Raw genomic sequence first — 115343 nt, 5'->3', positions numbered from 1 at the left:
TCGCGTTGACGAGGCTTGATATCTTCCTCCGCTTCGTCCCGGCTCGCTTCGCCACGTCGGGACGATTGACGAACTTCGGCTTCAGCTTCGGGTTTCGCCAGATCTCGGCCGCCAGAACTTTCGTCCCGACCGGTCGATTCCTCGCGTCCTTCACCCGAACCACCTCGCCCACGGCGTCCGCGACGGCGGCGATTGCCGCGACGCAGCGCGATCACTTCGTCATCGTCCTCGTGATCGTCGTCGAATTCGCTCACCTTCGGCACAGCGACTTCCGCTTCCGGTTCGGGCGACACGTTCGAATCGGCGGTCTCGCTCGATTCGGATGCTCCACCGTTTCCACCGCGGCCACGGCGTCGACCACCACGACGGCCGCGTCGACGTCGACGTGTTCCGCCCTCTTCACCCTCTTCCGCTTCGGCATCGCTGCGTTCGGAAGCTTCAACATCGTCGCGTTGGGAGCTTTCGACGACAGCGACGTCATCGTCCGACGACTCGTCACCGACCAGATCGAGTTCATCGACGTCGTCGGGAAGATCGTTGAACGATGCAAAGTTCAAAAGATCATCGACTTCCGGCCGTTTTGGTTTTTCGAAAGATTCGCTGCGTCGACGAGAACCACCCGACTTGCGAGCTGGAGCTTCGCCAAACGATCGCTCCGCTTGTCGCCCTTCGGACTTCCGTTCTTCGGTGTTCCGCTTTTCGGATTGCGGCTCTTCTAGCGAAGCCTCGTCTTGCGGCAACGCGTCGCGACGTGCACCACGACGACCGCGTCCACCTCTCGTACGGCGTCCTTCACCACGGCCACGCGACTCTTCATCGCGACCAGGGGCCGATCCACTACGTTCACGGGTTTCTTCAACCTGCTCGCTAGCTTCTTCACTCCGTTCCCGGGGCTCCTCTTCACGGTCACGCGAACCCTCACGGCGACTGCGAGATCCTTGATCGCGACGACCGCGACCACGGCTGCGCGGCGAATCTTCGTCGGGCAGCTTGCCGAATCCGTCCAGCGGATCGACTTCTTCGACCGATTCAGCCGATTGAACTTCATTCGCTTCGGGTTCAGCTGGCGCTTCGAAACCGAGGCCCTGGCCAAATCCGCCGCTCGGTTCTTGGCGACGCGGGGGACGCGAACTTCGCTTCTCAGCCGCTGCGGGAACAGGAACCTCTTCGCGCGGTTGCGCGACAGGAGCCGCCGGTTCGCTTGCAGCTTCGATCCCGAAACTTTCGACAAGGCTGTCCCAATTGCCACCGGTGGAGGCGTGCGGGTCCGCACCGAACCCGGGCAACGGTTCCGATTTTGGTTCGGGAGAACCAAGAATCGCAGCGGCCTGGGCGTCGTCTTTTGCGGCATCACGCTCCCAGCGAATCTCGTCGCTTGGAGCTTGTGGTTTTACGTCTTCTGCTGCGCCTACCGGTTCGGTGGCTGCAGGCTTGTCATCAACAGCTGGCTGGGATTCTTCCTCTGGCGCCGGATCGTCTGGCAGGCCGGGAGTTCCCAAAAACTTAGCAATTGATTTCCAGTGGTCCGACATCATTGTATTGGTTGGCTCTTCGGGCAATCGAAGCGGGTTAGCCGTCTGGTCTCTTTCAATCCAAAGTACCGGCTAACGGCGTTGTCCGCTTTTATACAGGAAACCGTTTGCCAACGGAAGCCAACTCTGACCCCCAACCTCCCCTTTGGTGGTGACGCTTTGATTATCGCAAGGAAGTGACCTTGTATCGGGCCCTCACAAATTCTTAGACTCCCGCCGCAAAGAGTGGGGTACAGCGGCGTTTTCGCCCCGGCCGGAGATTGAAACCGGGCGACTCACAAAAAACTCTGTTTTTCCCACCTGCAGGCAAGGCTCCTTGCAGCCCTCCCAACCAGTAAAATCATTCGAGGCAGCGATGGTCGACCGCAAACCGATCCGTCAACATATTAGAGAAATCTCCCGGTCCCCTTGGGTTGCCAGATTCCGCTCGCGTTTTTCAGGGGCTCTTTTCCTGACCCCCGCGTTTGCCATGGCGACGATCTGCGCCTATTGGTTGCGATTTGAATCGGCCACATTCACCACCTACCTGGCCGAGATGCAATTGGTGGTTCCAGTTGCCGTTGCAATCAAGATCGGTGTCTTTGGCCTGTTGCGTATGACACGAGCCTGGCACGATTACGTATCCTTTCTCGACCTGCTTCGCTTGGCTCGCGCCACCGCGGTCAGCGCTGCCTTCCTAGCGCTCGCCGATTCGATGTTCCGCCACACCGGCCTGCTGCCGCGCAGCATCATCGTGATCGATGCTTGCCTGACAACGATTTTCGTGGGCAGCATGCTCTCGGTGCGGCGGGTCCTTCGGGAACGCAAATCGACCGCCCCCCGAACCACCGATTCGCAAACTCGCGTACTGATCGTGGGGCTGAACAAGACTGGCGAAGCGTTTTTGCGAGCGATTCGCAGCGGCGCCGAACCCAACTTTCAAGTTGTGGGGATCGTCGCCCAGAAGCCGCGAATGGTCGGCCGCGAGATCAACGGAGTCCCCGTGGTCGCCACGCTGCAAGGAATCGTTGCGGCGGCACATTCACACAGCGTCGAAACCGTCCTGCTGGTCGACGGCGAGCTTTCGCCCGTAGACCTCCGAGCGGTGGTCAACGATTGCCAACAGCACGACATCAACGTGCGAGTGATCCCCAGCGTCAGCCGGATCGTCGCCGGCCAAGTCGACTTCCACCCTCGCGAGGTCGATATCGAAGATCTGCTGGGCCGCGATGCGGTCAACCTCGACCAAGAACAACTCAACAGCTGGCTATCCAATCGAGTCCTGATGGTCACCGGCAGTTGCGGATCGATCGGTTCGGAGATCGCACGCCAGTTGCTGAAATTTGCTCCCCAAAAATTGCTCCTGGTCGATCGCTCCGAAACCGGCCAGTTCCACTTGGGCAACGAACTGCAGGACGCGATCGACGCAGGAACTGTCGAAGTGATCGTCGGCGACATCACCGATCCCGACCGGATGCGTGAGATCGTTTCCGAACACCGTCCCGCGATCATGTTCCATGCGGCCGCCTACAAGCACGTGCCGCTTATGGAACAACACCCTTCCGAAGCTGTCAAAAACATCACCAAGGCGACCTGCGGACTGGTCGATCTAGCGCATCTATACGATGTCGAATCGTTTGTGATGATTTCGACCGACAAAGCGGTCAACCCAACAAGCGTGATGGGCTGCTGCAAACGCGTGGCGGAACTTTACGTGCAGGCAAAAGCATCCCATTCCAATTGTCGTTTCGTGACCGTTCGCTTCGGCAACGTGCTCGGATCCGCTGGCAGTGTCGTGCCAACCTTCCGTCAACAGATCGCCAACGGAGGCCCGGTCACGATCACGCACCCCGACATGACGCGGTACTTCATGACGATTCCCGAAGCCAGCCAGCTGGTGATCCAAGCCGGGGCGATGGGCCGCGGCGGGGAGATCTTCGTGCTCGACATGGGCCAACCGGTCAAGATCGTCTCGCTCGCCGAAGACCTGATCCGCCTGTCCGGTTTGGAAGTCCACAAGGACATCGAACTGAAATTCACCGGCTTGCGTCCTGGCGAGAAACTCTACGAAGAACTATATATTGACGACGAGAAACGCCTGCAGACGGTCCATCCGAAAATCTTGATCGCCGAAAGCGAACAATTGGCCCTCAAGGACGTAATCAAACATATCGCCGAGCTGGTCGCTGCTGCGGAATCCGATTCGACAGCGATTCGGAACAAACTGAAAACGATCGTGCCGCGATATCAATACGACGCGTCGTTGCCCCAAACCGCGGCAGCCCGATCGAAATTGCAAGCGACCGCAAGTCGAGCCGCCTAATTATCGACCGGTGCATCACAGCGGGGTGGGACGCGGTTCCCTTATCCTCCGACCTTGCAACCCGATAGACTCTGATGCCCAAACGAGCTTTGATTACTGGCGGGGCGGGGTTTATCGGCAGCCATCTTGCCGAGCAACTGCTCGCGGCGGGGATGCAGGTAACGATCGTCGACGACCTCTCCACCGGTCGCTTCGAAAACATCGCCGGGCTCGAATCTCGCAGCGATGTCGAGATCATCATCGACACGGTTTTTAATGAATCGTTGATCGCTGATCTGATCCAAAAGTCGGACGTCGTCTACCATCTCGCCTCGGCCGTCGGGGTCAAATTGATCATTGACCAACCGGTCAAGACGATCGAAACCATTGTCGGCGGGACCGAGATCGTGCTGCGACACTGCAGCCGATTCCGCCGCCCCGTGTTGATCACAAGCACCAGCGAGGTCTACGGCAAAGGATCCAAAATCCCGTTTCACGAAGATGACGATCTCGTGACCGGAGCGACCAGCCGCCATCGGTGGGCCTACGCCTGTTCCAAAACACTCGACGAATTCCTGGCCCTGGCGCATCACCGCGAGACCCACCTGCCGGTCGCGATCGTGCGACTGTTTAACACCGTGGGACCGCGGCAAACCGGACAGTACGGGATGGTTGTCCCAAACTTCGTCCAAGCCGCTCTAAAAGGAAATCCGCTGGTCGTGCACGGCGACGGCAATCAATGCCGTTGCTTTGCGCACGTTGCCGACGTCGTTGGGGCGTTGGTAAAAATCATGTCCAACGCCGACTGTTACGGCCAAGTCGTGAACATCGGCAATAACGAAGAGGTTTCGATCAATCAGCTGGCACAGCGGGTGATCCAATGGACCGGCAGCACCAGCGAGATCCAACACATCGCCTACGACGAAGCGTATGGCGACGGATTCGAGGACATGCAGCGACGCGTCCCGTGTCTTCAGCGAGCCGCCGATCTGATCGGTTATCAACCGACCCGCGACCTGGAAAAAATCATCCGCGACGTCGCCGACTCTTTCTCCGCTTGAGCATTTCCGCCAGCTGGCGGAGACTAGACCAAGCTTTCGCAACCGCGCAGACGCCCGGCGACTTCCCACCGCTCGATCACCCTGGCCGACGGTTGCATCAATCGCCGGCGCAATCGATCGCCGGCGTTCTAAATTAGGCTTGGTCGATGTCGCCCAACGGGGCCGGCTGTTGCAGTTCGGGCATTTCGCTTTCCAGATCGTCCAGCAAGCTTGGCGCGTCCGGCACTGTCGACTGCGTCGGTTCGGATCGGGCTGGTTCGATGAAGACCGGCTGTGGCGCTGCGTACCCCGCAACCTTCGCTCCCGCCGGTGCAAAAACGCTGCCGACGCGACCATGGTTGCGATTGGTCCGCTCCCAACTGCCGCCATAGGCTGGATAGGCGCAGTCATCGTCGCTGCCGCAAATTCGGCAACCGCCCAACAGTGTCAGTCCAACAAGAGCAGTACAAGCTAGCAGTCCGCGCATCTGGACGTTTCCCGAAACAAAGTGACAAACCAAACGAAGTCTTTCCGTGTTGTCTGTATCGGTTGTGCGGAGCGGGAGCTTTAGGCAAACCTTGTGGCCGACGCGTTAGAGCGCCAACGAATAGATGGCGTAGTAGTGAATCGCTGCGGCAACGATCACCAACAGATGCCAAACCGCATGGAAATAGCGGACCTTGGAGTCGTTTAACAGAAAACAGACGCCCAGCGAATAAGCCAGCCCGCCAGCTAGCATCCACAGAAAGTAGTCCAACGTCACCCCGGGAGCCAAGACCATCGCCGGGAACCAGCCCAATGCGATATAGGTCCAGGTGTCGATCGCGTGTACCTGATGCTTGCCGACCACTTTGGAGAAAAAGCCAAACCCGGCCAACAACCAAATTGCCAACAGCAACCACGGCCGGATCCCCGACCCCGCAAACGCAACCACGCCAGGCGTATAGGTTCCTGCGATCAATAGATAGATAGCACCTTGGTCCCAGGCGCGCGCCAAGTGCAACCGCGCCGGATCGGTCACGACGTGCGAAATAGTCGACATCAAAAAGACGAACGCCAGCGAGGCCGCGTAAACCAAAAAACCGATCAGCACCGCTGGGGACATCGGATGCGTGGCCACCACCCACCCGGTCGCGATGATCGCGGCGGCACAACCACTTCCGTGGGTGATCGCATTGGCCAGTTCCTCGCCATCGCTGAGCCGTTCGTAGGGAACGATCAGCGCATCGTGGCTCAGATGATACGGCGGCGTTTCTTCGTCGTGGGATTCTGGTTCAGACAAAACACAATCGCTTTCAATTCCTGTCGCGCTACCTTTTCTAAGGCAAATCCGCATCTGCGTCCCGACCAACCGCGGTCGCCGCGTCTTGCAAACCAACCGCCACTGGGCGTGCCGGAAGAATGGACGCGATGGCAAACACCGCTTCAGTCCTGGTTATACCCAATACCGTTCAACGAAGGAGCCTCGGACCGTCGAGAGAATTAGCGGCGGGATGTAGTGGACGAGGTTGCGAGTCCCAGCCATTTGGTCTGATGCAAAAGGACTCGTAACCTCGTCCACTACGCTTCGTTGAACGGTATTGTGGTTATACCTTCGAGGCTTTCCTTTGGCACGGCCACGTCGGCCCCATCCCAGGGCGAATTTAGCTTCCCGATCAACCTCCCCCATCGGGATGGTCTGCAAGCGAGATTGTAATCGACAGGCACATTCCCCCTAATCCTACGCCCAATCCCCAGCTACCCCAGCCTTCGCGATCGGGAACTACTGGTGTTCGAAAGTAACTTGATCTAGGCTTGGGGATTCAAATCAAAGAAGCGGCACGCGAAAAACAACACGTGAGCCCAACCACCCCAGCGATTGAATTCCAACATGGCGATGACGACGGTTTCGACGAAGGTTAGCGAGCAAGATGCGGGGCGAGTCGATTTGGTCGTGCGGGATTTATCCAAAGCATCGCGCAGCCAGGTGCGCGGCATGGTCGACCACGGTTGCGTCTCGATCAACGGCAAGACCTGCACGTCGATCGGAGCCACGGTTTCGGTCGGTGATGAGGTTTCGTTGCGGTACGATCAGCACCAGCGATACCACGAAAAGAAGAAACGTTGGGAAGACCGCACCTTTACCGTCGCCTACGAAGACGATTATCTGATCGTCGTCGATAAATCGGCCGGATCGTTAACCGTGCCGACAGACAACAACAACGACCGCAACACGTTGGTCGAACGGGTCTCTATCTATCTGAGCCATTCGCGAAAGAAGCGCGAAGCGTGTGTCGTCCACCGACTCGATCGCGAGGTCAGCGGGCTGTTGGTCTTCGGCAAACAGCTGGACGTCGCCGAGGCGTTGATTCAACAATTCAAACAACGCAAGCCGCAACGGATCTATTCGGCCATCGTCGCTGGAGTGATGCAATCCGACGAGGGGACCTTTCGGTCTCATCTGGCGACCGGAAACAACCTGGATCGATACGTCGCTCCGCCGTCGGAGAAGTCCGAACTGGCGATCACACACTACCGCGTGATCGATCGCATGTTCGACACGACGCTTGTCGAAGTCCAGCTGGAAACGGGCAAACGAAATCAGATCCGGGTCCATTTTGCCGACGCTCGCCACCCGGTACTAGGCGATCCGCGGTACCGCAAGGAAGACGCCCGCCACGAGCGTTGGATCCGGAAACGGATCGCATTGCACGCCAAGAGCCTGGGATTTGTCCATCCGGTCAGCGGCGAAGAGATGATGTTGGAATCGCCGATGCCCTCGGCCATGGCAAAGTTTATCGCCAGCCAACAACGTCGCCGCTAGCGATTCGCCCCGCCTTCCCCCAACAATCCGCCTGACGGCGGACTCGGATCGATCGAATTCCGATGGGATGGAAAGGCCGCAGCGTCAGGCGAGCACTTCGTCGATCGCAACCCCGCCGTTGGCAAACGTAAACGGCCGGCCATCGGGACTGTGAATCTCTTTGTCGACGGGAATCCCCAGCGCCTTGCCGATCGTCGCCATGAAATCGGGGACCGAGACCTGGTATTCGTCGACCAGATAGCCTTTGGAATCGCTCGATCCCAAAATCGTTCCCGGCCGCACGCCCGCCCCCGCCATGGCACACGAAAAGACGGCCGGATGATGATCGCGGCCGGCGTTTTGGTTGATCGATGGATTGCGGCCAAACTCGGTCGCAACGACGATCGTCGTCTCCTGAATCAATCCGCTGGCGGTCAGGTCTTCGATCAACGCACTCAACGCTTGATCCAGTTCGGCACCGCGAGTTGACATCGCGTCGGCGATATCGTTGTGCATGTCCCAGCCGCCGGACTGCACTTCCACATACTGAACGTCGCTTTCGACCAACCGCCGCGCCAACAAACATCCGCGTCCGATCTTCGAATTGCCATATCGCGCTTTGGCTTCGTCCGATTCGAGCCCCAAATCGAAAGCCTTCAGATCGTCGCTCTTGAGCAAACGAATCGCTTCGCGATACAGATCGTCGTAACCGTCGACCTCTTTCCGCCGAACCCTGCCGCGGAATTCGCGATCCAACGCCGCGCTCAAATACATCCGACGCATGAATTGATCGTCGGCCAAATAATCGGGGCCGCTGGTGTTCTGCAAACCGCGATTGGGATCGCCAATCGGCACCGGAGCAAATTTGGCGCCCAGGTAACCGGGGCCGATCCCCCCGCCGATATTGACACTCGGCGGCAGGGCGGGATGGATCCGGCCGTTGAACCGCTGCATCCACGCACCGATTCCCGGATGCCGCGTGCTGGCGATCTCCTTGTAACCGGTTCGCATCAGATAGCTGCCGGGACCGTGAGCCCCAGTTTCGGTCGACATCGAACGAATCACCGCCAGCTTGTCGGCCATGCTCGCCAGCTTCGGCAACGATTCCCCAAACTGAACGCCAGGGATATTGGTCGCGATCGCTCCCAAAGGCCCCTGCGAATCGGTCCCTGGCTTGGGGTCGAACGTGTCGACATGGCTCATCGCACCGGCGTTGAAAAGATAGATCAAGCGGCGTTTCCCCGACGATTTGGATCCCGGCGGTTGCGCGCCCGCCTGTTTGGCCGCGATCGCTGCGTCGGAGTACTCAGCAAACGGGTCGTCAGCCTTTAATCGTCCTCCGGCAAACGAGAGCACACTGACGCCAAACGACTGCCAGGCGGCCAACTGCATCATCGCCCGGCGTGAAACCGCATCCTTGTACCAGTTCATCAGAGGAGCCTTCATATCGATAAGTGAATAGCTGTCGAGCGACCTGTCGGTTCGCCGAATCGGTTCCAGCGTAAAGAACCGGCAGCCAGAAAGCAATCTTTTGACAGCTTCCCGCGGCTCGGTTTGCCGAATGACGGGGCACGAAATAGGCCTTGTAGCGGTCCGCGGGCCAGAAATCTTGGGCAACCACGCATTGCCCCCTTTTCTCCCTCGTCAAAACGCATGACGATACGGGGCGACGGGGCGAATTACATCCGCCGTTTGCAGACCAGATCGATCTAGGCACGCGGCTGTTCCCAGCTGCCCACCATCCACCTTCCCCTTCAACATTAGAGCAGCCAATGAACGAGCCTCCGGCACCCTGGACCATCGACGACGCGAGCGAACTGTACGACGTTCCGCGTTGGGGAGCGGGATATTTCTCGGTCAGCCCCGAAGGAACGCTGGCGGTCCATCCCGACCGAGATCCGGAGCGCTCGATCGACCTGAAGTCTTTGATCGAACGGATCGAACACCGCGGCCTCGAACTGCCTGTCTTGCTCCGTTTCAACGGCATCATCCGCGATCGCTTGCGAGAGATCCATGATTGTTTCGCATCGGCGATCGAGTCGTGTGATTACAAGGGGGACTACCGGTTGGTCTACCCTGTCAAAGTCAACCAACAGCGCGACGTGATCCGCAAGGTCGTCGAATACGGTCGCGAATTCGGTTTTGGACTCGAAGCGGGCAGCAAACCGGAGTTGTTAGCCGTCGTGGCGATGGGTGACGAATCGATGCCGATCGTCTGCAACGGTTTCAAGGATGATGAATTCATCCAGATGGCGTTGATGGCGCAGAAGCTGGGTCGAACCGTGATCCCGATCATCGAGAAGTATTCCGAACTGGAATTGATCCTCCGCCTCAGCGAGGAACTGGGCGTCCGACCGCAATTGGGCGTGCGAGTGAAACTGGCATCGCGCGGCGCCGGGCGATGGCAGTCCTCCGGCGGCTATCGGTCGAAGTTTGGTCTGACCGTCAGCGAAGTCTTGCGGTTGGTCGCGGAACTCGAAAGCCGCGACATGTCCGACTGCTTCAAGTTGCTGCATTTCCATTTGGGCAGCCAGATCACAAACATTCGTCAGGTCAAAGGGGCGATCAACGAAGCGGTCCGCGTCTATGTCGACCTGCATCGCCGCGGCATGGGGTTGGAATATTTGGATGTCGGTGGAGGTCTAGGAGTCGATTACGACGGCTCGCAAACCAACTTTGAATCGAGCATCAACTACACGCTGCAAGAGTACGCCAACGACGTCGTCTACCAAATCCAAACGGTGTGCGACGAAGCGGAAGTTCCACATCCGACGATCATGTCCGAAAGCGGCCGCGCCGTGGCGGCCTATCACAGCGTGTTGGTCTTCAACACGCTGGGGGTGACAGCGCAGGGCAATTCGATGGACATCCCTTCGTCGGTCCCCGATGACTACGAACAACCATTGCACGACCTGGTGATGTCCAACAACGATCTGACGGCACGGAACGTCCTGGAAACGTTCCACGATGCCCAACAATCGTTGGACATGGCAATGAATCTGTTCAGCACCGGCTATCTGCCATTGGAACAACGCGTCCTCGCCGAGAACATGTTTTTCGCAATCGCCCACCGGATCCTGAAGCTAACTTCGGAGATGGAATACGTCCCCGACGATCTCCAAGGGTTGCCCCGGATGCTGGCCGAGTCCTACTTCTGCAACTTCTCGTTGTTCCAATCGATGCCCGACAGCTGGGCGATCAAGCAATTGTTCCCGATCATGCCGATCCATCGTTTGGACCAACGACCGGTACACGAAGCGGTGCTGTGCGACATCACCTGCGATTCGGATGGGAAGATCGATTCGTTTGTCGATCGCCGCGATACCAAACGGACGTTGCCGCTGCATGCTCACAACGACAAACCCTATTATCTAGGGGCGTTCCTGATCGGTGCTTATCAAGAGATTCTCGGCGACCTGCACAATCTGTTTGGCGACACGCATGCCGTTCACGTTCATCTGGGCGACGACAATGCGATCGAAATCGAATCGATCGTCAAGGGCGATACCGTTCGCGAAGTCCTCAGTTATGTTCAATACAACGAGGACGCGTTGATCGATCGTCTGCAATCGGCGATCGAAGTGGCTGTCCGCAACGGACGGATCGACGAACGTGAATCGGGCCAATTCCTGAAGTTCTACGAACAACGACTGGCCGGATACACCTACCTGACTCCCTAACGCAAACGCTGCCGACCGCATCGGGCAATCGGTCCGATGCCGCCGGCGTGATCCTTTTCTCGAAACCTCCCTCGACGCCGGATGCCACGGCTGCGAGGGCTGACACCTACCCATTCAACACCAACACGCGACACGACTATGGATCTCTCAGAACTGACCGCCATTTCCCCTATCGACGGACGTTACGGAAGCAAGACGTCAGAGCTGCGCGAAGCGTTCAGCGAATATGGACTGATCCAATGCCGTGTCGAAGTCGAAGTCCGATGGCTGCTCGCCCTGGCTGCCCATCCGCAGATCGCTGAAGTCCCCGCATTGTCCGACGATGCCACCGCGCTGCTCAATGGAATCGTCGACAACTTTGGACTCGCCGACGCTCAAGCGGTCAAGGCGATCGAAGCGACGACCAACCACGACGTCAAAGCGGTCGAATATTTCATCAAGCAACGGTTTGAAGGGAATCAGGAACTGACGGCGGTCAGCGAATTTGTCCACTTCGCCTGCACATCCGAAGACATCAACAACCTCTCGCACGCCTTGATGTTGCGTCGAGGACTGGACGTGTTGGTCCCCGTGATGCAACAGGTGTCGAGCAAGCTGCGCGACCAAGCGATCGAATTTGCCGAAGTCCCGATGCTGTCCCGAACCCACGGGCAAACCGCATCCCCAACGACGGTCGGCAAAGAGTTTGCCAACGTCGTCGCCCGATTGGAACGCCAGTTGTCCCAATTGCAAGCGATCCCGTTGCTGGGCAAGATCAATGGTGCCGTCGGCAACTACAACGCCCATCTTTCGGCCTATCCCGATGTCGATTGGGCCTCGCACGGCGAAGCGTTTGTGAAGTCGTTGGGGCTGCAATGGAACCCCTACACGACGCAGATCGAACCACACGATTACATGGCCGAATTGTTCGACGCGATCGCTCGTTTCAACACGATCGTGATCGATCTGGATCGCGACATCTGGGGCTACATCTCGCAGGGCTATTTCAAACAGAAGACGATCGCGGGCGAAGTCGGGTCGTCGACGATGCCGCACAAAGTCAATCCGATCGATTTCGAGAACTCCGAAGGCAACCTCGGTTTGGCCAATGCCGTCCTGTCGCACATGAGCGTCAAACTGCCGATCTCGCGATGGCAACGCGACCTGACCGATTCGACCGTGCTGCGGAACATGGGTGTCGGCATGGCGTACAGCATGATCGCCTACAAATCGACGCTCAAAGGATTGGGCAAACTGGAACTCAACGCCTCCCGCATCGCTGCCGATCTGGACGCCGCGTGGGAAGTCTTGGCCGAACCGATCCAAACGGTGATGCGTCGCTATGGAATCGAATCCCCCTATGAAAAGCTGAAAGCGTTGACACGCGGGCAAGCCGTCACGGCCGAAATCTTCGCCTCCTTTATCGACACTTTGGAATTGCCCGCCGACGTCAAGACCAGCCTGCGACAGTTGACGCCGGCAACTTATCTGGGGACTGCCGTCGCCCAAGCGAAAAACATCTGATTCGCCTCGCCGATTGGTACGGTGCGAACAAGCACCGAAACAAGCGAGTCGTGTAAGGATTAGATTTTCTTCGACCCTCTCTTTCGGGGCGTTTCCACAACGCCCGTCGGCCGTTGAACCGAGACGCTCTCCTCTCAACAACAGCCCATTTCCACGGCGCAGAATTTTCGGCTCTCGCCGTCGGGCGGTGTTACAATGACGGCACCGTCGCGTCCCGAGTTCCCAGCATGTGCGGAGGGGCTTGCGATACAATGAATGCGGATCGTTTCGAGTTTTGGAACGATTGAGCCTTTCCGATGCAGCGAAATGGGCGGCCCATGATCGCGATCAACCAACCACTCATCGGCCAACTCGACTATTTCATTTTTGTCTCGTTGTGCCTGCTGATCTTTGGAACGCTCACGGTGTGGTTATGGAAAACCGCCCGTTCCAATCGGATGCTACTGACCGCCTGGACGGTGTTGCCGATCGTTTTGGTTGCCGGTTGGTTTCTTGTCGACGGGGCGGGAGAGCGCGAGAAATTCCGACTGCAAAAGAGGATCGAAGGATTAGCCCCCACCTATGCTGAAGAAATGCGAGCTTTGGGGCATTGGCGAATCACCACCGCGACGAAGCCCGACGACCCGCTCTACTTGGCGATGCTGAAAAAACAGATCCGTTGGTTGAAAATCAATCCTGCGGTCGCCGACATCTATACGTTTCGCAAGTCCCCCCATGGCAATCAATTGATCGTCGATTCGGAAACCGATTACAACCAAGATGGGAGATATTCGGGCCCCCGCGAACGGCGAACCGTGATCGGAGAGGTCTGGGAGGAAGAGGATGAATCGATTCGCAGAGCGTATGCCGGCGCGGCGGCCTTCGACGATGAGATCTACAGCGATCGCTGGGGGGATTGGGTCAGCGCTTATGCCCCAATTTTCGATGACGATGGAAACCTGGACGCTGTCTTGGGAATCGACTTTGCCGCGGAAGATTGGTCCGCTGCGATCGCGCGGGCGCGAAGATTTGCAATTGGTTTCCTGGCGGTGATCGTCACGATTGGGCTGGCCTGGACCGCGATCATCAGCGTCTTGGCAACCAACCTGCGGGAACGCCAACAGGCGGCAAACGAACTGTTGGTCGCTAAAGATCTCGCCGAGGCGGCGACGGTTTCAAAAAGCGAATTTCTGGCGAACATGAGTCATGAGATCCGCACGCCGATGAATGGCATCATCGGCATGACCGATCTCCTGGCGGGGACGCACTTGGACAACCAACAGCACGAATACCTGCGGATCGTCAAACAATCGGCCGACTCGTTGCTCAGCCTGCTCAACGACATCTTGGACTTCTCAAAAATCGAAGCCGGGAAACTAGAACTCGAATCGATTCGCTTTGAGCTGCGCGACTGTGTTGAAAAGACACTCCAAACGATGACCTTCCGCGCCAGCGAAAAGCAACTGGAAATCTGTTGTCGGATCGATCCCACGCTCCCCGACACCTTGATCGGTGATCCCATCCGATTGTCCCAAGTCCTGATCAATCTCGCCGGTAACGCGATCAAGTTTACCGAACAGGGCGAGATCTTGATCAACATCGAACGGGAGATGCAGACGGCCGATCAATTGGTCTTGCGCTGCTCGGTGCGCGATTCGGGAATCGGCATCGCGCCGGACAAACTCGATTCGATTTTTGCCGCCTTCAGCCAAGAGGATACATCGACGACAAGGCGTTTTGGCGGCACCGGCCTGGGGCTGGCGATCAGTGCTCAATTGGTCCAATTGATGAATGGGCGGATCTGGGCCGACAGCCAAAAAGGGAGCGGCACGACGTTTCATTTTACCTCGCGCTTCGCAATTTCGACGACCAAGCTGCGCAGCCTGCCCAACATCGAGGCCTTGTCGGGGTTGCGGGTGCTGGTCGTCGACGACAATCAAACCAATCGCTTTATCCTCGATGAGATCTTAAAAGGCTGGCGTCTGAACCCGATCTGCGTCGACAGCGGGCCGACGGCGCTCACCGAAATGCGACGTGCCTCGGACGCCGGTGAACCGTTTCCCCTGGCCCTGATCGATTGCATGATGCCCGAGATGGATGGATTCGAACTTGCCCAGATCATCCGCGGTGAAGCCCGATTTAATGCATGCCACTTGGTGATGATTTCGTCGGCCGCCGGTCAGGGCGATCATGCGAAGTGTCGCGAAACAGGCATCGCCCGCTATATGACCAAACCGGTGATTCAATCGCAATTGGTCGCAACGATCCTCGACCTGATGGTCGACCATTCGCCCGACATCCAATCCGCCGATGAAGCGACCGGCCAGATGAATTCGGACGGCGCGGAAAACTCGAGGATCGCGGGAATGGACGCGCCGGATCGTGACGGTGCGGTGGAAGCTGTCGAGCCGACACGACCGCTAAAAATCTTGTTGGTCGAAGACGGGATCGTGAACCAAAAAGTTGCCTTGGCGATGCTCAAGAAGGGGCGGCATCGAATCGTCCTAGCTCAGGATGGCCAGGAGGCGGTCGACGCGTTTCGACGCGAGCCATTCGATTTGATCTTGATGGATGTCCAGATGCCGACGATGGATGGGATCGAAGCGACCGTGGCGATTCGAGCGCACGAACAAGAACCGGCGAGGATCCCGATCATTGCCATGACCGCATCGGCGATGAAAGGGGACCGCGAGCGATGCCTGGACGCCGGCATGGACGCCTACCTATCCAAACCGATCGAAGCCCAACAACTGGACGAAACAATCGCCCAATTCGCATCGAAGATCTCCGCCGACCCCATGGCTTGATCGTGCTGCCGCAATATTTCAACCGCCTGGAAAGCCCCCGATCCGCGATCCCAACCCAGCGGCGTTCGATTCGGCATCAAAGCAGGAACGTTTAGAAAGCGAGGATGGCGTTGATCGCGTAGGTGAAGAAATCGTCGTCGCTGCCGTCGTCGAAGGGGAGGCTGTTGCCACCGGCGGCATCCCATCGCAGTTCAGACCGGACGGTCCATTTTGCGTTCGGCTGCCAATGCAGGCCAAGCGTTGCGGCGTAGTAGTCGGTGGCGTCGACCGGTCCCGATCCGACCCGCACTCCTTCATCGTCGCGAAACCACTCGACACGCGTCCCCGCCTGCAACGCGTCGTTAATCTCATACGTTAGGTATTGAACGATCGCGTACCATCGCGCGTCGGGGGCGGCCGCTTGATCGGTGTTCGCTCCGAGATCGTTGTGCAGCACGTAGCTGAAGCGGTCGGAGAGCTGATGTTCCAAGATCAAGCTGTGGATGTAGATATCCCCTTCATGACTCGGGACGCCGTCGTGCCCGGTCCCGTCGCCCCAGTCGCCAGCCAGCACCGACCAGGTGAGCGTCGTCTGTTCGCCAAGCGCCAACGTCGCTCCACCAAGAAACGTCGATGCATCCAAATCGTTGGCAAAACTGCTGTCCATCCCCAACGTCCAACCACCGCTAATCGTCAATCGATCGTTGACCGCGTACGACGCCAAAAATCCGCTGTGCGTATTTGGCTCCGAATAATAAAACGTGTAGCTGTGCGAATAGAAGAAATTCAGCGGCGCCGGGACACTCTCCCAGCCGATCGGCGTCAAAAAATAACCCGCTCGAATCGTCAGATCGTTGATTCGCAAGTCGCCATAGACCTGCGGGATCGCCGCGCCATAATCGCGTCCGCTGTCCCAACCAAAGTCCCAAGTCTCATCGGCAAAGGCTTGGTTGTCCGGGCCGTCGGTCCCGAACATCGCGTCGATTCGAAATCCCCAATCGACCCCATCGTCGGCGATCTGCCGTTCGGCAAACAGCCACATTTGATTGACGACGACACCATCGGAGACGTTGTTGTATCCATACGGTGCGTTCCCAGTTCCGCTGCGGTTGCCGTCGCCATTGAGCGTTAATCCCGCCGAGATCCAGCCCCCCAACGCAACTCCGCACGCGTTCTTCTCGTCCCCCAACCAATCGCTGGCCTCTTCGGACGCCGCGTCGTCACATCCGCCGGTTGTCGGTTCGGCGGAAGCCGCACAATCCGAGGTCGGTTGGCAATCCCAAAGCGAATCCAGACCACACGAGGCGCGCCCCTGCGATTGCCAAAGAGCGAGCAGAGTGATGAAGACGATCGCTGCGGTAGGAAGCTTGAGGGCGTAACGCGCCATTTCAAATCCTGTCGATTTTGAGACATCGGAACACGCTCTTGAATCGACAACACCACTCCTCTTAAACCATCAAACCACAGGCCGTTTGTGGGGTTCGTCACTCCGATCCGCAACAACCGGAACATCCAGCAAACCAAGGCATCGCAGAGCTCGCTAGCATTGAGCCGTTTCGTCCGCAGCGACAGCTTTTGGGGCCGCATAGAAAATGCCAGCGACGACAGCAAGCAGTAAGCAGGGGAGTCCCAGTCCCAGAAGCCCGGCCGACAGCAGGGCGCTAGGTGCGTCGAAAGCATCGGTCTGTTCGGGCATCACGCTGATCACCGACAGAGTATTGTTGATTGCATGGGCCAGCATCGCCGGGAAGATCGAACCACTGGCATTCCGCAGATATCCCAACCACAGACCGATCGGCAGCACCGCCAGGACATGGACCGGGTCGAAATGGAAGACGGCAAACAGGACCGACGCGATCATCACCGCCGCGACGGCCGGCAACCGCTGGGCCAGACGAGTTTGAATGTAGCCGCGGAACATCACTTCTTCACAGATCGCTGGCAGCCCGCCGACCATCAACAAGGTAGCGAATAAGAAACCACCGTTAGCTTGAGCCCGAAACACATCGGTCATCTGGTTCAGATGCTCGCTCGATTCGATAAACGGCGACAGGACCAGCGTCGTGACCAGACCGATCAATGGCGTCGCCACCCCGCCAGCGATCCAGGCCCACAACGGCCAATGACCGCGGACCAATCCCAGCCGCTGTTTCCACGGCGTTGGGGAAGCAAACGCGGCGACCAAGGGCGGAATCAAAATCGCCAATTGCGAAGGAATCAACATCAGGCAGAACCCGATCCGCGATTCCATCAACTGCAGGATCATCGCGTCGTCGGGAGCACGGACGCTGCCGAAGACGGCCAATTGGGCCAACACGACACTGACCAAATTGACCTGCAAACTGAACGCGATCACCACGACCACCATCATCCAGACGGGCCAGATCCGCAGCGGGCCCGCGTCGGCCGGGGGCGGAACGATCTCCGCAACGATCGGCGCTTGCGTGGATTCTTGCGGCACCGATTCGAATGCGTGGTGGGGATCGTTCATCGCTTCTTTCAGTTCATCAGGCCAAGGGTTTGGTCCCAACCGTAGATACAATTCAGATTCTGCACCGCAGCTCCCGAAGCACCTTTGATCAGATTGTCGATCGCCGCGACCAGCACCAATCGGTCGCCGGCCGGCCGCACGGTGAGGTCGACAAAATTAGTTCCCGAGACATGTTTGGTGCTGGGGATATGATCGACGATCCGCACGAACGGCGAATCGCCATACATCGCCTGCCAAATTTCTCGAACGCGATCGGCGTCGGCCTCTTGTGGGCGGACGTAGATCGTCGACAGGATGCCGCGATCCATCGGCGTCAGGTGAGGCGTGAACAACACGTTCGTTCGCGAACCGCTGAATCGATCGATGATGTCATCCATCTCGGGCTGATGTCGATGCGAACCGATCGCGTAGGGTGCAATCGATTCATTGGTCTCGCAATACAGCGTTCCCAATTTCGGCGTCCGCCCCGCACCGCTGACTCCACTTTTCGAATCGACGATAATATCGCTGGTCTGGATCGCACCAGCTTTGATCAACGGGGCCAACGGCATGATCGCTGAGGTCGGATAACAGCCCGGATTGGCGATCAGATCGGCGTCGCGGATTTGATCGGCAAACAGTTCGGGCAGGCCATACGCGACGCGGCCAATCTGTTCGGGCCATGGATGTTTGACGCCGTACCAGTTCTCGTACTCGGCAACGCAGCTCAACCGAAAATCGGCGCTAAAATCGATTACCGTGCAGTCTGCGTCGCGCAACAGTTTGACAGTTTCGGCCGACGCACCATGCGGCAGACAACAAAACGCTACGTCGCACTGCTTGGCAAATTGATCGACATCGAACACCGACAGCTTCAAATCCAAGCGACTGGTCAATTGCGGATGCACCGACGCGATCGGCAGCCCCTCGTCCTGGCGGCTCGTCACGGCGGTGATCTCGACATGCGGATGCCGCAACAGCAACCGGATCGCTTCGTAAGCGGTGTAGCCAGTGGCGCCGATAATCCCGACCCGAACTTTCATCGATTCTCCTGCAAACTTGGATGGTTTAGCGGTTTTCTGTGGGGCATCCCTCGTCGGATTTCTCACCTCCCGCGGCATCGCAGGTTCTCAGAGAGGGTTCCTGCGGGGCAATAAATGTATAGCGAAAGTGGAGCCGCGGCGGTAGGTAACGGATCGTTCCGGGGGTGGCAAGGTTTACTTTCGCGTACAGGTCGAGGATACTTTCGGTTCTGTACAGGAATGGTTTTCGAACATTAGGTTCACCGATGATGTCGTTGAAATTTGAGTTGTTTCGCGCCGACGGGACCAGCGATGTCTGGACCATCGCAACGCCGGTGCATGTGGGACGTCAAGATCCATCCTGCAGCGAACCGGCGAGCGGTCCGTTCGAACAAAACCCGCGCGGCCATCGTTTAATCGTCGCCGCAGCGATCAACCGCGACGTACCACGCTATTTTTTCAGCGTCGACGACGATGACGAGGGGGGGATCGTGGTCCGCAACCAGCATCCCCAGTGCGAACTGGTCCCCACCTTGGGCGGACCGATTTCGTGCAATGGATCGCGACGTTTTGTCGGTTCGGTCGAACTGATGATTCGCGAGCGGACGACGTTGCGGATTTCCAACAGCCAGCCGACCTCCGATTCCTCGCAACTGTATCGCACGCTCAACAGCCAACCACTCGACCCGATGACGATCTCGATGCAGATCGGCGACGATCTGGCGACTCACGCTCCCGATTTGGGGCAGGGACCGGGACAGGGCCAGGAGATCGTGCACCTGTTGCAACAAGTGCTGCCGGTGATTCGCGAAAGCGTCACGACCGATTCGTTTTTTCGAGCTGCGGCCTTTGCTGCGGTCAGGATCGCGAAACTGAACCGCTGCATCGTGCGGCTGTTCCACGGCGGCGAATTCGACGACCGCGCCGAGGTCTTTGAGGATTCGACTTCCGGGGAAGCGATGAGCCGATTGCGGCAATCGGCTCCGGAGGTCAGCGACACGATGATCAACCGGGTCCGCAAACGCGGCCTGACGCAGATCTTTGATACCGCCAGTCCCGGCGCACTCGAAGGGGCATCGTTGGCGAATCTATCGCAAGCGGTCGCCGCGCCGATCTTGGACAAAGACCGCCGCGTCGTTGGCGTCCTTTACGGCGACCGATGGACCGATCTTTCGATGCGTCCGTTTTCGGACATCGAAGCCAAATTGGTCGAGATCCTCGCCGGAGCGGTCGCCGCGGGGATGGCTCGGCAAAGCGAAGAACGACAGCGGTCGTCGATGCAGGTCTATTTCTCCGATCGTGTCGCCAAATATATCGTCGACAATGAATCGCTGCTGGACGCCAAGGAGACCGATGTCAGTGTGATGTTTTGCGATGTCCGCAAATTTAGTTCGATCTCCAAGTCGCTGGGGCCAACCGGGACCGTCTCCTTCATGCAGGATGTCTTCACCGTCCTCAGCGAATGTGTCGAACGGACCGACGGCGTGTTGATCAATTACATCGGCGACGAATTGATCGCGATGTGGGGCGCTCCCGATTCGCAACCCGATCACGCCTTTCGCAGCCTCTCGACCGCCGTGTCGATGTTCGCCGGGATCGAAGAAATTCGCGACCGCTGGAAAGACAAGGTCTGCGAGCCGATACGGATTGGGATCGGAGTCAATTCAGGAACGGCGGCGGTGGGGAATACCGGGTCGCGGATCAAATTCCAATACGGTGTGTTTGGCAACGTCGTCAATGTTGCCAGCCGTTTGCAAAGCGCGACCAAGCAATTTGGCGTCGATTGCCTGGTTTCTTCGAACACCGCCGGACAAACCGGCGACAACTTCCACACCCGTAACCTGGCCACGATCTCGGTCGTGGGAATTCCCGAAGATATCATCGTTCACCAATTGGTCACCGAATCGTCGGACAATTGGCAGCGACTGCGATCGCTCTACGAAGCGGCGCTCGATGATTACCAAGCGATGCGTTTCGCCGACGCGATCCAAAAGCTTGGTCAAGTCTTGCGGAACGACCCCAGCGATGAACCGAGCATGCGCTTGCTGGGGCTCTCGGTTGAACAGCTTCGGCATCCGTCGGAAAACTTTTCGCCCGTCGATTCGCTGACACAAAAGTAAACGCTCGGGCGCTTGCTTCACTCGCGCTGCCATGGCAACCCGCGATCTGTCCGCTTCTTTAAGAACTCTCCTCTCTGCGGCTCTGCGTTAAAGTTCCTCCTTTCACGACACGCGGCGATTCTGTCGAGCGGAACGTGGGATCGGGTTGATTGAAACGCGGCAGTCGCGTCCCCCCTCGGATTTGAATTACAATAATTCAGTTTGCAGACCTGCTTACGAACCCCACTCCGTTTCCCCAACAAGAGTTCATCATGAAGCATCGCACTGGAATTTTTCTGCTCGCACTCGCGGCGGTCGCTTGTTTCTCCGCGGCCACCAATGCCGCGGAATCACGTCCGAACATCATTCTGTTTGTGACCGACGACCTCAGCCCCGACATGGGGTGTTACGGCAACGACGCGATCAAAACACCGAACCTCGATGCCTTGGCTAGCGATGGCGTCCGTTTCACCAACGCCTTTTGCACCACCGCCAGTTGCAGCGCGTCGCGTTCGGTGATCTTGACCGGCCTTCACAACCACAAGAACGGACACTACGGTCACGAACACGCCTACCATCACTTCACCTCGTTTGCGAAGACGAAAAGTCTGCCGGTCCGCTTGAACGCTGCCGGCTATCGAACGGGGCGGATCGGCAAATACCATGTCGCTCCCGAATCGGTCTATCACTTCGACGAAGTGTTGACGGGAAACAGCCGCAATGCGGTCCAGATGGCCGACCGGGTGCAGTCGTTTGTGAAGCAGGACGATAAGCCGTTCTTCCTCTACTTTTGCACCTCCGATCCCCATCGCGGCGGTTCGCGCCCCGATCTGCCGCTGACTCCCAACGCCTTCGGAAACAAGCCCGAAGGTTATGCCGGCGTCGACGAAGTGTTGTATTCTCCCGACGATGTGATCGTGCCATCCTACTTGCCCGACACTCCGGTCTGTCGCGCCGAACTGGCCCAGTACTACCAGAGCGTCTCCCGGATCGATCAAGGCGTGGGCCGGTTGGCCGAAGTCTTAAAGCAAGCTGGCGCCTGGGACAACACGATCGTGATCTTCACCAGCGATCATGGGATCGCGTTTCCCGGTGGCAAGACGACTCAATATGAACCGGGGCTTTCGATCCCGATGCTGGTCCGCGATCCGCGGATGCCCGAGCGTGGGACCGTCAATCCGGCGATGGTCAGTCTGGTCGATATGACGCCAACGATCCTCGACATGGCGGGCGTCAAAGCTCCGAAGAAGGAATTCCATGGCCGCAGCTTCCTGCCGATCCTTGGCGAACAGGATCCATCCGGTTGGGACGTCGTCTATGGATCGCACACGTTCCACGAGATCCAGATGTATTATCCGATGCGAACCGTTCGCCAACGGCAATACAAGCTGATCTGGAACATCGCCCATCCACTCCCCTATCCGTTTGCTTCGGACCTGTGGGCCGCACCGACTTGGCAGGCGCAATACGAACAAGGAATGCAGGCGATGTACGGAAAGCGAACCGTCGGGCGTTATATCCAACGTCCCGAGTTTGAACTGTTCGACTTGAAGGCCGATCCGCATGAGACGACCAACTTGGCCGACGATCCGAAATACGCAGATCGGTTGGCACAGATGCAAGCGGAACTGAAGCAGTTCCAACAGAAGACGGGCGACCCGTGGATCATGAAGTGGGATTACGAATAATCCAGCTCCAGCGATTTTGCCTGGCCAGCTCTTTCAACCGCGGCGGGACGTCGCCGCGGTCGGTGCAGCGTTGAATCGCTCGATGCGTTGAAACCGAACGGCTGAAACTCTCGTTCGGGCGATCGCTTAGCTCGCGGTTTGCGACGCCTGCAGTTCTTGCGACTTGATCCATTCCCGTTCGCTCTTTTGGATCTCTTCATCGTCGGCGTGCTGGTCGTTGAACAGCGAGTAGTAGATCAAACAGGCGACGGCGAGACTGGCCGAGATCACGATCCAGATCGGTTGGTACGATGGAGTCCCATCGGCACTCTGACGCAAGAAAAATCCGAGCCACGAATCGAACAGCTCGGGATGTTCGCTGGTTCTGGCAACCGACAACGACAGCGCGTTATTGGTGACGTGCAGCACGATCCCTGGCAAAACGCTGCCGGTTCGCAGTGCGATCCACCCCAGCACGCATCCCATCACGGTCGCGGCTAGGCTTTGTTGGAAGATCGCGTGGGAGAATCCAAACATCAGTGCGGTCACCAGGATCGCTCGCAAGCCGCCACGATCTCGAGCGAGTCCGCCGAAGATAAAACCGCGGAACGTGAACTCTTCGCAAATCGCGGGAACAAACGCCATCATGAAGATCACCGCCCACAGCGGTTGCGCGTTTAACATTTCCATGATCGGCATGAGCGCCTCTTTGGCGGCGTCGGACATCGGATAAATCTCGCCGATCCAGTAGCCTAATTGGCTGTAGGTTGGATGTAGCGTGAAGCCCAGCAGTAATGCCGCCGCCATCGCGCCGCGCTGTGGAAATCGGATCCGCAGGCTGGTCCGGATGCTGGTCGTCAACACGATCGACATCAGTAGGGCAGGAGCCAGAATCATACCGATCTGCGGCAGCAGGATAGCGATCGCGAGATCGTTCCAACTGTGCGGCTGAGAAGCCATCAGCCGGCCGAAAAATAGTCCCATCAAGACGATCACACCGCACATCAAGGCTTGGCCAACGCTTGCGACAGGTTGGCGATCGCGCCACAGATGCCGCATCCACATTCCCAAGTCCCATTGTTCGCCATCGCGGAACAGGACGTCTTCGTTTTCGAATTGTCGCTGCGCCCAACGGACGGCCAACGACAAGCAACCAAAGGTGACCAACGCCACGACCGGCAGATGAAGCAAGGCTTCGCTGTATTGCCCTTCGACCAAGGCACGCACCAACAGGAACATCCCGGTCACGGGGATCAAGCTGGTTCCGAGGCTGAGCGTCGTCCCGGGCAACAGCGGCACCAAGACCAACGGCAGCGTGACCATCATCAGCGGCATCAGATAATATTGTCCCTCTTTGCTGCTGCGGGCCATCGCGGCGACAGCGAGGGCGAGCGAACTGAAGAGGGCCGACAGTGGGAAGAGTGCTAGCAGCAGCCACAGCATCGCGCCGATCGGCGGCGATCCCATCGCGGCATTCCCTTGAGAGAGTCCCAGTTGATGAAAGGCGAAAGTCGCTGTCAGTTGCATGCTGACCACATTCAACAGCGACGTCATAATGCTGAACGTCGTGACCGCGGCCAATTTGCCCCACACGATCTCGCCGCGCAGCGCTGGGCTGCACAACAGCGTCTCCAACGTTCCCCGTTCCTTTTCCCCGGCGACCAAATCGATCGCCGGATAAAATGCGCCGGTCATCGCCCAGACAAGCATCACAAACGGCAGCAGTTTGGACCAAAAGGCCGCTCGCCGTGTCGATTCCGGAGCGATGTCGCGCGATTCGATCTCGAAGGGACGTAGCGCACTGGCGTCGATTCCCTCGCGGATCAATCGCTCTTTCACCCACAGGCTGCGCCAGCGATCCAACACCATCTGCATCCGATCGCCCGCGACTCGCGATTGATCCGAAGCGACGCTGTACAGCAGTTCGATCTGCGGAACGGTTTCAGAATCGTCGTCGGCCGAGGCGTCGGCAACCGAGGATTCATCGTTGTTTGATGCGGAATCATTCGTCGCATTTGATGTGGACTCGGATGCTGAGTTGGCATGCTTGTCGAAGCCGGCGGGAACCAAGACGACCGCATCGAACAGGCCGTCGCGAATCCAAGACTGGCATGTTTCATCGATCTGAGCGGGAGCGACGTCGACTGGGGTTCGCGATTCGATCCGAACAGTTTCCGGTTTTTGCAGCAGCGCCGGATTGATGCCATCGTCGATTACAAGGCTCGGTTCGCCGGGCAAGTTCTCTTCGCCGACGATGCAGATCGAAATCGGTTGCTGCTGCGTGAACTGAGCCATCTGCAGCATCAACATCCCGACCAAGGGATAGACCAGCATCGGCAGGATGGCGATGGTGAAGATCGTCCGGCGATCGCGCAGCTGATCTCGCATCTCGCGCAGATAGATCAGCCGGATGGTGGAGAATCGTGGTGTTTGCGAGTCTTGCTGCACCGTTATGTCGCTTTCAAATCGTATTCGGGGTCGTCGTGCTCCGCTTCGTGTTGGCTCAGCAGATCGAAGAAGAGTTCTTCAAAATCGTGTTGGCTGTGGCGCTCGCGAAGTTCCGCCAAGGTTCCGGTATCGAGGATCCGGCCGCGATGCATCACAGCGATCCGGTCGCATAACCGTTCGACCTCGCGCATGATGTGCGTCGAAAAGATCAGACACTTGCCGGCATCTTTCAGTGAACGGATCACCTGCAATAGATTACGTGCCACCAGAACGTCCAGCCCCAGCGTCGCTTCATCAAAGATCAAAACCGGCGGGTCGTGAACCAATGCCCGGGCGATCGAAACCTTCTGCTTCATGCCCGTCGAAAGCTTGGCTCCGGGGACGTGGCGAAAGTCGTCCATTCGCAGTTGAGCGAACAGTTCCACCAGTCGAGCGTCCAACGCATCGCGCGGCATGCCGTGCAATTGGCCGAAGTATTCGACCATCTCCCACGCTGTCATCCGGTCGTAGACGGCTGTATTGTTGCTGACAAAACCGATCCGCCGACGCACAGCGGCTGGATCGGCCGAGACGTCATAACCCTGGACGCGAGCGATTCCGGAGGTGGCTTGCAGAACGGTACTCAGGATCCGCAGGACGGTTGTCTTGCCGGCACCGTTGGGCCCCAACAGACCGAAGATCTCACCGGGGCCGACCGAAAACGAGACCGAATCGACAGCAATAAACTTTCCCTTTTGCAGGTCGTCGTATGCCTTGGTGAGCTCGCTGACTTCGATCATTGCATTCCAGCACGCCGGGGCGCGTATGAGTCGGAAAAACGGAAGGCCCCGATCGATTGTATCCGACCGCAGGGAAGCGTCGATCGACCGCTGCCCGTTCCCTCGACGACCGATCCGCAATAACAAGACCTTAGCTTATCGCAACGGGTGTGGGCATCCGCGAATTTTGAATCTACACGGGGTTGAGGCAAGAAGTCGATCGCGCTAACGATCAAAACCGGTCTTTCCGAAATTCTCAGCCCAGCTGGCTCGCGGCTATCTGGCGATCAAAGTCGATCGGACAGGAAAAATTGGACAACCCGCTGCGGTGATCTAAGGTTTCCATTGCAGACGACATTTACCTGAGCATCTGCGAGCCCGCTGGCACCGGTCCTGTCGGTCTCGTATTTCCGCCGCAAGCCCGTTTCCAGCCCGCGACGCCCCGTATGATCCGCATATTACCACCTCTTGCGATCCTGCTCCTTTCATCTGCGGTAGCGATGCTGATGCTGCGCCAGCCAACGGATCAAAACGCCGACATGGAGTTCTCCACAGTCGAAGCGGCCAGCCTGCCGCGGGCTGTTTCTCTAAAAGCCGATCGCGACGTTGAACCTTTCGAACACCAGTCCCCCTCGGAACTACAGGCTGGCTATCCCGATCTGAATCCGCTCCCCGACGCACCCCGCGCCGTTGCGGCGGCAATCCAACAGGTTCCTAGTGTTCCGCTGTCGCAGGTCCACGACGTCTTCTTCACCCCAGGAGATGTCTTTATCGGCCGATCCGTTCCGTCAGCTAACTCGGCGCGGCGGAATCACGCACCGCGAATCCAAGCGAATCCGTTCGCACAATAGTTGCTCGACCGCAGCGTTCAACTGGCGTGCAATTGATTCTTGCAGCTCCCTTCCTTCAGGATGTCGTTCAGATTTTGTAGCGTCGTCGCCGCGATCTGCTGCAACGCCTCCTTGGTAAAGAAGGCTTGGTGTCCCGTGATTAAAACGTTTGGGAAGGTTAGCAGCCGCGCGAAAACATCGTCTTGGACCACTTGTCCCGACAGGTTTTCGAAGAACAGTTTGTCCTCCTCCTCGTAGACGTCGATCCCTAGCGAACCGATTTTCGAAGATTTTAACGCGTCGATGACAGCCTGCGTTTCGACGATCGCGCCGCGGCTGGTGTTGATCAACATCACGCCCGGCTTCATCTTCTGCACCGCCGCCGCATCGATCATGTGATGCGTATCGGGAGTCAACGGGCAATGCAGCGAGATCACATCGGATTGTTCCAACAACGCGTCGAGTTCGACGTACTGGACGTCGGAATCTTCGGCCCACTGCTGGTTTGGATACGGATCATAGGCGACAATTCGGCAGCCGAATCCGCTCATGATCTTGGCGACGACGCGACCGATCTCGCCGGTTCCGATCAGGCCAAACGTCTTGCCGTGCAAGTCGAAGCCAAGCAGTCCTTCGAGGCTGAAGTTGCAATCGCGAACGCGGTTGTACGCTCGTGGAATCTGGCGGTTCAGCCCCAGGATCATCGCAACCGTATGTTCGGCCACGGAGTACGGCGAGTAGGCGGGGACGCGGACGACTTTGATTCCCAACGCATCCGCCGTCTTGAGATCGACGTTGTTGAATCCGGCCGATCGCAGCGCCACGATCGACGTTCCACCGGCATGCAATTGCTGCAGGACCTCGGCGTCGACGAGATCGTTGACAAAGACGCAGACCGCCGGAAAACCTTCGGCTAATTGGACCGTCTGCTGCGACAGGCGAGCTTCTATGTATACGATTTCGTGTTCGCCTTCGCGATTCGCCTGGTCAAAAAATTGGCGGTCGTAAGGCTTCGATGCAAATAAAGCGATCCGCACAGCGGGCTCCTTGAGTTTTGGCGAGTCAGATCGGAACGATCGGCTCACGTCAACTTACCCGTCGGGATCGCATCGAGCTAGGTGGATTGCACCGCCGACGCCACTACAGACGGCTCAGCAGATCCGCCTTCTTCGTCGCAAACTCCTGCTCGCTGATATAGCCTTTTTCCAGCAGTCCACCCAACCGATCCAGGGTTTCGATGATGTCGTTCCCTGTCGCACTGGAGCTCAGATGGGCCGCCGGCATCGGAGCGGGATTGGATGGTTGGGAAGACGAATGGTCAGTATGGCTTGGCGGCGGCGAAACGGGCGGCGCTTGCTGCGGTGCCGCGGGGACGCCATCGCGCGAGATCACCGGCAGCGTCGAAAGATCGACGACCCCAAACTGGCTGGTGAACGTGATCGATCCGCCGCTCCCTTGCTGCTGGCTGAATCCGCCGATCTGATGGTTCAAGGTGTCGTAGATCCAGGTCCCGCCGCCGGTGTTCACAGCCAGCCGATGGATGTTGGCGAAGTAGGCGTAGCGGACGTTGTTCTGCGATCCGATGGCGTTGGGCGATCCCATTTCTTGGGGCCACCAATTTTTTGATGGGTCGGGAACAAACAGGCTGTTGGCCGAACCGATCTGGCCGGCGGCTTGAGTTTGCCCGCCGCTGCCTCCTTGGGATTGCGACTGGAACGATCCGCTGAAGGGAACCAATTGATGGTTGTTGAGCGCGTCGGATATCTCCGCACACAAATTGTTCACGCAATTTTTCAATTGGTGATTAAACAGATCGCTGACCATCGTCATCCCGCCGCGCATCCACTGGCCCGCTCCACCAAACGCCGGGTGATTGAATTGAGCCATCGAGCCGTTGCCGTTCTGCACAGCGATCAACATATGCGTGACCGCATCGGTCGACAGGCCATGTTGTTGGGATAGGCGTTGAACAAGTTCGATACCTGCAGGAGAAAGGTTTTGCACGATAGTTTCCGTTTCAAACGACAGGTAGAAGGGTAAATAGGCGACCTCGTCGCCCCGGCGTTAGGATCGCCGGTGGCAACACAAACCGAGGCAGGCCTAACCTCAATATAGCCGTTGAGGTACCGGACTGTAACGCGTCGTCGAGGACGACTTTGCGCGAGCAAAAGAAGCAACCGGCCCCCCGAGACATATCCATCGTGCGATCACTTTTCTTAATGCGAGCAACTCGCGATAATGAAGCGATGGCAATGTTTTGCTGCGATTTCCCTCAACGCCGCACTGATAGGATCGATCCGATGAACGAAGACTCGCTGAAAAGCTTTTTGGCCGCCAAGACGTTTGCGGTCGCCGGTGCGTCCCCCAAGCGTGAGAAATACGGAAACAAGGTCTTCCGTGCACTCTTGGAAAGCGGACGAGAGGTCTTCCCGTTGAACCCGGCTGCCGATGAGATCGAAGGGCAACCGGCGTTTGCCACGATCGCGGATCTGCCCGAGGTCCCCGATGCGGTTTCGATCATCACGCCTCCTCAGGTGACGCGGCGGATCATCGACGATGCGATCGCAGCGGGTGTGAAACATGTTTGGATGCAGCCCGGAGCCGAAGACGAACAAGCTAGCCAAGCGGCTCGCGAAGCGGGGCTGAACGTGATCGATGACGGCAGCTGTATCTTGGTTCTGCTTGCGCGAATGGCCTGAACCGGCGAGGGTTTTGATCGCGACTTCACGCTGGCTTCACTCATCGACGCCAGCGCTTGTCGATTTAGTCAGCCGTTTGGGCGTTAGCCTCGGTTCCGACGCCACCAAACCGGGGCTAACGCCCAATCGGCTAATGGAAGGAAGTTCGTTGTGACTAAACCGACAAGCTGCCAGCGCGTGCCGGCTGATAGCTCAAATTGAAACCGCGATTTGCCCCGGCGGTCACCGAACGTCGGGGGAAGGTCGCGCGGCTAGCCATGCCGGTATTCATTGGGAGTCAGCCCCACTTCGCGTTTAAAGAAACGGAAGAACGTTTCGACGTGATGGAAGCCCGTTCGCTCAGCGATCTCTTGCGTGGCCAGTCGCGTTTCGCGAAGCAGGTGCTGTGCGTACTCCAATTTTGTTTGTCGGATGACCGCGGTAACCGATTTTCCGACTTGAGTTGTAAACTGCCGTTCCAGTGTCTTCCGCGGCACCTTGGTTGCCGCAGCGACATCGTTGGCGGTGATCGGTTGATTGACCAATTCGCGAATGAACGCCAACGCGGCCTGAATCAAATCGTCTTCGACAAGCATCGCATTGACCGACATCCGCTCGGCGATTCCGCGAGGGCTGACAAGCGTAGGTTCGCTGGGCGGAGGATTGCCATCCATTAATCGGTTCAGCAGTTTCGCGGCTTCGATGCCAATGCGTCGCGGCGCTTGATCGATGTAAGCGATTGGGACTGGCGCCAACGCCGAAACAAGTGGTTCCAATTCGATCGCCAAAATGGCAAGGTCTTCTGGAACACGAAGCCCAATTTGATGGCACAGTTTGGTTAACTCGTATCCCATCGTAGTTGTCCAGACTAGCGTCGCGATCGGTTTGGGAATTTCAATCAACCAATCGATGATGTCGCGCATCTCCGCTTGATTCAGCACGGCCCCGGATCCGGACTGAATCGATCGCTGATGGGTTGTGAATCCCGCTCGTTGAATCGTCTCCACGTATGTCGGACAACATCGGTCGAGATAGGGCATCGATTGAGGCTTGCCGATATAGGCAAAATTTTTCCAACCACGAGCGATGAAATATTCGGCAGCGACCCGACCGGTGGCCGTTTCATCGGAAACCACATTGCAGACGGTGGTGGAATGTTCTGCAAGCCACGACGTATTCACAGCTGGTAAGCCTCGTCGTTCGATCTGTCGATAGAGCTCTTCGTTATTCAATCGGCAGATCGTCCCCTCTCCCTGCCACGATTCTGGCAACACGAGATTCTCCAACGCGCCGCGCTGTTCGATCCAGCAGTCCCAGCCTCCGGTGTGCGACGCTTCCTCTGCGACCCCCGCGAGGATCTCGCGGCACCACGCCGTCGACGTGTGAACCAGCAAGGCAACGCGACGCCGTGCAGATGCAAACGGTTGATCGGACATTCAATGGATCCAAGAGAGAGTCGGAATGAAAAACAACGGCACACAATGCCATCGTCAAGGGAACGATCGCCCCAACAGCAAGCTTCGGCGTTGAACCGTAGAAACCGCCGGCGGCCCGAGCGGGCCACGAATGTGAAGATTCGATCACACTGGTGATCGAAACAGGCCAAAACTGTCAATGCGAAGGGGGCGATTTGTCATTATCGAAAACCACCTCCGCTTCTTACCATAAGCACATCTTTGAAGCAGCATGCAAACGGCATGTGTGATTGTTTAACCATGAAAACACTAGTCCTCAAACTCTTCCAATAAAGGCATCCAATATGATCACGCAACGTCGCGGCGAAACGCGGTTGGGATTTACGTTGGTCGAACTTCTGGTGGTGATCGCGATCATCGGAATTCTCGTCGGATTATTGTTGCCCGCGGTCCAGGCCGCTCGCGAAGCAGCGCGCCGAATGCAATGCTCCAACAATTTGAAACAGTTGGGTCTTGCAGCTCACAACTACCACGACACCTATCAATGCCTCCCCTCGGGCATGATCAACCACTACACATCGGCCGACCACGCGAACCTTGCCTGGGGAGCGTTGATCTTGCCATTTATCGAACAACAAAGTCTGCATGATCGGCTTGGCGTATCCCAACAACCTCTCGCGGTTGCGTTGGAAGATCCAACGATCGTTGAGTTAACCCGCCAGCCGCTCTCGGCGTTCCTCTGCCCATCGGTTCCCGCTCCCGAAATCTCCGATCGCGATGTCGACAAGATTTCCGGTGGCAACATCTACATGAACGTCAGCACCTATGTCGGCAATGGAGGCTCATGGCGACTCTACAGTACCAAAGCTGCCGCCGCCTCTGCGGGTCGAAACGTCGGTTGTGTCAACGGAGTGTTTTCGGCAAACAGCCGAACAAAGTTCCGCGATATTCTCGACGGCACCTCCAGCACCCTGATGTTCGGTGAACGGATCTGGAAGCTGCCGCAAGTGTCGACAGCACTGGTTGTCAATGGCACGACGCATCCGCACGCAGCGTTGGTCTTTGGTGGAGCCCAATCCGCATCCAACACGTATTACGGAATGGCAGACGTCTTGGCCGTTGGCGAAACCGTGATCAATGGAACCGGCTATCCTCGCAACAGCTTCTCGAGCCAACATCCAGGCACGATGCTGGCAACTCTGTGCGACGGTTCGGTCCGCGGCATTTCGCATACGATCGAACACCTGCCTTCGACGTCGGCAATCGACAGCACCTTCGAGGAACTATTGGACATCGCAGACGGTCGACCCGTTGGCGAATTCTAATCAAACAGTTCGGGCACTTACCACAACCGAAGGATCCATCATGCAAAGTACTTCTAAACTTAACACTCAGCTTACCGGCGTGTCCTGGTCAGCTGCGCTCTGCGGATTGTTGCTCGCTGCAATCGGTTGCAGCGGAGAGGTCGGTCCCGTGGAAGCGGGAGGACAGGTCACGATGAGTTCGTCCCCGTTGGCAAACGCCAATGTTGTCTTCTCGCCCATTGGTGGTGGAATCGCTGCCCAGGGAACCACCGACGCGCAGGGGACATTTGAGCTTGTTTCGGCCGATGGAACCCACGGGGTAATGCCCGGTGAATACCAGGTATCGATCTCGACCTATCGTCGCGGCGATCCGCGGGAAAACATCGCCGATTCCGCGGAAACAGTCCCAGCGAAGTACAACGAACAGAGCACGATGCGAGAGCATGTCAGCGTCGATGCAGAAAATCAGTTCCAATTCGAATTGGTCCCATAGCAGCGAACATTTCGCAACCGTTTGTCTTTCGAGCAGTTCGACGCTGTTTTGGGAGGCGTTGCTGACTCGACGGTTCAACGCACCGCAAGCCGACGCTCAACCGCTGATTCGTTCACGGTAGATCTGATTTGTTAGGATTGGATTGCGGTACGTTGATGCCCTATCGCTGGATCGATATAGTCATCATCCCCCGGTTCAACAACGACGCCCCTGAAGAGGAAGGCTCCGTGTATGTCGAAAACCGCCTTTGCGATGTTGGGATCGGTTGCCTTGGTCGCTGTTCTGGTCTGGCTGATGGTTGCCGACGGAGCTTCGAATCGCAACGCGCCCGCTTCCGCATCCACTTCGGCTGACCCTGCGTCGTCCGCGTCGGACGGTTTGCACATCTATTGTGCGGCCAGCAACCAAGCGGTGCTCGAACCGATCCGGCACGCATACGAACAACTGACCGGCATTGCGATCAGCGTTCAATACGGTCCCTCGCAAACCTTGCTCGCCCAATCGGAACTGACCGGCAGAGGTGACCTGTATCTGCCCGCCGACGAGAGTTATCTAGCGACGGCAAGCGAGCGCGGCCTGGTTGCCGAGATCCTGCCTCTTGCGACGATGCAAGCCGGACTTGTCGTAAAGCGAGGAAATCCCAAGGGGATCGATGACCTGCAAGCACTTCTTGCCGATGACGTTCGTCTGGTGCAAGCGAATCCCGATGCCGCGGCGGTTGGCAAGATCACGCGTGAACTGTTGACGCAAGCTGGCACCTGGGAAGCGGTCGCCGCGGCAACCACTGCGTTCCGCGGAACGGTCACCGAGGTGACCAACGATGTTCAGGTGGGGGCTGCCGATGCTGGGATCGTCTACGATGCGGTCCTCCATCCCTACCCCGATCTCGAATTTGTCGAGATCGAGGCGCTCCGCGAGGCGACATCCAAGGTATCGCTTGGAGTGTTGCAGTCGTCGCAAGAACCAGCCAAGTCGCTACACTTTGCACGTTTTGTCGCAGCGAGGGACCAGGGTTTAAAGGTCTACGCCGAACATGGCTTCCGCGTGGCAGCGGGGGATCCATGGGCAGAGGTCCCCGAACTTTCGATCTTTGCAGGGTCGATGCTTCGCCCGGCGATCGAAGAGACGATCGTTGCGTTTGAAGAGCGCGAAGGAGTCCTCGTCTCGCGAGTCTACAACGGATGTGGGATCTTGGTTGCCCAGATGCAAGCCGGTCAACAACCCGACGCATATTTCGCCTGCGATGTCGAATTCATGAATCAAGTGCAAGACATCTTTCCCGATCCGGTCGACGTGTCGCAGAACGAACTTGTAATTCTTGTCCCCAAGGGGAACCCTCGAAAAATCGCGACGCTCGCCGATCTGCGGCAACCCGATTTGCGGGTTGGGATCGGGCACGAAAAGCAATGTGCGATGGGCTGGATTACGCAGAACGTCTTTCGCGAATCGGGGATGCAACGCGAACTGATGTCGAACGTCACGGTCCAGACTCCCACCGGCGATATGTTGGTCAACCAGCTGCGGACCGGATCGCTCGACGCGGCGGTCGTCTATTTGAGCAACGCCGCCGGATCGGCGGAACATTTTGATGCGGTGCAGATTCAAGGCATTCCCTGTTCGACGGCGACGCAACCTTGGGCTGTCGCAAAAGGTTCCCACTACCCGCAGCTCGCCAGCCGGCTGTTTGAAATGTTGATTTCGTCCGACAGCCAAGCCATATTTACGGCGGAAGGCTTCCGTTGGAAAAAGGGTCTCTAACAGAGCTCCCACGATAGCGTCTGCATTAGGTTGATTTGTGCCCATGACTCTCCAACGTACTCGCTTTCGCCGGTTGAGAGATGTCGTCTTCTATTTTGTCGTCGCGGGACTGTCGGCGAATTTCATTCTGCTGATCGTGTTGCTGTTGGTCGCCGACCTGATGTTTACGTCCCCGGCCGAATTTGTCGCAGCGTTAAAGAAGCCGGAGATTCAATCCGCCTTTCGCTTGACGATGACCAGCTGCTCGATTGCGGCGGTGCTGTCGCTGTGGATCGCAACGCCCCTTGGATACGCCCTTGCGCGCTACCGATTTCCTGGCCGCGCGGTGATCGACACGATCGTCGATATTCCGATCGTGCTGCCGCCGTTGGTTCTGGGACTGAGTCTATTGATTCTGTTCCACCAGCCGTTTCCATTTTCGCAGTGGCTCTTCCCCGGATCGGCTTGGCGGCTGGAAAACTGGTTGCAGGAATCGCTTGGTTTTCAGGTGACGTTTCGCTGGCCGGCGGTGATCTTGGCTCAGTTTGCCGTCGCGTGTGCGTTTGCCGTCCGAACGATGCGCGTGACGTTTGACCAGATCGACCCGCGAGCCGAAGACGTCGCCAGGACTCTCGGTTGCACGCGCGGCCAAGCGTTTGTGTATGTCGCGCTGCCACAAGCTTGGCGGGGAATGATCGCCGCCGGAACAATCGCCTGGGCTCGGGCGCTTGGCGAATTTGGCCCGATCCTTGTCTTCGCGGGGTCGACGCGGTTCCGAACCGAGGTCCTTTCGACAACCGTCTTTTTGGAATTGAGCGTCGGGCAATTGGATGCCGCCGTTGCCGTGTCGTTGTTGATGGTCGCGATGGCGATCATCGTCTTGGTGACGCTGCGTTGGATCGGTGCGGGGCTGTCGACATGATCAAGATCGAAGACGCAACCATCGCGGCCGGATCGTTTTCACTGCGTGGGCTCAACCTTCACGTAGAGAGGGGCGAATACGCCGTGGTGATGGGCAAGACGGGGATCGGCAAGACGACGATCCTTGAATCGATCTGCGGTTTGAGAAAGCTGCGCAGGGGGACGATCAAGATCGCCGACGTCGATGTAACCCGATGGTCCGCCGCGGATCGCAACGTCGGATACGTGCCGCAAGATCTCGCCCTGTTCCCCACGATGACCGTCCGCCAGCACTTGCAATTTGCGATGTGGCTGCGCAAAACCGACACCACAAAAATGGAGCAACGCGTCACCGAGATCGCAGGACTTTTGCAGATCGCGTCGCTGTTGGACCGTAGCGTTCGAGGCCTCAGCGGCGGCGAAGCTCAACGCGTGGCGCTCGGACGGGCGCTCACGTATGGCCCCTCGGTCCTGCTGCTCGACGAACCACTCAGCGCCCTCGATGCCGATACGCGACTTGCCGCGCAATCGATGTTGCGAGAGATCAACCGTCAAACCGGTGTCACCGTGTTGCATGTAACGCACAGCCAAGCCGAGGCGCAGTCGCTGGCCGACCGGTGGTTTTGTATCGCAAACGACGCCGGAGCGGCAAACGTGCAGGTGAGTACGTGAAGCCGATGTGTGCTCCGCTGGCCTTGTGTTCCCAATGGCGAGACTTGCCAAACTGAAGGGCACCCCATTGGACGACGAAACTTCCTCCGTTCCTCTCGATGGCGACAACCAACAAGTGGTTTACAGATGTTAAAAAAATTGACTTGTATCCTCCCCTGACAACTTCCAATCGACCTTCCGCTGTGGTTGAACCGGCAGCCCGCCAAACTTGTTTTTTGGCGGGTGGTCGCTTGATGGTTGCGTTGACCGATTCATCGCGTTTCCCGATTTACTGGAGCCCGTTCGTGATAAAAGCTTCACTCCTGGCCGTTCTCGTCCAGCTGACCCTTTGTGCGGTGTCGCAAGTTCGTGCCGACGACTGGACAACCTACCGCCACGACCAACGCCGCAGCGGCGTGACGAGCGAAGCGTTGCAGGTGGATCGGTTGTCGATGGTTTGGCAGTGGCAGTCGCCGTTGCCTCCGGCATCCGCCTGGCCCGACGCGGCGCGTTGGGACGCCTATTCAAAGGTCGAAGGGCTGCGATCGATGCGCGACTACGATTCCGCGTTTCAACCGGTCATCGCTGCTGGAAAGTTGCTTGTCGGAAGCAACGCCGACGACAGCTTGCGTTGCTTCGATCTATCGACCGGTGAAATGCAGTGGATCGTGACGGTGGGAGGCCCAATTCGCGTCGCACCGACCATTGTCGACGGGCTCGCATGTTTCGGATCCGACGACGGATCCGTCTACGCTGTCGAGATCGAAACCGGAACGATCGCCTGGAAGCGTCGGTTGGTGGATACCGAATATTTTGTCAACGATGGCCGACTATGTTCATTCCAACCGGTTCGGACGGGGGTGCTGTACGACGCTGCGGCGTCGACGTTGCTCGCCGGATCGGGGCTGTTTCCTTGGCAGCCTTCGCATCTGTTTTCGCTAAAACTTGAAACTGGAGAGATCGTATCGCATCAAAAGTTGGGAAAGGGATGGACGATCGAGGGACCAATGCTGTTGGGCGAGAAGCACATAATCTCGCCTCAGGGCCGAGCCCAACCGCGGTTGTTCACTCGCGCCGATGGCGCTCCGGCGGGTGAACTCGGCGGTGGCGGAGGAACGTTTGCGCTGTTGACCGAGCAGGGGGAGGTGTTGCACGGACCGGGCAATAAGGCGGGTTGGTTGACCGCGTCGCACGCCGAATCACGCGAGAAGTTCGCCAGTTTTGAAAATGGGATTTCGATGGTCGTCGATCGCGAAACAGCTTTTCTGCTCGATCCAACCGGAGTCACGGCGCTCGACCGAGTGCGGAATCGTCCAATCTGGAAGGTGGCGTTGCGAGCGGGAGAGGAGTTGATCCTTGCCGGTTCCACCGTGCTGGTCGGAAGCGACGGATATGTGGCGGCTCTTTCTGCAACCGACGGTCACCTGTTGTGGGCAAGCGCGATCGCTGGCCGAGGGCGCGGTCTAGCGGTTGCTAATGGCCACCTGGTGGTGAGCACCGACCGCGGGGAGATCTCCGTTTTTCGAGACGTCGAATCGGAACCGACGGGCGATCTCGATAGCTGGATCGCACTCAGCGGCTACGACCAATTGCCTATTTCCAACGAGCCACCCGCCGCGACAAACGCTGCAGCACCTCAGCCTTGGCCGGCGGAATATGACCTGTTGGAACGCTGGACCTTGCAAAACACCAACCTCCAACAAGAGACAGATTCCCCCACCACGATTCCTTCGCTGCTTCCTGGTGGACATGATTTCGAATTGCCCGCGGGCAGCCGGTTCATCGAATTGGGTGAGCAACATGCACTTGTGTTGGAGCAAACGATCGACGCTCAGGTCGTCAAAGACTTTCGGGAAATTCAGCCTCCACGCGATGCATTGACGGCGACCGCAACGGTCCGTATCGACACGGGACAACCTTGGGGCGGGCTGATCTCCATCGCTCAAGACAACGGTTCTTATGAACGCGGTTGGATTCTCGGTTATCGCGACGACAAGTTTGGCTTTGCCGTCAGCGCCGAAGGGGGCGAAGACAAATTGAGCTGGGCGATCAACAGCAAACCGTTCCATCCGGGCCAATGGTACCACTTGGTAGGAACCTATGATGGCAACAAGACATGTCTGTACGTGAATGGCGAGTTGGTGGCGGAGCACAAAAATCAATCGGGGCCGATTGCTTATCCGGAGAAGGCTGCGTTTCAGTTGGCTTCGTATCGCGACGACGATGAACATTACTACAGCCAAGGCCGGCTGCATGAACTCGCGATGGGGAAGCGCGCCCTCGATGCCGACCAGGTGAAGCAGCTGTATAAGCTCGAATGCGATCAGCTAGACGATATCTTCCAACAACAATTCCAACTGCCGAAGACGCAGCAACACCAAGCGCCAATCCAGGGAGAAGACGCTTTTCAGCTGGACGGTCTCCAAATCGAATTCATCGCCCCGCGAACCGCCGCGGTCCAGTGGACTACCGATTCGGATGCGGCTTGTCGGGTGAAGATTCTCGCCGGTTCGGCGGTTGCTGAGTTGGACGCCCCCAACGCCGCGGACGCGACACCAGCCAAACATCGCCATCGCTGTTTGATCCACGATGTGGACCAACGAGAAGTTGTCCGGTTCTGCATCGAACAGCAGCAGGGAGCCGAGTGGCTGCAGTCGGCGAACTATCAATGCGACGGGCACTTCGACTACACCCGGCCCCAGCTTCGCGAACTCGAGATCGGCGAGACGTATACCGAAACGCTCGACTTCTTGGCGACATTACCGTGGGCGAATCCGCGGGGAATCGCCGCCGTCGTGCAAGACGACACGGACCTGCAAACCGCGGAAGCGTTGTGCATCGGGGGTGGACTGGACGTGGTCGTCTTTGTCACCGCCCCGAGCCTGATCGAACCGCTCCGCGAAAAATGGATCGCCCGCCAGTTCTACGGTCGGCCGATCAGCGTTCGCCTGCTATCGGACTTGAGCCAAGTTCCAAACGACTGCATCAACATCGCTTGGGTGGCCGGAAGCGAAGAAAACGGGGCGACAACGCAAGGGGATGACTGGCGGAGCGAGAGCTTTTCCGATCTGCAACGCGTGGTGACACCGCAAGGGTTCATTGTCGGCGACCGTCGTTTCACGAAGGGGCAGCCCAATACAGGTGCCTCCGCGCCGGCAGCTATCGCTAGCAATGACGACGCTCGGGGACTGACCGCCTATCACAAACCTCGGGCGGAAGGTGCCGCCGGCTGGACGCACATGTATGGTTTGGCAAACAACACCGCGTTTGCTGGCGAGACACTTTCCGGCGCTTCGCAGGTGGAACAACTGGAGGTTACATGGGCAGGGCGTCCCGGGCCGCGATACCAATCCGATCGCGGAAATCGCAAACCATCGCCGCTGGCAGCTGGCGGGCGGCTGTATCTGCAGGGGCACCACCGGCTGATCACGTTGGACTCTCACAACGGAACGATCTTGTGGGCGAAGGAGTTGTCCAAGATGGTGCGTTTTAACGTTCCACGCGACTGTTCCAATTGGTGCTGCGATGCCCAATCGATCTACGTTGCGACGGAGGATGTCTGCCTCAAGCTCGATGGAGCCACCGGAAAAACCTTGGCTGAGTTCACGGCGGAGCAGGGGAAGGCTCGCAAATTCGACTGGGGTTTTGTGGCTCGGCACGATGATCTGCTGGTCGGCAGCAGCGTCGCTCCCAACACCTCGTTCACCGGGTACTGGGGAGGTGAATATTGGTATGACGCCAAAGAGGGCGAACATGCCAAGAAGGTGGCGTCGGACATTTTGTTTGCCATCGACAGCGAAACCGGCAAGCGGCGGTGGCGTTACGACGACGCGTTAGTCGTCAACCCGACGATTTCGATTTCCGCCGGACGGATCATCTTTACCGAATGCCGGTCTCAAACGCTGCGACAACAGAGCAGTCGCCGATTGGATGGGCCAGAGCTTTGGGAGAATCTGTTTGTCGTGGCTCTCGATTTGCATACCGGCGAAAAGCTATGGGAATCGCCCGCCAAACCACTTCCGGGCGTCTCGGCAATGTATGGTGTGTCGACCGAGGATCAGTATCTGTTGCAGACAAGCAACGCCGGCGAGTTTGCGATGTATTCGCTCGATCTGGAAACGGGGGGAATGCAGTGGCGTGGAAAGTATGGCTGGGAGGCCGATCACCACGGAAAACATCTTTCGCGTCCCGCGGTATTGGGAGACAAAATCTTCCTGCGGCCGCTGACACTCGATCGGACCAGCGGCAAGGTGCTCGCGAAGGAGTTTCCTGCGGGGCACCAGTGCGGCACCTATACTTGTTCCAGCAATTCGTTGTTCCTGCGGGCTGGTAATCTCGCGATGTGGGATGGCGAATCGAGCGCCGCGACGCGATGGGATCGTCTGCGCCCCGATTGTTGGATTAGCACGATTCCAGCCGAAGGGATGCTGTTGTCGCCCGAAGGAGGCGGCGGCTGCTCGTGCGGCGGCTGGATCGAAACCTCCGTCGGCTTTGGACCAAGGATGACACCGTGAAACATCTGCTCCCCCTCATCACGATCATGCTGCTCGCGCCGGTTGCCGCCGCATGTAATTACACGGTTCGCGATATCGGGTTCGTCGAGTTCGAAGAACCGCGAATGCGGCTGGTGGTGCTGTTTGCTGAACATGTCGAAGAATCGCAGCTGCGGCAGATGCAACGCGACCTAAATCGTCAGGCGGGTGAACCGAATTGCCGAGCGTGGAATCTGCAACTTCAGTCGGGGACGGTCGCCAATCTGACCGCTCCCAGCGATGAACAGCGGGCATGGTCCAACAACACCGATTTGGATTGGTCCTGCTGGTTGGTTCGCAATGACGGCGCCGATCGCATGTTGAGCGAAGCGTCGTTGGATCTGCTGCCCAAATGGGAGCGGTTGCTCGCCGATCATCTTCAGTTTTCGCTCGCGTCGACCTATCGAGAGCGCGCTTTGCGTTCGTTCGCCAACATCGTGTTGTTCGAATCGACAAGCGACCAGGCGAACCAAATTGCCGAAGGGGTGATCGCTGAAGCGACCGCAGCATTGGACAAAGCGGCGAGCCTGCTGCCGCGGCCGATCGCAAATCCGATCCAAGTGATCCGCGTCGAAGCGAACCAACGCGATGAATACGAGACGCTAATGTGGACGTTGCACAGCCCGGAATCTCATCCCGATGAACCGATCGTTTGCACGCTCTACGGTCTCGGTCGCCTAGCCGGCCCAACGTTGCAGGGAGAGACGCTCGAGGTTCAAACGCTGTTGCCTCAGCTGGTCTTGGTGGGACAGTCATGCGAATGTGGTACCCGCAGAAACTGGGTCCAATATCCTCAGCTGCCGATCGCTTGGTCGAGCGACGCGTTAAACGATCTACCGCACGCTTTGGGTTTCGATCCCTCCAGTTCCCAGGTCATCGAAGAGGTGAAACGAATCATCCAGCGTGGACCTGTCACCCTTCCCAACGGTCGAGACGATGTTTCCGATGTAGTCCGATCGACGCTCTCATTGGGCAGCGGCAAAGATCCGGGCGAGCTGAGTGCCACCGTGATCCAAGGAGGAGGCTGGGATTTTGACACGCCAGAAACCGATGCCAAGGATCCGATAAGGCACGAGCCAAAGTTGGTTCCGATCCCAATGGGGCGTGCAGCGAACCAAGGGGTAGCCGACGCGAACGTCTCTTCCTCCGAGACAGGTAAAAGCTCGGCGGCCGCCGGCGATGAGACCTCGTCAGACAAGAAATCCGCGGTGGGACAAAGGACATGGCGGCTGTGGATTGCAATCCTCAGCGGGTCCCTTTGCGTCTACCTGGTGATCCGACGGCGCTTGCCTCAACCGAGCCGTTAGGAGCGATCACTCGCTGGCGCTTCGTGCTGGTATGGTGACGTCACCAGCTTAGCGAACCATACCAGCACGACGCGCAAGCGAGTGGTACTTACGAGCACGGCGAGCGAGTGGTGCTTACAAGCACGAAGCGCAAGCGAGTGATTCGACGACACTCATCTTGCAGTAAAGATCACTCGCTGGCGCTTCGTTCTGGTATGGTGACCTCACCAGCTTAGCGAACCATACCAGCACGACGCGCAAGCGAGTGGTACTTACGAGAACGACGGGGATACGAGTATCGCCGACTCTTGCCCTGCGAGAGATCACTCGCTGGCGCTTCGTGCTGGTATGGTGGTATGTTGGCTGCGAGGGTAAGGGGGCTAATACGTTGGCATCGATGAATCGATCCTCTGGGCCCAGGCGAGGATGCCGCCGTCGAGGCTGACGACATTCTCAAATCCGCTTCGCTGCAACAGTTCCACGGCGGTGACGCTGCGACCTCCCAGCTTGCAGTGGACGATTAACGGTTTGTCTCGCGGCAGTTCATCCAGTCGATCGGCCAACTGGCCAAGTGGCATCTGGTGCCCGCCGAGGTGACAAATTTGTTATTCGTTGGGTTCTCGGACGTCGAGCAAGAAGATCGACTCTCCCGCTGCCAGCCGCTGCTGCAGTGCTTCGACGGTCAGCAATGGAACCGATGAATCCGAGGCGGGCGACTGACACGCGTCGGAGTACTCTCCCGATAGACCGCGAATCGATGGTTCCAATCCACACGCGGGACAACTTGTGTTTCGCCGGCTGGAAAGCTCTCGAAACCGCATCTCCATCGCATCGATCATCAACAGCCGCCCTGAAAGCGTTGACTCGCTTTTCAAGATCACCTTGATCGCTTCGGTCGCCTGGATCGTCCTCACCAATCCTGGCAGCACGCCCAACACGCCTGCCGCGGCACAGTTCGGCGACAAGCCAGCCGGGAGCGGTTCGGGGAAGAGGCAGCGATAGCAGCGGCCGCCGGCATCGTTGAAGACCGACGCATGACGGCTGTTGTCCCCAACCTTAGTAGTGCCATGCGAGACCGAAGTTCAAAGCTTGGATCCAATACGACGTGTCGTCAAACTGCACCGTCGGATGGGTGGTCGGTACCGTGCTCAGATCCGTTGTCGTGGTGTCCAGGATGCCCGACGGCTGAACCACGTTGGTGAATAACTGGAAACTGTAGCCGATCGTCATATCGAGTCCCGGACGTAGGGCATATCCCAGCTTCAGGTCGAACTCGGGAGCGACCGAGAACTTGCTGCTGCTGGTGTCGCCGATGTTCGAATTGCGAGCGAAAAATCCTTCGTCCGATGGGACTGCGAGGCCGCCGCTGCTGCGAATCGTGTTGCCACGGATCGCTGCTTCGCGATGCATCGAACCGAAGCCAATTTTGGTCAGCATCGTCCATGACCAACAACCCTCGCGATAGAAGCTATCGAATCCAAAGGTCGCTCCATGGAACTCGTTCTTCGCTTGGAACGAATCGGTGATCTGCAAGCGTTGTCCGGCACGAGTGCCCCCATCGAGCCCTTCGGAATCGATCGAGAGGGTCAGTTGTTCGTTGATGCGAGCAGTTTGGTAACCCCAGAATGCGTCGACACGTCCGCCTAGTCCGGTACGCCATTTCTGTCGCAACAACGCGTCGCCACCATAAGCTTCGGATCGGGTTTGGATGTTCACGCTACCTATCGTTTCGCCCGGTTCGACAATCAAAAACGCATCGGCTTGGTCGTTCAATCCCGCGTTGTTAAACGGTACGGCAACAAAGGCGGCTGTCGTTTGGTCGGCTGAATAGTTGAACGTCTCGTCGCCAACAGCCCAGAAACGAACCAGAATCGATCGGCATTGGAAATCGTCCATCCATAGGCCCAGTTGAGCGCGGCCACCGGAGGTCATTTCGCCACGCGTCAGTCCGCCAACCAATGTCGTTGTCGAGCTTTGCCCCAGTTCGCCAGCGATACCCGTTGCGGTGCCGGCGGGACTGGTTGTGATCAATGGCGGCAGAGTTTGACCGCGACGCCAGTACATTGAATACTCGAGCGATCCGAACAAGCGTTGGCAAGGCATTCCGTAGCCGAAGCAGGGATTGCATGCCGCCGGACCGCAGCCGCCACAGGCTGGCGAACCGCAACCACAACCGCCACCCATCGAATCGCAGTAGCCGGCCGAATCGCAGTAGCCCGAACCCATCTCAAACGCGGCGGGGCCTTCGGACATCTCGATCACTTCATAATCGACTTGGCGAACGACTTCCGGTTGCGGTTCAGGGCGAACCATTGGTTGGCTGTCGCCCGCGTTGCGGTTGGGGCTGCTGAGCACCTTGGTCGGTGCCGCGGTTCCCGATTCCAAAACCGGCGGGTTGTAGGTCCCGCGAGTCACTTCGCGTTGCCGCGTTTGAGCGGTCGCAGCGGCGGAGAACAGGATCGCAACGCACATCACCCAGGTCAGCGATGCGAAGGCGAGATTCCGAGGAGAGCTGGTTTGGATGTTGGCCATCGGCATGATCATTCTGCATTGGCTGAAAGACTGATATTCTCGCGACGACAGCACACGGAGCGCATGTCGTCTGTATGGAGAAGTATCGGTAGTGCCGATAATGCAGGTTAAGCAAACCTGGTAGAATTTGCCGGTTACGACGTGTCTAACGCCGCTGGCCACGCGAACCTGGGGCTGCTAGCGATCGACCACTGCGGCGGCGATCGGCAAGCAAAACGCTTGTCTATTTGGTCAGCGTCAGCGTGTATTCGATCAGGTCGATCAATTGGGGAACCGTCATCAATCGCTGCAAATCCTGAGGCATCAGCGACTTTGCTTGCTTTTGGAACAGCTCGATATCATCGCGAGCCACCGTCTTGTCGATCCCTTCGGCGTTTCGCAGCGTCACCGCGGCATCGGTTTCGCTGACCAACAGCCCCGTCGTCGCATCGCCGTCGATCGTCAGCAGCGAATAGGTCTCAAAATTGTGGCTGACCGCCGCGCTGGGGTTTAAGACAGCGACATACATCGCTTCGCGCGACAGCTTGCTGCCGATCTCCGACAAATCGGGGCCAACCTCTTTCCCCTCGCCCTTGACCTTATGACAGTTGATACAGGTTCCCGATTTGCGAAACACGATCGCTCCGGCCACGGGATCGCCACGCTTTTGGATCAGTTCCGAAATCGGTGGCAGCGGTTGGCTGTCAGCCGTCGCCGGCAACTGAAGGTATTTGGCCGCCTCAGCGACAATCGTTTTGTCGTCCGAGGAGAGCAACGCGTTGGCAGCGGCGAAGTTCAGGTCGGCCGGCAGTTTGCCATCGGCAACGATCTTCAGCAACGCCCGCTGGCCATCGCTGCGACGCGCGATTCCGGCGACCGCCGCGGCGCGCAGCTCGGCCGACTTGTCCGACGCCGCGATCAGGGGCATCAGAATTTCCTGCGTCTTGGTTCCTCCAACGCGACCAATCAACGCGACCGCAGCGACCGCGTGCTCACTCGCTTCCGCCGAGATCGCATCGATCAACAGCTTCTGACGGTCCAGCTTGAACAGCAGTTCCGCCGCCCGCACGCCAGCGGTTTCGTCGGCGTGAGCGATCGCAAACTCGGTCAGCTCACCCGCGACGTCGGTTAACCCGAAGCGTTCGATCAGTTCAAAATATTGCTCCGTCCCCGGTTGGGATCGCAAATAGCGAAGCAGCGCTGCTTTGGCCGGTGCGGAGGATTCGATCTTAAAGTCTTTGATACGCAGCACCGTTTCAACAATCAATTTGTCGCGGGGGCTGAGTGAATTTCCCTCTTGCCCAAACGCAATCGCCCCGATAGCGAAACAAACGACGATCGACAGCGGAATACGAAACATAAACAGACCGTGTGGGAACGCGGGAAAACAAGGGGTCGGAGCCGGCAACGGCGCTAACGCGACAATAAATCCGATGCGCGATAAGAATGTTGGCGGTTTAGGAAGTTTACGGATGCAAGTGTACAACAAATGCGTCGCACGATAAACGAACAACTGGAATCGTTCATCCCAAAGCGGCAGCCGACACAACGAAAGATCTTAATGTCTGTTGAGCCTTGCTTTTTGTTGTTTGCCCGCAAGTCTGTGTCGCTAGTCCAATTGAACATGGTTTGAGGGATGCCAGGGTCCCGATATCGAAGGATGATCTGTTGCTTCAAACGTGCCAATCGTGAAGCTGCGCAGCTCGCGCTTGGTATCGTCGTTGTCGATCGGAATCGCTCCGTCGCCGAGTAGCACGCGCGACTTCCCAAAACGAAGCCGCGGGAGCGGCGGCCGCGTAGAGCCTGCGGCGCGAGCCGCAGGTCCGTGATGAAGCCGTACCCGCGCGAGCCCCGGGCAGGGGCGACAGATCCAAATTTGCTGTCGCCCCCAGCCGGGGCTTTGAGCAATCGATCGCGCGATGTGATCCTGCGGCTCGCGCCGCAGGCTTTATGCGATCGCCAGCTCCGCGGCTTTGAACTTACGTGCTGCCGAGCGCAGATGGGGGCAGGTTCCGCTTACAGTCCTAGCAGCTTCAACAGAGCCGCTTCTTTTTCTGGTCCCTCGTGGAAGTCGAAGGCGCGCATGTAGCGGGCTTGATCGGCTTCGCTGAGCTCTGGATCTTGCAAGATCTTGACCAGATAAGCGGTTGCCGCGGGAGCTCGCGAACGCCAGATGATGTCGCGTCCGGCGGGCGTGTTCCAATCGTCGCCAACCGCCTTGATCCACGCGTCGAAACAGGCATCGGCTTGCAGATCCGAACCGACTCCCAATGCTTCCAGGTACCAGCGGTCCTTGCCATCGTGTTGAGTCGCCAATTCGGCCCACATCGAAGGCACCTTTTCCGAGTTGCTCTCCCGCAGCGCGACTGCCAATTCGCGGCGGACCTGTGGCGAGGGATCGCGTAGCAGAGGAGCGACAAAATCTTCGAGCTCCAGATCCAATTGGCGGGCCAAGCGAACGCCCATCATGCGAACGTTGGGATCGGAATCTTCGATCGCTTGGGCAACCGTCTGCTTCCCTTGACCGTCGGTCTTGCCCAACAACCAGAGGGCGCGAGCGCGATAGATCGGATTTTTCGAAGCTGCCAACTTTTGCAGCTCGCTGTTCGCGTCGGTTCCCATCGCGTGCAGCGACTGCCACGCCATGTAGCGGACCGCGTAGTTGGGGTTCTTTAAAGCTTCGACAGCTCCCGGCGCCGTATCGAAATCGAACGTCGGAACCTTATAAGACGCATCGTGTTTGATCGGAGTGATGCGGAACAAACGCCCGCGATCGAGATCGCCCATGCCGTGTCCGCCGACGCCTGGATCGTACCAGTCGGCGATGACAAGCGACCCGTCGGGAGCGACTTTCACGTCGGAGGGGCGGAACCACTTGTCCTGCGATCCGGTCAAGATCTCGCGAATCTTCGCCGTGTAGCCAGCTTTGTCGTCGCTGACGATATAAGCTCGGCAAACGTTGGGGCCGGCATCGCAGTGCAGCAGATGTCCGGTGAACATCGGCAACAGATCCCCTTCGTAAACGGTGATCCCCGTCGGCGAACCGGCTCCCGTTTGAAGCAGGTTGGGGACGACGCCCGGATCGTTCAGATGCCAGTGGCGAAGCGGCACGTCGGTGTGCATCCCGGTTCGGTCGGCTTTCCAACCCGCACCGGTCTTTTCGTCTTTGTAGCCATAGTTGCCGTACTCCATCACATAATTGATGCGGACCGCTTTGTTGCCATCGTCGTCGTTGTCCGATTGCCAGATCCCGCCGTAAGAATCGACAGTGACCATCCAATTGTTGCGGAAGTTCCAGCCGAGGGTTTCCAGCTCGCTGCCGTCGAGATTGCAACGGAAGACCATTCCTTCCTGGTACGGTTTGCGTCGCGCCGCGACTTCGTTCCCCGCCGCGTCGACGATCGGTTTACCATCCTTATCCTTCAGCTGCCCACCGGCGTTGCCAAAGTTGAAGTAGAGCTTGCCATCGGGGCCAAAGGTGAAGGCGTGGATTCCATGATCGTGTTGCGACCCGGAGATGCCGCTGAACAGCACCTCTTTTTGATCCGCCTTGTCGTCGCCATCCGAATCGGTGAGCAGGAACACCTTGTCGCCGGCCGAGACGATTGCTTTGTTGCCCAACACGCAGACGCCGTGCGGCGAATCGATGTCGTCCCCTTGATAGAAGACCTTCTCGGTGTCGGCCATCCCGTCGCCATCGGTATCTTCCAGGATCAGGATCCGATCCCCTTCGGGTCGCTTGCCTTTGTGTTTGCGGTAGTTGACGATTTCGCAAACCCAAACACGGCCCCGGTGATCGATATCGATATTCGAAGGGCTCAACAGTTGCGGTTCGGCGGCAAATACACTGGCTGCCAAATCGCCTCCGACATCCAAACCATCTAACGCTTCGCGCGCTTCCCGCGATCCGCCACCGGAAACTTCCAGCGTCGGCATTTTGTCGTAGACCGCAAAACGGACTTCGGCGCTGCCGCCGCACGATCCCTGATCGGTTCCGCCGTTGTCCAGACCGCCGCGAGCGACAAACCGGTCGTAGCCGGCGGGCAGATCAAATCCGATCACCGACGGCGCGTGGGTGCCGATTCCGTAGGGAACCGCTTTGCCATCGATTCGCAGCGGTCCACCGCCAGCGTTTTTACCGACGCGAACCTGGCCAAAGCCCGACGAAGCGTGCTTCCACTTCAGATCGGTCAATTTCATTTCCCCGGCGGGGCCCACCAATCGCGGCTCCGCCCAATCGGCCCAATCGCAACTGTAGCCGTTGCCGCCGTCGGTGACTGCCAAGAAGAGCTGCTTTGCATCTCCCAACGGCACATCGATCGCGACCGAAATTCCCGGCGTTTTCTTGTTCACCGGATCACTTAGGAACAGACGCTTTGCGTCGGACTTCGGCTTGGTCGCCACCTCGCGGTCGACGACCGTTCGCATGATCTTCTTCCCCTTCTTTTCCTTTTTGGCAATCGACGGATTGGGCTCGTCCTGATTGGCTTCCAGCTGTTCTTGAGTCGGATCCTCGGTCGAAACACCCGCCGCCGGGACCTCGCCGTGCGCGGTCCAGACGATGGCGTTGAGCATCACTTTGCGGAAATTGGGATCAGCCCAGTTCCAGTGGAAATGCCCGCCGGTGAAGCCAAAACCGCGTCCGCCGCCATCGCGCTGGGCCGCCCAAGCCATGTGTTGAATCTCGCCGTTGGCGACAGCTTTGCGAACCGCCGGGTTGCCGCTGTGCGGACCATCGGGACGACGCATCGTGTCTTCGGGGGGATGTGCGGAGAGGATCGGCGTTACGCCATCCATGCCGTCGCGAAACCGCATGTGGAAGTACCACTCATCGTTGATTTCAAACGGCTGCACGCCGCGGCTGATCGGATGGTCGGGGAAGATTTCGTATTTCGCAACCCAGTGTGGATTGACCGACCAATTGGCTTCGAAATAACCGCCGATCCAATCCAAGAAAGCATCGCCTGGCTTGCCCGCCAAGGTCTCCACGCCGTAGTGGATACAGACCAAACCGGCACCGGCTTTCATCAGCGGTGCCAGTTCGTCGATGTGAGGATTCAGCAGATGCCGACCGCCACCGTCGCAATAGACGACGATCGTGTCGGCATCTTGAAGCGCTTCGGTTCCCGCTTCGGGCCAGCCGTTTTGGATCACTTCGGCGGTGTAGTCTGGCATCGCTTCGGTCAAAGCGTTGGCCAACAAGCGACAGCCGGCATAGTGTTCGTGCGAACCATAGCCGTGGCTCGGCTTACCCGCGATGAAGACTATCTTTTTTTTTTAGCTGCGTCGTCGGTGGCTGCTGGCAGTCGCTTCAAGCGAATGTTGCGGAACTGGACCTTCATCGGCGGACCGGCGTGCAGTTGCAACGCCAGGATGCCGCTGGCGCGACGTTCCTTGGTGTCGTTGTCGGTACATTCGGCGGTGGGAACGCCGTTGATCTTGTGAGCGAACTCAAAGCCCTTGGCGGTGATCGTGTAGGTGTTCCAGTCTTCCTTTTTGATCTTCGACTGGATCGTCTTCGAATCGCCCACCGATCCGACGACGTTCACCTTGAACTTGCCATCGTTGCGGACCAGTTCGGTTTTCTGGCCGCGATTGGCCAGGATGCCGCGGAACTTTTCGCCGTACAAAATTCCCGAGTAGGTGTCGCCGGATTCGAAGTCACCTTGGTAACCGCCGACGACCCACTTTTTCTTCTCGGGATCGACTTCAAAACTGCGGTACTGGATCCCCGAATTGCCACCGATCAGCTTGTATTCCAGCTGCAGTTCAAAATCGCCAACTTCCCCGCCGCGATAGATCAGAAACGTGTTTCCCTTGGTTGGATTATCCGCGGTCGTTTGACCGGTGATCATTCCATCTTCGACGCTCCAAAAGACGGGATTTCCGTCCCAGTTGTCGAGGGTCTTGCCATCGAAGAGGGAAATGAAACCATCCTCTTCGGCGTGTGCTGCCGCGAGCGGAAGCAGTGTCAGGGCGAACAGGCAAAGCAGGCTGAGTGTACGCATACCAGCAGTCTTCTTGGGGTGAGAGTGAATGTGTTTCGAACGCTTGTGATTTTGCGTGGTGTCGAATGGTGGGCGGGCGTTTGGTGGATGGGATACAGCCGTTCTCGGCTGCGAAAGGGGCCGCAAACTGCCCTGATACGGAGACCGATTGTAACCTGCCGGACGAGGGAGAATCCATAACCTGTTGGCAGCAGCGCCGGAATTTGTCGATTTGGCTTTTTCAACGCGTTGCCACGCCGCACGGTGCCTCCGGTGAAGCCCGCGACAGCGCAGCGATATCCGTCGGCGACCGACCACGGGACCGCCGCAATCCGATCTCGCAAACGGAGCCGATGGGGGAGCGCGAAGGGCGTCCCCAGCAGCAGATCAATCGGGCGTGTCGAGATAGGGGTCTTGCCCTAATTCACGCTGCATCTTTTTGCGTTCGCGCTCGTGATGCAACAGCACCATCCGGTCGCGGAAGTGTTTCCTTTCGACCTTCTGCTGAGCCTTGCGGAACATCGCAGCATAGCTCTGAAAGCTGGAGCCGCTATCGGCGCCTAACTGTTTCCATCGTGCGGCTTTGACCGGGCCGTAGCCGTTCTTGAGGATATCGTCGTCCAGCGACAGATACTGGCGGTAGGATCCCTGGTCGCCCTGCCGACCGCAGCGGCCGATCAACTGACGATCGACCCGCGCCGAATCGTGCAATTCGGTGCAGATCACGTGGATCCCACCCTCGGCTTCGACATCTTTGGGAACCTTGATATCGGTACCGCGGCCAGCCATGTTGGTCGCCACCGTGACGCGGCCACGCTTGCCCGCCTCTTCGACGATCGCCGCCTCTTCGGCCACTTTGTTGGCGTTGAGGACTTCGTGTTTGATCCCTTTGTCCTCGAGCATTTGCGACAACAGTTCCGATTTGTCGATCGATCGGGTACCGATCAGCACCGGGCGTCCCAATCGGTTCATCTCAACCACTTCGTCGACAATCGCCACAAACTTTGAGTGCATGTCGCCGAAGACGAGATCCTTCAGCGGGATCCGTTGCGGCGGGCGATTGGTTGGGACACGTACGACCGGTGTGCGGTAGATCTTCTTCAGTTCCGGTGCCGACGTGGCGGCGGTACCGGTCATCCCGGCAAGATATTTGTAACGCAGGAACAGATCTTGGATCGTGATCCGCGCGGCCTGACCGGTCGGGACCGAGATCTCCATCCCCTCCTTGGCCTCGATCGCTTGATGGATCCCGTCGCGCCATTTACGTCCCTCGGCCAAACGGCCCGTGAATTCGTCGACGATCACGATCTCATCGTCGCGGACGACGTAGTGCCGGTCCAGAAAGAACTCTTGATGGACTTTGATGCCACGCTCCATGAACTCGTACAGATCGACCAGCCCCACGGTTCGAATCAGGTCGGGACGTGGCAGCGATCGGACTTGTTGGCGACCGCGGCCGATCAGTTCAATTTGTTTGGTGTCGGGATTGATTTCGAAGTGTTCGTTCTCGACAAATTCCGGTGCGTGCCGCGCCGCCCAAAGGTACGTCTGCACGATCTGTTCGCGCACCTGATCCTCGATCGAACCGATGATCAACGGCGTTCTCGCTTCATCGATCAAGATGCTGTCGGCCTCATCGACTAAACAGAAATGGACGCCACGCATCACCGGTTTGTCGCCACCGCCACCGCTGAAGTTCGATTCGCCATCGCCCAGGAAGTCGGACTGGACGCGGTTTTGCGCCCGCAGCAGCAAGCGATCGCGAAGGAAGTCAAATCCGAACTCTTTGGCCGTGCCATACGTGATGTCGCTGTTGTACGCTTCGCGGCGCTGGCCTTGATCACATTCGGTTTGCACGATTCCCACGCTGACACCCAACGTGCGAAAAAGCGGCGTCATCCACTCCGCATCGCGCTTGGCCAGATAATCGTTAACCGTCGCCAGATGCGAGCCCTTGCCCAACAAGGAATGTAGATAGAGCGGCAGGGTCGCCGTCAACGTCTTCCCTTCTCCCGTCTGCATCTCGGAGATACAGCCTTCGTGCAGCGCCATGCCGCCGATCATCTGCACCTGATAATGCCGCATCCCCAACGTGCGCCGACCCGCTTCACGGACCAGGGCATACGCTTCGGGCATCAACGACGCGAGCGATTCCCCCGATTTGGCGCGGTACCGCAGCGCCAGACTCCGCTTGCGGATCTCCTCGTTGTTCTCTTTGATCAACAGCGGTTCCCAGGCGGCGATCTTTTGCAGATTCCGCTGCCAACGACGGATTCGCGTCGACGCTCCCATCCCGAGCCAGCTTTTCAGTGGCACGTCCTTATCGGCGCGCGACTCCGGAGCCTGGGCATCTTGGGCAACTGGCGCGGGGACCGATTCGATGGAGTCGTTCGCTTCGTTTGGGGCTGTTTCGCTGGTAGACATTACCGTTTTCCATGAGCTAGCTGATATCAATCGCAATCATAACCGGCGGGCAGGCGGCAACCTGGACAAGCTGAGGTGTCTGCGACGCGTAATGTGGGTTATTTGGGTTGTCTATTCTTCGCGTTCGGATTGATCTGGAATTCCTGGCTATACGTGTCGATTCAATGGTACCAGTCGTGGCAAATATCCCGCAAATGCGAGCCGAAAGAAAATGAAACGTACAAACATCTGGCTGACCGTTGTGGCTGTTCTCGCCGGAACAGTTTCAGCATGGGCGGGGGAACCCGGCCAGTCTCAAGGTTACAAGAACTCCCTTGGTTACACAGCCCACGTTGGCGACCTTTCCAACACACCTCACCACCACCACGGCACCTCGGTCGTCAAACAACCGGCCGCACAGCCAAGCTTTGCAACCGCGCCGGCTTGTGGACCACAAGGCTGCACAACCAGTTGTGATTCGGCCTGCGATGAATTATACGACGACGGATGTGACAGCATTTCTGGAAACAGCGGATGTCTGACTGGACTCTTTGGACGCAAACTCAACCGTGGTGGTTCCGGCCGCACTTGGGGCCGTGTCGAAGCATTGCTGTGGTGGGCCGAAGATCGCGATAGCCCAGCACTGATCAGCAGCAACGCCAACTTCGCCACTCGCCCGGTCGTTCCCGACGTCAGCAACGCCGGCACCTCGGTTCTGTTTGGCGGCCAAGATGGCATTCAATCGGACATGATGGTCGGCAACCGCATCGATTTTGGTAGCTATCTGGACGACGACCACAGCTTCGGCATCGGTGGCCGAATCTATGGCCTTTGGAATGGTGCCGACACGGTCAGCGTTTCGTCCAACGGCAGTGGACCATCTTATGGCGTTCCATTCTTCGATGTCGCTGCGGTTCCACCGGTTGGCCCTGGATTGGGTGTTGCGATCGGAACGTTTGGCCTGTTGCCGATCGGACAGGATCTTGGCGGCGGACAAGTTGTCACCGGCAACGTTTCGGCGACCAGCGAACTCGACTTCATCGGATCGGAAGTCTACGCTCGGGCTCTGTTGGCTCGCACGGCTGACTTCCGCGTCGACCTGATCGGTGGTTACACCTTCCACTCGTTGGACGATTCGATCATCCTGCAAGGGCGTTCGACTCTGAACAACACCGTGGCGGGCAACCTGACGCCACAGAACATCTACGATTTCCGCGACGCCTTCGAAGCGGAAAACACGTTCCACGGTGGGCAGATCGGTTTCGAGACGCAAGTTGCCAAGGGACGCTTCATGTTCAGCTCGCTGACCAAAGTTCACTTGGGTAACATGAACCAACGCGTTCGCTTGTCGGGCAATTCGCAATACAACGACATGGCGACAACCATCTCCTCGAACAACCGCGGCCTGTTGGTTCAAGGCAACAACGGGCTCTACGAACGAGATCAATTCACATTCGCTCCCGAAGCGAACGTCAAGCTCGGTTACCGCGTCTGCAAATGTGCGACCGTCAACGTCGGCTACAGCCTGATGATGTGGTCGGACGTTGCTCTGGCGGGCAATCACATCGACAACCGGATCGATAGCACCCGCACCGAAGCGAACTTGAACACCGCGACGCGAACCGAAGTGCCCAACTTCGAATTCAACACCGACAGCTTCTTCATGCACGGCCTCGATCTAGGCCTGACCTTCACCTACTAAACCGTGAACGGTTTCCAAGTGAAGCGAGCAACGTAAAACAACGATTGCGATCGTTGCACAAATCAAAAAAGCGGCTCGATGCTAAGGCATCCGGCCGCTTTTTTTATGCGCGGTACGCAAATCGGCGAACCTTTAGTTCTCGTTTTTGTACAGCGGCATGTGGCGGTAATAGACTTCCAGACAAAACAGCGACAGACAGGTCGTGTACAACCGCCCGCCGGTGCTTCCCCAACGCGAACCTTGCGGTGCCCAGCTGCCTGCCTCACGTCCCGATTGAACTTGCGCTTTGGGCAATGCCTCTCGCATCACACCGTTCCAGTTCCGCCACGGTTGGCCGCCATAATGGTGCAGCACCTGCGTTGCGTAGTACCAGTAATAGAAGTCGCGGTCGTCTAAGACAAACGGATATTTGGCGTCGATCGTCAACACCGCTTCTTTTAATGCGGGGTGATCCTCTTGCCAGCCCAAATACTGTCGGCACAACAATCCCTCGGCCGTCATCGCTGGCGAAGGAGCGGAATTGGGTTGGTAGGAATAGGCCGAACCGTCGTAGTGAGCGACCGTGTCCAGATAATAACCGATGTTCGCAAACGCCGAACCGGGAACCTCCAAGCCGGCCATCTGAGCGCTCTTCAGTCCCATCAAAAACCATCCGGTGACGGAGGTGTCCGATTCGCGGCGTGGATAATAGCGCCAACCACCCTCCTTCGACTGGATTTCGACGGCGTAATTAACAGCCCGTTGTGCCGGCTCGCGAAGCCAAGAATCCTTCGACATCGCATACAGTTCGCAGATCGCGATCATGCATTGCCCTTGAGCGTACAACGCCTGGTGGCTGGGAACTTGCGACTTGGTGACAAAACTCCCCTCGCGATCTTGGTGACCGACTAGCCACTTGATTCCACCGGCGACCTGATCCTTGTATTCGCCCGAGAGATGCGTGTTGCCATCGCCTTGCAGTGCTAACAGCGCCATCGCCGTAGCGGCCGGTTTGTTCTCGGTGCTGGAACCATCGGAATAGCGCCCCGAAAGGCTCCAGAACCCGCCCCGTTGCTGATTTCGTTTCAGCCATTCCAGCCCCAACTTTACGGCGTCTTGTGTCGCTTGGGTGCCGCCGTAGGTCGCCAACAACGCCTGCTTCATCCCACCCGAACGCCCCGCCAGGGCCGAACTGACTTTGAACTCCGCCTGCATCGATCCCATTTCGACGGGAACGATCAAATCAGACATCTCCATCGGGGAAAACGAATCGTCGACCTGAACATCGGCCAGTTCCGACATCTCGGTCGCTTCGAGCATTTCCGGAGCTTCGGAGCTATCGAGTTCGAACATCGCCAGATCGACCTCCTCCTCCTTTTCCGATATCCCCAACTCGATCATCAACCGACCGACTCCCGACGTCCCCGGAAAAGTCAACAGCGCCAACAGCAACAGCACCACCAGATGGACCACCAGGCTGATCAACCATGCCGGAGCGGACTTTTCCACTTCCAGAAAATCGGTCCCTTCGTCCGCTTCGCTTTCGGCGGGCAACGCCGACACGCCAGCCGGACGCGGTTTTCCGTTGTTAGCTGGGACCGTTGTCGCCGTCGGATCGACAGCTTCGCGTCGCCAGCGCTGGCCACCCGATGGAGGCACTGGAACTGCAGCTGCGACCGGCGCGGGCTGCTTGGGCGTCGGCGGCTGCCTCACAGGGACAGGTTTGGGCAACGGGGGCGGTGGCGGTGGAGTCGCAGACGACGGTGGATCGCTGGATGCGCTGGACTGAGCCACGAAAAAACCTCGATTGACCAATAGATAAGGGAATCCTATCGGGCCGCTTCAAACACCAGACCGCAGCAGCATCCTGCCGCGGCCGCCTCGAATTCGAGGGAGGGCTGCCAGCATCGCGAAAGGAAACGGCCTCGCTGTGCGGAACTCTTACATTCTACGCAAGATAGCATCCGCGGCGAATGGAAGACAAAACAATCGATCCCCAACGGAGCGGAATTTCCAATTAATGTCAACCGTTGGCCAGTCTGAAGCAGGCTGGAACGATTGCTCTGGCGCGGCTCGAATCGTGATTGACTCGCGGACGCCCCCCACCAATAGCGGGCTTGGGCCTCGCGGTTGGCAAGCCCACGAGCGAACGTCCGTCGACATGCCGCGTTGTTGTTTCGATTCGCGGCGATTCCCCCCTCACACTTTTCTTGCCCCACGCCCCCATCGCAGCCACCGACTCCCCGCGTCCGCCGCGGAGAACCGGAATCGAACGAATCATTTTCCGTTTTGGAAACAAGAGAACAAACGCTCCACCGTCAACGCTAACACAGGAAATCCCGTGCTCTCCGACGATTGAAGCACCCCAAATCGGTGGCTCAATCATGAAAATTGCGTAGCGATCTGATTTAAATTCCGATCGGCCCTTGACTTTGGCACGCTGAATGCCGAAGATACCTGTGCGGGATGGAGCAGCCCGGTAGCTCGCGAGGCTCATAACCTCGAGGTCGTCAGTTCGAATCTGGCTCCCGCAACTCCAAATGCCCGTCGGTTGGAAACAATTCGACAGGTTATCGAACAAGCCGACGTTGGTCTTCATGACTGACGCCGGCTTTTTTCGTGCTTTACCGCAGCCCTACGAGGGATTTACGCGAGAGCGGGACGGCATAACTATGGGTAACTTTCTCCTCAAAAGCTCTCGACGACATTCACCTAAACGGACGTGGTCGCTGTCTTATACAGGTGCCTCCGTTCTAAAAAATCTTCGGGTTACATGCTCAAAAGTCCTATCGCTCAGTTTCTGGTTGCCCATAGCCCGCCCCGACTATTCGTGCACCGTTCGGGGCGCCCCGCGACCAAGCAAAATAGCCGGGCGAAATCGTAGGGCAGTTCGTAACATCTCTAAGTGTTTAGTCTCAAACGTCTGAGCAATGATGGTGCCTCGTCAGGTGGCAACACAAGCGCATCCACTAGCTGATACCGCTGAGCCGTTTGCGGAGCTCGTTACATTTGAGCGAGAGGCTGCGACCGATCGGATCTCTGTTTCGACAGGCGAAAAAGCCTGCAGGTCGGGACCCTCGGCGATGCGGACAAATCATCCTTCATCACGGTGCGACCTCACTCTCGCTTCAGGTGGCAAACACGTCGCGATCGGTCTCGTCGTAGGGGAAGTTGGAGCGTGCGAGTCATCACGATCCCGTCACCCCAGTCTTGCATCAGCGGGATAAAGAACAGATGCAGCTCCAATTCAAGTGTGTACTCAAGGGCTTTTCCATGAAACTCGCTCATGCCACTGTCCCCGCTCAATTGTTTTCTGGCTCTCAGAGTTGCGTGTCTTCGCTGAACCTTTGGTGTAAGTCAATCAATGGTCCATAGTTTCGTGCATCGGCCTCTTTGATCGCAGCAATGTACTCATCGCGGATCGGACTTTCGGTGTTTCGCAAGTCGGTCGATGGCCAAAGCGTGGCTGGCTGGTCGTGTTGCATCAGCCACACATTCGCCAATAGTCGAGCCCACCGGCCATTGCCATCTTCAAAGGGATGAACCCAAACCGCGCGGTGATGAAACTCAGCGGCGGTTGCAATCACGAGAGCGCCCGTTTCTTTCTGTCGCTTGTCAGCCTCCATCGCAATGACTCCGAGCTCCGTCGCGATGATGTTGGGACTCACTCCGATGTTCTTTTCAGTTGATCGAATCTCGCCAGCCCAACTCCAGATCGAACCAAGCATCTCACGGTGGAGTCCGAGAAGCCAATCAAAACTGAACGGTGCAATCTTCCGGGATGGTTTCGAGAGCAGGTATTTTTCTGTTACGCGAAGGATCGACGAAAACTCAACCTCGTTGAGCTCGCGCCGCGTTTTGATCGTTTTGAGTTTGAGCCCCGATCCATCAAACGGCGTGTCGGCATCTTTCCCGCTCGAACCAAGCCCAGTGGTCTTGCCACGCCCCGTGTTCATGAGGCCCACAGTTTTCGACTTGACGATTCGATACGAGCTTTCGCTTCTTCGAGATGTGATTGAGCCGAAGCCCGCGAGACAGCTTGAGACTCGAGAGCCACATTGCCTTGCGTGAGTGCGATCAGACGTTTTGCTTTTGCGGTGGCAATCTGATCTCGGAATTGCTCGGCGGGAATCTCTGTTAAATCGAGAGAGATCCCCAAGGCGAGCAGAATCGCCTGCAAGTTTGCGAACGAGAATTCGCGGTCCTCACCGCCGAGAATCCGAATGACCGTGGCCCGTGAAACCCCGCTGCGACGCGCGAGATCCGAGACAGAGATATCGAGCTCTCGTTTTCGTTCTTGGATGCGGGCAACGATTTCGTGAAGGGGCATGACGACACGTCCGGGTTATATGGAGGGGCTGATTCGGACATCGGGCAGAAACCCGCAGCTCATTGGCCGCTCTTTAATTGTTGCACGCGTGCAACAAAAGTCAACTGCCCGTTTGTTTGCCCTCAACGTTTCGCACCGCGAAAAACGGCGAAACCGTGATATTACGTGAGCGGGAAGGAAAACGACCTGAGATTGCTCGCGGTGTTTACCCGCTCGAACGCCCCCCTCACACGAGTGGTTGAGGGCCGGAGTGAGCGATGTTCGGTTGCGTCACCCAGCGGATGTTGACCAAGCAACTTCGCGAACTCGAAGCCAGCGGTTTGGTTAACCGAATGGTCTATGCTGAAGTGCCGCCACGAGTTGAATACGAACTGACCGAAGAACGGAAGTCGTTGCAACCCGTCTTGGAATTGCTGAAGAAATGGGGTGAAGAGCACGCAATGGAACTAATTTCTGAACGTCAAAAATCAGCGGTCGATGGCCAAGCAACCGAATGATCTGGAAGGCGGCCACAACGCAGCGGCTCGATCCACCCGACAATTGCTCCGCCGCTTGGAACATGCGCGAACCTGTTTGTCGGGCTCGTGAAACGCTTCCATATTCGCCGAACATCGCCGAGCCGAAAGCCCGCGCGGCATGGACAGACGCGACGTTCGCCCCGGTGGGCGAAGCGTGATTCGGTTATCACACCGATCTCAACCAGAGCGTTCTGCGGGGCAGTTCGCGAACCGTGGCTGGCCGTAGCGAGCAAACGTTCAACGGCAACGACATGCGTTTGCGTCGACAACCAATGACACCGATGGGGTTCCCACCTACTTGCAGTCGTTGCAGTGACCTTGCAACAGAATCTGGGTGACTTCCCCAACCGCCTCGCTGGCACGCTGGCTCCCGGCGGTCAACTTGACGTCCGACAGGCAAGAGACGGTGCCGCAGTCGACGCACAAGAAATGGGGGTGCCCGGTGTCGTGTTCGTCATTGGGATCGATGGCTTCAAATCGCCACACGTGATCACCGACCTGGGTACGACGCACCAACCTCACCTCAGCCATGTCGTTCAGGCTGCGAAAGACTGTCGCTTTGTCGACGTTCACGTCCGCCAACCCCTCGACGACAGCGGAATGGGTCAGCGGTTGAGAGGACCGGCGAAGCAGTTGCAAAGTGGCAATCCGCGCCGGCGTGGCTCGCAGCCCCGCGTCGCGAATCGCTTGCTTGACCAGGTCAAGCGATTCATCGTGTTGGCTCATGAAAACTCCTTAGAGTCCTTCATCATATGTGTTCGCAACCGTTTTGCAAGTGCGAAAGCGATGACGGCAGGGCTATTGAGTGTTTCCAATTGAGGTATCAGCCGCCACGCGTTAGCGTCCGGTTTACCTGGAGAACCGGACGCTAACGCGTGGCTGCTAATTTCCCTAAGCACAAACACTGATTAGCCCTGGCGATGACGGTTCAAGCAACCGAGCCGACTCTTGCAATGCATTTGCATCTGGGAGTTGACAAGCGACGCGATGTCGTCATGATTTACCGCAATGACGCCGCACATGCACACGCAGTGCACCTGCAGTCCGATGCCAGGTCTTGTTGATTTCCCGTTGCCATCCAGAAAGTCCACAGTCATGATTCCTGCTCCTTTTCATGGTTTTTCGCGAGCCGTCTCTCTTCTGCGGGGGCTTGCGGTCTTGTCCATTGGTCTGATGTTCAGCTCGACCGGTTTCCTGGGGGCCGACGATGCGGTCGGTTCCTGGTCCAGCTTCCGCGACGGAGGAGCCTCGCGAGCGTCATCGCCACTACCAACGCGGTGGTCGGCCAGCGAAGGGATCGCGTGGCAGAAGGAGCTGGAGGGTTACGGGCAATCGGCACCAGTGATCCATGCGGGCAAAGTGATCGTGACTTCGGTCATCGGCCCAAATTGTCACCAGATCACGGTGGACTGTTTGGACCTCGCGACGGGGCAAGTGGCTTGGTCGTACCGGCGAGCCTCTTCGAACGAGCATCCTTCAAACTACATGAACGCTCGTGCCGCACCGACACCGATCGTCGACGACGCGGGGGTTTACGCCTTCTTCGAAACCGGCGACTTTGTCGCGCTCAATTGGGAGGGGGAAATGATTTGGCACCGGGACGAAACGGAAGCGTCCGGAAAGTTTGATAACAGTCATGGCATCGGAGCTTCTCCCGCTTCGGATGCCACGTCGCTCTACCTACTGATTGAACACGGCGGACCGTCATCGCTTTCCGCGATTAACAAAACTGACGGTTCGGTGCGATGGTCCATCGAGCGGGATTCAACCAAATCGTGGGCTTCGCCAGTGATCGCGACGATCGATGGCCGATCGCAAGTCATCGTCAGCAGCGGCGGCACGGTGACCGGCTACGACACCGTCGATGGAAGCGAAGTCTGGCAGCTAGATGGTATCGAAGGCAACTCGGTTCCCTCGCCGGTTGTCGACGGCGAGCGATTAATCGTCGCGGCGCGGTTGCCCGAATTTTCGAGCGACGGGCAAGTCCGAGCCAATTGCGCCGTGGATCTCTCGCGATTAAAGGACGGCAACCCCGAAGTCCTTTGGCGAGCTGAAAAGGCGATCAGTGAATACGCCAGCCCGGTGGTATGCGGTGACTTCGTCTACTTTATGAACAAAGCGAACGTGCTGCACTGCATCGATATCGCCACCGGGGAGATCGCATATCGAAAACGATTGTCGCTGGCTTGCTGGGCAACGCCGATCGTCGCCGGCGATCTGGTTTACTTTTTTGCCAAGAGCGGCGAAACGAAAGTCGTCCGCGCTGGTGCCACCTACGAAGAGGTGGCGGTAAACGCCCTGTGGGACGTAAACAATCCGCCGGCTCCGCTGCACTACCGGGAATCGCAAGGTGGTCATGGCGGGCAGGGCGAATCTGGCGGGCATAAAGGCCGCGGCGGCCCCGGTGCGCATGCAAAGGAAGCCATTCCTACAAAAGAGAGCCCAGTCGGCGGTCACGGTGGCGAGGGACCAATGAAAGCTCCCGGCGGTGGAATGGTAGCTCGCATGATGGCTGGCGATGCCAATGGCGACGGCGTCCTGGAGGGTGAGGAAGTGCCCGAGATGTTCCGCGCGATGATCGGTCGAATCGACACCGATGGTGACGGCTGCATCGATGCCGATGAACTCGAAGCGATGGCCAAAAGCTTTGCCGAGCGTCGCAAGCATTCCGCCGCGTCGGCCCGAGACCCGATCGTCTACGGTGTCGCTGCCGCCGATGGTCGGATCGCGATCCGCACCGGCACACGCTTGTACGTTGTCGCCCACGATCATTGATCCTATTCGCGTTCGGGTGGCAATGGAGCGATATCCATGTCGCCAACAACCAACGACAGTTTTGGGAAAGTTTCGCCCTCATGCAAACGCAGTCGCCCATGTAACCGCATTGCGTCTGCAGCGATGTTACCCCCGCCTCGATCCTTGGAGAAGTCTCGTGTTTCGCCTCTCGCTTTTAACTGCCGTGTTCGTCTGCCTGTTGGGTGCCCAGCTTCGCGGCGATGATCCGTCCGCATTGCTGATCGCCACGTCGCACCAGCGGACTGCTTCATCGCTGCCGCCACTACCTCACGGTTCGCGGGTCGTTGTCTTGATTCAGGAAAGCGAAGACGACTACGCCACGGTCAACGCGAGGGCCCTGATGGCGCGCGATGCGACGCACATCGTCTTTGATCGCGCCGATCAATCGCCGCTCATCCAGATGTTCCGAGAACGCTTGACAAGACGAGGCGCGATGCCGGTCGAGCTTCGCGAGCGATGGACACAACCTCTTGGGCTCGAAACCTCAATCGCTGACGCTTCAACCCAATCCACCTTCGCCAACTTTTTTACAGGGCCAAAACAATGAATCCCTCGGTTTCTACCAAACGTCTTCCCGTCACGGTTCTTTCCGGCTTTCTCGGGGCTGGCAAGACGACGCTGCTGAATCATATTTTGACCAACCGCGACAACCTTAAAGTCGCGGTGATCGTCAATGACATGAGCGAAGTCAACATCGACGCAGCTCTTGTCAAATCGGGCGACGCGAACCTGTCTCGAACCGAAGAACAACTGGTCGAGATGTCCAACGGATGCATCTGCTGCACGCTTCGTGAAGATCTGCTTGTCGAAGTCCGGCGATTGGCTCGCGACGGCCGCTTCGACTACCTGCTGATCGAATCGACGGGCATCAGCGAACCGCTGCCGGTCGCCGAGACGTTCACCTTCGAGGACGAGGAGGGTGAAAGTCTTTCGATGCTCGCCGAACTCGACACGATGGTCACCGTCGTCGATGCGGGCAACTTCATGAAGGATTTTGGTTCGTGGGACGATCTGGCCGACCGGCGGATGGGACTGAGCGAAGGTGACACGCGGAACATCGTGGACCTGCTGGTCGACCAAGTCGAATTCGCCAACGTGATTATCGTCAACAAGACCGATCTGGTATCGCCGTACGATCTCGAACAACTCAACCGTATCCTCCGCAAACTCAACGCCAAAGCCAAGATTCTGAACACGACCGAAAGCCGATGCGAACTGGCGGAGATCATGGGGACCGGCTTATTTTCGCTGGACGAAGCCGAAGCGCAACCGGAATGGCTCGCTGTTCCGCGTGGCCAGGAGGAGACCGAAACGGAAGAGTACGGCATTTCGAGTTTTGTCTACCGCAGCGAGCGACCGTTTCACCCTAAGCGACTGACCGAGGCGCTCGACGGGGACATGGACGACGGTCTGTTCAGCGGCGTGCTTCGCAGCAAAGGTTTGATGTGGATCGCTTCGCGTCACGACTGGGCCTACGACTGGTCGCAGGCGGGATGCTCGATTCGCATGAACCCCGCAGGTTTCTGGTGGGCCGCCGCGCCGGACGACGCATGGCCCGATGACGAAGCGTTGGTCGCAGATATTCGTTCCAAATTCGTCGGCGAACATGGCGATCGGCATCAAGAACTGGTGTTTATCGGCAACGCGATGGCCCCACAGCGAATCGCCAACATTCTGGACGCCTGCTTGCTGACTGATCTGGAATTTACACAAGGCCCTGAACTTTGGGCCAATTTTGAAGACCCGTTGCCGGGGATCGAACTGCAGCCCGGTGAAGAACTGATGGAAGAGGAGGTTTGAACATGGATGATGCAATGCAAACAACATCGATCGGCCCGCGCGGATCGGAATCACGGCTCACGGACAGCTCGTCAGCCAACTTCGGATGGCAGGATTGGATCGGGATCGTCGCCTCGATCGGCTGCGCGATCCACTGCGCCGCTATGCCTTTCGTGATTGCGTTCCTGCCGGCTTTGGGACTCAGTTTCCTCGCCGATGAAGGTTTCCATCGCTGGATGGCGTTGGCCTGTTTCGTGATCGCACTGGCGGCGTTTGTGCCCGGTTTTCGCAAACATCGTCGCTGGACGCCCGGCGCGATCGCGATCGTCGGCCTTTCGCTGATCACCTTCGCCGCGTTCGGATTCGCCGGGGATTGCTGTGCGGCTTGCGAGTCCCCCGCAGGAACCGAAGTCGCTGCCACGGCGTGCGCGGATGCCTGCTGTGAACACTGCGCCGTGAACGCGACCGCAGAGACTGAAAGCAACAACCAATCCAATCCGAGCATTGTCACCGCATCGGTTGTCTCACCGAACTTCCTGACGGCAATCGTCCCTTGGATCACACCACTGGGCGGCATCCTGCTGGTCTCCGCTCACCTGTTGAACCGAAGGTACGGATGTCTATGCGGATGTTGTGAGGCGAAGCCGGCCACAAAGGTAGCTGAGTAATGCCTACACCACCGGGTACATTCGATCTCGTTGTCATCGGTGCCGATGCGGTCGGTAGGCTGTTCGCCATTGCAGCTGCGCCAGGGGAGCAGCACGCATCGCGACGGCAAAGTATTCCCGATTGGGTCCCCCTGTATGAGACGTCGCCATGATCGACCGCGCTTGGGCAACTGGTTTGTTGAGTCAACAGATCTGGTGCTGGGGACAAGACGTGAAGCGGCCCGAGGGAAACTGGTTGCTCGAGATCGGATTCGAGCGCACCACACCTCCGGAACACCGCAAGGAATGTTCCAGCGTCTATACGTTGGCAATCAACGATCGCACGAGAATCACGCTCCGTGGGTTCGGCATCTACATTGGTGACGACCTGCGGGGCGGAATGTTTATCGGACGCTACGGTTTCACGCCGAAGTATTCGTCAAAGTCTCGCTTGGATTGCCCGCCGTGGTCTACTAACGATCTGCCCGACTTTCAATTTCCGGACGCCCAACAACGCGATCCAACTGCGATGCTGTTGCTCGATTTATTGGATTGGATTCGGCAGTACGAGCTGGATGTCGTCAAGCGACTGGGCATCGATTACCGCCGCAACACGTTGATCCAATGGAACAACGGCAAGCGTCCCTTCATGCCGGCGGAACAAATGGCGTCGTCTTGGCGAGAACTAACCATCGCAATCGCAGCCAATCCGGATGCATGGATCTCTTTGAACGCGGACCAACCCATTTCGGCGGGCAACCGTGCGGAAGAATGAAGTGAGCAGTAGTCGCACTACCGCCAAACTTCCAGTCAGGGTCGTAGCCGGGATTCCTCACTGGAATGACTCTGTCGAGAAGTTCCAGCGAGAGCATTGCGTAGAAAGGATTGAAAGGGAAAGTGAACTCAGCCCGCCATAGCGACTCGCGCGGCGTAGAAGAGGCCAACGCCCAAGATCAGGATGGCGCGAATGTAGCTCCATGGCAGTTTGGCCAGTCGGCTCTCTTCGCGAATCAAGCTGCCACCGAATCGTTGCAGTAACATGCCGACGCAGGTTAGTGAACTGGCGATACCGGCGGCGAACAGACCGATCACGGCATAGGCGGCCACGGGCGAACCGGTGGACATGCTGGTGAAGTAGGCCGCCAGCGCCGAAGGGCAGGGGAGCAAGCCGAACGCGACACCAAGCAGGGCACTCATCGAGTAGCTTGATTTTGCCGAGCGTGGTTTTGCATCGCAATCTTCATCGCGATGGTGTCGGCAGCCGCACTTCTTTGCCGGTTTGGCGCGGTAAGCGCCCCACAACATCCAAGTTCCTACACAGAGAACCAAACCGGCACTGATCCACTGCAACGTCGCCGTCATCGCCTCGTTGTCATGATGATGATCGCCGGTGATTAAATGATGCGTCAGATGGACGGCCATCGCGATGGCAATCAAGGAGACCGAATGGGCCAGACCGCTGGAGAGGCCCATCACCAGCGGATGCCAATAGCTACGTCGCTCGCCCGACAGGTAGACCAACATTGCGGTCTTGCCATGCCCAGGTTCCAGTGCGTGCAGCGCGCCGAGGAAGAACGCAACGCCGAGCGTCAATTCGTGCGTGTGTTGATGCATGAAAATGCCAGAATCCGAAGATGAGAGTTTGCTTCGGAGACATTACGGAAAAAACAAGCAACAGGTTCACTACAAAGGCGGTGTTTGTAATGCTGTTTGACTGCCCTGCTTGTCGTAGGCTTGGGGCTGGTGGGCGGGTTGCCGGAATCCAGCACCAGCCCAAGCAGGTTGCGTGACGGAGCGGTCGCTCCAATGGAGTGACGAAACAAACGACGTCACTCGCTCATTCAAACAGTCCTCGTTTTCTCAGCGCCGACTTGAGCATGTTGAGTGTTGGGTGGGCTTTGGCAAGCTTGGTGGCGCAATCGCGAGCAAGCTGATTCCCCTTCTCACCACCAACCGCCTCGCGAAGGTCGGCGAGGATGTCGGCAGCGGCTTTGTAATTGGCGGTGCCTCTGGCGTTAACAGTTTTCTCGGCTTCGGCTAACCAGGTTTTCGGAGCGGCCTTCATCTTTTCCATTCTGGCCAGGCGTTCTTTCTCTGCCTTGGCTGCCTCTCGCTTCGCTTTCGCCTGCTGCTTCTGTTCCTGGATTCTGTTTGCCTCTTCTCGCAGTTCCACTGTGGCATCGAGCAATTCATCAAGCGTCCCCCCTCGCACCGTCGTGGGCCAATCAACGACCGATCCCGACGCGCGAATTTCGGCTAACAGTTCGGCTTTGACCGAAACGGGATCCTCTTTCAAGAACCGCTGTAGCAATACGCGTGAACGCGCCTCGGGGATCGATTGCGACCAGTCTTGAATCGGATCTTCGCCGTTGGCGTTTGAGTCGAATCCGGGAACACCTTTCGCTGCTGCCTTCAGGATCAACGGATCGAGTCCGAAGAAGGGAAGCAAGCTGGTGCTCAGCGCAGGCAGATTGTCGAGACCATGCGGTACCGGTGGCTCGATCATCTCCGCCGGGTCTTCATTGTCCTCGTAGGCCGCGCACAGCCACAAAAGGTACAACGCACGCAGATCGCCGACGATTAATTGCTCACGCACTTTCGCAAGCGAATCCAAGTAGTCATCGAAATCCCAAACCTCTTCGATATCGCCTGATTCATGAAAGGGGGCCACCGAAAGGATACCGCCGATCCCCTTGGCGTCTTGCTCCCACTCGAAACTTCCGCACGTAAGAAACGGCGTGATTGTCGATTGAGGGAACGGAAGACCGCTGGGCAATCGCAATCGGATCTCGCGGTCGCCATAATTGGTATAGGCAAGGTGAAGATCAAACCCGCGACGCAGCAAACCATCGACATCACCACGAAACGAACTGTAGTGGTACTCGACCGACATCTCCCATCGCGAAAGTTCGGAATGCGACGATTGTTTTTCGGCGAACGCGAGTTGCTTGTCGTCCAGTGGCCGGTCGATGGCACGAAAGACCACGTATTGATATTCGCTCATAACGTCCCTGTTTTCGGTAGAAGAGACCAGCAAACCAAATCTTGAACCGAGAATCTATGCTGGATTGAAAGCATTTCCGAGCGGTGCCCGATCGGGTTTGAAAAAACGCCGCAAACACAGCAGCTAACCTCTGCCCTGGTAAATGAAATCGGCATCGGCTTGAAACGCACAAGCCTGCTGTAGGTGCAGGCTACAGCAAACGAACCGGCTGAGTCGTGATTCGATACGGCAACGAATAATCGGGAAGATTTGTCAAATCGGCGCAGTTGCGCTAACCGGTGTCTTCAGCGAAAGCAGCCGCAAAACGGGCTCATGGATTGCCACTTCTGGGTGATTCTATGCAGGAGTCTGACTATAATCCCGTTTGAAAACTTGTCAGTAGCGAGGATGTGGCAGTAGATGCAAAACAATGATGAATCGCTTGAACCGTCCGGAAACCGATGCGTTGAAATCGAGGCGGACGTGGCGTCCACCTTGAACTTCGCCTCATGGCAAAATTCTGTCCCGTTGCTGAGGGCATTACAAGTCCATAATGATACCGCTGAAGCGATGCAATACTTGCGTTTGTCGGTCACATCATCGCCTCGTTTCATTCGGCCCAAGCACTGGGTCTTGGATCGCGTGGATGCGAATTCGGATAATGTGCTCCGCGATCGTGATGTTCAATTGGATGCTGAATATCTGAATGGTTTGAACGAAGCCGAGCGTGGAATCCTGACGTTCACGCTCACGCGCGGTGATGTGGTTGTTGCGACGACAGAGAAAGAACTACGCGTGCTGGCGAGAGACGAGTGGGGTGGTTTGAATTCAGGTGGGGAGTTGTTGGCTGCTTTTGTGATGCCAAACGATCCGGCGATCGCCAAGGTATTGAAAATCGCGAGTGATGTGTTGGCGAAGCATGGGCATGACGCGGCATTGGATGGTTACCAAAGCCGTGACCCTCGCCGTGCTTACATGCTGGTTGCAGCACTTTGGTCAGCGGTTGCATCTCGTTCATTGACCTACGCGAACCCGCCACGAAGTTTTGAATTAGTTGGACAGAAGACGCGTAGGCCGGCCACCGTGATGGCGGATGGGTTAGCGACGTGTCTCGACAGCACGTTGTTGTTCGCCGCTGCGATCGAAGCTGTTGGTCTCAACCCCGTCGTGGTGATGGTTGAAGGTCACTGTTTCGTCGGTGCGTGGCTAGTTGAAAAGACTCTCGGGCATGTGATCGAACGAGATTGCAGCGAAATTCGCAAGGCGATCGCGGCTAGAGAGCTCATCACCTTTGAGACAACACTCGTTACTGGACGGCCGCCGGCCCGGTTTGAAGACGCGGTGAGAACCGCCGCCGCATCGACCAGCGAAGCCAAAGAGAATGAGTATCAGGCAACGATCGATATTGGACGCGCGCGAACGGCTCAGATCCGACCACTAGCCTCGCACCAAGCCGCATCACAATCCACCGATGAGCCACAAGTAGAGCGTGGACCGCTTCCGTTGCCGGCCGCGCCAGCCATCAACGACATCGCAATAGACGAATCCGATGACAAGCCTGCGACGCCAGAAGGTCGCATCGACCGCTGGCAACGAAAGTTATTGGATTTGTCGCTTCGCAATCGCCTGTTGAACTTCAAACCCAACAAACAATCCGTTCCCATTGTTTGTCCCGATATTTCTCTGCTCGAAGACCGTTTGGCGGCGGGCAGGAAGCTACGATTGATTTCATTGCCGCAGCAGAATCCGCTTGGTGAGCGAGATGCGGAAACCCACCGGCAACGAACCAATCAAGATCTCAACACCGAATTTGCTCGCGGTGCTTTGGATCGTGATGAAGTTTCATGCTCGCTATCAGAGCACGAACTGTCTGGCCGTTTAACCACAATCTATCGCAACGTCAGGAACGACCTCTCCGAAGGCGGATCGAACACGCTGTTTCTGGCGGTTGGCTTCTTACGTTGGAAGCAAAAGCCAGATGACGCCAAATCCTATCGAGCGCCGTTGCTGTTGGTCCCGGTCAAGCTGACTCGCAAGAGTGCGTTGTCGCCATTTCACCTGACGCTGCATGAGGACGACGTTCGGTTCAACGCGACGCTGATCCAATTGCTCAAGAAGGATTTTGCTCGTGACTTGTCGTTCTTTGAGTCCGATCTTCCGTGCGACGAGAGTGGCGTGGATGTACCGCAAATTCTGGAGAGGATGCGGCGAGAAGTCCGCGACATCCCTGGCTTTGAAGTCGTCGACGAGTCGGCGATTGGAACATTTTCGTTCGCAAAATATCTGATGTGGAAAGATCTCGTTGATCGCATCGGAACCTTAAAACAAAACCGTGTTGTCCGCCACTTGGTTGACAATCCGGAGAAGGCGTTTGAATCGGGCGGTGGTTCGATTCCGAACCCGCAACAGATCGACGTTCGATTCGCCCCCAAGGATATCTATCATCCGCTGCCCGCCGACTCATCTCAGCTGGCCGCCGTCATGGCCGCATCAGAAGGGCAAGATTTTGTTCTGGTCGGGCCGCCAGGGACGGGCAAAAGTCAAACGATTGCCAACATTATTTCGCAGTGTTTGGCCGTGGGAAAAACAATTTTGTTTGTGGCGGAAAAGACGGCTGCGTTGGACGTTGTTTACAGGCGACTGAAGGAACACGGTCTTGGTGATTGCTGTCTCGAATTGCACAGCAACAAGGCCGAGCGACGCAAGTTTCTTGGGCAGTTGGACTCTGCTTGGCAAAACAATCGTCGAGTCAGCCAGAACGATTGGCTCAGCATCAGCGAACGCTTGAAGATTCGCCGTGACGAATTGAATGCCTACGTCGCTTCGATCCACCTAACTCATCCCAACGGATGGTCAGCCTTCGAAGCGATGGGGACCTGCGTCAAGGGAGGCGATCAACCAACGCCCAAATTTGAATGGGCTGATACTGTCAAGCATGACCGTGATGCATATCAACACCTCGCTCGCACCATTGAATCACTTTCGCTTAACTACGACGCGATTGATCGGTCGTCGACGTTGCCGATGATCAAGCACACACAATGGTCGGCTTCGTGGGAACAATCGCTTCTTGCTCAGTGCAAACAACTGCAGAGTGTTGCGACGAACTTGCGGGATACATTGGCCTCATTTGCAAAGGAAATCGGTATCGGTCAGCGGCTGGATTGTTCGCTTGCCGAAATGGATGCGCTGAATCTGCTAGCGAAGTCGCTGATCAATTGTGCTGACGAGGATGTTCGGATTCTGTTCCACAAGCAATTCGCCAAATTTCCCACTGCCAAAGCGGAGTTGAATCAAGCCATCGACGCTTACCAGGGCGCGGTGCAATCCATGAACGCCGACTACGCAGATTCACTTGACGCAATTCCGTTGGATGAAATTGACCATGGTTGGCGTCAGGCAGTTTCGGCGTTCTATCCAATGTCATGGTTCGCGAAGCGAAAATTCGCTCGCCTGTTGCAGACATACGCGTCCAGCGGCGTTGCGAATCCGGAGACGGATATTGCAGCGATTCGCAACGTTCGCCGTCAACTGGCAATCATTGCCGCCAGTCCGCTTGCGAACCAAACACTTCACTGGGATGCGACGAAGACAGACACGGCGAAGGTCGACGTACAATTGACAAAGGCAGGGAAACTGCGCAGTGCAATCGTCGCAGCCGGCAAGTTGCTGGGGACAACAAACGAGATCTCGAAAGCCGTTCATCCTCACATCAACGGAAAGAACATCGATTCGCCGCTCTTCCTTTCCGCCGCCCACTTTCTCAAAGCGACCCAAGCGTTCTTGGTGGGTGTCAATGCGTTTGCGAAAGTGTCCGGTGGGATGCCCTTGGCAAAAGAAACGCGGGATTGTGTCGAAACCTCGCTTGCCGCCGCACAGCAGATTGAAACGAATCGAAGCAGTCTTCAACGGTGGACGTCTTGGTGCGAAGTGAAGAAGGCGGCAAAGACTGCGGGCCTGAATCCGTTCGTGAAGGCTTTGGAGAATGGCGAACTCGATGCACATGATTTGGTGGACCGTTTTCGTCTCGCCTACTCGCAATGGTGGATTCGTGGCGTCATCGATCGTGACGAGGTGCTTCGATCATTTCAACGTTTCAAACATGAGGACGTCATCGCCGACTTCCGAGCGTTGGACGAACAAGCCCGGGCGGCGGCCGCATCGCGAGCCAAGCAATCGATTGCACATAATCTGCCTGTGGAGGGCATCCCCAAGAAAAGCGAACTCGGTCTGCTACGTCACCAAATCGGACTGACTCGTCCCAGCAAGTCGATTCGCGAAGTCATCGGTTCGATGCCGGAAGCCTTTGGAAAGCTGGCACCGTGCTTATTGATGTCACCGCTTTCCATCGCGCAATACTTGCCTGCGGATCAAGCCTTGTTTGATGTCGTGATTTTTGACGAGGCATCACAGATCACGACTTGGGACGCTGTCGGAGCGATCGCTCGTGGCCGGCAAACGATCATCGTTGGCGACCCCAAACAGTTACCTCCAACCAATTTCTTTGGTCGCACCGATGACGATGAGACCAATGATGAGATCGAGGATCACGACAAAGATCTTGAGAGTATTCTCGATGAGGCGAAAGCATCTGGGCTGCCGACGTTGCAGTTGAATTGGCACTACCGGAGCCGACATGAATCGTTGATTGCCTTCTCGAACTGGAACTACTACGGCAATAATCTCGTTACGTTTCCAGCAGCAGAGTCCGACGACCGCGGAGTTTCTTTCGTCCATCTCCCCGAAGCGGTCTACGATCGTGGAAAAAGTCGAACGAATCGCAAAGAAGCCGAAGCAATCGTCCGCGATGCGGTCGCACGAATGAAACGCAATCTCCAGTTGCCGGAGGAAAAGCGTTTGACGTTCGGTGTCATCACCTTCAACAGTCAACAACAGTCTCTGATCCAGGACCTCTTCGATCAAGCTCAGCGAGATTTCCCAGAGCTCGATTGGTACTTCGCCGACGAACGCATCGAACCCACGGTGGTCAAAAACTTGGAAAACGTTCAAGGTGACGAGCGAGACGTGATGCTGTTTTCGATCACGTTCGGTCGTGACATTTCAGGCAAGAGTATTCCGGTAACGTTCGGTGCTCTCAACCGCGATGGAGGCGAGAGGCGATTGAACGTTGCCGTTACAAGAGCTCGCCAAGAACTGGTGGTCTTTTCATCCTTCAAGGCCGATGAGCTGAATGCGGAACGCTCAAAAGCTCGCGGCGTTGCTGATCTGAAGGCTTTCCTGGACTATGCAGAGAAGGGTCCCGAAGCGATCGCGGCGCGAACCGAAGGAAGCGTCGGCGGATTCGATTCGCCGTTCGAGGAGGCTGTTGCTGAAGTCCTGCAATGCAAGGGCTGGCAAGTCGTGCCTCAAGTTGGAGTGTCCGGATTTCGCGTTGATCTGGGCATTCGACATCCCGATAAGCCAGGTGCCTTTTTGGCCGGAGTCGAATGCGATGGAGCGACCTACCACCGAAGTGCGGTTGCACGTGATCGTGATAAGACTCGGCAAATGGTGCTGGAGAATCTCGGCTGGAACATCTTGCGAGTTTGGTCACCCGACTGGTGGTACGATGCCAAGTCAGCCTCCGAAACATTGGACCAGCAGCTTTCCAGACTCCTCGAAGAGGCGAGGGCAACACAGCAAGCAAACACACCGGACATTCAGGAACCGGTCCCAAGTATCGAACTTAAGCCGGTGCAGTCTGCCCCGACGCCTACAGTGGCATCTGCACCCGAGTCTGAATCCACAATTTACTACGCACGCGTGAAGTTGGCCGATGCGGTCGGCAATCAAGATCGTTTCTTTGATTCATCGTATGATGATGACTTGAGGCAAATGGCGATGGAGGTCTTGCGAAACGAAGCACCCATACGAGATGACGTCCTCGCCAAGCAGATCGCCAGAGCTCACGGATTTGCTCGAACGGGGGCGAACATTCAATGCCGCATTCTTGACCTACTTGGTGATGTCCTTTCAACAGACGAATCAACCGGACGGTTCCTTTGGGCAAGCGACGCATCCCAGCCGGTCGTCAAGTTTCGGCCCGCCAAATCCGACGATGATCGTCGAAGTGTTGACGAAATCTCGATCGCAGAGCTAACGGGTCTAATTCAATGTGAAAGCGAATTGCTGACTGAAACTGATCCAGCAGTCTCCGTAGCAAGAAGCATCGGCCTAACACGTCTTTCACAATCCGCAAGAGATCGAATCGAAGAAGCCATCCGCTCAATCCATGAATAATCAATCCGTACCCACAGCCATGGACCAGTACTTCATTCAGCAGAAGTATCGACTATCAGCAGAGATGCATTTAGCCGTTTGCTACATTGCCCAAGACCATGTCTTTCGAGGTTTCGTTCAATGTCGGACGTTGAAGGCGATTCGTCGGAGACGTTTGGTCGACAAAGACAATGAACTCACTTCGCTAGGTTGGACCTACTATCTCGAATTGACAGAAGCTGGCCCTTGTCCGACGAACGGGTTGAAAGGCTATAGGGCAAAAGACCCGCAATTGCTCTATTTGAACGCTCAACAGAGGTTAGAGGCAGTCGCGAAAGCAAATGCTGAAAGTGGACAACAACAGTCGCTTGTAAAGGCTGGCGTCATTGCCAAAGTCAAATATGGCGGTCGCCAAATCACTCTCGATGATGGAACCCGTTGGGAAGTTGACGATGTGGATTGCAGAACGGCCGACATTTGGATGGAGATGGATCGCGTGGTGATCGTTGACGGGGAAATGTTCAAACCAGACGAGTCCAAGAGAGTCGGGGTCGAAGAGGATTCACACGATTGAAAAGGAAAGGCAAAAAGGGTGAGAAAGGGTGAAGGACAGGTACGCCGACTGGTACAATAAACCTGCGGTTGCGTAGAATATAGTTACGGGGCAGGTTTCTGGAGACGTTGCAATGACAATAGCTCGAAATCTTCTGGTCGATCCGTCAACAACGCGTTGGTACCATTGCATTTCCCGGTGTGTTCGACAAGTGTTCTTGATGGTTGATGGTTGATGGCAACCACGACCGAAAGCACTGGATCGAAGATCGGCTGCAAAAGTTGACTGAGAACTTTGCCCTCTCGGTCGGTGGGTTTGCGATTCTAAACAACCACTTGCACGTGCTGTGTCGCTTGGACCCGAAGGTTGCCGACGAATGGTTCGCATCCGATGTGATTCGGCGATGGATTGCCGTTTATCCGCCGAAGACGCTCGACTTCAGCAACGAAAAAGCTGTGACGAACTGGATCGAACAGTATGCCAAAGAGAAAAATCGAGTGATGGAACTTCGCAACCAGCTGAAAAATCTCGGTTGGTTCATAAAGTCGCTCAAGGAACCTCTGGCGCGATTGGCGAATCGAGCAGATCACTGTCGCGGGACGTTTTGGGAGGGACGTTACAAAAGCATAGCGATCATCGATAACGAAGCGCTGTTGGCAACGTGCGCTTACATCGACCTCAACCCCTTAGCAGCTGGAATTGCCAACACGCCTGAACAAAGCTGCCACACATCGATCAAGCAACGCGTCGATCATGTTCGCTGCAAGGGACAACTCCCTAGGCTTCGAGCGGCACGGGAGGGGACGGTTGCTGCTAGTGATTTAGCCGGTTCGATGGAGCAGGATCTCTGGCTGGTCCCGATCGAAGGTCGCAGCGTGAAAGATAAGTGCAGCCGAGAGGGAATATTGGAAACGTTTCCACTGGGCAGTTATATGATGTTGGTCGATTACACCGGCCGGATGTACCGCAATGGCAAAGCCAACATGAACGCGACGATTAAGGAAATCTTCAGTAGGCTGGAGACAAATGTCGAAGCCTGGCAGCCCCGAATCGACCGAATGCTGCATTCTCACCGCCTCCGCGGCAATTTCTTTGCGATGAACAATATGACCCAGCACGCAATCGCTAAGGAGCAAGCCAACCGTCGCTCCTGAGCCGACGGGGTGACCTCCTAACGCTCCCTCTCACCAGAATCCTCGCACGAATCCGGCTACCGTTGTAAAGTCACCGTGAGAATCGAGGTCACCGCAAGCTAATTTGCGTCCCAGTAAGATCCATCACAACCGCCAATCCGCCCGGCACCAGTCCAGCCTCCAGTTTTCGTCAACACCGTGATCGCCGTGCGATGCCTGTCCTAAAAATGGTTCCTCTGTCACAGGTCGAACAGGATTGTTTCGCCCACCGAGGGGCCTATAACGATGGTTGCTGCCGACATCGATGCGGTGTTTACAGAGTTCGTATACCGCCCTGGGCTGATGACATAGCCGTTCGTAAACTCGACATCGGAGTTGCTGCAGACGTTTTATTGCCCACACCATGCAAAAAAATCAGGGGGGGCCGGGGAATCGAGCTGGTTTCCCTTCTCGTGGGCCTTGTTCCAAAAATCTTCGCGCTCACTCGCTTTACTGCTTGTGCAGGTCGATCACCGGTCTACAGGTTCTCGAAACACCCAACCTGCTTAGTCTTCAGTATTTATTGGCGTCTTGGGGCGACGGTGCATCCGATCATTGCCGACAGAGGGGCATCGTGCAGCAGAGGAATCGCGTTATCGGAGGTGGCGAGATACCTCGCGATCGCGTTGCACCGAGTGTTCAGCGGCTTTATCGTGTCGAAATTTGGATGAAAACGCGTGGTCTGGGCTACGTTAACGCGTTGAAGACGAGCCAGCCGATTAGCGCAGCGGCGGGTAGGGTTGTGCCCCAGGCGAGCAAGATATGAGCTATCGACTTCCAGTTCGCTTGACCGGTTAGGCTTCCGATGCCAAACAGTGCGCCGCACGAAACATGAGTGGTCGATACGGGCAAGCCCCAGCGACTTGCGAAGACGACCAGGATCGACGTGACGAGATTTGCGGAGAATCCCTGGCCTGCGTTCATTTCAGTAATTCCGTGGCTCAGCTTCTCGGCGATCTTCTTCGCACCGAACCAGCCGCCGATGCCGATCGCCAAGCCGCAGACGACTGTCGCGGTCAGGGAATTCAGAGCGGGAACAATCAGAAGCAGCGCGGCGATCTTTGGCGTGTCATTTAGTCCACGCGCAAAGCTCACCATTCCTGCGGAAAGAAAATGCATCGTGTCGAGCGTCTGCCGCGCGTCGACACCCACTAGGTTACCGGCATAGTGATCTCGGCAACTGACGTTGGTTCCCAACCTGATTGAAAGCTCCTCGGCACGCGACATCGACATCGCGCACGATCCCAATGGAACGACCTCGACGACCTCGCGGCCACTGCAAAGACAGGTCTCTTTCGTAATCCCCATCGCGATCCGAATTCGACGAAACGTCAAATAGAGGACTGCCGTTACGAGGATCGCAATCAGTGGGCTTAGCAACAGCGGTGCCATCAGCTTGGTCGAAAGAACATTCCAATCGACGGCAAACGTTGAGGCCCCCGCCGCGCCGACCATCGAACCCACCAAAGCGTGAGTGGTTGAAATTGGAAACCCAAGGCGGCTCGCGAGCATCACCGTCACGCCCGCCGCCAACGCGACAGCAACGCCAAATTCGTTCTGAGCGACCAGCGCGTCGGGAACGATTCCTTTGCCAGAGAATCGTTCGAGTAGTTCGCGAGCGAGCCAAACGGCGGTCAGCGAACCTGCCGCAGTGGTTACCGTCGCCCACACGAGTGCTCGGCGGTACGTCGTCGTGTCACTGCCGTAAAGCGTGGCGACGCCCTTGAAATTGTCGTTCGCACCATTGGCGTAGGCCAGCAACACGCCAGCAACGAGGGCAAGAAGGACGATCATTGAGCGGCTCCGATCCTATCGCCCGCTTCCTGGCAACTCGCAGCGCAACCGTAATCCCCTTCGATGATCGCTTCAGGCAATGCCCTCAGCACGTGGGACGGGCGTTCGAGACGCCAGCGCTGCGTCGGTGCAACGGGTTGATGAGATGCGGCATGTTGCTGTTTGACGGAAGCCCCGGCGACTTGTTGATCTCGATCGCTGGACAATTCTGTTTCCATAGGGCCGACTTCGTTTCGGATGCAAATTGTATCTGCGTCACGTCGGAAACGTGAAGCACTTCGCAAGAGTAGACGGTGTACCCGTGCGATGCTTACACAATTCAAGGAAACTTTTTGTAGACGCTTGTGTTGGCGAATAGGCTGCCATTCCGCCGCCTCAAGAATCGCATCATCTATTCGGTTCCTGGATCGCCTAACGTGTGCCCGAGCCGCCAGATGGTGCAGAACGTGTGCCCGAACCGCCCGGAGATGAGTAGTTTTGCGTTGGGGCGGGAGTTGGAGGCGATAGCGTCGAATTGCTCGATCCAGAACCCTGATACGCGGGTTGTGATTGCGAAGGCGATCCATAGCTGGCCGAAGGAGCGGGGCAGCTACCGTTGTGGCAGGCTCCCGATTGGCGGCATCCGGAAAGCAGCAAGCATCCAAGCGTAGCAATGCCAACAACTGACGCAGTGGCGAGTAATTTTCGAGACATTGGGCATCCTTACGAAAGGTTGGCACGGGGGAACGAGGAACCAGAACTTCTGTCTTGTTCCTATCGGCTAGGCAAGTCCGTTTGCTGTGTGAGCCGACACACACGGGTGAGGATTGATTTACGAAATACCGGAGCCTGTGGTCTGTGAAGTGCCTCACCGTTGTCGCAGTTCACCGTTTAACGACGTCAGGTGACGTGAAGCGTCCTATCTATCGTAAGCCAGCTCGCGAGAATGGTCGGGGCGAGGTTTGAGTTTGGTTTGTCGCCGTGTGTCACCTCAATCGGACGACGCATTTCCAGCCCGAGGAATACGGGAAATTACAAACCGGTCTGCTTCGTTCAACCGGAAAACTCCTGCTAGCAACGCGGCACATCTTCAGTTCACCAGCAATTGTGTTGAGTCTCACAGACTCGGCAGTCTGCGGATGCGACGATTGGAAACATGCATTCCGATGGCCACTGAATAGCGAATGGCGGAGCGGAAGCCTGGCATCCGTTCGCACATCGCGCTGCTGATGCTCGAAAACGTAGCTTTGGCTACCGTCTCTTTCAATTGGTCACGGACGACCTCGATGATGCAACCATGGACGAAAGACAATCCCATTCCTGCCGCCTGGGCGGTGTTTGCCATCACTGCTTGGTTCGCTCGTGCCCCGCTGCATTGGATCGTTAACAATGCAACCGAGTCTCATCGGTCGGTTCAGCTGGTGGCGTATTGCTGCATCGATGCCATGATGGCGGTTCGATCTTCTCTTCGTGCGCACAGTCTGTTGCTCCCCGCGTTGGCTCTGCTCTTGTTTGTCCCCGGCTGTGCGACGGACCATCCCAATTCGTCGCTTGCCGCGATCTACAACCCTCTGGCGCAGCGGCCCGACTATGAACGCAATCCGGTGATCGTGATCCCGGGCGTGTTGGGTTCACGGCTGGTCGATGAAGAGACCGGTAAGATCGTCTGGGGGAAGTACGACAAGATTCGTTTTCGTCGTCAGCAATCCGACGATCTTGCAGAGGTATCGTTGCCGATGGGCCAGGGTGTTCCGCTGTCACAATTGCGAGACAGCGTTCACAGCGATGGAACACTGGCGTACTTGGAATTGAGCGTGTTCGGGATACCGGTGGAACTGCAAGCGTACAACCAGATACTTCAAACCCTCGGCGTCGGTGGATATCGCGATTCCTCCGCTCCCAAATCGGATGAGTTCAATTATGGGGACGAGCACTTCACCTGTTTCCAGTTCGACTACGACTGGCGGCGAGACGTCGCGGAGAACGCGGCGTTGCTCGATCGATTCATCGCCGAGAAGCGTGAATACATTCGAGCTGAGTACGCAAACCGGTACGGAATCACCGACACGGAGATCAGATTCGACATCGTGGCGCATTCTCTCGGCGGCCTGCTCTCCCGATATTACTTACGGTACGGTTCGCAGCAGCTGCCCGAAGATGGTTCGTTGCCAACGCTGGACTGGGAGGGAGCGAGAAACGTGGAGCGGTTGGTGATGGTCGGAACTCCCAATGCCGGATCGGCGTTCGCGCTTCGGGACCTGGTCAATGGACATCAGTTGTCGCGCGTGCTTCCCTATTATCCACCGGCGGGGTTGGGAACGATGCCATCGATCTACCAGATGTTACCGCGGCCGCGTCATCAAACGCTCGTCGATGCCAAGAATTCCGATCAAGCATATGACTTTTACGATCCAGAGCTGTGGCGGCAGATGAAATGGGGATTAGCCGATCCGAACCAAGACGCCATCTTGCAAGAACTGTTGCCGGATGTTGCTGATCGCGAAGCGCGCGAGTGTATTGCTCTGGATCATCAACGCAAGTGTTTGCTCAAAGCCAAGCAATTCCACCAGTCGCTCGATATTCCGGCGACGCCACCGCCGGGAGTCACGTTGCATCTGTACGCTGGCGACGCGATTGAAACGCCCGCCGTGATGTCCATCGACACGGAATCCGGACAGCTGGAAGTCGCGCACAGCGTGCCCGGTGACGACACGACCACGCGGCACAGCGCAGTAATGACCGAGCAGCCTGTCGACGCCGTTTCAACACGCCCCGCTTCCCCCATTCGTTGGGATAGCGTCACGTTCCTGCACACGAGCCACCGCAAACTAACCGCGGATCCCGTCTTTACCGACAATGTCTTGGCGTTGCTGCTTCAGTCGCCGCGTCACGCTCAGACGCCAATTCTCTCTCCGTCGTCCGTTGGTGCGTCAGTTCACAGACAGCAATTGGAACGGATTCCATAATCGGTCCGTTGGCGTGATCGCTCTTTGATAACTTCAGGAAACGCCGCTCTCGAAATCAATCTCAATCCGTACAGGGAGGTACGATGGCGGCAAACGTAACCAAGTCGGACCGCAAGAAGACGTCTTATTTTGCCACGGTCCCGCCGCAGGAAATCCTGCCGATCGTCAATGGCCGTTACGAATCGAGCGTGAAAGGCATCTACGTCATTGGCGATGTCACGGGGCTGCCGCTGGTCAAAGTGGCCGCGAATCAGGGCGCCAGCGTCATCGCGAAGATGAAATTCGATGATGGGACGGCGGCGGATGATGGGCGGCTCGACCTCGTCATCATCGGTGCGGGACCTGCCGGATTGTCCGCCGCGATGGAGGCGCAGGAACGGGGGCTGAAGTATGTCGTTCTCGAACGCAACAAAATTGCCAGTACCGTTCGCAGCTTTCCGCCCGGTAAGAAGGTCTACGCCGAGCCGCAGTTTGTGCGCAATGAGAGCAAGCTCGATTTCGACGAAGACTTGGATAAGGACGAATTTCTGGCCCGAGTCAATCGCTTGGTTGACGAAAGGAAGTTGCACATCAAGGAAGAGACTGAGGTTGATCGCGTACGGAAGGTTGGAGAGCGGCGGTTCGAGGTCGAGACGAAATCGGGGAAATCGTTTCCGACACAACAAGTGCTGGTCGCAGTTGGGCGGCAAGGTCAGGCACGACTACTCGAGTGCCCCGGTGCTGACAACGCTGCAAAGGTCACCTACCGACTGCACACTCCGGAAGACTACAACGATGCCGACATCATGGTCGTCGGTGGAGGGAACTCGGCGATCGAAGCAGCCCTGCTGTTGATGCCACACAACCGGGTCACCCTTTCGTATCGCGGCGATGACCTGTTTCGAGCCAAAGAAGAAAATCGCCAGTTGATTGAACAGGCCCAACGCGATGGTCGGCTGAACATTCTGTACCAGAGCAATCTCAAAGCGATACGCGACGACGAAGTCGATATCGACGTCGATGGGCAATCACACACGTTGGCGAACGACCATGTGATCGTGCAGATAGGAACGCTTCCGCCGGTCGATTTCCTGATGGATATGGGGCTGGAACTCGACGGCGTTTGGACTGGCAAGCGGCTGGCGTTGTCTGTCGTCGGTTTGCTCGTCGGCATCTTCGTTTATTTCTACTCAAAAAACTTTGTGTTTCACCCCGATGCGGCGGGCGAGGGCAAGCTGTTGCTACCAGGGTTGGAGTCGATCGTAGGACCGACACAACTGGGCTTCGCCGCGTTTCTGACGGGAACCGTCCTGCCAATCGCTTGGCTCAGCCTGCTGGCGTTGAAACTCATCAATGGAAACATGCAATCGCGCGGGCATGCTGCGTTGTTCAACATACCGCACTCAACCTCCATGCTGATCGCCGGCGGTTTGCTGTATGCAGGATCACTGGTTGCACCGGACGTCCTCACACTCGATCCATCTGCAGCAGGCGATGGCCCCTACTTTGTGCCAGGTTTTACTTGGTTGTACAACGTTGTCCCGAAGTACTTCAGCAATGCCTACGGACTCTATTACCTGGTCTACTTCTCGGCGATCGCCGGATTCGGTTTGTACTGGGCGATCAAGGCAAACCATCGGCTGATCTGGCGGCGGAACCTGACGATCATCGCAACGCAGTGGACCTTGTGGTGGGGGATTCCGACGTTCCTTGCTGTCTTCATCGGTCGCAATCCGTGGACACCGCTGCTGACTCGATCGCTGAATGCGTGGCCTTTGAACATGGGAGCTTTCAACGTCGATCCAGCGGTTGGGCCCGGCGATCCCGCCTGGTGGCATACCGTCGCGGTCGTCGGTGTCGTTTGGGCAGCTGTCCTGACCTTCATCGTGATTCCACTGGTGACGATTCGCTGGGGAAAGATCTACTGCTCGTACATCTGTTCGTGCGGAGCGCTCGCAGAAACCGTCGGCAATGGTTTTCGCCACCGCGGGCCCAAGGGTGATACGCCTCGCAAGATGGAGCGGATGGGTTTCATCTTTGTCGCGTTGGCCACCGTTGCAACGATCGCCGATCTCTACGGATTTGAAGGACCGCTGGGGCAATACAACTTGTGGGTTGGAACGGCCCTGGCCGGCGCGGTCGCAATCGGCCTGTATCCGTTCCTTGGACAACGTGTGTGGTGCCGGATGTGGTGTCCATTGGCGTTCTGGATGAACTTTTGGGGACGCTGGTCTCAATTCAAAATCACGCCGGAGAAAGGCAAGTGCATCGACTGCAACGTTTGTAATCAGTACTGCCAGATGGGGATCGACATCAAATCGAGCGCGTTGAAAGGCGAACCGATCACTTTGGAGGATTCACCCTGCGTCGGCTGCAATGAGTGCATTGTTCGCTGCCCGATGGAGATCCTGCATCTAGGTGACTTGCCCATCGCAAAACAGAATGCGTCAGCATCGCTTCCTATCGTCAACTCACCATTGATCAAACCTCGAAAACGCGAAGTTGTCTGACGACGCGAAGCCACACATCACAGAAGCAAATTGCAGGAACACAACCGATGAATAAAAGCAAAGCGTCCTATTATGGCCCCTTTTTCTGGCTGGCGATCGTTTCGTTCTCCGTACCGATCGTCGTCGCGGCCAAAGCGTTTCAAGAGGTGCAGTTGTCGACCAAACCGACGCCGCATCCCGATGCGTCGGGCGTCGACCATGCATTATGGGACTATCTACTCAAGACACACGTCGAGAACGGGTTGGTAGACTACGACGGCATCGCTCGCGATCACCTTTTTCGCACCTACTTGCGGCAGCTTTCCGAATCAGAGCCCAGCAAGTTGACCACGTCGGCGGATCAGTTGGCACTGTTTTGCAATGCCTACAACGCGTTTGTCATCAATGGCGTCATCACTCACAAAATTCGTGATTCGGTGATGAACTACAACGTCGAAGGGACCGAGTTTTTTGATCTGAAAGAACACATCCTGTACGGCGAAACGTTCAGCCTTAACGAGATCGAACACGAGTTGATCCGCAAGCGATTTCGCGAACCTCGTATCCACGTCGCCTTGGTTTGCGCTGCGAAGAGTTGCCCGGCGATCCGGGCCGAAGCCTACACTGGGCCCCGCCTAACAAAACAGTTAGAGGACCAGAGCATTCAATTCGCAAACCAAACAAAATACGTGACCTATGACGCGGCCAGCGACACACTCCGACTGAGTCCGCTGTTGGACTGGTACGGCGGCGACTGGGCCCCCGTCGGCGGTTATCTGCCATGGCTAGCCGATCGAGTCGAGGACGACGGAGTCAAACAGGCGATCCTCCGAGCTTCCCGCAACGAAACATCGGTCGCGTTTCTCGACTACGACTGGTCTCTCAACTCACAAGCCGCCGACGGATCCGCGGCCCCCAAACCGGCCAGTAAGAAAGGCCAATTCGGTTCCGGCTCCATCCCGAACGAATGACAAAGCGGCAACTCGGGAACGTCATGGCGGATCCGTCCTTCAGATTGCTAAGATTCAGGTCGCCGTCCACAACATCACGAATTGGTTTCGTTCAACGCCCCGAGTCACTGTGGCCGCCTGGTCCCCTGGGTCGATTGGTGGCATGTCCGGCAGACGCCATCGCGTCGACCAGGTGGAGCACCAAAGGGGAGAAACGGTGTTGTCCCGGAACCAACCGCCTCCTCCTTGACTCGCCAATGCTTTACGTGTAAACTATTTACGCACAGCCGACTTGATTGGAGAAGTAGAGGAGTATCGCAATGATCAAGGTTCGCAAAGCCGATGACCGTGGGCATGCCGATCACGGTTGGCTCAACACACACCACACGTTTTCCTTCGCATCGTACCGCGATCCGGCACAGATGGGGTTTCGTGCCTTGCGGGTGATCAACGAGGACCATATCGCTGCCGGCCGTGGGTTTGGCACGCACCCGCACCGCGACATGGAGATCGTTACTTATGTGCTGCAGGGGGCGTTGGAACACAAGGACTCACTCGGCAATGGCGAGGTCTTACGTCCGGGCGAATTCCAGCGGATCACCGCGGGGACGGGAATCACGCACAGTGAATTCAACCCTTCGGCCGATGAACCGACCCATCTTTATCAGATCTGGCTGCACCCGAGCCGATCGGGGATTGTTCCGAGTTATGAGCAGAAGCGTTTCGACGATAGCGAACTTACCAACACGCTGCGGATGGTGGCCTCACCCGATGGAGCGGACGGTTCGCTCTCGATCCATCAGGACGCTCGGATTTTCCTGTCGAAGCTGGACGCGAACCACTCCGCCCAGACACCGCTCGCCGAAGGAAGACACGGCTGGTTACAAGTCCTCCGCGGCTCGATCGCGCTCAACGGCCAGGCGATGGCCACCAGCGACGGCGCGGCGATCAGCGACGAATCGACGTTAGAGATCACCGCCACGACCGACGCCGAAATCATGCTCATCGACCTGGCGTAAGCGTCTCTCGACGGCAGGCCGCAACGGCTGGAGTTCGAACGGTTCTCAGAAGCCGCTCCCATTTCAGCCGTCGAGCAAAACCTGCCCCACGACTCCCAACAGGAAACCAAACACCGCACCGATCGCCGGCGCACGCTGGCTCTCGCTGCGGGACTGCGGTGCCAGATCTTGAAACGTCAGGTACAGGATTCCGCTGGCGGCGAAGAGCATGATAAAGCCGACGACGCTGGGGTACTCGGCCAGATGATGGTACCCGATCCAACCGGCCAGCGGCCCCAACGGAACACAGGCGGCGAGCATCAACACCAACTTGCCGCCGCGGACGTTACCGCTCACACTCAGCTCGCGGAACGCATTAAACCCCTCGGGCAGGTTTTGCAGTGCGATCAATACCGCCAGCAGCGCTCCGGTGCTTTCGCCATGCGCGAACGCCGCTCCCAGCGCGATTGCCTCGGGAATAAAGTCGGACAGCATCGCCACCAATTGAGCGACCGAACTTTGCGATCGCGCCAACAAGGTCTCCAGCCCCCAAAACACGATCGCCCCGGCAACAAACGCCGCCACGATCCATCCCAGCGACAACGCCTTCACACCATCGGGGACCAGCACCAACGCAACGGCGGAGATCAACACACCGCCGCCAAAGGCGATCACACTGTGCCGGAACTCCTCTTCGAGCCACTGCGGCGAAATCCGCTCGACCATCGCGATCGCACCGCCGATCGGAATCGCCGCTCCCGCCATCGTCGTCAACAATAACACCTGAACCAGTTCGTTCATGTCGTCTCCTCCCAATCTCCTGTTCGCCTGTATCGCCGCCGTTGTCAGCGGAACTGCCAACCTGCCGGCCGCTATGCGTCGAGCGGAGGCACGTTGTTGCAAACAACAAGCCAAACACGAACAACGCATATGAAAACCTTCGTCAACCAGCTCGGGGCCGCTGCCCCCGCGACCAACTCCAACCGAGCAATCGGCTGTGTGAAGCGAACGAGTCAGCCCCGCTACGGTCTCCGGTTTCTAACAACGGGTTTGTGCCGCTGAGAAAAGAGCCGAACGAACACAATTGGGCAGACGTCAATGTAACAGCGGGATTCGAAGGAAGCGACGACCGAGGGCGCGAACGCAGGCGGTCGCGATGCTTACGAATGCCTCATTTCCCGACGGCTTCGCCGAAGGGGGATCTTGTCGCGACGTATTCAGACGCCACTTTGTCACGGACCCATGTTTGTCATTCCGCGAGTTGGGAGCTGACAAAATGGATTTTTTTATCTCCCGCAGCTGAAACGACTTAGGTCATCAGGAGGCCATTATGGGGGCGGCGGCCAGCGCATTGCTGCGCTTGTTTCGGGTATTAGAGGTAGGCAAACGTAATTTCACGTTTGCTCCACACCGACCTAGGAGCAAGAAAACTGACGAAGACAAGCATTGACACAGACGGTGGTCGCACGATTGCGATTGGCGACATCCATGGGCACGCCGACGCGCTGCGGCGGTTGATCGCCGAAATACGGCCCAGACGTGGCGACACGATCGTGCCGTTGGGCGATTACGTCAACCGCGGTCCCGATGCGCGCGGCGTGATCGAAGCGTTGATCGAACTCGACAGTTCTTGCCATCTGGTCCCCGTCCTTGGGAATCATGATGAAATGATGCTCGACGCGCGATTCGATCGTTACGCGTTGGATCGGTTTCGCCATGCGGGCGGGCAACAAACGCTCGATTCCTATCGCCCCCAACCGTCGATCATCTCGGCGAAGCTCTCCCTCGTCCCGGACAGCCATTGGGAATTCTTGAGCCGCTGCTTGGCGTTCTACGAGACGCAAACCTGTGTCTTCACCCATGCTTGTTATGACCCGTATTTAGCGATGAAAGACCAGCCGTCGAGCCTGTTGCGTTGGACCTCGATCGATGGCGCAGTGCCGCCGCCGCACGTCAGCGGCAAGTTGGTCGTCGTGGGGCACACGCCAAATCGGATCGTCAGAAACTATCGTCATCTCATCTGTATCGATACCGGATGTGGATTCGGCGGTCGGCTAACCGCGCTGGAGCCCGCCACCGGAACGACCTGGTCGGTGGAGCAAAGTGGAACCGCCCAAGATGGAGACCTTCAATGAACGACAAACCGAAGCCCTTCGATCCGTTGGAAATCAAAACACGTCCCGACCGCGACCGACGCGTGCAGCAAGCCGATCGACTCGCTCGCGTTTTGCGTTTGCTAGGCTTGATTCATTCGGGCAAGAACTACGACGTCAAAGCAATCGCTCGCGTGATCGGTTGTTCGACGCGAACCGTCGCACGCGACCTGCAAGTTTTGACGTATGCCGGAGTGCCATGGTACTTCGACAAAGAAACCGCCAGCTACCGTTTGCCGCTGAACTATCGCATCCTCATTCCGATGAACATCCGCGAGTCGGCCATGTCGCGTCAATCCGAAGCTGTTGATCATTACCGAGACTTTTTCACAGTGGACGATCCGATGACGCTATCGGAGATCGACTTCGTCGCCCGCTGGATTCATGAGAACCACAACTTCAGCGAGTTGCATGAAGAAAGGGCTTGGGCCATGCAATGGAATGCTCGGCTGAACCTTCCGAGCGTTGTGCTCGCCAATTTCCATACGGTCTTCATGGCGGCATTCCGCGACTGTCCCGATGCGTTCATTCGCACCGTTTGGCAGGCTCACGTCGACTTTCTAATGGTCCCGTGGAAATCGGAAGCGGAGTTCTTGGCGCGCAACGCGGCGATCTGCAATTGGATGTCCCCGCGGATGCCCAATTCGATCATCGACGTCCCGTCCCAAATCGAAAAATACCGGAGTTGTTAATACAACGTGAAGACTCCGATTTACGCGTAATCGATGACCGTATCCGTTCCGTTTGTCAGCGAATACGTAAGAGTGTGCGAATGAAGTCGATGGGGAAACCGATGCTTAGCGAACGAGATCGAGCAAGCTTAAAACAAGCGATCCAAACCACAGTGCTTCCCGAATACGTTCACAAAATCGGTGAGGTACGGATGAAGTGGGTTGCGGATCGAGCGGGGATTTGGGTCGAGATCGCCGGGGAAGATGCCTATTTCGGGCAAACGATCGAAGCGGCGATGATGACCGCCCAGGAATGCGACTGGATATTCCTCAGCAAACATCCACCGATGCTCGACGACGATTGGACCTGGTTCGACGAGCGAGTCGCCCACGGCGAGTCGTGGCAGGATAGAGTCGTACCGATGAAACGCCAGGAAAGTCGCGAGCGTGTCGCGACACGCTATTGTCCTGGAGAGTGATTGGAATTAACCAACACCGTGCATTCGCACGGCGTCAATGATGCCTTCAATCTCTCGAGGTGGCCCGATAATGAAAACCATTCTAAACATTCAATGGTTGACACCACCTTGAATCGACACCTACTCGAAAAATTTATCGATTGAGTTGCCGACCATGTAATGCAGGTCCGTTTCAGCACGCCAGTTCGATAGCTGAAACTTGGAAGCGATGGATTCCAGCCGATCTGGCGTCGTTCCGTTGCCATGCAGAATGACGCTTCGAGAATTTTTCGCGTGCCACATCACTCGGCCTCGTGGGACGTCGAAATATTCGCGGGTTGTGGAAAGCGAAAGCTGTTTTGCTGCTTCATGCCAACAGGCGTCGTGTGCGAAGTCGCTGTCGCAGATCCCGCAAACCGCTTGGGAAGGATTGACCGGTTCGGCGAAGACTGCCAGCCGCCCTGCATGGTCCCACCAAATTCCGATCATTGGCTCGTTGTTCAGCATCGCAGACTCGTGAGGTGGTATTGTTGGTGCCATGGTAATACCAATACCACAGGCCGCTGACCGACGTGGGGCATTCCACAGGAAAAAGATTTGCTGATACGTCGCGTGACGCTCGATTTGCGAGAGGTTATAGGGAAGGGATGGAGATGTCTCGCAGGGGGCGATGCACTTTCGCGGAGCGAAAGAACGCAGAGTCGGAACGCACTTTCGCGGAGCGAAAGGCGACCATGGTTGGGGACCTATCCATACTAGCACGAAGCGCAAGCGAGTGGTTCTGGAATCACTTGCTTGCGCTTCGTGCTCGTATTTGCGATGCACGCGCTATTCGCAGCAGCCGCCTTCTTCTTTTAGCTGTTTTGCGCGGAGCGTGTCTTGCTGCAGTTCCGGGACGTCGTTGAAACAGTCCCCGAGGCAGTCGTACAGCTTTTGCTGGAAACAAGATTGGGCAGGAGCAAGCGAATAATGGGACCACAGTCCATCTTTGCGGACGTCGACCAGGTTCGCTTTTCGCAGATAGGCCAGGTGTCGCGAGACGGTTGGTTGAGGCAATTGCAGGATCTCGACGAGGTTCCCCACGCAGATCTCGTCGTCGACCAACAGATGCAAAATTCGCAGCCGCGTGCTGTCGGCAAACGCCCGAAAGACCGTGTTGATCTGGTCGCCGATCGCCGCCAGCGGAACTGTCGACATGTCGGTCAGAAGCTGTTGGTCGGTCGTGGTACTCATAGCCCAATGGCCTTTCCGAATGATTGGACGGCAGTCGCGTATCCCGATCGCCATGATGCATTTTGTCGCAGCATTGTAACGGGGGGTACGCGACTGGTTCAACCTAGTAGTTGACAGATCTACGCGGCACCAACGGTTTGCAGCGACGCGCGGTCGTCGACGATCTTGCCGTTGCGAAGCTTCAAGACACGCTTCGCTCGCTCAGCCGCCGCGGGGTTGTGCGTCACCATCACGATCGTCCGCCCTTCGCGATTGAACTCTTCGAAGTAGCCGATCACCTGCTCGCTCGTCTCGGGATCCAAGTTCCCCGTCGGCTCGTCCGCTAGGATCACCGCCGGGTCGTTTGCCAACATCCGCGCCAAGGCGACGCGCTGCTGTTGCCCCACGCTCAGTTCGGTCGGTTTGTGATGCAAGCGGTCCCCCAAACCAACCCGCTCCAACAGCTCCGCCGCCCGATCGTCGTGGTCGGATTCAGCGGTTCCCGAAAGGTAGAGCGGAATTTGGACATTCTCCATGGCCGATAGATACGGAATCAAGTTAAACGTCTGAAACACAAACCCGATGTTCGCCTTTCGCATCCGAGCGCGGCCGTCGGCATTGAGGTCGTACATCGATTGGCCGTTCAACAACACGCGGCCGGAGGTCGGCGAGAGCATCCCGCCGAGCATCACCAACAGCGAGCTTTTGCCACTGCCGCTGGGCCCGATCAACGAGACAAAATCTCCCTCGGGAATCTCCAGCGTCGCATCGTCCAAGGCGACCACGCTCTGGCCGTGCATCTCGTAAGTCTTCGTTACATTTTCCATCGACAACATGGTTTAAACCTCCTGAAAGGATGTGACGGGATCGAGACGAGCCGCATTGCGAGCGGGAAAGTAGCTGGCCAGTAGAGTCGTGCCGACGGAGATTCCGATCGCCCACAACGCCAGGACCGGCATCGGTAGCACGGGAACGTTGGCCAAGCGTGGCCCGAGCGTGACGGCCAGAGCAGTGCCGATCAGAAATCCGCCCACGCCACCGGCAAATCCCAACAACAACGCCTTGAGCAAAAAGATCCGCAGGATCAAATGCGACTCCGCCCCCAGCGACATCAGCGTGCCGATCTCGCGACGGCGTTCGTAGACGTTAGCGAACATGAAGTTTGCGATCCCCGCCCCACCGATAACCACGATGATGGCAACAAAGATCATCGACAACTGCTCCATCATGCCGTTGACTTTGGTCTGCGTCGCAACGACCTGAGTCACCGTGACAACCTTCGCCTCGGGGAGCAACTTGTTGACGTTGTCGACAAGTCCGGCCGAGATCTCTTTGCAGCAGCCGACGATCTCGATACAGCTGACCACCGCCTCTTTGTCCGCCATCTCTTGCACCGTGTGCAGATGAGCGAAGATCCGCGAATCGTCGACGGTTCCCGTTTCGGGCAACACCGCAACGACGGAGAACTGTTTGCCCATCAGGTCGAGCGTTTGGCCTTCTTCGATCCCCAGGACCGACGCGGTATCCGCGCCGACCAACGCTTCATCGGTCGCCAGATCGTCGATTACGCGATTGCGAACGAGCGTTTTCTTGTCCTCCGGCTCAGCGGCGACGCCGACGTCGATCGCTCCACAACCGATTGGGCGCGAGAAGATCCCGGCGCCACCCCAAGCCGCTTTGGCCTGGAATTCACTCTTGGGCAGGATTCCGGTCAGCGTGAACTGACGCCCTTCCAAGTCGACAGGCACGCACAATTTAGGCGACAGGTTGTCGACGCCGGCGAGATTCGACATCGTCAGCCGCAGGGCGTATTCCTCAGGAATCGTCTCGTTGTGTATATCGGCTGAGTAGTAATCCTGCAGCGTAACCGACTTGGGAAGCACCAAGATGTTGGCACCCAAGCTGTCCATCTCCCGCGCAACAGCCATCTCGGAATAGTAGGTGATGTTCTTGATGGCGATCACGGTGGTGATGCCCAACAGAATGCCGACAAAGATCGTGATCATCTGGCTCTTCCGCTCAAAGAGCTCTCGCCAGACTAGTTTTTTGAGGTTCATGCAGTTGGTCTCCTGACTCTGAATCGATGACTTGGTGTGGTGTGGACAGATCGAGACGACTACTTCTTGGCGGGAGCGCAGTTGCCGCCGGGGCAACATTGCTGGCCGGGAGCGCACTTTCCGTCGGGGCAACAAGATGTACTGGCAGCGGTCAAGCGTTGGATGATCTGATCTTTAGTCGCGTTTTCAGCAATCGTCGCGACCGGCTGTCCCGCAGGCGTCATGACAACCAGCACTCCGTTACCGGCAGAGGCGTCGACCTTCAACGTCTGCAGGAAGCTCTGCTCCGACGCGTCGGTCGGATCGATGTTGACGATCTGAGTCGAAGCGGCGAAGCGTTCGTCCTGCGTCAATTCACGAGCGCCTTGGAAAGCGGTAGCGTCGATGTTTTGCTTCACGAACAACAAAACCAACTTGCGATCCTGCATCGCTTTTAAACAGGCAGCCGTCCCCTGGCTGACGACAGCTTCCCGCAACTGATTTTCGTTGAACGATACCGGCAGCCCTTGGGTGACGGCGCCGTTGGGAGCGATCGCCAGCGAGAGTGGCATCGGAGCGCGACTGACGCCGAACTTTTCGACGATCGATGCGTTGGTAGGATCGGTGATGTTCACGCGGATCGCATTGGCGACATTCGCCATCGCGCCGGTCGCTTGATCGAACACGCCCTGCATCGACTGAGTCTGTTGGTCATCCTGTTTCCAGAAATAGACAAACAGATACTTCCCGTCGCGGGACGCGTTTTGCAACGCCGCGTCGGCGGGGCCAGCGAAGACGGTCGACGTCGTTTGCTGAGCCGTAACCGGAGTTGTTCCGGCCAGTGAGCAGGCGGCGAGAGTCAAAGCGGCGAGCGTTCGAACGTGCGATTTTGTGCGTTTCATCAGACAATCCTTCGGTTGGGGAAACGGAATCCCCTCTGTAGGAACAGAGCGGGATAGCGTTGGGGCAGCGGCTTCACAAAGCATATCCGCCTAAGCGAATACTAATGCTGTATTCGTCCGCGCGCATATAGGAGATTCAGCGGAATTTCGGAAAAGCGGTTGCCAGCGGAGTTTGGCAGGTGACGGCCGAGCGGGATCTGGAGTCCCGGGACGTTGTGTTTTGCGGGCTCGAAGCGATTGCTTGCGCGCTCGACCAAAGGGGATCAGATTTTTTTGGGAAGAGTGTCGCGTTGGCATACTAGCACGAAGCGCAAGCGAGTGATTCGATGACACTTACTCGTTCACTCGCTTGCGCTTCGTGCTTGTATTGGCTTTGCCGCGGAGGCTTGTTGGTCGCCTTTCGCTCCGCGAAAGAGCGATGAGTGCGTAACGCACTTTCGCGGAGCGAAAGGCGACCTTCTTGCACGATGTGCGAACTCGTGGTTCGGTATCACTCGCTTGCGCGTCGTGCAGGTATTGGTTCGCGTGGGCTATCACATCTGAGCGCCCATACTAGCACGACGCGCAAGCGAGTGGTTCGGTGCTACTTACTCGTCCACTCGCTTGCGTCTCGTGCTGGTATTTGGTGCGGCGGAGGGTGCCGTTTGACTTCCGCGGGAAAAGACTGTAGTCTTTATCGTCTATCGCCGATAAGCGGAGTAGAGTGAAGGTGGCGACGGTTTTGTCGCGCCGCGGACAGAGTGTAGCGGACCATCTCTCCCTTTTTTTGAACATCGCAATCGTTTATCGGCGATGCACTGTTTAGCGGAACACGAAGCGAGAAGAGCAAATGGACGAAACATCGAGTTGCCCCGGAAACGACGCGCCGAATTCCGGTGGCGGGATCGGGTTCTTTGAACGCTACCTCACGGTCTGGGTTGGACTGTGCATCGTCGCGGGGATCGTGTTGGGAAAGGTTGCCCCGGGGTTGGCGAAGTCGCTCGACGCGATGGCGATCTATTCCGGAGATGCCCCGGTCGTCTCGATACCGATCGCAATCTGCCTGTTCTTCATGATGTTCCCGATCATGGTCAAGATCGACTTTGGCGAAGTCGTTCGCGCCGGCAAGGCGATCCGGCCCGTCGGATTGACACTGTTGATCAACTGGGCAATCAAACCGTTCACGATGTACGCGATCGCTAGCTTTTTCTTGGGGACCGTTTTCCTGGGGCTGATCGGGCCCGATGCGGTCGATTATGTCAAAGCTCCGTTGGGCGCGGACGTCGAAGTCGGTGCGACCTATGGTGCGGGAGAAGTTGTCCTCGTCGATGGGGTGAAGATGCTGCAGGTGCCGCTGTGGCGCAGCTATCTCGCCGGATGCATCCTGTTGGGGATCGCACCCTGCACGGCGATGGTCTTGGTGTGGGGATATCTGGCCAAAGGTAACGACGGCCACACGTTGATTATGGTGGCGATCAATTCGTTGACGATGCTGGTGCTGTACGGACTGCTGGGCGGTTTCCTGTTGGGAGTTGGCCAGTTGCCGGTCCCGTGGAAGGCGTTGTTGTTGTCGATCGCGATCTACGTCGCCCTGCCGTTGGTGTCCGGATACTTTACGCGGAAGTGGTTATTCGCGACGAAGGGAGAAGCGTGGTTCCGAGATCGGTTCTTGCGATACCTGACTCCCGTCACGACCACGGCGCTGTTGGCGACGCTGGTTCTGTTGTTCTCCTTCAAAGGGGAGACGATCGTCGCGAACCCGCTGACAATCCTTTGGATCGCGATTCCGCTGACCCTACAAACGGTCCTGATCTTCGCACTCGGATACGGGATCTCGAAGGGATTGGGATTCAACTACGAAACCGCGGCACCGACCGCAATGATCGGCGCCTCGAACCACTTCGAAGTCGCGATTGCAACGGCGACGATGCTGTACGGATTGTCATCCGGTGCGGCATTGGCAACTGTTGTCGGCGTGTTGATCGAAGTGCCGTTGATGTTGGCGTTAGTGAAATTCTGCCTGAAGACCAAGGGCTGGTTTGCTGGCGGAACGGGAAACGAAATGAATGAAGCAATCGTAATGCAACCACAGACAAGCTTGGAGGGTGAGCTATGAACGAGACGGAACATAAAACCTGTTTTGGAAAGATCTTCCCACGCCGGGTTGGCTCGGGAGATCCGATGGGTAAAGTTTTTTCGATTCGGACCGACGAGTCGCACGGAATGATTCAGAGCAAGCCGCATATCGAAACCGATATCAAGCAATGGGACGCGTGTCGGAAGTGTCCGGAGTTCGAATCGTGCTACCAGCTATCGATGGCAACGGTCGCAATGGAAACCGCTGTTGCGAACCACTGTTAAGCGTGTGTAAAGCTAACGTCGTTTGGTGGCTTGCTGTATCGACTCCATCGAATTCAACCCACATCATCGAAGGGCACATCATGAATCAGCATCAACCTTCTCGCCGCGACTTCATCCTCGCCAAGGAGAGTCTTTATCCTCCGTCAACATCCCACACAGCTTCCGAGGATGTAGTCCCCGGCGGCGGGGGCTGCTGTGGTTCGGCTCCTATCGGTTTGACCGGTGACAGCTGCTCGACAGCCGACGAGAAACCGGCAGCTAGTTGTTGCGGGACTCCTAGTCCAGCCGAACCGACAACGATTTCAAACATCGCTCCGCTGCCGAAGCCTGCGCCGCAGGCGGAGTCCCAGAACTCGCTTCCCGTCGCCATCATCGGCAGCGGACCCGTTGGGCTCGCCGCTGCGGCAAATCTCGTCGAACGAGGGCAAGACTTTATTATTCTTGAAGCGGGATCAAAGGTCGCCGCCGGCATTCGGTCTTGGGGCCACGTCCGGTTGTTCACGCCGTGGTCCTACCTGATCGACCCCGCGGGCCAAAGGCTGCTGGAGTCGGAATCGAACTGGCAGCAGCCAGAGGGAGCTTACGTTCCCTACGCGGCAGAATTTGTCGAAACGTTTCTCGATCCGCTGGCCGCACACTCGGACATTGCGCCTCACATTCGACTGGATCACAAAGTCGTCTCGGTGTCGCGTGAGGGACACGATCGGATGAAGGACGGCCGTCGCGATGCAGCCGGTTTTATGATCGTTACCGAAACACCGACAGGCCCGCAGCGGTTCTATGCACGCGCGGTGATCGACGCTTCGGGAACTCTGAGCGATCCGAACCCAATGGGAGCGGGTGGCATTCCGGCCGACGGCGAGCAGCAGTTCCAAGCCAACATCCGCTACGGGATGCCCGACATTCTGTGCCGCGACCGCGACCGCTACGCCGGCAAACGCGTCCTCGTTGTCGGTTCGGGACACTCGGCGACGGGTAACGTTTTGAGTCTCGTCGAGCTGGCAAAAGCGTCGCCGTCAACGTTGGTCGCCTGGGCTGTCCGTCGCAGCAACCCGGCCAAACTTTGGGGAGGCGGGAGTGCCGATGAAATCGCGGAGCGTGGTGCTCTGGGGACTCGCGTAAAACAAGCGGTCGACGACGGCAGCGTCTCCCTTTTGACAGGGCTATCGATCGGAGCGGTCAAGCAACATGGCGACGGTCTCGAAATCAGCGACCTGCAGGGGAATCCGCAGGTGGTTGTCGACGAGATCATTGTCTCGGCGGGGTCGCGACCGAACTTGGCCATGCTGCGGGAACTGCGACTGGACCTGGATCCAGCGACCGAAGCGACCCGAACCCTAGGACCTTTGATCGATCCAAACCGCCACAGCTGTGGATCGGTGCCGCCTCATGGAGCGGCTGAACTGCGGCACCCCGAAAGCGGATTTTACGTGGCGGGGATGAAAAGCTACGGGCGTGCGCCGACCTTTTTAATGATGACAGGTTACGAACAAGTCCGTTCGATCGTCGCCGAACTTGCGGGCGATCTCGAGGCGGCTCGCGACGTCCACCTGGAACTCCCATCGACCGGCGTCTGTTCGACCGACCTGGCCTTCCAGGACGATGCCGCGCCATCGTGCGGGACTTCAGCAGGACAAAGCAGCGTTTCGCGTTAAAACGTCAGCGATCGCAGAGCTGCTATCAGTCCGTCTCCTCAAGCTATCGCCGGACATGACGTTTTAAACAAGCCTTCAAACCGTAGGCCACTGGCGCCGAGTCCCTTGCGTCGCAGAGGACTCGGCCATTTACAATGTCGTCGGTGCCGCGGCACCCGCGCTATTTCACCTGGACCGATTGGGCGGGGCTGCCGACATTGGCGTCTTTGATCACGACCGTGTCGGGGCTGTCTTTGCCAACTTTGACGTGGAAGGTTTTGCCTTTCGGAGCCCCGGGAGCAAAGCGTTTTCCGCTGACGCGAACGGTATAGAGGATCTCGCCGTTAGCGGAATCGACCAACTGGACGACCGGTGAATCGACGTCAAACGTCAACTCACCCAGCTGCCCCCAAGAGGGTGGATTGTAGTTGTCGAATTGCGAGATCGTCCGCGGCCAGCCGGGATACTGTTTGGCCGACGGATCGGTGACGTCGACGTTCCGCGGCCAACACTCCATCGTTATCTCGCGGGTCTTTGTGTTCAGGCGGACGATGCCGAAGCCGGCGGCGCGGGTGTTCAGCAGATTGCCGGCGGGCATCTTTTCCGGATTGGCGGCGGCGTAGTTGGTAACCTTGTTGCCGAAGCCATCCAGTTGGTCGCCCGTGTATTCGGGGCTACCCGGTTCGCGGTTCGCGCCAGGTTCCAACGGCTCCCACCAACGCAGATACAGATTGGCGATCGAGGGCACGCAGAACGACCAGACGGCGTCGCGGTATTCATCGACGCCATGATGGAAGAGCGTCGCCAAGTGTTGGTCGCCGGCGTAGTGGAAGGCAAACGCTTTGCGGAGCGATTTCAGGGCCTTGTTGCGGCCGGTTTGTGGCCAGCCGTTGGAGTCCATGTCGGCATGCAGTCGGCCGTTGGCGGCGCCGTGAATGTGAGCTCCGCCGCAGAAGATCGTTTGCGAAAGGGCGACTTTCATCTTCGCCTGATGCCAGTCGGCGGCCCAAGCGTCGAGGAAATCGAGTTGCTGCTGGCCAAGTAGAACCGCGCCGTCGACGTCGACACTGGCCGGGTCGTATTCCGGATTGCGAATGTGGTCGGGGCGCGGTCCCTGCTTAGGAACTCGGCCCGCGGGGCCCGACTTAAATTTGCGGTCTTCGAGGATCGCGAAGTCGATGCCGCCCCAGTTCAAGTTGGTGTAATAGACACCGATTCCTTGCCCGATCTTCCGCGGATGGACAGGATCGGGAAGATGGCTGGTCTGAGCTCGTTCGACTTCCTGCACATAGACTCCCGGTTGGCGATAGCCACCGTCGGCATTGCCGCTGAGCGTCGAGATCTTGCCGTTTTCGCCCCACAAGTTCGGCTGCCCCACATCGTGATCGTCGGGCAGACAAAGGGTCGGTCGGTCTTTGATGATCTCGCCAAAATCGCGGCCAAACTTCAACCACGCGGCGTAGTGACGGTTGTGGTCGTAGACTTGATCGCCGGAGAAGAACAAGACGTCGGCGTCGATTCGATTCACGTTGTCGATCAGGTCTTGGCGAGAGATGTCGCCGCCGTGAGCCGGTTGGATCGAATTGCCGGTAAAGCCAGCCACGACGATCTCATCTTTGTCGACGGGGTTCTTGCGGATGATCCCTTCGTAGCTCGCTTTGAGACCATGCATCACACGATACTTGCGTTGTTGTGCGTCATCCCAGTTCTCGACGCGGAACGGCGCCGTCCAGCCCGTTTCGATCACCTTGGTTTTGGCGACTTCGACCCACTTGCCATCCTTTTCGATTTCCAGACGAACGGTTCGGTCGTCGCTCGATTCCAACGGATACAACTGGGCTGTCAACTTAAGCGTGTTGTCGTGAACGGTGTAGAGCGCGAAACAGATGACTTCGCTACGCTCCACCTCGGGAATCGCCAACAGATTGCGTCTAGGCTTTTTCTTCGTACCGGGCTGAGCCAGCAGCGGCGTGGCGGCGAAGAGCATCGCCAGACAACCGAGAGCAAGTGATTTGTAGAGACCAAGATGGTTGTAGTTTTGCGGCTTCATTCGTTTCCCATTAGTTCGGAGTCAGTCGGCTCTAGTTTATCCAAATTGTCCGTCGAAGGTGGTTGCCGCCACAATAAAAACAGATACAGTGGGATCAAGCAGTGAGGGGCTCGCAGCACCGCTTCGTGCAGGTATTGGTCGGCGCCCCAGTAGTTGAGTCCCCACGACATACCGGCAACTGGCCGGGCGATGGCTGTCAAAAATCCCCAGAGGCTGGCGTACAACGCGGCCGGGCGTCGCAGGTAGGGAATGCAGATCCCGATGCAGACGACAAAATCGAGGACTCCTGCGATTCGCAGCATCGTTTGAGCGGTGGGATATTCGACGCCGAGGATCAGCGTCGTCATGGCATAGAAGTTCCCGGGCGTCGGCCACAGCCCGAGTGCATAACTGCCGTGCCCCGCGAAGGTCAGGATGACGGCGACGATCGCGGTGATCACCGTCGCGCGGTGTCGGGCGCCGAGAGCCAACGCCATGACAAGCAGAATTGGGCTGAGCATCTGCCCGCCGTGTTCGATGAACATCGGCAGCTGGTTTTGCGAGGCGACGTAAGCGGCGTAGCTGAGCACGACCAGCAGGCCGCTGCCCAGAACTAAACCGACCATCTGAAGCCACGACTTTTGGCGGACCGTAATCGTCAAGAGAGTGCAGGCGAGGTAGAGCCACCAGAGTTTGGCGATCCATTGCTGCACGAAGCCATCGTTGAACCCGTCACCAACAAACTCTTCCCACGTCAGCCCCATACACGTGGCGAATTCGAAGGTCGCGTCGTGCCACAGCAGCACGCCGTAGGGGCCCTCCCAGTAATAATGAACCCAGGTCCAACCGGCGAAGCAAAGAAACGCTCCCAGACGGAGACAGAGAGTTGGCAGGTTGATTCGATTCGGTGGAGTCACGTCGGGCCAGGAATAGCGTTTTCGGTTGGATTGATCGGCGGCGTTGATTCTATCAGCTGGCGAATTGGTGTATCAACGACGCCCGGGGCTTCGGTTCGCGCTGACGCGATGGCCAACCGCTTGCGACGGACAATTTATCGGGCCGGATCGCGCGTGTCGTCGTAATAAAGGTCGGGCGTTCGAGAAACGGAGCGACTTGGTAGCGTCGGCAGTGTGTCGGTCGCTGGAGCTTCGCCGCGGAGCACTTTCGCGGCGTGGCCGACCAGTTTCAGATAATGATCGCTGGGCAATCCATCGTACGTCAGAAACTCGACACCTTCGCCGACCGGTGGATCGTTGGTGCACTTAAAGATCGCCGTCCCCTCGTCGACTTCATCAAACATCGCCACGTAGATCATCCGGCTGCCTATCCGTTTCGCCGCCGCAATTTGCGACCACAAGAACTCGCCCTTGAGGCGTGGGATCGCGTCGAGCGGCGCTCCCTTCAGGTTGTGCCAGCTGAAACCTGGATAAACGACGGGCAGGAAATCGATCTCACGATCAGCGCACCATTTCTGATCGGGCTGCCAAACTTGAGCCGCGTGGCGCGACGCTTCTTTCGGTGTTCGATACCGGCCGATCGTCCAGGGACTCAGTACATCGGCCAGATTCAAAACCTCGAGCAATGCCGGATCATCGACTGCGTCGCGCGTTCCTTCACGCCACCAAGAGGGAACGCCCAGCATCACCGTGCATCCATCGGCTTTCAATCGACGGACTAATTCATGGCACTCGGCCAGCGAGTATTTGCGATCGTCGTTGAAACCGACGCCCCAAACTGCCACGACCGGCTTTCCTTCGTGGTGCTGGTAGCCGGGGCTTGTTGTGATTTTTTGTTCTTCCCGAAGCGAACGCCAGTCGTCCCAGACGTTGGCGACTTCGCCAGCTCGCAGACCGCTCAGATCGTACATCACCGCAAACGTGCGGCCATATCGATCCGCTCCGGCGCGAACGTTCTCAAGCACGGCATCCTTCTGCCGCTTGAGTGTTTCATTTTTTAGACCGTTGGCAAACCGCTGTGCAAAGACGCCGTCGATTCCATACTCCTGCATCCACTGGAAATGACGCAGTACCGTCTGCCGGTTTGTGCTGCTGTAGACTTCCGCCACGCGGCCGTCGGCATGCCGAAAACCGGTGGCATACTTTTCCTCGGGGCTGAATTCGCTGAGGTCGGGCCAGAGGTCGACCGTTACGTTTCCGGGAGCAAACGGTTTGCGTGGATTGCGGGCCCAATGAGTCCAGCCCATTTCGTTACCGTCGCCGTCACAGCTGAACCAACCTTGGTAGCCGCACATCACTTTGCCATCGAGCGAACCGGGATCGACGCGCGCGACATCTTTGCTGGCCGCCAGCGGTCGGCTGCGTCCGGATTCAACAATTTGTTTGAGTTGCGCCGTCAAACGAGTGACAATTTCTGGTTTTGCCGCGTAGAGGTTATTCGATTCGCCGAGATCTTTCCCAAGGTCGTACAACTGGCCCGCGGGGTCTCCAGCGCCCGATGAAATCCGCGACGGTTTGCTGAAGCCGCCCGAACCGAGCGCGGTGATCAGTTTCCAGTTGCCCTGACGGATCGTCATCATCGACCGGGCGCCAGGTTGCATCACAAACTCATCTCGCAGTTCGGTTTCGCCGGCGGCTTTGCCGGTCAAAGCCGGGAGGAAGCTGTAGCTGTCGGGAGCCGCGTCGTCCGGCAGCGGAACCTCAAAAAGATCAGCCATCGTCGCCAACAGATCGGTAAAGCAGACAAGTTGTTCGCTCGTACTTCCCGCTGCAACGCGGTTCGGCCATCGGGCGATAAACGGCATCCGGTGGCCAGCTTCCCATGCGTCCCCCTTCATTCCTTTCAGGCCGCCTGTGGAATCGTGATCGAACCGCTCGGTATCGGCGTCGTACCAGACCGGCCCGTTGTCCGAAGTGAAGACAACCAGCGTATCGTCTTCCATTTCCGCAGCCCGCAACGCGTCGAGAACGCGGCCGATTTGATCGTCGACCATCATCAGGAAATCGCCGTACATCCCCGCTCCACTCTTGCCGGCAAAGGCTTCGGAAGGGAGCCATGGCGTGTGGGGAGCGGGATAGGCGAGATAGAGCATCAAGGGCTGCGCGTCCTTCTTGTTCTCTGCGTGTCGCTTGATGATCGACGTCGCTTCTTCGGTAAACCGCGGCAGGACGTCTTTCAATTGCAGATTGGGAGCGATGCCGCCAGCACGCCAGAACTCACCTTGAATCGGCGACCAGCCTTCGCTGCTGTTCGCTTCGATCCGGTCGCTCGGCGGTTGAACGGCTTCGTTGCCACGGATGTAGAAATAGGGAGGGATATCGGTCGAAGCGCGGATTCCAAAGAAGCTGTCGAAGCCGCAGTCGACGGGACCACCGGGCAGCGGTTGGTCGTACCCGTTCTCTTTGAAACCGAGATGCCACTTGCCAACCATCGCTGTTTGGTAGCCCTGGGATTTAGCCAGCGAAGCGATCGTCATCTGGCCTGGTGCGATCAACGGTTGTGTCGGCCAGCGGCTGACGTCGGTGCGAAACGGATAACGCCCGGTCATCAGGCCATAGCGGGACATGTGGCACAACGGTCCCGGCGCATGGGCGTCCGTGAACCGCATCCCGTCGCGGGCTAGCGAATCGATATGAGGTGTCGTAATCTTCGACTCCGGATTGAAGCAGCCTGGATCGCCGTAGCCCATGTCGTCGACAAGGATCACGACGATGTTGGGCTTTGCCGCCGCATCGTCTTCCGCCGCGGCGGGCGTCATCGACTGCAATGCCACGAGGGTCACTGCGAGTGCGAAAATCGAAAATGTTCGCAGGAAAAACGCCGCACAAACACGTCGGGTTTGTTGGCGGGCGATACGTGTCACGAAGGACTTCCGTTGCAAATGTTCCGCAGACATTTGTTTACCAAACTGGTGAAGGGGGGCGAGCCACGCCCGGAGGCGACCTTTAAAGAGACCAGTCTCTTCACTGACATTCGGCAAGTCAATCGAACCATCAATTTTGAAGCGATCATGGTGCCACGGGCTTTGCCCGTGCTGTGCCCCGAAGTCCCGAAACGTTGATCATTGAAACGGTTTCCAACCCAGAAAATCTCCGACGACCGACCAGTGTCGTTGGACACAGAACACGACGTTGCAGAGCCACGACTTTGGCAACTTGGCGGGGTGATGCCAACCTTAGGACTTCGATAGAAAAAGCACTGGAAAAGCCAGTGCCACCCAGGGCCAGGGTGCCACGGGCTTTGCCCGTGCTGTGCCCCGAAGTCACAAAACGTTGATCATCAAAACGGCATCCAAATTCAACAGCCCTTTTCGGCGACCGAACCAATCCTCTTCGAACCAAGGACCTATCGATCGAGATTGATGACGTTGGATACTTGGTTTGGTGATGCCAACCTTGGGACTTCGATTAAATCAGCACTGGCAGAGCCAGTGGCACCCAGGGTCAGGGTGCCACGGGCTTTGCCCGTGCTGTGCCCCGAAGTCCCAAAACGTTGATCATCAAAACGGCATCCAAATTCAACAGCCCTTTTCGGCGACCGAACCAATCCTCTTCGAACCAAGGACCGATCGTTGAAGATTGACGACGTTGGATCATTGGTTTGGTGATGCCAAACTTAGAACTTTGATTAAAACAGCACTGGCAAAGCCAGTGCCACCCAGGGTTCTGCTGAGCTTCGATTTGCAGGACGTTTCGTTGGAGATCGAACACGTTGGAAACTTGGTTCGGTGATGCCCACGTTGGGCTTCGATTAAAACGGCACCGGCAAAGCCAGTGCCACCCTGGGTTCTGCTGAGCTTCGATTTACAGGACGTTTCGTTGGAGATCGAACACCTTGGAAACTTGGTTCGGTGATGCCCACGTTGGGCTTCGATTAAAACAGCACCGGCAAAGCCAGTGCCACCCAGGGTACTGCTGAGCTTCGATTTGCAGGACGTTTCGTTGGAGATCGAACACGTTGGAAACTTGGTTCGTTGAGGCCCACGTTGGGACTTCGATTAAAACGGCACCGGCAAAGCCAGTGCCACCCACCACCCGGTGTGCCACGGGCTTTGCCCGTGCGTCGAGCCGAAGTCCCAAAACGTTGATCATCGAAACGGTTTCCAACCCAGAAAATCTCCGACGACCGACCAGTGTCCTTGGCCCCAGAACACGACGTTGAAGAGCCACGACATTGGCAACTTGGTTCGGTGATGCCCACGTTGGGCTTCGATTAAAACAGCACCGGCAAAGCCAGTGCCACCAGGGTACTGCTGAGCTTCGATTTGCGGGACGTTTCGTTGGAGATCGAACACCTTGGCAACTTGGCTCGGTGATGCCAACCTTGGGACTTCGATAAAAAAACACTGGCAAAGCCAGTGGCACCCAGGCGAGAGCTATTCGCCGATGTCGTATTGCAGCAGCATCCGATACAGCTTGCGGCGGTCGACGCCGAGGGCCTGCGCGGCTTGGGTTTTATTGCCTTGCTCGCGCCGGAGCACGTCGATCAGATGGGCCCGCATCACCGCGTAGATCGAACTGTCTGCGGGGGCCTTTTCGGAAACCACGCTCTTTTTCCGGGACGTCATTTCGGCCGGAAGGTCTTCGATCGTGATGACGCCGTCGTCGGCGAGGATCTGGGCGCGGTCGATCGTATTGATCAGTTGGCGGATGTTGCCGGGCCATTGGCAGTTGAGCAACGCGGCGCGGGCATCGGCTTCGATCTCCCAATCGTTGCCAAGGAAATGATCGATCAGCAATTCAATGTCGCCGGTCCGCTGCCGCAGCGGCGGTAGATTCAGCGGCATCACATTGATGCGGTAGAACAGATCTTCGCGGAATCGATGCTCCGCCACCTCTTGTTGCAAGTCGCGGTTGGTTGCCGCGACGATGCGGACGTTAACGCGGCGCTGCTTATGCGATCCGACGCGGCGCAGCGAACCATCTTCGAGCACGCGCAGCAACTTGGGCTGCAGCGAGAGCGGCAGTTCCCCGATCTCATCGATGAACAGCGTGCTCTCGTCGGCGATTTCAAATAGCCCCGGCTTTGCGGCAGTCGCTCCGGTGAACGCTCCCTTCTCGTGTCCAAACAGTTCGCTCTCGACCAACTGTTCCGGCAGCGCCGCACAGTTGATCGTGACGAGGGGGCGTTGTGCGCGAGGACTGCCGGCGTGAATCGCTTGTGCGACAAGTTCTTTTCCCGTTCCGCTTTCGCCTTGGATCAGAACGGCTTTGTCGGTGGGAGCCACGCGATCGATCAACCGGTAAAGCGTCTTCATCGGTTTCGATTCCCCGATCATCTTGCGATCGGGCGTCCGTCCGCGGTCGATGACTTCGCGCAATCGGGCGTTTTCCATTTTCAGCCGTCTGCGTTCGAGTGCCGCTTTGCAGCGTCGTTCGAGACCACTCATCGAAAACGGTTTGGACAGAAAATCGAAGACGCCGCGGCGCATCGATTCGACAGCCTTTTCGATCGTCCCCTCGCCGGTCAGCACGATGATCTCGGTATCGGGATTTTCTTCGCACATCCGCTGCACGAGTTCCAGCCCGCTCAGTCCCGGCAGATTCCAATCGAGCACGATGATGTCGAATTCACGCTGATCGCATCGGCGGACCGCTTCCTGCCCAGTGGTCGCGTGTTCGACGCTGTGTCCGTGTTTATCGAACCATCGAACGTAGCCTGAGCTGAACTCCGGATCGTCCTCGACGAACAATATATCAAAGGTGTCTTCTGTCATTTCGGTAGTCTATCGCGAATGGCCGATCGTGCGAACTGGCGGATCCAGGGCTGAAACTTTTTTTGCTTTGCCCAATTCCCCGGCATGCGCAGGCGTCCGATTTTCCGGAGGAACCGTACGCTAGGGTGTGCCATTGGATCGCTCAATTTGAAACAAGGATTTGCCTTGCTGGCGGTTCCGTTTCGTGTGAGGACTCTGCCTGTTCCCGCCCCCCAAACCAGTGTTCAGACGTATCCTTCGTCATGGTTAAGATGTCGAATCGCGTTAGAATATTCCGATTCGAATCGAGCCGGTCGTGCACCAGGCATCCCGTTTGACCGTAGCGGCTTCCCGTCATGACCTGGGAGGGAGTTGGCGTTGCGGAATGAGACTTCGATGCATCGAGCGAGAGAGCTGTAGCAATGAATCAACACTTTCAACAACTGGCCGATCCTTTACCTTCGCTTGTCTGGACCTGCCGTCCCGATGGCGAGGCTGATTTCTTCAACCGAAAGTGGCATGAGCGCACCGGACAGTCTCCGGATGAAGCGATCGGTTGGGGGTGGTCGGACGTGATTCATCCCGAGGACCGTGATCGCGTCGTCAACGACTGGGGGAGGATGGTTCGCAATCCAAAAAGCTATGAGTTTCAGACCCGCTATCGAATGGCCGATGGAAGCTACTGTTGGCATCTGGTCCGCGCCGAGCCGATGTTCGACGAAAACAACGAGGTCACCCATTGGTTTGGAATCAGCACCGACATCGACGCGACGCATGTCTCGCAGGAGGGTTCCGAAGCGTTGACCAAGGCGGTGGTCGAATCGGCTGTCGACGCGATCATCACGATCGACCAGCGAGGGACGATCCAGTCGTTCAATCCGGCTGCGGTGCGGTTGTTTGGGTACGCCGCCGCGGAGGCGATCGGTCGCAACGTTAAAGAGTTGATGCCCGAACCGTATCACTCGCAACACGATCGCTACGTCGGAAACTACCTCGCGACGGGCGAGAGGAAGATCATCGGGATCGGGCGTGAAGTGATCGGTCGCCGGAAGGACGGTTCGACGTTTCCGATGGAGCTTGCAGTTAGTGAACTGCAGATCGCGGGGCAGCGGATTTTTTCGGGGATCGTTCGCGACATCTCCGATCGCAAGCGGTTGGAATCAGAGCTGCGTGGTCACACCGAGGTGCTCGAATGTCTGGCGCGAGGCGATTCCTTGGAAAAGGTTCTGACAACTCTCGTCACGTTTGCCGAACGGACACGCCCGGGAACCCTCGGCTGCGTGATGTTGTTGGATCGCGAGAGTGGCACGCTGCGGCATGGCGCGACCGTCGGGCTCGACGAATCCTATTCCAAGGCAATCGACGGGGTTGCGATGGGGGCATCGGCCGGCGCATGCGGGGCTGCCGCCTTCACGGGGCAACGCGTCATTGTCGACGATATACAGAAAAGCCAGCTGTGGGACGATTACCGCGACTTGGCAGCTCGGGCTAATCTACGCGCATGTTGGTCCGAACCGATCGTTTCGTCGACTGGAGATGTTCTTGGGGCGTTTGCGATGTATTGCCACGAGCCTTGCGTTCCAGAGGAGAGTGACCTGACGTTCGCCACGCACTGCGCGAATCTGGCGGGACTGGCCATCGAGCGGGTGCAAGTCGATTTAGCGCAGCGGCGGATGGTGGCGATTGTCGAATCGACCGACGCCGCCGTGATCAGCAATAGCTTGGACAACACGATCGAAACGTGGAACCGAGGTGCCGAGCAGATCTACGGATATTCGGCGGACGAGGCGGTCGGTCAGCCGATCTCGATTCTGATCCCCGAAGACCGACGTGACGAGTTCCAGGAACTGCAGGGGCGCCTGCAGCGTGGGGAGCAGATCGACCAGTTCGAGACCGTCCGTGTGGCGAAAGATGGCCGGCGGATCGACGTGTCGTTGACGATCTCGGCGATCCGCAGTCCCGAAGCAGCGACGATCGGTTACTCGATCATCGCTCGCGATGTGACGCAGCGCAAGCAGACCGAGGCGGCGCTGCAAGAGAGCCAACGTCAGCTGGCGACTTTGGTCAGCAACCTTCCCGGAGCCGCCTATCGTTGTCTCAACGATAAAGACTGGCCGACCGAGTTCATCAGCGATGGTTGCCGAAACTTGAGCGGCTATCCTGCGGAAGACATCATGGCGGGCAGCCCCGAGTGGTTCGATCTGATCGTGCCCGAAGACAGGGAAGCATTGTGGGATCAGATCCAATCGGCTCTTGCGAAGAAACAACCGTATCAAGTGGTGTATCGGATTCGCCATCGCGATGGTCAGCCGCGTTGGATGTGGGATCACGGCCGCGGCGTCTGGGATGCAGAGGGCAATCTGCTGGCGCTGGAGGGACTGATCACCGACATGACAGAATTGCAAATCGCCCGCGAGCAACTGGTCCAATCCGAACGGTTGGCAACGATTGGGCAGATGCATACAGCGATTGCGCACGAGAGTCGCAACGCGCTGCAACGAATCCAAGTTGGAGTCGAAATGCTTGAGTTCGAGATTGTCGAGGGTACGGAAGCGAGTCGAGATCTGCAAAAGATCGCCAACGCAAAAGACGCGCTGCATCATCTGCTGGAAGAGCTACGCAATTACGCGGCACCGATCCACCTGGAACGATCGCCGCGCAAACTCAGCAGCGTCTGGCGGAGCGCGTGGACACAGATCGATTCGGCGCATGCCCACCGCGACGCAGAGCTTATCGAGCAGCCGCAAGGGATCGATCCGGTCTGCGACATCGACGCGTTTCGGATGGAGCAGGTGTTCCGGAACCTTTACGAGAATGCGCTTGCGGCGGGAAGCGATCCGGTTCGGATTCATATCGAATGTTCGTCCGGGGTGTTCAATGGCGCGCCCGGAGTGTGCGTTTCGGTCCGCGATAACGGTCCCGGTCTTTCGGAGGAGCAGAAAAGTCGAGCTTTCGAAGCGTTTTTCACGACGAAATCGAAGGGGACGGGTTTGGGCATGGCAATTGCTAAGAGAATCATCGACGCCCACTCCGGTACGATTGCAGCGGGAAACTGCGACGAAGGGGGAGGTGCTGAATTCAGAATTATGCTGCCCCTGGAAGGAACAGATCCATGACCAAAGTTCTGCGAATCGTCGTCGCCGACGACGAGCCGGAAATTCGCGACTATTTCCGGCGAATCCTGCCACGCTTCGGGCATGAAGTCGTCGGGATCGCAGCCAACGGTCGAGAGCTTGTCGATTTGTGTCAGCGCGAAGAACCGGATCTCGTGATCACCGACATCATGATGTCCGAATTGTGCGGACTCGAAGCAGTCGCCGAGATCCGCAAGACGCAGCGTGTCCCCGTTATCGTCGTCTCCTCGAAAGACAAACCCAAAAACGATAGTTGGGGATGCGTCGACGAATTCCTCGTCAAACCGATCCGCAGCAGCGACCTTCAGGCAGCGATCCAACGCGTCCTTTCCGCCGTCTGACCCCTGGCAGACGCATCCTGCGATTCGGAATCCCCAGCCGCGGATTGCTCGATCGGGAATGCCTCTCCCACCTTCTGGCAACGACCGAATCCCAGCTCGATGCTCCGGCTAGCGGAGCCCCAAAGTGCGCCCCATTGGACCGCGGTGAGAGGGCAACAAGGGATCTCGTTCATCGCGCGAGCGATTGAGCTCAGCAAAGGCCCTCAATCGCTGTGATATCGCGAAGAAATCCCCCCCGAATCTTCCACAACTTGCCGCAACGCAGGCGTATCGCTAGCCAGAGGTTGCAATAAGGCGGAGTTGGGAAATCTCGATGAATCCGCCCATGAACACCAGCCCGCGGGGCCCTCTGGAATCGCCAGACAATCCCCAATGAGGCGCGCAGTGTGTGACAAGGACGCACAGTAGGCGACGTGCTTGTCAGATCCCGCCCCCCATCCACTTAGCACCGCCAAAAATTTCTATTGGCACAACGGTTGCTTAACGTAAAGCAGATTCGCCGCACATCCGTTCTCGACGCTCCAAACGCAGGCCGCACTTCATGAAACGATTTCGGAACATTCTCATTGCTCTCGACACGCGCAGCACCACACATCCCGCATTGGACTGGGCGCTCTCGGTCGCCGTGCCCAGCAAGGCGCGGTTGACGCTTGTCGATGTGCTGCCCGATCTTTCCTGGATCGCACGGAACGTCGTCCCGCATTCGGAAGCTCATCAGCAGTTGATGCTCGACGACAAGCAGCAGAAGCTCGAAGAGCTCGCCGAACCGATTCGCAAACAGGGACTGGACGTCACGACAAAAGTTCTGCGAGGCAAGACGTCGCGAGCGCTCTGCGACGAGGTCTTCCACGCCGACCACGATCTGCTGGTTCGTGTGACGCGAGGAACAAACAGCCGCAGTTCCGCCTTCTACGGCACCACCGGCAGCCGTCTGATGCGGAACAGTCCTTGTGCCTTGGCGCTTATTCACCCGAACTACGCAGCGTCATCGGGGCGGATCGTCGCCGCCATCGATCCCGCGCGGAACAATTCGGCGCACTACAAGATGACGCGCGAAGTCCTGGACCTCACGAAGTCGCTCGCGGAATTGCAGCAGAAGGAAATGCACGTCGTGCATGCATGGGTGCTGTTTACTCCGACGCTGTTAAAGTCGACCTTCTCTGCGAACGATCTCGCCAACTTCCGCAAAAGCTCCGAGGCGGATATCGCGAAAGAGGTCGATGAGGTGCTCGAACCGTTCGGATTGAGCCATCGGGATCGCCGCGTCCATTTGATCGAAGGCAAAATCGAAGCGGGAGACTCCGTCGCCAAGTTTGCAGATGAAGAGAACGTGGAGATGATCGTCTTGGGAACGATGGCGAGATCGGGAATCGCCGGAGCGCTGATCGGCAACACGGCTGAACGTGTTCTCGAGTTGGCGAAGTGTTCGTTGTTGACGATCAAACCCGATGCCTTCATTTCGCCCGAATCGGCGGCGGATGACGACAACCAAACCGGCAGCTGATCCCCGGCGGGATTTGCGCTCGCTCCACCGGACTTTCATTTCATAGGCAAGAGACATGCCGCCCTGGACACGCTTGGCATTCTTGCAGGCGTATCGATTTGCAAATATTGACAGCAGAGATCACGGACGACAAACGTAGGCTAAAAGCAAGATGAACAACGATCAAACGATGGCTGCATGGCACAGCCTCGATGCGGACTCTGCGTCGCAACTATTGGATGCGACGCAACGTGGGCTCAGCCGAGCCGAAGCGGAACAGCGACTGGAAAGATACGGCCCTAACCATCTGCCACAAAAGCCGCCGACTCCGCTGTGGGCGATCGTGCTGCGTCAGTTCCGCAGTCCGCTGATCTACATCCTCGCGCTCGCGGCGATCGTTTCGGTTGCGATGGGAGATGTCAAAGATGCCGCATTCATCATGGGCGTGCTGGTGCTCAATGCGATCATCGGCTCCTACCAGGAATGGAAGGCGGAACAGAGCAGCCACGCCTTGAAAAAGTTGTTGCAGATTCACGCCACGGTGCAGCGCGATGGCGAAGTGACCGAGATCGATGCCGAAGGTGTCGTCCCCGGCGACGTCGTTTGGCTGGAATCGGGAAACCGGATTCCCGCCGATATCCGTTTGATCTCGGCTCACGGCTTGGAAGCGGATGAATCGTTGTTGACTGGCGAATCGTTGCCGGTGACGAAGGATGCAAATTGGGAGGGTCCCGAAGCGACGCCGATTGCCGATCGCTTGAACATGACCTACGCCGGATCGATCGTGACGCGAGGTCGCGGCAAGGGCTTGGTCGTCGCCACCGGCAGTGCGACCAGCGTCGGCCAACTGGCGCTCGACGTGCTGAGCGACACCGGTGGCAGCCCGCCGCTGGTGGAGCGGATGGAGCGGTTCACGCGTGCGATTGCGATCATCATGTTGGTCGCCTCCGCCGCGATCGGAACGATGGGCGTTGTGTTGGGCGGCTATTCGGTGGGCGAGATGTTTACGTTCGCCGTGGCGTTGGCGGTGGCGGCGATTCCCGAAGGCTTGCCCGTCGCCATGACGGTCGCTCTGGCGGTTGCCACGACGCGGATGGCCAAACATGGTTTGATCGTGCGGCGTTTGACAGCCGTTGAAGGACTGGGCAGCTGCACTCTGATCGCGACCGACAAGACCGGAACGTTGACTTGTAATGAGATGACGATTCGCGAAATCCACGCTCCCGACGGAGCGGTCTTTCAGGTGACTGGCGAAGGCTTTATTCCTTCGGGCGAAGTCTTGCAGGACGGCAAGCCGGCGAGCCAAGAGAGCGGCACGACGCTTGTCGAGCTAGCCCGCGCGGGAGTCCTTTGCAACGAAGCGGATCTGCATCCGCACGATGGAACGTGGAACTGGCGGGGCGATGCTGTCGATGTCGCATTTCTCTCGCTGGGGCACAAAGTGGGGTGCGACCGAGAGCGTACGCTCGATGCGCACCCGCAGGTGAACCAGATTCCATTTGAGTCGGAACATCAATTCGCGGCGGTCTACAATCGCGTCGACGACGGTGTGTCGGTCTTCGTCAAAGGTGGACCCGAACGCGTGCTGGAGATGTGCAGCGAAGCGAGCCACGCGAATTTTGACCGTCAGCAGTTGGAGCAAACCGCGACGCACATGGCCGAACAAGGCTATCGAGTGCTTGCGTTGGCCGACGGTCACGTCGAGGAACCGATCAGGCCGGAATCGATTCCTGCAAAGCCGACCAATCTGCGCTTTCTTGGCTTCGTCGGTATGATCGATCCACTGCGTCCGGGGGTGAAGGAAGCGGTGAAGGATTGCGCCGATGCGGGCGTCTCGGTTTCGATGATCACCGGCGACCATCGCGTCACCGCGCTGGCGATCGCGCGGCAACTGGGGCTTGCCGAAGACGAGTCGCAGGTCATGACCGGTGACGAACTGTTGGGGAAATCGCAGGAGGAGATTGCCGAGGCGGTCCGCCGCGTGCGCGTCTTTGCTCGCGTCGCCCCGCGGCAGAAGCTGGACATTGTCGAAGCGGCTCGCAGTGCTGGGCACTTCGTCGCCGTGACGGGCGACGGAGTCAACGACGCGCCGGCGCTTCGAGTTTCCAATATCGGCGTTGCGATGGGCAAGAGCGGCACCGATGTGGCTCGGGAAGCGGGCGAACTTGTCATCAGCGACGACAACTTTGCCACGATCGTCAGCGGTGTCGAACAGGGCCGCGTCGCCTACGACAACATTCGCAAAGTGATCTACCTGTTGATCTCCACCGGTGCGGCCGAGTTGGTGCTGATGACGTTGGCCATCGCCACCGGCACTCCCTACCTGCCGCTGCTGCCCGTGCAGATCCTGTGGCTGAATCTGGTCACCAATGGAATTCAAGACGTTGCGTTGGCGTTTGAGCCGAACGAAGGGGGCGTGCTGAAACGCAAGCCTCGCTCGCCGTCGGAACGCATCTTCGATCAATTGATGATCGAACGAACCGTCGTCGCCGCGCTAGTCATCGGCGGGATCGGGTTCTTGACGTTCCGATGGTTCCTGCCCGAAGGCGCCACCGAGGCGCAAGCCGCTTCGGCTCGCAACGCATTGTTGTTGCTGTTGGTTTTGTTCGAGAACGTTCACATCGGCAACTGCCGCTCGGAAACCAAGTCGGCGTTCTCGCTATCGCCACTGCGAAGCCCGATCCTGCTGGGCGGAACGCTCGCTGCGTTCGGAATCCACTTCATCGCCATGCACACCAGCTTGGGGCAATCGCTGCTCGGCGCCGAACCGCTGCCGCTGCATCAGTGGGGCGTGTTGTTGTTGCTGGCGTTGACCATCCTGCCGATCATGGAGCTGCACAAATGGAGCTGGGCGAAACGTCACCCACAGACGTAGCCTGACCGTGCAACGCGGTGGCATCCATTTGTCACCGCGTTACGAATCAACCTGTCGCGTCGGAACGACGATGCGACAGGTTAGGGAGCGCTCGATCATCCGGCTGATTGCCACACCCCCGAAGCGATGGTAGCATTCCACCAGAGTGACCGCCGTCCTAGCGGCGTCCGGTATCCGCCTGCATGCGATAGCTTGGGGCGGTAGGCTGCGTCTATCGACACGAAGCAAAGTCGTTGCCGTCGTCATCGTTTTGAAATAGCAGTTCCAACGCCGCGATCCGATCGGTGCGGCCATTCTCCGTTGAGCCCAAAGATATTCATGAACTATTCCGTTAAGTGCGAATGCGGAAACTTGCTGATTGTGCGTTCAAGTGACGCGGGTTCTCGAAGGCCGTGCACTTGTGGCAACGAGGTCGCTGTTCCTCCGCTGAGCGTCCTGCGTCAGTCTCCTCACATCGAGGCGGAGACCGACACGCCAGAAAAACAAACCAGTCATCCTCTGTTGTTTTTTGGGATCGCGCTTGTTGGGGTCTTCATCGTTGGTTTCCTTTCACCACCTGCGCTGATGCCGCTGGGGTGGCTGATGATCTTTGCGGGGCGGGTATGGTTTTCCATGCAGATCCTGGCCGAGATGGCGCTTCCCAACGCGCTGTTGGTCTTCTTCGTCCCCTTCATGCCGACCGTTTTTCTGTTCAAGCGATTCGATATCGCCTGGAGGCCATTTTTGTTCGGCGTGTTCGGGATAGTTGTCATGCTGATCGGCGCTGCGGCATCCGCGCAATAACAGCGGTTCCAGCAGGTCGATGTGCAATCGAGCCAGCAGGACGGCCAGGCCGAAGCGTCTCCGCAATCGGCGCAGTCGCTTGGCGGTGTCCGCTGGGATGTTAATCGTCGCTCGAATATCGCGACGATCGGCGGACGTCGCGCCAGATCCCGGTCCCCATCGCGATCGCGATCGCGCAGCCGAAAAATCCTGGGATCGAAAAGCCACGAATCGTGGGCGGAACCTCGCTGCTGCACATCGACGCAGATCCGACAAACAACGCGGCGGTCAGGAGCCCCATCACCAGCCGGTTGACGATCGGTTCCAAGCGGCGATGTTGCAGATGCACGTCGAACTTGCCACGCTTGAAGTTGTCCAAGATTTCAGCGGCATCTTTGGGGAGGATTTCGACAAGGTTTTGCCAGTTTTCGGCGTTCGATTTCAGCCGCCCATAGAGGTTCTTGGCGGAGAAGCGGTGGAGCATCGCTTGCCGGCCGTAGGGCTTGATGATTTCGGCCAGGCTGAAATCGGGGCTCAGTTGTTGCGACGTGCCTTCGAGCATCACGAGGACCTTCAACAGCATCGCAACCTTGGCGGGCAGGTAGATCTGATGTTCGCGGATGATCTCGATGACTTGGTGCAGGCAACCGCTGAGGTCGAACTCGCTTAGCGATTGATGGGCGTAGTCATCGATCAATTCCTGGATCGCACCTTGCATCGCAGCTTCGTCGAAGTCGCGTGGAACTTCGCCCATACGCGCAACGACTTGGGTGAGTTTGGCAGAGTCCTGACCGACGGCGGCGATAAGCGCCGTTTCCAGAGCGTCTCGCAAGTTTTCGTCGATCCTGCCGACCATGCCGCAATCGAGCACCGCCAGGGCCGCGTCGGTTCCGCCTTGGGTTGCGTCGTCGGGAGTCAGCACGATCAGGTTTCCCGGGTGGGGATCGGCATGGTAGAACCCATCGCGAAAGATCATCTCGACAAACAGATTCGCTCCCCGGCGGGCGATCACGGGGAGGTCGAGCCCCGATTGGTCTAGCTGGTCCTTTTCCGATACGCTGATCCCATCGAAGTGTTCCATCGTCAGCACACGCCGCGAGCTGAGTTCGGGATACGGTTTGGCGAACCGCACCTCGGTATTCTTCGCGAAGTTTCGGCGGAAGGTTTCCATGTTCCGCATCTCGCGACCGAAGTCGAGTTCTTGCAAGAGCGTTTTCTGGAACTCCCGCGTCGTTTGAACGGGACGATATTGCCGCAGCCGCGCCGATTGTTGCTCGCCTAGTTCCGCAAGCTTGAGCATGATTTCCAAGTCGTTGACGATCCGGCGTTCGATGCCCGGATGTTGCACCTTCACCACGACCGCTTCGCCATCGTGCGTTGTCGCTCGATGGACTTGGCCAACCGAAGCCGATGCCATCGCGGTGGTGTCAAATTCGGCAAACAGTTCCTCGACGCTTCCACCCAGCTCCGATTGAATCGCCTCGATCACCGCGGCCGGAGCGTCGGCGGGCGTGTTCGCTCGCAGCTGGGCCAGTTCATCGGCGAGCGTCTGGCCGACCAGATCCGGGCGGGTGCTGAGCACCTGTCCCAGTTTGATATACGTGGTACCCAGTTCGGTCAACGCGAGACGGATCCGTTCTTCGGTGCTCAGGTCCGCATCGTCTTGGTCGGGCGAATTGCGGCGCAATCGATCGAGCCAAGGGAGCGGCGCGTTGGAAAGCCAATCGGCCAATCCATGTTTGGCCATGACGGCGACGACTTCACGGAACCGGTCCGCATTGCGAACCAATTGAGGGACGTCGATAATATCCATGTCTTGTGTGCCTTCGGTCGAGTAGAGCTTTGATGTCTTGGTTGGGCGAGCGACAGTTTAGCAGAACGCACGCTGCAGACGATAAGCCCTCGTCGTGGCTGGCTGATCGTCGTTCGCGACGGGACGTCTTGTATCAAAGTTGTATCCGCCGGGACAGTCTGCCGAACGCAATTTGCTCTTTCCCGCTACCCAATTGGTTCGATAGGAATCTGAGTCATGAATTTAGTATGCGCCGCATGTG

At 57.6% G+C, this 115343-nt stretch carries 81 protein-coding genes, 1 tRNA gene and 3 pseudogenes (2 of these 85 cut by a window edge); 46 read left to right on the top strand and 39 right to left on the bottom strand.

The window, feature by feature from the left end:
- A protein-coding gene (locus tag EC9_RS11235; RefSeq protein ID WP_145345168.1) for a hypothetical protein crosses the window boundary here: on the bottom strand, positions 1-1535 show its 5' portion. Its footprint begins 118 nt before the window's first position; the window shows 1535 of its 1653 coding nt (coding positions 1-1535); its start codon is at positions 1533-1535; the stop codon falls past the left edge of the window.
- 466 nt (positions 1536-2001) lie between these two features.
- Here EC9_RS11235 and EC9_RS11230 point away from each other — a divergent pair, with 466 nt between their 5' ends.
- Positions 2002-3834, top strand: a complete 1833-nt coding sequence (locus EC9_RS11230) for a polysaccharide biosynthesis protein (RefSeq protein WP_218934735.1) — start codon at positions 2002-2004, stop codon at positions 3832-3834.
- A gap of 74 nt (positions 3835-3908) precedes the next feature.
- Complete coding sequence (locus tag EC9_RS11225; RefSeq protein WP_145345162.1) at positions 3909-4874, top strand: NAD-dependent epimerase/dehydratase family protein; 966 nt, start codon at positions 3909-3911, stop codon at positions 4872-4874.
- Positions 4875-5007: 133 nt separating this feature from the next.
- On the opposite strand, the gene EC9_RS11220 is transcribed toward EC9_RS11225, so the two are convergent.
- Both EC9_RS11220 and trhA read right to left on the bottom strand, forming a co-directional pair.
- Positions 5008-5340, bottom strand: coding sequence for a hypothetical protein (locus tag EC9_RS11220; protein ID WP_145345159.1), 333 nt, complete (start codon positions 5338-5340; stop codon positions 5008-5010).
- A 105-nt stretch (positions 5341-5445) separates the two neighbouring features.
- Positions 5446-6135 carry a PAQR family membrane homeostasis protein TrhA gene (gene trhA, locus EC9_RS11215; protein ID WP_218934734.1) on the bottom strand — a complete coding sequence of 230 codons (690 nt, stop codon included), beginning with the start codon at positions 6133-6135 and terminating at the stop codon, positions 5446-5448.
- 594 nt (positions 6136-6729) lie between these two features.
- Here trhA and EC9_RS11210 point away from each other — a divergent pair.
- The gene (locus EC9_RS11210) at positions 6730-7656 is read left to right on the top strand and encodes an RluA family pseudouridine synthase (RefSeq protein WP_246106079.1); all 927 of its coding nucleotides are present in this window, start codon (positions 6730-6732) and stop codon (positions 7654-7656) included.
- 84 nt (positions 7657-7740) lie between these two features.
- On the opposite strand, the gene EC9_RS11205 is transcribed toward EC9_RS11210, so the two are convergent.
- Complete coding sequence (locus EC9_RS11205) at positions 7741-9066, bottom strand: DUF1501 domain-containing protein (protein WP_246106078.1); 1326 nt, start codon at positions 9064-9066, stop codon at positions 7741-7743.
- Between the two features lie 341 nt (positions 9067-9407).
- Here EC9_RS11205 and speA point away from each other — a divergent pair, with 341 nt between their 5' ends.
- The 3 genes from speA (at position 9408) to EC9_RS11190 (ending at position 15604) form a co-directional block, all read left to right on the top strand.
- Positions 9408-11315: a biosynthetic arginine decarboxylase gene (speA, locus tag EC9_RS11200; protein ID WP_145345150.1), complete on the top strand. Its 1908-nt coding sequence runs from the start codon at positions 9408-9410 to the stop codon at positions 11313-11315.
- A 138-nt stretch (positions 11316-11453) separates the two neighbouring features.
- Positions 11454-12818 (top strand): adenylosuccinate lyase, encoded by a 1365-nt coding sequence (purB, locus tag EC9_RS11195; RefSeq protein WP_145345147.1) that lies wholly within the window; start codon positions 11454-11456, stop codon positions 12816-12818.
- A gap of 317 nt (positions 12819-13135) precedes the next feature.
- A complete protein-coding gene (locus EC9_RS11190) occupies positions 13136-15604 on the top strand; it encodes a hybrid sensor histidine kinase/response regulator (RefSeq protein WP_218934733.1) in 2469 nt (822 codons plus the stop codon).
- A gap of 91 nt (positions 15605-15695) precedes the next feature.
- Here EC9_RS11190 and EC9_RS11185 read toward each other — a convergent pair whose 3' ends face one another.
- The 3 genes from EC9_RS11185 to argC all read right to left on the bottom strand — a co-directional run bounded on the left by EC9_RS11185 (position 15696) and on the right by argC (position 19096).
- Positions 15696-16970 carry a porin gene (locus tag EC9_RS11185; protein ID WP_145345141.1) on the bottom strand — a complete coding sequence of 425 codons (1275 nt, stop codon included), beginning with the start codon at positions 16968-16970 and terminating at the stop codon, positions 15696-15698.
- A 153-nt stretch (positions 16971-17123) separates the two neighbouring features.
- Positions 17124-18074, bottom strand: a complete 951-nt coding sequence (locus EC9_RS11180) for a CPBP family intramembrane glutamic endopeptidase (RefSeq protein ID WP_145345140.1) — start codon at positions 18072-18074, stop codon at positions 17124-17126.
- Between the two features lie 8 nt (positions 18075-18082).
- On the bottom strand, positions 18083-19096 hold the full coding sequence (gene argC, locus EC9_RS11175) for an N-acetyl-gamma-glutamyl-phosphate reductase (protein ID WP_145345137.1): 1014 nt from the start codon (positions 19094-19096) through the stop codon (positions 18083-18085).
- 245 nt (positions 19097-19341) lie between these two features.
- On the opposite strand from argC, the gene EC9_RS11170 reads away from it, so the two are divergent.
- Both EC9_RS11170 and EC9_RS11165 read left to right on the top strand, forming a co-directional pair.
- Positions 19342-21195 (top strand): adenylate/guanylate cyclase domain-containing protein, encoded by a 1854-nt coding sequence (locus EC9_RS11170; RefSeq protein ID WP_145345134.1) that lies wholly within the window; start codon positions 19342-19344, stop codon positions 21193-21195.
- A 251-nt stretch (positions 21196-21446) separates the two neighbouring features.
- Positions 21447-22862 (top strand): sulfatase family protein, encoded by a 1416-nt coding sequence (locus tag EC9_RS11165; protein ID WP_145345131.1) that lies wholly within the window; start codon positions 21447-21449, stop codon positions 22860-22862.
- Between the two features lie 126 nt (positions 22863-22988).
- Here EC9_RS11165 and EC9_RS11160 read toward each other — a convergent pair whose 3' ends face one another.
- Both EC9_RS11160 and EC9_RS11155 read right to left on the bottom strand, forming a co-directional pair.
- A complete protein-coding gene (locus EC9_RS11160) occupies positions 22989-25289 on the bottom strand; it encodes an ABC transporter permease subunit/CPBP intramembrane protease (RefSeq protein WP_246106077.1) in 2301 nt (766 codons plus the stop codon).
- A gap of 2 nt (positions 25290-25291) precedes the next feature.
- The gene (locus tag EC9_RS11155; RefSeq protein ID WP_145121781.1) at positions 25292-26068 is read right to left on the bottom strand and encodes an ATP-binding cassette domain-containing protein; all 777 of its coding nucleotides are present in this window, start codon (positions 26066-26068) and stop codon (positions 25292-25294) included.
- A 425-nt stretch (positions 26069-26493) separates the two neighbouring features.
- Between EC9_RS11155 and EC9_RS11150 the strand changes: the two genes are divergently transcribed.
- Positions 26494-26898, top strand: coding sequence for a hypothetical protein (locus EC9_RS11150; protein ID WP_145345128.1), 405 nt, complete (start codon positions 26494-26496; stop codon positions 26896-26898).
- A 17-nt stretch (positions 26899-26915) separates the two neighbouring features.
- Here the strand turns inward: EC9_RS11150 and EC9_RS11145 are convergent, their stop codons facing one another.
- Positions 26916-27914, bottom strand: coding sequence for a 2-hydroxyacid dehydrogenase (locus EC9_RS11145; RefSeq protein WP_145345125.1), 999 nt, complete (start codon positions 27912-27914; stop codon positions 26916-26918).
- A 103-nt stretch (positions 27915-28017) separates the two neighbouring features.
- A complete protein-coding gene (locus EC9_RS11140) occupies positions 28018-28881 on the bottom strand; it encodes an SHOCT domain-containing protein (RefSeq protein ID WP_145345122.1) in 864 nt (287 codons plus the stop codon).
- Between the two features lie 296 nt (positions 28882-29177).
- Here EC9_RS11140 and EC9_RS11135 point away from each other — a divergent pair, with 296 nt between their 5' ends.
- Positions 29178-29576: a CoA-binding protein gene (locus EC9_RS11135; RefSeq protein WP_145121774.1), complete on the top strand. Its 399-nt coding sequence runs from the start codon at positions 29178-29180 to the stop codon at positions 29574-29576.
- A gap of 251 nt (positions 29577-29827) precedes the next feature.
- On the opposite strand, the gene EC9_RS11130 is transcribed toward EC9_RS11135, so the two are convergent.
- Entirely contained in the window at positions 29828-30991 is a 1164-nt protein-coding gene (locus EC9_RS11130; protein ID WP_145345119.1) for an AraC family transcriptional regulator, read from the bottom strand.
- Between the two features lie 323 nt (positions 30992-31314).
- On the opposite strand from EC9_RS11130, the gene EC9_RS11125 reads away from it, so the two are divergent.
- From EC9_RS11125 to EC9_RS11095, 7 genes are all read left to right on the top strand, one after another.
- Entirely contained in the window at positions 31315-32295 is a 981-nt protein-coding gene (locus tag EC9_RS11125; RefSeq protein WP_145345117.1) for a DUF1559 domain-containing protein, read from the top strand.
- Between the two features lie 40 nt (positions 32296-32335).
- Positions 32336-32767 carry a carboxypeptidase-like regulatory domain-containing protein gene (locus tag EC9_RS11120; protein WP_145345113.1) on the top strand — a complete coding sequence of 144 codons (432 nt, stop codon included), beginning with the start codon at positions 32336-32338 and terminating at the stop codon, positions 32765-32767.
- Positions 32768-32998: 231 nt separating this feature from the next.
- Entirely contained in the window at positions 32999-34525 is a 1527-nt protein-coding gene (gene modA / locus EC9_RS11115; RefSeq protein ID WP_145345110.1) for a molybdate ABC transporter substrate-binding protein, read from the top strand.
- A gap of 43 nt (positions 34526-34568) precedes the next feature.
- Positions 34569-35426 carry an ABC transporter permease gene (locus EC9_RS11110; RefSeq protein ID WP_145345107.1) on the top strand — a complete coding sequence of 286 codons (858 nt, stop codon included), beginning with the start codon at positions 34569-34571 and terminating at the stop codon, positions 35424-35426.
- Entirely contained in the window at positions 35423-36076 is a 654-nt protein-coding gene (locus tag EC9_RS11105) for an ABC transporter ATP-binding protein (RefSeq protein WP_145345104.1), read from the top strand. The genes EC9_RS11110 and EC9_RS11105 overlap by 4 nt, the downstream gene beginning before the upstream one ends.
- A gap of 335 nt (positions 36077-36411) precedes the next feature.
- Positions 36412-40569 (top strand): outer membrane protein assembly factor BamB family protein, encoded by a 4158-nt coding sequence (locus EC9_RS11100; RefSeq protein WP_218934732.1) that lies wholly within the window; start codon positions 36412-36414, stop codon positions 40567-40569.
- Positions 40566-41894, top strand: a complete 1329-nt coding sequence (locus EC9_RS11095; protein ID WP_145345098.1) for a hypothetical protein — start codon at positions 40566-40568, stop codon at positions 41892-41894. The genes EC9_RS11100 and EC9_RS11095 overlap by 4 nt, the downstream gene beginning before the upstream one ends.
- Before the next feature lie 359 nt (positions 41895-42253).
- Here EC9_RS11095 and EC9_RS11090 read toward each other — a convergent pair whose 3' ends face one another.
- The 7 genes and pseudogenes from EC9_RS11090 to EC9_RS11065 all read right to left on the bottom strand — a co-directional run bounded on the left by EC9_RS11090 (position 42254) and on the right by EC9_RS11065 (position 52795).
- On the bottom strand, positions 42254-42451 hold the full coding sequence (locus EC9_RS11090; protein WP_145345095.1) for a rhodanese-like domain-containing protein: 198 nt from the start codon (positions 42449-42451) through the stop codon (positions 42254-42256).
- A 27-nt stretch (positions 42452-42478) separates the two neighbouring features.
- Positions 42479-42895: pseudogene (locus tag EC9_RS11085) on the bottom strand (ThiF family adenylyltransferase); the annotation flags it as partial.
- Positions 42896-42929: 34 nt separating this feature from the next.
- A complete protein-coding gene (locus EC9_RS11080; protein ID WP_218934731.1) occupies positions 42930-44405 on the bottom strand; it encodes a BBP7 family outer membrane beta-barrel protein in 1476 nt (491 codons plus the stop codon).
- A 223-nt stretch (positions 44406-44628) separates the two neighbouring features.
- On the bottom strand, positions 44629-45744 hold the full coding sequence (locus EC9_RS11075; protein WP_145345086.1) for a c-type cytochrome: 1116 nt from the start codon (positions 45742-45744) through the stop codon (positions 44629-44631).
- A 656-nt stretch (positions 45745-46400) separates the two neighbouring features.
- Positions 46401-49559, bottom strand: a complete 3159-nt coding sequence (locus EC9_RS11070; RefSeq protein ID WP_218934730.1) for a PVC-type heme-binding CxxCH protein — start codon at positions 49557-49559, stop codon at positions 46401-46403.
- Between the two features lie 89 nt (positions 49560-49648).
- Positions 49649-50392 carry a 3-keto-disaccharide hydrolase gene (locus EC9_RS26470; RefSeq protein ID WP_218934729.1) on the bottom strand — a complete coding sequence of 248 codons (744 nt, stop codon included), beginning with the start codon at positions 50390-50392 and terminating at the stop codon, positions 49649-49651.
- Between the two features lie 366 nt (positions 50393-50758).
- Positions 50759-52795, bottom strand: a complete 2037-nt coding sequence (locus EC9_RS11065) for a preprotein translocase subunit SecA (RefSeq protein ID WP_145345083.1) — start codon at positions 52793-52795, stop codon at positions 50759-50761.
- Between the two features lie 211 nt (positions 52796-53006).
- On the opposite strand from EC9_RS11065, the gene EC9_RS11060 reads away from it, so the two are divergent.
- Entirely contained in the window at positions 53007-54476 is a 1470-nt protein-coding gene (locus tag EC9_RS11060) for a BBP7 family outer membrane beta-barrel protein (RefSeq protein WP_145345080.1), read from the top strand.
- Between the two features lie 132 nt (positions 54477-54608).
- Here the strand turns inward: EC9_RS11060 and EC9_RS11055 are convergent, their stop codons facing one another.
- Entirely contained in the window at positions 54609-56114 is a 1506-nt protein-coding gene (locus EC9_RS11055; RefSeq protein WP_246106076.1) for a prenyltransferase/squalene oxidase repeat-containing protein, read from the bottom strand.
- 801 nt (positions 56115-56915) lie between these two features.
- Here EC9_RS11055 and EC9_RS11050 point away from each other — a divergent pair.
- A tRNA-Met gene (locus tag EC9_RS11050) sits at positions 56916-56989 on the top strand.
- A gap of 583 nt (positions 56990-57572) precedes the next feature.
- Here EC9_RS11050 and EC9_RS26465 read toward each other — a convergent pair.
- The 3 genes from EC9_RS26465 to EC9_RS11040 are packed head-to-tail and all read right to left on the bottom strand — an operon-like array spanning position 57573 to position 58785.
- Positions 57573-57743: a hypothetical protein gene (locus tag EC9_RS26465; RefSeq protein ID WP_218934728.1), complete on the bottom strand. Its 171-nt coding sequence runs from the start codon at positions 57741-57743 to the stop codon at positions 57573-57575.
- Between the two features lie 32 nt (positions 57744-57775).
- Positions 57776-58411, bottom strand: a complete 636-nt coding sequence (locus EC9_RS11045; RefSeq protein ID WP_246106075.1) for a mobile mystery protein B — start codon at positions 58409-58411, stop codon at positions 57776-57778.
- Positions 58408-58785, bottom strand: coding sequence for a helix-turn-helix domain-containing protein (locus EC9_RS11040; RefSeq protein WP_145345074.1), 378 nt, complete (start codon positions 58783-58785; stop codon positions 58408-58410). Before EC9_RS11040 ends, EC9_RS11045 begins: the two co-directional genes overlap by 4 nt.
- 263 nt (positions 58786-59048) lie before the next feature.
- On the opposite strand from EC9_RS11040, the pseudogene EC9_RS11035 reads away from it, so the two are divergent.
- Positions 59049-59282, top strand: a pseudogene (locus EC9_RS11035) (winged helix-turn-helix transcriptional regulator); the annotation flags it as partial.
- Between the two features lie 315 nt (positions 59283-59597).
- On the opposite strand, the gene EC9_RS11030 reads toward EC9_RS11035, so the two are convergent.
- Positions 59598-60029, bottom strand: coding sequence for a Fur family transcriptional regulator (locus tag EC9_RS11030; protein ID WP_145289342.1), 432 nt, complete (start codon positions 60027-60029; stop codon positions 59598-59600).
- A gap of 369 nt (positions 60030-60398) precedes the next feature.
- Here EC9_RS11030 and EC9_RS11025 point away from each other — a divergent pair, with 369 nt between their 5' ends.
- The 5 genes from EC9_RS11025 (at position 60399) to EC9_RS11005 (ending at position 65300) form a co-directional block, all read left to right on the top strand.
- Positions 60399-62078: an outer membrane protein assembly factor BamB family protein gene (locus tag EC9_RS11025; RefSeq protein ID WP_246106074.1), complete on the top strand. Its 1680-nt coding sequence runs from the start codon at positions 60399-60401 to the stop codon at positions 62076-62078.
- Positions 62079-62235: 157 nt separating this feature from the next.
- On the top strand, positions 62236-62646 hold the full coding sequence (locus EC9_RS11020; RefSeq protein ID WP_145345068.1) for a hypothetical protein: 411 nt from the start codon (positions 62236-62238) through the stop codon (positions 62644-62646).
- The gene (locus EC9_RS11015) at positions 62643-63899 is read left to right on the top strand and encodes a GTP-binding protein (protein ID WP_145345065.1); all 1257 of its coding nucleotides are present in this window, start codon (positions 62643-62645) and stop codon (positions 63897-63899) included. The genes EC9_RS11020 and EC9_RS11015 overlap by 4 nt, the downstream gene beginning before the upstream one ends.
- A gap of 2 nt (positions 63900-63901) precedes the next feature.
- Entirely contained in the window at positions 63902-64546 is a 645-nt protein-coding gene (locus tag EC9_RS11010) for a MerC domain-containing protein (RefSeq protein ID WP_246106073.1), read from the top strand.
- A 148-nt stretch (positions 64547-64694) separates the two neighbouring features.
- The gene (locus EC9_RS11005) at positions 64695-65300 is read left to right on the top strand and encodes a hypothetical protein (RefSeq protein WP_145345061.1); all 606 of its coding nucleotides are present in this window, start codon (positions 64695-64697) and stop codon (positions 65298-65300) included.
- 128 nt (positions 65301-65428) lie between these two features.
- Here the strand turns inward: EC9_RS11005 and EC9_RS11000 are convergent, their stop codons facing one another.
- Complete coding sequence (locus tag EC9_RS11000) at positions 65429-66139, bottom strand: HoxN/HupN/NixA family nickel/cobalt transporter (protein ID WP_145345058.1); 711 nt, start codon at positions 66137-66139, stop codon at positions 65429-65431.
- A gap of 223 nt (positions 66140-66362) precedes the next feature.
- Positions 66363-67529 carry a hypothetical protein gene (locus EC9_RS10995; RefSeq protein ID WP_145345056.1) on the bottom strand — a complete coding sequence of 389 codons (1167 nt, stop codon included), beginning with the start codon at positions 67527-67529 and terminating at the stop codon, positions 66363-66365.
- Positions 67530-67928: 399 nt separating this feature from the next.
- On the opposite strand from EC9_RS10995, the pseudogene EC9_RS27280 reads away from it, so the two are divergent.
- Positions 67929-70097, top strand: a pseudogene (locus tag EC9_RS27280) (DUF4011 domain-containing protein); the annotation flags it as partial.
- Here the strand turns inward: EC9_RS27280 and EC9_RS26955 are convergent.
- The gene (locus EC9_RS26955) at positions 69999-70340 is read right to left on the bottom strand and encodes a hypothetical protein (RefSeq protein ID WP_246106072.1); all 342 of its coding nucleotides are present in this window, start codon (positions 70338-70340) and stop codon (positions 69999-70001) included. The pseudogene EC9_RS27280 and the gene EC9_RS26955 overlap by 99 nt on opposite strands.
- Before the next feature lie 36 nt (positions 70341-70376).
- Between EC9_RS26955 and EC9_RS26950 the strand changes: the two genes are divergently transcribed.
- The 3 genes from EC9_RS26950 (at position 70377) to EC9_RS10980 (ending at position 75434) form a co-directional block, all read left to right on the top strand.
- On the top strand, positions 70377-73748 hold the full coding sequence (locus tag EC9_RS26950) for a DUF3320 domain-containing protein (RefSeq protein ID WP_246106071.1): 3372 nt from the start codon (positions 70377-70379) through the stop codon (positions 73746-73748).
- On the top strand, positions 73741-74301 hold the full coding sequence (locus EC9_RS10985; protein ID WP_145345051.1) for a hypothetical protein: 561 nt from the start codon (positions 73741-73743) through the stop codon (positions 74299-74301). Before EC9_RS26950 ends, EC9_RS10985 begins: the two co-directional genes overlap by 8 nt.
- Before the next feature lie 206 nt (positions 74302-74507).
- Positions 74508-75434 (top strand): hypothetical protein, encoded by a 927-nt coding sequence (locus EC9_RS10980; RefSeq protein WP_145345048.1) that lies wholly within the window; start codon positions 74508-74510, stop codon positions 75432-75434.
- Positions 75435-76139: 705 nt separating this feature from the next.
- Here EC9_RS10980 and EC9_RS10975 read toward each other — a convergent pair.
- Positions 76140-77246, bottom strand: a complete 1107-nt coding sequence (locus EC9_RS10975; RefSeq protein ID WP_145345045.1) for an inorganic phosphate transporter — start codon at positions 77244-77246, stop codon at positions 76140-76142.
- Positions 77247-78511: 1265 nt separating this feature from the next.
- On the opposite strand from EC9_RS10975, the gene EC9_RS10965 reads away from it, so the two are divergent.
- From EC9_RS10965 to EC9_RS10950, 4 genes are all read left to right on the top strand, one after another.
- A complete protein-coding gene (locus tag EC9_RS10965) occupies positions 78512-80191 on the top strand; it encodes a lipase/acyltransferase domain-containing protein (protein WP_218934726.1) in 1680 nt (559 codons plus the stop codon).
- 83 nt (positions 80192-80274) lie between these two features.
- Entirely contained in the window at positions 80275-82680 is a 2406-nt protein-coding gene (locus EC9_RS10960) for an NAD(P)-binding domain-containing protein (RefSeq protein ID WP_145345036.1), read from the top strand.
- A 47-nt stretch (positions 82681-82727) separates the two neighbouring features.
- Positions 82728-83630 (top strand): DUF547 domain-containing protein, encoded by a 903-nt coding sequence (locus tag EC9_RS10955; protein ID WP_145345033.1) that lies wholly within the window; start codon positions 82728-82730, stop codon positions 83628-83630.
- Between the two features lie 299 nt (positions 83631-83929).
- Entirely contained in the window at positions 83930-84628 is a 699-nt protein-coding gene (locus EC9_RS10950; protein ID WP_145345030.1) for a pirin family protein, read from the top strand.
- Between the two features lie 63 nt (positions 84629-84691).
- On the opposite strand, the gene EC9_RS10945 is transcribed toward EC9_RS10950, so the two are convergent.
- Positions 84692-85408: a ZIP family metal transporter gene (locus EC9_RS10945; RefSeq protein ID WP_145345027.1), complete on the bottom strand. Its 717-nt coding sequence runs from the start codon at positions 85406-85408 to the stop codon at positions 84692-84694.
- 599 nt (positions 85409-86007) lie between these two features.
- Here EC9_RS10945 and EC9_RS10940 point away from each other — a divergent pair.
- From EC9_RS10940 to EC9_RS10930, 3 genes are all read left to right on the top strand, one after another.
- Positions 86008-86742: a metallophosphoesterase family protein gene (locus EC9_RS10940; RefSeq protein ID WP_218934725.1), complete on the top strand. Its 735-nt coding sequence runs from the start codon at positions 86008-86010 to the stop codon at positions 86740-86742.
- Positions 86739-87452 carry a hypothetical protein gene (locus EC9_RS10935; protein WP_145345022.1) on the top strand — a complete coding sequence of 238 codons (714 nt, stop codon included), beginning with the start codon at positions 86739-86741 and terminating at the stop codon, positions 87450-87452. The genes EC9_RS10940 and EC9_RS10935 overlap by 4 nt, the downstream gene beginning before the upstream one ends.
- Positions 87453-87553: 101 nt before the next feature.
- Complete coding sequence (locus EC9_RS10930; protein WP_145345019.1) at positions 87554-87910, top strand: hypothetical protein; 357 nt, start codon at positions 87554-87556, stop codon at positions 87908-87910.
- Positions 87911-88030: 120 nt separating this feature from the next.
- On the opposite strand, the gene EC9_RS10925 is transcribed toward EC9_RS10930, so the two are convergent.
- The 5 genes from EC9_RS10925 to EC9_RS10905 all read right to left on the bottom strand — a co-directional run bounded on the left by EC9_RS10925 (position 88031) and on the right by EC9_RS10905 (position 92039).
- Positions 88031-88396 carry a hypothetical protein gene (locus tag EC9_RS10925; protein WP_145345016.1) on the bottom strand — a complete coding sequence of 122 codons (366 nt, stop codon included), beginning with the start codon at positions 88394-88396 and terminating at the stop codon, positions 88031-88033.
- A gap of 321 nt (positions 88397-88717) precedes the next feature.
- Complete coding sequence (locus EC9_RS10920) at positions 88718-89122, bottom strand: ArsR/SmtB family transcription factor (protein WP_246106070.1); 405 nt, start codon at positions 89120-89122, stop codon at positions 88718-88720.
- A gap of 119 nt (positions 89123-89241) precedes the next feature.
- On the bottom strand, positions 89242-89937 hold the full coding sequence (locus EC9_RS10915; RefSeq protein ID WP_145345013.1) for an ABC transporter ATP-binding protein: 696 nt from the start codon (positions 89935-89937) through the stop codon (positions 89242-89244).
- Between the two features lie 3 nt (positions 89938-89940).
- Positions 89941-91158 carry an ABC transporter permease gene (locus tag EC9_RS10910; RefSeq protein ID WP_145289373.1) on the bottom strand — a complete coding sequence of 406 codons (1218 nt, stop codon included), beginning with the start codon at positions 91156-91158 and terminating at the stop codon, positions 89941-89943.
- A 59-nt stretch (positions 91159-91217) separates the two neighbouring features.
- Positions 91218-92039 (bottom strand): hypothetical protein, encoded by an 822-nt coding sequence (locus EC9_RS10905; RefSeq protein WP_145345010.1) that lies wholly within the window; start codon positions 92037-92039, stop codon positions 91218-91220.
- Between the two features lie 829 nt (positions 92040-92868).
- Between EC9_RS10905 and arsB the strand changes: the two genes are divergently transcribed.
- From arsB to EC9_RS10890, 3 genes are all read left to right on the top strand, one after another.
- Positions 92869-94134: an ACR3 family arsenite efflux transporter gene (gene arsB, locus EC9_RS10900; RefSeq protein ID WP_145345007.1), complete on the top strand. Its 1266-nt coding sequence runs from the start codon at positions 92869-92871 to the stop codon at positions 94132-94134.
- Positions 94131-94379 (top strand): hypothetical protein, encoded by a 249-nt coding sequence (locus tag EC9_RS10895; protein WP_145121715.1) that lies wholly within the window; start codon positions 94131-94133, stop codon positions 94377-94379. Before arsB ends, EC9_RS10895 begins: the two co-directional genes overlap by 4 nt.
- A gap of 80 nt (positions 94380-94459) precedes the next feature.
- Positions 94460-96034, top strand: a complete 1575-nt coding sequence (locus tag EC9_RS10890; RefSeq protein WP_246106069.1) for an FAD-dependent oxidoreductase — start codon at positions 94460-94462, stop codon at positions 96032-96034.
- Positions 96035-96194: 160 nt separating this feature from the next.
- Here the strand turns inward: EC9_RS10890 and EC9_RS10885 are convergent, their stop codons facing one another.
- From EC9_RS10885 to EC9_RS26945, 3 genes are all read right to left on the bottom strand, one after another.
- On the bottom strand, positions 96195-98063 hold the full coding sequence (locus tag EC9_RS10885) for a hypothetical protein (protein WP_145345001.1): 1869 nt from the start codon (positions 98061-98063) through the stop codon (positions 96195-96197).
- A complete protein-coding gene (locus EC9_RS10880) occupies positions 98060-98959 on the bottom strand; it encodes a hypothetical protein (RefSeq protein WP_145344997.1) in 900 nt (299 codons plus the stop codon). Before EC9_RS10880 ends, EC9_RS10885 begins: the two co-directional genes overlap by 4 nt.
- A gap of 134 nt (positions 98960-99093) precedes the next feature.
- Positions 99094-101772 (bottom strand): sulfatase-like hydrolase/transferase, encoded by a 2679-nt coding sequence (locus EC9_RS26945; RefSeq protein ID WP_246106068.1) that lies wholly within the window; start codon positions 101770-101772, stop codon positions 99094-99096.
- Positions 101773-101880: 108 nt separating this feature from the next.
- Between EC9_RS26945 and EC9_RS26460 the strand changes: the two genes are divergently transcribed.
- Positions 101881-102060, top strand: a complete 180-nt coding sequence (locus tag EC9_RS26460) for a hypothetical protein (RefSeq protein WP_218934724.1) — start codon at positions 101881-101883, stop codon at positions 102058-102060.
- Positions 102061-103374: 1314 nt separating this feature from the next.
- Here EC9_RS26460 and EC9_RS10870 read toward each other — a convergent pair.
- Positions 103375-104715, bottom strand: coding sequence for a sigma-54-dependent transcriptional regulator (locus tag EC9_RS10870; RefSeq protein WP_145344994.1), 1341 nt, complete (start codon positions 104713-104715; stop codon positions 103375-103377).
- A 401-nt stretch (positions 104716-105116) separates the two neighbouring features.
- On the opposite strand from EC9_RS10870, the gene EC9_RS10865 reads away from it, so the two are divergent.
- From EC9_RS10865 to EC9_RS10845, 5 genes are all read left to right on the top strand, one after another.
- Positions 105117-107810 (top strand): PAS domain S-box protein, encoded by a 2694-nt coding sequence (locus tag EC9_RS10865; protein WP_145344991.1) that lies wholly within the window; start codon positions 105117-105119, stop codon positions 107808-107810.
- Positions 107807-108169: a response regulator gene (locus EC9_RS10860; protein WP_145344988.1), complete on the top strand. Its 363-nt coding sequence runs from the start codon at positions 107807-107809 to the stop codon at positions 108167-108169. Before EC9_RS10865 ends, EC9_RS10860 begins: the two co-directional genes overlap by 4 nt.
- Positions 108170-108710: 541 nt before the next feature.
- Positions 108711-109673: a universal stress protein gene (locus EC9_RS10855; protein WP_145344985.1), complete on the top strand. Its 963-nt coding sequence runs from the start codon at positions 108711-108713 to the stop codon at positions 109671-109673.
- A gap of 151 nt (positions 109674-109824) precedes the next feature.
- Complete coding sequence (locus tag EC9_RS10850; protein WP_145344982.1) at positions 109825-112527, top strand: cation-translocating P-type ATPase; 2703 nt, start codon at positions 109825-109827, stop codon at positions 112525-112527.
- Positions 112528-112845: 318 nt separating this feature from the next.
- Positions 112846-113310, top strand: a complete 465-nt coding sequence (locus EC9_RS10845) for a hypothetical protein (RefSeq protein ID WP_145344979.1) — start codon at positions 112846-112848, stop codon at positions 113308-113310.
- Positions 113311-113410: 100 nt separating this feature from the next.
- Here EC9_RS10845 and EC9_RS10840 read toward each other — a convergent pair whose 3' ends face one another.
- Entirely contained in the window at positions 113411-115102 is a 1692-nt protein-coding gene (locus tag EC9_RS10840; protein WP_145344977.1) for an ABC1 kinase family protein, read from the bottom strand.
- Positions 115103-115318: 216 nt separating this feature from the next.
- On the opposite strand from EC9_RS10840, the gene trxC reads away from it, so the two are divergent.
- Positions 115319-115343, top strand: partial view of a thioredoxin TrxC gene (gene trxC, locus EC9_RS10835; RefSeq protein WP_145344974.1) — the 5' end (the start) only. It continues 392 nt past the right edge of the window; 25 of the gene's 417 nt are visible here — the first part of the coding sequence; its start codon is at positions 115319-115321; its stop codon lies off the right edge, out of view.

The sequence above is a fragment of the Rosistilla ulvae genome, assembly GCF_007741475.1.
GTDB classification, from domain to species: domain Bacteria; phylum Planctomycetota; class Planctomycetia; order Pirellulales; family Pirellulaceae; genus Rosistilla; species Rosistilla ulvae.
Note: the sequence above shows the minus strand (reverse complement) of the source record. Positions and strands in the feature narration are given on the sequence as shown.

What these genes read in the sequence shown, in the direction of transcription:
- EC9_RS10930 (WP_145345019.1), top strand. Translation starts at nt 87,554, where the DNA reads ATGCTTAGCGAACGAGATCGAGCAAGCTTAAAACAAGCGATCCAAACC.
- EC9_RS10995 (WP_145345056.1), bottom strand. Translation starts at nt 67,529, where the DNA reads ATGAGCGAATATCAATACGTGGTCTTTCGTGCCATCGACCGGCCACTG.
- EC9_RS11205 (WP_246106078.1), bottom strand. Translation starts at nt 9,066, where the DNA reads ATGAACTGGTACAAGGATGCGGTTTCACGCCGGGCGATGATGCAGTTG.
- EC9_RS11000 (WP_145345058.1), bottom strand. Translation starts at nt 66,139, where the DNA reads ATGCATCAACACACGCACGAATTGACGCTCGGCGTTGCGTTCTTCCTC.
- EC9_RS26470 (WP_218934729.1), bottom strand. Translation starts at nt 50,392, where the DNA reads ATGCGTACACTCAGCCTGCTTTGCCTGTTCGCCCTGACACTGCTTCCG.
- speA (WP_145345150.1), top strand. Translation starts at nt 9,408, where the DNA reads ATGAACGAGCCTCCGGCACCCTGGACCATCGACGACGCGAGCGAACTG.
- EC9_RS11015 (WP_145345065.1), top strand. Translation starts at nt 62,643, where the DNA reads ATGAATCCCTCGGTTTCTACCAAACGTCTTCCCGTCACGGTTCTTTCC.
- EC9_RS10855 (WP_145344985.1), top strand. Translation starts at nt 108,711, where the DNA reads ATGAAACGATTTCGGAACATTCTCATTGCTCTCGACACGCGCAGCACC.
- EC9_RS10895 (WP_145121715.1), top strand. Translation starts at nt 94,131, where the DNA reads ATGAACGAGACGGAACATAAAACCTGTTTTGGAAAGATCTTCCCACGC.
- EC9_RS11170 (WP_145345134.1), top strand. Translation starts at nt 19,342, where the DNA reads ATGATGTCGTTGAAATTTGAGTTGTTTCGCGCCGACGGGACCAGCGAT.
- EC9_RS11045 (WP_246106075.1), bottom strand. Translation starts at nt 58,411, where the DNA reads ATGAACACGGGGCGTGGCAAGACCACTGGGCTTGGTTCGAGCGGGAAA.
- EC9_RS10960 (WP_145345036.1), top strand. Translation starts at nt 80,275, where the DNA reads ATGGCGGCAAACGTAACCAAGTCGGACCGCAAGAAGACGTCTTATTTT.
- EC9_RS11210 (WP_246106079.1), top strand. Translation starts at nt 6,730, where the DNA reads ATGACGACGGTTTCGACGAAGGTTAGCGAGCAAGATGCGGGGCGAGTC.
- EC9_RS11225 (WP_145345162.1), top strand. Translation starts at nt 3,909, where the DNA reads ATGCCCAAACGAGCTTTGATTACTGGCGGGGCGGGGTTTATCGGCAGC.
- EC9_RS11185 (WP_145345141.1), bottom strand. Translation starts at nt 16,970, where the DNA reads ATGGCGCGTTACGCCCTCAAGCTTCCTACCGCAGCGATCGTCTTCATC.
- EC9_RS11220 (WP_145345159.1), bottom strand. Translation starts at nt 5,340, where the DNA reads ATGCGCGGACTGCTAGCTTGTACTGCTCTTGTTGGACTGACACTGTTG.
- EC9_RS11065 (WP_145345083.1), bottom strand. Translation starts at nt 52,795, where the DNA reads ATGTCTACCAGCGAAACAGCCCCAAACGAAGCGAACGACTCCATCGAA.
- EC9_RS11165 (WP_145345131.1), top strand. Translation starts at nt 21,447, where the DNA reads ATGAAGCATCGCACTGGAATTTTTCTGCTCGCACTCGCGGCGGTCGCT.
- EC9_RS11120 (WP_145345113.1), top strand. Translation starts at nt 32,336, where the DNA reads ATGCAAAGTACTTCTAAACTTAACACTCAGCTTACCGGCGTGTCCTGG.
- EC9_RS11105 (WP_145345104.1), top strand. Translation starts at nt 35,423, where the DNA reads ATGATCAAGATCGAAGACGCAACCATCGCGGCCGGATCGTTTTCACTG.
- EC9_RS10985 (WP_145345051.1), top strand. Translation starts at nt 73,741, where the DNA reads ATGAATAATCAATCCGTACCCACAGCCATGGACCAGTACTTCATTCAG.
- EC9_RS11075 (WP_145345086.1), bottom strand. Translation starts at nt 45,744, where the DNA reads ATGTTTCGTATTCCGCTGTCGATCGTCGTTTGTTTCGCTATCGGGGCG.
- EC9_RS10915 (WP_145345013.1), bottom strand. Translation starts at nt 89,937, where the DNA reads ATGTTGTCGATGGAAAATGTAACGAAGACTTACGAGATGCACGGCCAG.
- EC9_RS11070 (WP_218934730.1), bottom strand. Translation starts at nt 49,559, where the DNA reads ATGCCAGACTACACCGCCGAAGTGATCCAAAACGGCTGGCCCGAAGCG.
- EC9_RS11080 (WP_218934731.1), bottom strand. Translation starts at nt 44,405, where the DNA reads ATGGCCAACATCCAAACCAGCTCTCCTCGGAATCTCGCCTTCGCATCG.
- purB (WP_145345147.1), top strand. Translation starts at nt 11,454, where the DNA reads ATGGATCTCTCAGAACTGACCGCCATTTCCCCTATCGACGGACGTTAC.
- EC9_RS10935 (WP_145345022.1), top strand. Translation starts at nt 86,739, where the DNA reads ATGAACGACAAACCGAAGCCCTTCGATCCGTTGGAAATCAAAACACGT.
- EC9_RS11125 (WP_145345117.1), top strand. Translation starts at nt 31,315, where the DNA reads ATGATCACGCAACGTCGCGGCGAAACGCGGTTGGGATTTACGTTGGTC.
- arsB (WP_145345007.1), top strand. Translation starts at nt 92,869, where the DNA reads ATGGACGAAACATCGAGTTGCCCCGGAAACGACGCGCCGAATTCCGGT.
- EC9_RS11130 (WP_145345119.1), bottom strand. Translation starts at nt 30,991, where the DNA reads ATGTCCGATCAACCGTTTGCATCTGCACGGCGTCGCGTTGCCTTGCTG.
- modA (WP_145345110.1), top strand. Translation starts at nt 32,999, where the DNA reads ATGTCGAAAACCGCCTTTGCGATGTTGGGATCGGTTGCCTTGGTCGCT.
- EC9_RS11135 (WP_145121774.1), top strand. Translation starts at nt 29,178, where the DNA reads ATGAACGAAGACTCGCTGAAAAGCTTTTTGGCCGCCAAGACGTTTGCG.
- EC9_RS11110 (WP_145345107.1), top strand. Translation starts at nt 34,569, where the DNA reads ATGACTCTCCAACGTACTCGCTTTCGCCGGTTGAGAGATGTCGTCTTC.
- EC9_RS10860 (WP_145344988.1), top strand. Translation starts at nt 107,807, where the DNA reads ATGACCAAAGTTCTGCGAATCGTCGTCGCCGACGACGAGCCGGAAATT.
- EC9_RS26460 (WP_218934724.1), top strand. Translation starts at nt 101,881, where the DNA reads ATGTTCCGCAGACATTTGTTTACCAAACTGGTGAAGGGGGGCGAGCCA.
- EC9_RS10955 (WP_145345033.1), top strand. Translation starts at nt 82,728, where the DNA reads ATGAATAAAAGCAAAGCGTCCTATTATGGCCCCTTTTTCTGGCTGGCG.
- EC9_RS10925 (WP_145345016.1), bottom strand. Translation starts at nt 88,396, where the DNA reads ATGCTGAACAACGAGCCAATGATCGGAATTTGGTGGGACCATGCAGGG.
- EC9_RS26950 (WP_246106071.1), top strand. Translation starts at nt 70,377, where the DNA reads ATGGGGACCTGCGTCAAGGGAGGCGATCAACCAACGCCCAAATTTGAA.
- EC9_RS11230 (WP_218934735.1), top strand. Translation starts at nt 2,002, where the DNA reads ATGGCGACGATCTGCGCCTATTGGTTGCGATTTGAATCGGCCACATTC.
- EC9_RS10840 (WP_145344977.1), bottom strand. Translation starts at nt 115,102, where the DNA reads ATGGATATTATCGACGTCCCTCAATTGGTTCGCAATGCGGACCGGTTC.
- EC9_RS10980 (WP_145345048.1), top strand. Translation starts at nt 74,508, where the DNA reads ATGGTTGATGGCAACCACGACCGAAAGCACTGGATCGAAGATCGGCTG.
- EC9_RS10945 (WP_145345027.1), bottom strand. Translation starts at nt 85,408, where the DNA reads ATGAACGAACTGGTTCAGGTGTTATTGTTGACGACGATGGCGGGAGCG.
- EC9_RS10870 (WP_145344994.1), bottom strand. Translation starts at nt 104,715, where the DNA reads ATGACAGAAGACACCTTTGATATATTGTTCGTCGAGGACGATCCGGAG.
- EC9_RS10865 (WP_145344991.1), top strand. Translation starts at nt 105,117, where the DNA reads ATGAATCAACACTTTCAACAACTGGCCGATCCTTTACCTTCGCTTGTC.
- EC9_RS11030 (WP_145289342.1), bottom strand. Translation starts at nt 60,029, where the DNA reads ATGAGCCAACACGATGAATCGCTTGACCTGGTCAAGCAAGCGATTCGC.
- EC9_RS10910 (WP_145289373.1), bottom strand. Translation starts at nt 91,158, where the DNA reads ATGAACCTCAAAAAACTAGTCTGGCGAGAGCTCTTTGAGCGGAAGAGC.
- EC9_RS10920 (WP_246106070.1), bottom strand. Translation starts at nt 89,122, where the DNA reads ATGAGTACCACGACCGACCAACAGCTTCTGACCGACATGTCGACAGTT.
- argC (WP_145345137.1), bottom strand. Translation starts at nt 19,096, where the DNA reads ATGAAAGTTCGGGTCGGGATTATCGGCGCCACTGGCTACACCGCTTAC.
- EC9_RS10965 (WP_218934726.1), top strand. Translation starts at nt 78,512, where the DNA reads ATGATGCAACCATGGACGAAAGACAATCCCATTCCTGCCGCCTGGGCG.
- EC9_RS10890 (WP_246106069.1), top strand. Translation starts at nt 94,460, where the DNA reads ATGAATCAGCATCAACCTTCTCGCCGCGACTTCATCCTCGCCAAGGAG.
- EC9_RS11090 (WP_145345095.1), bottom strand. Translation starts at nt 42,451, where the DNA reads ATGCCACTTGGCCAGTTGGCCGATCGACTGGATGAACTGCCGCGAGAC.
- EC9_RS11010 (WP_246106073.1), top strand. Translation starts at nt 63,902, where the DNA reads ATGGATGATGCAATGCAAACAACATCGATCGGCCCGCGCGGATCGGAA.
- EC9_RS10975 (WP_145345045.1), bottom strand. Translation starts at nt 77,246, where the DNA reads ATGATCGTCCTTCTTGCCCTCGTTGCTGGCGTGTTGCTGGCCTACGCC.
- EC9_RS26465 (WP_218934728.1), bottom strand. Translation starts at nt 57,743, where the DNA reads ATGAGCGAGTTTCATGGAAAAGCCCTTGAGTACACACTTGAATTGGAG.
- EC9_RS11150 (WP_145345128.1), top strand. Translation starts at nt 26,494, where the DNA reads ATGATCCGCATATTACCACCTCTTGCGATCCTGCTCCTTTCATCTGCG.
- EC9_RS11005 (WP_145345061.1), top strand. Translation starts at nt 64,695, where the DNA reads ATGATCGACCGCGCTTGGGCAACTGGTTTGTTGAGTCAACAGATCTGG.
- EC9_RS10950 (WP_145345030.1), top strand. Translation starts at nt 83,930, where the DNA reads ATGATCAAGGTTCGCAAAGCCGATGACCGTGGGCATGCCGATCACGGT.
- EC9_RS11060 (WP_145345080.1), top strand. Translation starts at nt 53,007, where the DNA reads ATGAAACGTACAAACATCTGGCTGACCGTTGTGGCTGTTCTCGCCGGA.
- EC9_RS11180 (WP_145345140.1), bottom strand. Translation starts at nt 18,074, where the DNA reads ATGAACGATCCCCACCACGCATTCGAATCGGTGCCGCAAGAATCCACG.
- EC9_RS10905 (WP_145345010.1), bottom strand. Translation starts at nt 92,039, where the DNA reads ATGAAACGCACAAAATCGCACGTTCGAACGCTCGCCGCTTTGACTCTC.
- EC9_RS10885 (WP_145345001.1), bottom strand. Translation starts at nt 98,063, where the DNA reads ATGAAGCCGCAAAACTACAACCATCTTGGTCTCTACAAATCACTTGCT.
- EC9_RS10850 (WP_145344982.1), top strand. Translation starts at nt 109,825, where the DNA reads ATGAACAACGATCAAACGATGGCTGCATGGCACAGCCTCGATGCGGAC.
- EC9_RS11155 (WP_145121781.1), bottom strand. Translation starts at nt 26,068, where the DNA reads ATGATCGAAGTCAGCGAGCTCACCAAGGCATACGACGACCTGCAAAAG.
- EC9_RS11025 (WP_246106074.1), top strand. Translation starts at nt 60,399, where the DNA reads ATGATTCCTGCTCCTTTTCATGGTTTTTCGCGAGCCGTCTCTCTTCTG.
- EC9_RS11040 (WP_145345074.1), bottom strand. Translation starts at nt 58,785, where the DNA reads ATGCCCCTTCACGAAATCGTTGCCCGCATCCAAGAACGAAAACGAGAG.
- EC9_RS11190 (WP_218934733.1), top strand. Translation starts at nt 13,136, where the DNA reads ATGATCGCGATCAACCAACCACTCATCGGCCAACTCGACTATTTCATT.
- EC9_RS10845 (WP_145344979.1), top strand. Translation starts at nt 112,846, where the DNA reads ATGAACTATTCCGTTAAGTGCGAATGCGGAAACTTGCTGATTGTGCGT.